85 protein-coding genes, 17 pseudogenes and 1 riboswitch (1 of these 103 only partly in view) are annotated in these 90,647 nt (G+C 36.7%); of the genes and pseudogenes, 22 read left to right on the top strand and 80 right to left on the bottom strand.

Annotation, left to right across the window (positions count from 1 at the left end; all coding sequences use genetic code 11):
* Window positions 1-449 precede the first annotated feature (449 nt).
* Entirely contained in the window at window positions 450-995 is a 546-nt protein-coding gene (locus ACQKKK_RS11040) for an N-acetyltransferase family protein (protein ID WP_427616201.1), read from the bottom strand.
* A 229-nt stretch (window positions 996-1,224) separates the two neighbouring features.
* Between ACQKKK_RS11040 and ACQKKK_RS11035 the strand changes: the two genes are divergently transcribed.
* Window positions 1,225-2,025: a polysaccharide deacetylase family protein gene (locus ACQKKK_RS11035; protein WP_427616200.1), complete on the top strand. Its 801-nt coding sequence runs from the start codon at window positions 1,225-1,227 to the stop codon at window positions 2,023-2,025.
* Window positions 2,026-2,145: 120 nt separating this feature from the next.
* Here the strand turns inward: ACQKKK_RS11035 and ACQKKK_RS11030 are convergent.
* Window positions 2,146-2,262, bottom strand: a pseudogene (locus tag ACQKKK_RS11030) (helix-turn-helix domain-containing protein); the annotation flags it as partial.
* 5 nt (window positions 2,263-2,267) lie between these two features.
* On the opposite strand from ACQKKK_RS11030, the pseudogene ACQKKK_RS11025 reads away from it, so the two are divergent.
* Window positions 2,268-2,940: pseudogene (locus ACQKKK_RS11025) on the top strand (IS3 family transposase); the annotation flags it as partial.
* 464 nt (window positions 2,941-3,404) lie between these two features.
* Here the strand turns inward: ACQKKK_RS11025 and ACQKKK_RS11020 are convergent.
* The 6 genes and pseudogenes from ACQKKK_RS11020 to ACQKKK_RS10995 form a co-directional block, all read right to left on the bottom strand.
* Window positions 3,405-4,043 (bottom strand): hypothetical protein, encoded by a 639-nt coding sequence (locus ACQKKK_RS11020; protein ID WP_427616199.1) that lies wholly within the window; start codon window positions 4,041-4,043, stop codon window positions 3,405-3,407.
* A gap of 248 nt (window positions 4,044-4,291) precedes the next feature.
* Window positions 4,292-4,450: pseudogene (locus ACQKKK_RS11015) on the bottom strand (IS110 family transposase); the annotation flags it as partial.
* A gap of 233 nt (window positions 4,451-4,683) precedes the next feature.
* On the bottom strand, window positions 4,684-5,133 hold the full coding sequence (locus ACQKKK_RS11010) for a DUF1569 domain-containing protein (protein ID WP_427616198.1): 450 nt from the start codon (window positions 5,131-5,133) through the stop codon (window positions 4,684-4,686).
* A 191-nt stretch (window positions 5,134-5,324) separates the two neighbouring features.
* Window positions 5,325-6,004: pseudogene (locus tag ACQKKK_RS11005) on the bottom strand (DUF3885 domain-containing protein).
* A 474-nt stretch (window positions 6,005-6,478) separates the two neighbouring features.
* Window positions 6,479-6,931, bottom strand: coding sequence for a VOC family protein (locus ACQKKK_RS11000; protein WP_026965279.1), 453 nt, complete (start codon window positions 6,929-6,931; stop codon window positions 6,479-6,481).
* A 721-nt stretch (window positions 6,932-7,652) separates the two neighbouring features.
* Complete coding sequence (locus ACQKKK_RS10995; protein WP_427616197.1) at window positions 7,653-7,997, bottom strand: hypothetical protein; 345 nt, start codon at window positions 7,995-7,997, stop codon at window positions 7,653-7,655.
* Window positions 7,998-8,045: 48 nt separating this feature from the next.
* On the opposite strand from ACQKKK_RS10995, the gene ACQKKK_RS10990 reads away from it, so the two are divergent.
* On the top strand, window positions 8,046-8,732 hold the full coding sequence (locus ACQKKK_RS10990) for an amidase family protein (protein WP_427616196.1): 687 nt from the start codon (window positions 8,046-8,048) through the stop codon (window positions 8,730-8,732).
* Between the two features lie 1,223 nt (window positions 8,733-9,955).
* Window positions 9,956-10,036, top strand: a pseudogene (locus tag ACQKKK_RS10985) (hypothetical protein); the annotation flags it as partial.
* 259 nt (window positions 10,037-10,295) lie between these two features.
* On the opposite strand, the gene ACQKKK_RS10980 reads toward ACQKKK_RS10985, so the two are convergent.
* The 3 genes and pseudogenes from ACQKKK_RS10980 to ACQKKK_RS10970 form a co-directional block, all read right to left on the bottom strand.
* Window positions 10,296-11,324, bottom strand: a complete 1,029-nt coding sequence (locus ACQKKK_RS10980) for a DUF4179 domain-containing protein (RefSeq protein ID WP_427616195.1) — start codon at window positions 11,322-11,324, stop codon at window positions 10,296-10,298.
* A complete protein-coding gene (locus ACQKKK_RS10975; protein ID WP_427616194.1) occupies window positions 11,314-11,844 on the bottom strand; it encodes an RNA polymerase sigma factor in 531 nt (176 codons plus the stop codon). The genes ACQKKK_RS10980 and ACQKKK_RS10975 overlap by 11 nt, the downstream gene beginning before the upstream one ends.
* A gap of 148 nt (window positions 11,845-11,992) precedes the next feature.
* Window positions 11,993-12,204 (bottom strand): annotated as a pseudogene (locus tag ACQKKK_RS10970) (helix-turn-helix domain-containing protein); the annotation flags it as partial.
* A gap of 194 nt (window positions 12,205-12,398) precedes the next feature.
* Between ACQKKK_RS10970 and ACQKKK_RS10965 the strand changes: the two are divergent.
* The 3 genes from ACQKKK_RS10965 to ACQKKK_RS10955 all read left to right on the top strand — a co-directional run bounded on the left by ACQKKK_RS10965 (window position 12,399) and on the right by ACQKKK_RS10955 (window position 13,497).
* Complete coding sequence (locus tag ACQKKK_RS10965) at window positions 12,399-12,698, top strand: hypothetical protein (RefSeq protein WP_427616193.1); 300 nt, start codon at window positions 12,399-12,401, stop codon at window positions 12,696-12,698.
* Between the two features lie 119 nt (window positions 12,699-12,817).
* Entirely contained in the window at window positions 12,818-13,291 is a 474-nt protein-coding gene (locus ACQKKK_RS10960) for a hypothetical protein (RefSeq protein ID WP_427616192.1), read from the top strand.
* A complete protein-coding gene (locus ACQKKK_RS10955; protein ID WP_427616191.1) occupies window positions 13,291-13,497 on the top strand; it encodes a CPBP family intramembrane glutamic endopeptidase in 207 nt (68 codons plus the stop codon). Before ACQKKK_RS10960 ends, ACQKKK_RS10955 begins: the two co-directional genes overlap by 1 nt.
* Before the next feature lie 525 nt (window positions 13,498-14,022).
* Here ACQKKK_RS10955 and ACQKKK_RS10950 read toward each other — a convergent pair.
* The 9 genes and pseudogenes from ACQKKK_RS10950 to ACQKKK_RS10910 form a co-directional block, all read right to left on the bottom strand.
* Window positions 14,023-15,294: an MFS transporter gene (locus tag ACQKKK_RS10950; RefSeq protein ID WP_427616190.1), complete on the bottom strand. Its 1,272-nt coding sequence runs from the start codon at window positions 15,292-15,294 to the stop codon at window positions 14,023-14,025.
* 11 nt (window positions 15,295-15,305) lie between these two features.
* Window positions 15,306-15,959, bottom strand: a complete 654-nt coding sequence (locus tag ACQKKK_RS10945; RefSeq protein ID WP_427616189.1) for an ArsR/SmtB family transcription factor — start codon at window positions 15,957-15,959, stop codon at window positions 15,306-15,308.
* 649 nt (window positions 15,960-16,608) lie between these two features.
* Complete coding sequence (locus ACQKKK_RS10940) at window positions 16,609-17,001, bottom strand: methyltransferase domain-containing protein (protein WP_427616227.1); 393 nt, start codon at window positions 16,999-17,001, stop codon at window positions 16,609-16,611.
* Between the two features lie 217 nt (window positions 17,002-17,218).
* Complete coding sequence (locus ACQKKK_RS10935; protein ID WP_427616188.1) at window positions 17,219-17,569, bottom strand: hypothetical protein; 351 nt, start codon at window positions 17,567-17,569, stop codon at window positions 17,219-17,221.
* A gap of 121 nt (window positions 17,570-17,690) precedes the next feature.
* Window positions 17,691-17,873, bottom strand: a complete 183-nt coding sequence (locus ACQKKK_RS10930) for a hypothetical protein (protein ID WP_427616187.1) — start codon at window positions 17,871-17,873, stop codon at window positions 17,691-17,693.
* A 237-nt stretch (window positions 17,874-18,110) separates the two neighbouring features.
* Complete coding sequence (locus tag ACQKKK_RS10925; RefSeq protein ID WP_427616186.1) at window positions 18,111-19,220, bottom strand: lactonase family protein; 1,110 nt, start codon at window positions 19,218-19,220, stop codon at window positions 18,111-18,113.
* A gap of 533 nt (window positions 19,221-19,753) precedes the next feature.
* Window positions 19,754-21,160, bottom strand: a complete 1,407-nt coding sequence (locus ACQKKK_RS10920; RefSeq protein ID WP_427616185.1) for a catalase — start codon at window positions 21,158-21,160, stop codon at window positions 19,754-19,756.
* A 790-nt stretch (window positions 21,161-21,950) separates the two neighbouring features.
* Entirely contained in the window at window positions 21,951-23,153 is a 1,203-nt protein-coding gene (locus ACQKKK_RS10915) for a macrolide family glycosyltransferase (protein ID WP_427616184.1), read from the bottom strand.
* Between the two features lie 625 nt (window positions 23,154-23,778).
* Window positions 23,779-23,841 (bottom strand): annotated as a pseudogene (locus tag ACQKKK_RS10910) (recombinase family protein); the annotation flags it as partial.
* A gap of 203 nt (window positions 23,842-24,044) precedes the next feature.
* Here ACQKKK_RS10910 and ACQKKK_RS10905 point away from each other — a divergent pair.
* Window positions 24,045-24,302: a hypothetical protein gene (locus tag ACQKKK_RS10905; RefSeq protein WP_427616228.1), complete on the top strand. Its 258-nt coding sequence runs from the start codon at window positions 24,045-24,047 to the stop codon at window positions 24,300-24,302.
* A 36-nt stretch (window positions 24,303-24,338) separates the two neighbouring features.
* On the opposite strand, the gene ACQKKK_RS10900 is transcribed toward ACQKKK_RS10905, so the two are convergent.
* From ACQKKK_RS10900 to ACQKKK_RS10890, 3 genes are all read right to left on the bottom strand, one after another.
* On the bottom strand, window positions 24,339-24,794 hold the full coding sequence (locus ACQKKK_RS10900; protein WP_427616183.1) for a DUF402 domain-containing protein: 456 nt from the start codon (window positions 24,792-24,794) through the stop codon (window positions 24,339-24,341).
* A gap of 378 nt (window positions 24,795-25,172) precedes the next feature.
* The gene (locus ACQKKK_RS10895) at window positions 25,173-25,673 is read right to left on the bottom strand and encodes a DinB family protein (protein WP_427616182.1); all 501 of its coding nucleotides are present in this window, start codon (window positions 25,671-25,673) and stop codon (window positions 25,173-25,175) included.
* Window positions 25,674-26,258: 585 nt separating this feature from the next.
* Window positions 26,259-26,636, bottom strand: coding sequence for a hypothetical protein (locus tag ACQKKK_RS10890; protein WP_427616181.1), 378 nt, complete (start codon window positions 26,634-26,636; stop codon window positions 26,259-26,261).
* 152 nt (window positions 26,637-26,788) lie between these two features.
* Here ACQKKK_RS10890 and ACQKKK_RS10885 point away from each other — a divergent pair, with 152 nt between their 5' ends.
* Window positions 26,789-27,394, top strand: coding sequence for a TetR/AcrR family transcriptional regulator (locus ACQKKK_RS10885; protein WP_427616180.1), 606 nt, complete (start codon window positions 26,789-26,791; stop codon window positions 27,392-27,394).
* A gap of 182 nt (window positions 27,395-27,576) precedes the next feature.
* Window positions 27,577-27,660: pseudogene (locus tag ACQKKK_RS10880) on the top strand (hypothetical protein); the annotation flags it as partial.
* 224 nt (window positions 27,661-27,884) lie between these two features.
* Here the strand turns inward: ACQKKK_RS10880 and ACQKKK_RS10875 are convergent.
* A pseudogene (locus ACQKKK_RS10875) lies at window positions 27,885-28,381 on the bottom strand (transposase); the annotation flags it as partial.
* On the opposite strand from ACQKKK_RS10875, the pseudogene ACQKKK_RS10870 reads away from it, so the two are divergent.
* The 3 genes and pseudogenes from ACQKKK_RS10870 to ACQKKK_RS10860 form a co-directional block, all read left to right on the top strand.
* A pseudogene (locus ACQKKK_RS10870) lies at window positions 28,374-29,179 on the top strand (DUF4158 domain-containing protein); the annotation flags it as partial. The pseudogenes ACQKKK_RS10875 and ACQKKK_RS10870 sit on opposite strands and share 8 nt — an antisense overlap.
* 96 nt (window positions 29,180-29,275) lie before the next feature.
* Window positions 29,276-29,932: a 2OG-Fe(II) oxygenase gene (locus tag ACQKKK_RS10865; protein ID WP_427616179.1), complete on the top strand. Its 657-nt coding sequence runs from the start codon at window positions 29,276-29,278 to the stop codon at window positions 29,930-29,932.
* 552 nt (window positions 29,933-30,484) lie between these two features.
* A pseudogene (locus ACQKKK_RS10860) lies at window positions 30,485-30,838 on the top strand (IS3 family transposase); the annotation flags it as partial.
* 172 nt (window positions 30,839-31,010) lie between these two features.
* Here the strand turns inward: ACQKKK_RS10860 and ACQKKK_RS10855 are convergent.
* The 6 genes and pseudogenes from ACQKKK_RS10855 to ACQKKK_RS10830 all read right to left on the bottom strand — a co-directional run bounded on the left by ACQKKK_RS10855 (window position 31,011) and on the right by ACQKKK_RS10830 (window position 39,872).
* A complete protein-coding gene (locus ACQKKK_RS10855) occupies window positions 31,011-32,378 on the bottom strand; it encodes a VWA domain-containing protein (RefSeq protein WP_427616178.1) in 1,368 nt (455 codons plus the stop codon).
* A gap of 2,099 nt (window positions 32,379-34,477) precedes the next feature.
* The gene (locus ACQKKK_RS10850) at window positions 34,478-35,050 is read right to left on the bottom strand and encodes a hypothetical protein (protein WP_427616226.1); all 573 of its coding nucleotides are present in this window, start codon (window positions 35,048-35,050) and stop codon (window positions 34,478-34,480) included.
* Between the two features lie 620 nt (window positions 35,051-35,670).
* Complete coding sequence (locus ACQKKK_RS10845; protein ID WP_427616177.1) at window positions 35,671-37,113, bottom strand: PQQ-dependent sugar dehydrogenase; 1,443 nt, start codon at window positions 37,111-37,113, stop codon at window positions 35,671-35,673.
* Window positions 37,114-37,508: 395 nt separating this feature from the next.
* Window positions 37,509-37,676, bottom strand: a pseudogene (locus ACQKKK_RS10840) (integrase core domain-containing protein); the annotation flags it as partial.
* Between the two features lie 162 nt (window positions 37,677-37,838).
* Window positions 37,839-38,621, bottom strand: a complete 783-nt coding sequence (locus ACQKKK_RS10835) for a hypothetical protein (RefSeq protein ID WP_427616176.1) — start codon at window positions 38,619-38,621, stop codon at window positions 37,839-37,841.
* Window positions 38,622-39,446: 825 nt separating this feature from the next.
* Window positions 39,447-39,872, bottom strand: coding sequence for a VOC family protein (locus ACQKKK_RS10830; protein WP_427616175.1), 426 nt, complete (start codon window positions 39,870-39,872; stop codon window positions 39,447-39,449).
* Between the two features lie 711 nt (window positions 39,873-40,583).
* On the opposite strand from ACQKKK_RS10830, the pseudogene ACQKKK_RS10825 reads away from it, so the two are divergent.
* A pseudogene (locus ACQKKK_RS10825) lies at window positions 40,584-40,817 on the top strand (IS1595 family transposase); the annotation flags it as partial.
* Between the two features lie 4 nt (window positions 40,818-40,821).
* Here the strand turns inward: ACQKKK_RS10825 and ACQKKK_RS10820 are convergent.
* Window positions 40,822-41,391, bottom strand: a complete 570-nt coding sequence (locus ACQKKK_RS10820) for a DUF6434 domain-containing protein (RefSeq protein WP_427616174.1) — start codon at window positions 41,389-41,391, stop codon at window positions 40,822-40,824.
* 245 nt (window positions 41,392-41,636) lie between these two features.
* On the bottom strand, window positions 41,637-42,056 hold the full coding sequence (locus ACQKKK_RS10815; protein WP_427616173.1) for an NUDIX hydrolase: 420 nt from the start codon (window positions 42,054-42,056) through the stop codon (window positions 41,637-41,639).
* Between the two features lie 534 nt (window positions 42,057-42,590).
* On the opposite strand from ACQKKK_RS10815, the gene ACQKKK_RS10810 reads away from it, so the two are divergent.
* Both ACQKKK_RS10810 and ACQKKK_RS10805 read left to right on the top strand, forming a co-directional pair.
* Entirely contained in the window at window positions 42,591-42,893 is a 303-nt protein-coding gene (locus ACQKKK_RS10810) for a tyrosine-type recombinase/integrase (protein ID WP_427616171.1), read from the top strand.
* Complete coding sequence (locus ACQKKK_RS10805; protein WP_427616169.1) at window positions 42,875-43,015, top strand: tyrosine-type recombinase/integrase; 141 nt, start codon at window positions 42,875-42,877, stop codon at window positions 43,013-43,015. The genes ACQKKK_RS10810 and ACQKKK_RS10805 overlap by 19 nt, the downstream gene beginning before the upstream one ends.
* Window positions 43,016-43,117: 102 nt before the next feature.
* A riboswitch (Lysine riboswitch) is annotated at window positions 43,118-43,290 on the bottom strand.
* A gap of 137 nt (window positions 43,291-43,427) precedes the next feature.
* On the opposite strand, the pseudogene ACQKKK_RS10800 reads toward ACQKKK_RS10805, so the two are convergent.
* The 17 genes and pseudogenes from ACQKKK_RS10800 to ACQKKK_RS10720 form a co-directional block, all read right to left on the bottom strand.
* A pseudogene (locus ACQKKK_RS10800) lies at window positions 43,428-43,529 on the bottom strand (hypothetical protein); the annotation flags it as partial.
* A gap of 31 nt (window positions 43,530-43,560) precedes the next feature.
* Window positions 43,561-43,764: a hypothetical protein gene (locus ACQKKK_RS10795; protein ID WP_427616167.1), complete on the bottom strand. Its 204-nt coding sequence runs from the start codon at window positions 43,762-43,764 to the stop codon at window positions 43,561-43,563.
* A gap of 16 nt (window positions 43,765-43,780) precedes the next feature.
* Window positions 43,781-44,263, bottom strand: coding sequence for an Lrp/AsnC family transcriptional regulator (locus tag ACQKKK_RS10790; RefSeq protein ID WP_427616165.1), 483 nt, complete (start codon window positions 44,261-44,263; stop codon window positions 43,781-43,783).
* Between the two features lie 222 nt (window positions 44,264-44,485).
* Window positions 44,486-45,964, bottom strand: a complete 1,479-nt coding sequence (locus ACQKKK_RS10785) for a sodium:solute symporter family protein (protein ID WP_427616164.1) — start codon at window positions 45,962-45,964, stop codon at window positions 44,486-44,488.
* Window positions 45,964-46,158, bottom strand: a complete 195-nt coding sequence (locus ACQKKK_RS10780) for a DUF3311 domain-containing protein (RefSeq protein ID WP_427616163.1) — start codon at window positions 46,156-46,158, stop codon at window positions 45,964-45,966. Before ACQKKK_RS10780 ends, ACQKKK_RS10785 begins: the two co-directional genes overlap by 1 nt.
* A gap of 270 nt (window positions 46,159-46,428) precedes the next feature.
* Window positions 46,429-46,683 carry an alanine:cation symporter family protein gene (locus ACQKKK_RS10775; protein WP_427616225.1) on the bottom strand — a complete coding sequence of 85 codons (255 nt, stop codon included), beginning with the start codon at window positions 46,681-46,683 and terminating at the stop codon, window positions 46,429-46,431.
* On the bottom strand, window positions 46,638-46,751 hold the full coding sequence (locus tag ACQKKK_RS10770) for an alanine:cation symporter family protein (protein WP_427616224.1): 114 nt from the start codon (window positions 46,749-46,751) through the stop codon (window positions 46,638-46,640). Before ACQKKK_RS10770 ends, ACQKKK_RS10775 begins: the two co-directional genes overlap by 46 nt.
* A 17-nt stretch (window positions 46,752-46,768) precedes the next feature.
* On the bottom strand, window positions 46,769-47,368 hold the full coding sequence (locus ACQKKK_RS10765) for an alanine:cation symporter family protein (protein ID WP_427616223.1): 600 nt from the start codon (window positions 47,366-47,368) through the stop codon (window positions 46,769-46,771).
* Between the two features lie 11 nt (window positions 47,369-47,379).
* The gene (locus ACQKKK_RS10760; RefSeq protein ID WP_427616222.1) at window positions 47,380-48,849 is read right to left on the bottom strand and encodes an alanine/glycine:cation symporter family protein; all 1,470 of its coding nucleotides are present in this window, start codon (window positions 48,847-48,849) and stop codon (window positions 47,380-47,382) included.
* 219 nt (window positions 48,850-49,068) lie between these two features.
* Entirely contained in the window at window positions 49,069-49,224 is a 156-nt protein-coding gene (locus ACQKKK_RS10755; protein WP_427616161.1) for a hypothetical protein, read from the bottom strand.
* A 127-nt stretch (window positions 49,225-49,351) separates the two neighbouring features.
* Window positions 49,352-50,797 (bottom strand): aldehyde dehydrogenase family protein, encoded by a 1,446-nt coding sequence (locus ACQKKK_RS10750; protein ID WP_427616160.1) that lies wholly within the window; start codon window positions 50,795-50,797, stop codon window positions 49,352-49,354.
* The gene (locus ACQKKK_RS10745; protein ID WP_427616158.1) at window positions 50,794-51,870 is read right to left on the bottom strand and encodes a homoserine dehydrogenase; all 1,077 of its coding nucleotides are present in this window, start codon (window positions 51,868-51,870) and stop codon (window positions 50,794-50,796) included. The genes ACQKKK_RS10750 and ACQKKK_RS10745 overlap by 4 nt, the downstream gene beginning before the upstream one ends.
* A gap of 294 nt (window positions 51,871-52,164) precedes the next feature.
* Window positions 52,165-53,382, bottom strand: coding sequence for an MFS transporter (locus ACQKKK_RS10740; protein ID WP_427616156.1), 1,218 nt, complete (start codon window positions 53,380-53,382; stop codon window positions 52,165-52,167).
* Entirely contained in the window at window positions 53,382-53,885 is a 504-nt protein-coding gene (locus ACQKKK_RS10735; protein ID WP_427616154.1) for an Lrp/AsnC family transcriptional regulator, read from the bottom strand. Before ACQKKK_RS10735 ends, ACQKKK_RS10740 begins: the two co-directional genes overlap by 1 nt.
* Before the next feature lie 10 nt (window positions 53,886-53,895).
* Window positions 53,896-55,047 (bottom strand): M20 family metallopeptidase, encoded by a 1,152-nt coding sequence (locus tag ACQKKK_RS10730; RefSeq protein ID WP_427616221.1) that lies wholly within the window; start codon window positions 55,045-55,047, stop codon window positions 53,896-53,898.
* A gap of 157 nt (window positions 55,048-55,204) precedes the next feature.
* A complete protein-coding gene (locus ACQKKK_RS10725; RefSeq protein WP_427616152.1) occupies window positions 55,205-56,608 on the bottom strand; it encodes an aminotransferase class I/II-fold pyridoxal phosphate-dependent enzyme in 1,404 nt (467 codons plus the stop codon).
* Between the two features lie 1,002 nt (window positions 56,609-57,610).
* A complete protein-coding gene (locus tag ACQKKK_RS10720) occupies window positions 57,611-57,994 on the bottom strand; it encodes a DUF302 domain-containing protein (RefSeq protein WP_427616151.1) in 384 nt (127 codons plus the stop codon).
* 265 nt (window positions 57,995-58,259) lie between these two features.
* Here ACQKKK_RS10720 and ACQKKK_RS10715 point away from each other — a divergent pair.
* Window positions 58,260-58,624, top strand: a pseudogene (locus ACQKKK_RS10715) (IS3 family transposase); the annotation flags it as partial.
* Between the two features lie 348 nt (window positions 58,625-58,972).
* On the opposite strand, the gene ACQKKK_RS10710 reads toward ACQKKK_RS10715, so the two are convergent.
* Window positions 58,973-59,482, bottom strand: coding sequence for a hypothetical protein (locus ACQKKK_RS10710; RefSeq protein WP_427616149.1), 510 nt, complete (start codon window positions 59,480-59,482; stop codon window positions 58,973-58,975).
* 310 nt (window positions 59,483-59,792) lie between these two features.
* Here ACQKKK_RS10710 and ACQKKK_RS10705 point away from each other — a divergent pair.
* A pseudogene (locus ACQKKK_RS10705) lies at window positions 59,793-60,059 on the top strand (sigma factor); the annotation flags it as partial.
* 14 nt (window positions 60,060-60,073) lie between these two features.
* Window positions 60,074-60,460, top strand: a complete 387-nt coding sequence (locus ACQKKK_RS10700) for a DUF5643 domain-containing protein (protein ID WP_427616220.1) — start codon at window positions 60,074-60,076, stop codon at window positions 60,458-60,460.
* 358 nt (window positions 60,461-60,818) lie between these two features.
* Here ACQKKK_RS10700 and ACQKKK_RS10695 read toward each other — a convergent pair whose 3' ends face one another.
* The 8 genes and pseudogenes from ACQKKK_RS10695 to ACQKKK_RS10660 all read right to left on the bottom strand — a co-directional run bounded on the left by ACQKKK_RS10695 (window position 60,819) and on the right by ACQKKK_RS10660 (window position 67,218).
* Complete coding sequence (locus ACQKKK_RS10695; RefSeq protein ID WP_427616148.1) at window positions 60,819-61,502, bottom strand: ABC transporter permease; 684 nt, start codon at window positions 61,500-61,502, stop codon at window positions 60,819-60,821.
* Window positions 61,495-62,418 (bottom strand): ABC transporter ATP-binding protein, encoded by a 924-nt coding sequence (locus ACQKKK_RS10690; protein ID WP_427616219.1) that lies wholly within the window; start codon window positions 62,416-62,418, stop codon window positions 61,495-61,497. Before ACQKKK_RS10690 ends, ACQKKK_RS10695 begins: the two co-directional genes overlap by 8 nt.
* 135 nt (window positions 62,419-62,553) lie before the next feature.
* On the bottom strand, window positions 62,554-63,489 hold the full coding sequence (locus ACQKKK_RS10685) for a sensor histidine kinase (RefSeq protein WP_427616146.1): 936 nt from the start codon (window positions 63,487-63,489) through the stop codon (window positions 62,554-62,556).
* A gap of 3 nt (window positions 63,490-63,492) precedes the next feature.
* Complete coding sequence (locus tag ACQKKK_RS10680; RefSeq protein WP_427616218.1) at window positions 63,493-64,188, bottom strand: response regulator transcription factor; 696 nt, start codon at window positions 64,186-64,188, stop codon at window positions 63,493-63,495.
* A gap of 339 nt (window positions 64,189-64,527) precedes the next feature.
* Window positions 64,528-65,019 (bottom strand): DUF2690 domain-containing protein, encoded by a 492-nt coding sequence (locus ACQKKK_RS10675; protein WP_427616145.1) that lies wholly within the window; start codon window positions 65,017-65,019, stop codon window positions 64,528-64,530.
* Between the two features lie 212 nt (window positions 65,020-65,231).
* Window positions 65,232-65,887: pseudogene (locus ACQKKK_RS10670) on the bottom strand (IS3 family transposase); the annotation flags it as partial.
* A gap of 307 nt (window positions 65,888-66,194) precedes the next feature.
* The gene (locus tag ACQKKK_RS10665; RefSeq protein ID WP_427616143.1) at window positions 66,195-66,863 is read right to left on the bottom strand and encodes an NAD(P)H-binding protein; all 669 of its coding nucleotides are present in this window, start codon (window positions 66,861-66,863) and stop codon (window positions 66,195-66,197) included.
* Window positions 66,864-66,933: 70 nt separating this feature from the next.
* Window positions 66,934-67,218 carry a histidine phosphatase family protein gene (locus ACQKKK_RS10660; protein ID WP_427616141.1) on the bottom strand — a complete coding sequence of 95 codons (285 nt, stop codon included), beginning with the start codon at window positions 67,216-67,218 and terminating at the stop codon, window positions 66,934-66,936.
* Window positions 67,219-67,330: 112 nt separating this feature from the next.
* On the opposite strand from ACQKKK_RS10660, the gene ACQKKK_RS10655 reads away from it, so the two are divergent.
* The gene (locus ACQKKK_RS10655) at window positions 67,331-67,852 is read left to right on the top strand and encodes a DUF2179 domain-containing protein (protein WP_427616139.1); all 522 of its coding nucleotides are present in this window, start codon (window positions 67,331-67,333) and stop codon (window positions 67,850-67,852) included.
* 288 nt (window positions 67,853-68,140) lie between these two features.
* Here ACQKKK_RS10655 and ACQKKK_RS10650 read toward each other — a convergent pair whose 3' ends face one another.
* The 13 genes from ACQKKK_RS10650 to ACQKKK_RS10590 all read right to left on the bottom strand — a co-directional run bounded on the left by ACQKKK_RS10650 (window position 68,141) and on the right by ACQKKK_RS10590 (window position 81,255).
* Entirely contained in the window at window positions 68,141-68,542 is a 402-nt protein-coding gene (locus ACQKKK_RS10650) for a cytosolic protein (protein WP_427616138.1), read from the bottom strand.
* Between the two features lie 64 nt (window positions 68,543-68,606).
* A complete protein-coding gene (locus ACQKKK_RS10645; RefSeq protein ID WP_427616136.1) occupies window positions 68,607-69,362 on the bottom strand; it encodes an exodeoxyribonuclease III in 756 nt (251 codons plus the stop codon).
* Window positions 69,363-69,438: 76 nt separating this feature from the next.
* Complete coding sequence (gene cls / locus ACQKKK_RS10640) at window positions 69,439-70,944, bottom strand: cardiolipin synthase (RefSeq protein WP_427616135.1); 1,506 nt, start codon at window positions 70,942-70,944, stop codon at window positions 69,439-69,441.
* A 126-nt stretch (window positions 70,945-71,070) separates the two neighbouring features.
* Window positions 71,071-72,507, bottom strand: a complete 1,437-nt coding sequence (gene glgA, locus ACQKKK_RS10635) for a glycogen synthase GlgA (protein ID WP_427616133.1) — start codon at window positions 72,505-72,507, stop codon at window positions 71,071-71,073.
* 16 nt (window positions 72,508-72,523) lie between these two features.
* Window positions 72,524-73,630 (bottom strand): glucose-1-phosphate adenylyltransferase subunit GlgD, encoded by a 1,107-nt coding sequence (glgD, locus tag ACQKKK_RS10630; RefSeq protein WP_427616132.1) that lies wholly within the window; start codon window positions 73,628-73,630, stop codon window positions 72,524-72,526.
* Window positions 73,631-73,647: 17 nt separating this feature from the next.
* Window positions 73,648-74,814 (bottom strand): glucose-1-phosphate adenylyltransferase, encoded by a 1,167-nt coding sequence (locus ACQKKK_RS10625; protein ID WP_427616130.1) that lies wholly within the window; start codon window positions 74,812-74,814, stop codon window positions 73,648-73,650.
* Window positions 74,814-76,742 (bottom strand): 1,4-alpha-glucan branching protein GlgB, encoded by a 1,929-nt coding sequence (gene glgB / locus ACQKKK_RS10620; protein WP_427616217.1) that lies wholly within the window; start codon window positions 76,740-76,742, stop codon window positions 74,814-74,816. Before glgB ends, ACQKKK_RS10625 begins: the two co-directional genes overlap by 1 nt.
* Window positions 76,743-76,991: 249 nt before the next feature.
* Window positions 76,992-78,005 (bottom strand): glycoside hydrolase family 15 protein, encoded by a 1,014-nt coding sequence (locus ACQKKK_RS10615; protein ID WP_427616129.1) that lies wholly within the window; start codon window positions 78,003-78,005, stop codon window positions 76,992-76,994.
* Window positions 78,006-78,334: 329 nt separating this feature from the next.
* Window positions 78,335-78,661: an AzlD domain-containing protein gene (locus ACQKKK_RS10610; protein WP_125162687.1), complete on the bottom strand. Its 327-nt coding sequence runs from the start codon at window positions 78,659-78,661 to the stop codon at window positions 78,335-78,337.
* Complete coding sequence (locus ACQKKK_RS10605; protein WP_427616127.1) at window positions 78,652-79,392, bottom strand: AzlC family ABC transporter permease; 741 nt, start codon at window positions 79,390-79,392, stop codon at window positions 78,652-78,654. The genes ACQKKK_RS10610 and ACQKKK_RS10605 overlap by 10 nt, the downstream gene beginning before the upstream one ends.
* Window positions 79,393-79,423: 31 nt before the next feature.
* Window positions 79,424-79,942, bottom strand: a complete 519-nt coding sequence (locus ACQKKK_RS10600) for a mismatch-specific DNA-glycosylase (protein ID WP_427616126.1) — start codon at window positions 79,940-79,942, stop codon at window positions 79,424-79,426.
* A gap of 448 nt (window positions 79,943-80,390) precedes the next feature.
* Window positions 80,391-80,606, bottom strand: coding sequence for a hypothetical protein (locus tag ACQKKK_RS10595; protein WP_427616124.1), 216 nt, complete (start codon window positions 80,604-80,606; stop codon window positions 80,391-80,393).
* Between the two features lie 13 nt (window positions 80,607-80,619).
* Window positions 80,620-81,255, bottom strand: a complete 636-nt coding sequence (locus ACQKKK_RS10590; protein ID WP_427616123.1) for a hypothetical protein — start codon at window positions 81,253-81,255, stop codon at window positions 80,620-80,622.
* Between the two features lie 92 nt (window positions 81,256-81,347).
* On the opposite strand from ACQKKK_RS10590, the gene ACQKKK_RS10585 reads away from it, so the two are divergent.
* Both ACQKKK_RS10585 and ACQKKK_RS10580 read left to right on the top strand, forming a co-directional pair.
* Window positions 81,348-81,758 carry a hypothetical protein gene (locus ACQKKK_RS10585; RefSeq protein ID WP_427616122.1) on the top strand — a complete coding sequence of 137 codons (411 nt, stop codon included), beginning with the start codon at window positions 81,348-81,350 and terminating at the stop codon, window positions 81,756-81,758.
* Window positions 81,755-82,900, top strand: a complete 1,146-nt coding sequence (locus ACQKKK_RS10580) for a glycosyltransferase (RefSeq protein ID WP_427616121.1) — start codon at window positions 81,755-81,757, stop codon at window positions 82,898-82,900. Before ACQKKK_RS10585 ends, ACQKKK_RS10580 begins: the two co-directional genes overlap by 4 nt.
* A gap of 427 nt (window positions 82,901-83,327) precedes the next feature.
* Here the strand turns inward: ACQKKK_RS10580 and ACQKKK_RS10575 are convergent, their stop codons facing one another.
* The 9 genes from ACQKKK_RS10575 to ACQKKK_RS10535 all read right to left on the bottom strand — a co-directional run.
* A complete protein-coding gene (locus ACQKKK_RS10575) occupies window positions 83,328-84,230 on the bottom strand; it encodes a sulfite exporter TauE/SafE family protein (protein ID WP_427616120.1) in 903 nt (300 codons plus the stop codon).
* 172 nt (window positions 84,231-84,402) lie between these two features.
* Window positions 84,403-85,017: an NAD(P)-binding protein gene (locus ACQKKK_RS10570; protein ID WP_427616118.1), complete on the bottom strand. Its 615-nt coding sequence runs from the start codon at window positions 85,015-85,017 to the stop codon at window positions 84,403-84,405.
* Window positions 84,998-85,759 carry a sirohydrochlorin chelatase gene (locus ACQKKK_RS10565; protein ID WP_427616116.1) on the bottom strand — a complete coding sequence of 254 codons (762 nt, stop codon included), beginning with the start codon at window positions 85,757-85,759 and terminating at the stop codon, window positions 84,998-85,000. The genes ACQKKK_RS10570 and ACQKKK_RS10565 overlap by 20 nt, the downstream gene beginning before the upstream one ends.
* Window positions 85,759-86,535 carry a uroporphyrinogen-III C-methyltransferase gene (cobA, locus tag ACQKKK_RS10560; protein WP_427616114.1) on the bottom strand — a complete coding sequence of 259 codons (777 nt, stop codon included), beginning with the start codon at window positions 86,533-86,535 and terminating at the stop codon, window positions 85,759-85,761. Before cobA ends, ACQKKK_RS10565 begins: the two co-directional genes overlap by 1 nt.
* Window positions 86,536-86,554: 19 nt before the next feature.
* A complete protein-coding gene (locus ACQKKK_RS10555; protein WP_427616112.1) occupies window positions 86,555-86,770 on the bottom strand; it encodes a DUF3906 family protein in 216 nt (71 codons plus the stop codon).
* Window positions 86,771-86,790: 20 nt separating this feature from the next.
* Complete coding sequence (locus ACQKKK_RS10550; protein WP_427616110.1) at window positions 86,791-88,416, bottom strand: nitrite/sulfite reductase; 1,626 nt, start codon at window positions 88,414-88,416, stop codon at window positions 86,791-86,793.
* A 16-nt stretch (window positions 88,417-88,432) separates the two neighbouring features.
* A complete protein-coding gene (gene cysC, locus ACQKKK_RS10545; protein WP_377397090.1) occupies window positions 88,433-89,032 on the bottom strand; it encodes an adenylyl-sulfate kinase in 600 nt (199 codons plus the stop codon).
* A gap of 43 nt (window positions 89,033-89,075) precedes the next feature.
* Window positions 89,076-90,224, bottom strand: coding sequence for a sulfate adenylyltransferase (sat, locus tag ACQKKK_RS10540; protein WP_427616108.1), 1,149 nt, complete (start codon window positions 90,222-90,224; stop codon window positions 89,076-89,078).
* A 30-nt stretch (window positions 90,225-90,254) separates the two neighbouring features.
* Window positions 90,255-90,647, bottom strand: partial view of a phosphoadenylyl-sulfate reductase gene (locus tag ACQKKK_RS10535; protein ID WP_427616216.1) — the 3' portion only. The gene runs 312 nt beyond the window's last position; 393 of the gene's 705 nt are visible here — the last part of the coding sequence; its start codon lies off the right edge, out of view; its stop codon occupies window positions 90,255-90,257.

Here is a 90,647-nt window from a genome sequence, read left to right as displayed (position 1 = left end):
TTGCGACTAACCTTTTTCGACTGTACTTCTGTACATCCGCAAGACCTCCCAGGGTAAGACACTTATCTTTCCTCTTTTACTCGCCTGATTTACTCTATAAAGTTACGCACATCTTTTGGACTTTAACTTGTCTTGGAGTTTAATCCCTTTATAGAGCCTTAGTATCAGATTCCTGTTCGTCGAGCCAAGATTTTATTCCACGCTTCCTCCAGCCCTTACCTCACGATAAGTACCTTGCGCTTCCTTAGTGGTTGGTCGATGTGTACCCCCACAGTGGACTTTCACCACCTAGATAGTTGCCATGCCTGGCACACAAGAAAAAGCTGCTTTAAAGACAGCTCTGATCTTAAGCTAACGCACCCGTTAGTTCATTAAGAAACACAATCGATACTGTACATCTTATACGTACTACGCAATATCAAGATGTATAAAAGAAGTTATTTAAGACCTTATCCATTAAACCTTCCCATTACAACGGTGTTATAATATTGACCGTCTGAAAGTATTTTGTCATTTTCTAAAATGCCTTCGATTTTAAAACCAAGCTTTTTATAGAGATTGATCGCTGTGTCATTTGTTTCTAAAACATTTAAAATTATTTTTTTAATTCCGTTTGAATCAGCCCAAGCAATGGATTCCTTTAAAAGGTTTGTTCCAATACCGAAGCCCCAATAATCTTTTAAGATACAGATCCCAAATTCTACTTTATGAGCAAACCTTTTCAAGAGATTTCCTTCACATCTTGAAAAGCCGACAACCCTGTCGTTAACCACTGCAACTATAAAAAGATTTCTCTTATTTTCCGTATCCGTTTTGATTAATTTCTCAAAACCAGGTGCGTCTATGAATGCTTCACCTTTTTCTCTATCAAGGTTTTGTGTTTCACCATCAATCTGTAATCTGATTTCAGACAAATACTTTGCATCTTTCTTAATTGCAGCTCTTACTGTGTAACATGTCCCGTTAACATTAAATGTTTTCTGATTAATTATCATCCCCTTTTCCCTCCATTATTTATTTGTGTATCCTTTTTATAAAAGTGAACGACAACCTCTAATTTTATCCTAAAAAACTTGAATGCAAATATTCTATAAAATTTTTAATTTTTCTATTGCACAAAATCTTCTAAATGTCCAACTAAATCCTGCCAGTCATTTCATGTTTCTCATTAAATATTTTAAAAAGGGCATCATAAACCAAGTCGTTAAATGAGGAGTGTGTCCAATGAAAAAAATATTGTTTTTTATCTTTCTTTTATTGATTCCTTTCTTCTCCTTTCAAATAAATGTGTCCGCATCCACTAAAAGTCGTGAGGAATATGAAAAAACTGGACATGTTATTTGGGAAGTTAACACAAAGGAAAAATTAGTTGCCATTACTTTTGATGATGGACCTCATCCGTTCTTCACCCCACAAATACTTGATATATTAGCTAAATATGATGCTAAAGCCACCTTTTTTGTAGCTGGTAATAAAGTAATAAGATTTCCAGAACTATTAAAACGGGAAGTAAAAGAAGGACACGAAATTGCCAATCATACTTATCATCATATTTACGGAAATATTACATCAGCAAAACTATCATCAGAATTAGAAGAAACAGATAAAATTATACAGAAGTCAGTTGGTTTAAAACCGACTCTTTACCGCCCAGTAGGTGGTTTTTATAATGATTTAATTATTAATACTGCTTTAAAAAACGGAAAAGATGTCGTTTTATGGTCATGGGGTCAGGACTCTCGTGATTGGGCAAATCCACCCGCAAGTCAAATTTATAACAATATAACAAAAGGAGTAAAACCAGGTAATATCATTCTATTTCATGATTGGCATGGTAGTGAATATACTCAGACTTCTCAAACCGTTATTGTATTAGATAACATTTTGGGGTTTTTATACGATAGAGGGTATAAATGTGTAACTGTATCTGAATTGCTCTACCAGTCGACACAAATAATTCCAGACTCTTTTGAAATTTATCCTACAAAAAGAGAAAATTTTCGCATAAGGAGTCAAATGCCATAAAAGAGAGATAGATTATTGGTATTATCCCCTACAGGTAGACAGAGTAAAAAGAGAGCATGATAAAATGTTCTTAACAGTCTATCTGGGAGGGGATTTTTCTATGGCAAAAAAGGGGCAAATTTGAGTTTTCTTAACCCAATTCGCTATTTGCGCATCACTTTTAATATCAAATCGTTCACGAAGCTGACGATAGGACCAGCCTTCCTCCAGCTTCAATCGAACAACTTCTCTCTTTAATTAATGAGCCTTTTGAAGACCAACGTGGTGTATGGAACTGTAAGAATTTTTCTAGTGTAGAAGAAGAAAATGCCTATCTGAAAGCGCAGGTGGACTATTTAAAAAAGCGCAATCCAAATCTACATGGGAAGGAATGGTCCTAAAATCTGAAAGGTTTCAAGTGATTGATGATTTGAGGAAAACACAGCTATTAAAAATTGGTGAAGTTTCAAGAGCGGGTTATTACAAATCGCGGAAGACTCAGTCTAGACGTTCTCTGAGACTTCAGAAAAACCTATGGATAAAAGAATATATATTAGCCATTCATAAGATACATCCATACTACGGATACAAACGGATGACTCGAGCTTTATTCAGAGAGGGAATCGTTGTCAATCATAAGCGTGTTCGTCGTTTGATGAGAGAATTGGGGTTACATCCGTTATTCGAAAGAAACGCCCTTTCTATGGTCGAAGAGGATCGGTTGTATATAAGAATGTTTTAAATCGTGAGTTCTATGCAGAGTCCAGATTACAAAAGTTAGTAACAGATATAACCTATGTAAGGATTGGAGACACGTTTGTCTACCTATCTGCCGTTTTAGATTTGTATAATAATGAAATTGTGGCATGGGAAATTTCAACTAGAAACGATCTTGAATTGGTTCATAATACGTTGAATCAGTTAAGGGACAAATCATTTAGGAAGGATGCCCTTCTCCCGTTCCTCCTCCACCCCTTGGATAGGCATGACGAAGGAATGAAAGGGCATAAGATTATGACCCGTTGAGACATGGGAGGGAAAGCCTCTAGGTGCAGCGTGGAGAATGCGTGCAGCATATGTAATAATATAGGATTTTCAACAGATCCCCTATTTCAATCTGCCCTCATCTTATCAAAACGATCCTATCTCTTTCGTTCAACTAAAGCAACCTATACCATGTGGTTTGAATTCCTGCGGACAAGCGAGTATTCGTGAGCATTATCTATTAAACTGAGGGAGTTCATTAAGGACTAACTCTTAAAAAGAATGCTCTATAAACAATTTTGCATCAAAAAAGATTTCCATTACCGTTAACAAGACACTGATTTTGAATAAAAGAAGTAAGGTCGATGAAGGATGGCACAACCAAAAGATCTTAGTCGATTCGTAATCAGCAACAATTAAGTAATATTCTTCAATGATTCCGGAAGTGTTTCCCAAAAACTTAAAGATAATTTTATTTCATATTCACCAGTGTATGTTTTTACCTTTTCTTCTCCGAATTCATCATAAAGAGCCATTTTATATTTACCCTTTTCTAAAGTTGGTGCTACATAAGTTTCATATTTTTCTTTTAAACTTCTAATTTCTAAACATAATTCCTTCGGAACATATCCGATATGTATCTTTTCTCCGTCCAAATTAGTAAGTAAAACTTTTATAGCATTTTTATCATATTCATTAGAATCTTCACTTTCCAAATATCCTTTAGGTAGAGGCTGACCTCCGTATTCATATACTCTTTCTTCAAAATAATCTTCTTTTATTTCTTTGTTTTTAAGACCATCATATGGTTCAAAGTAGAAATACTCAGCTTGTTTCAATTCTTTAACTAACCTTTTAATTGCCTTTTGGTGCTCTTCTATGAACGTTCCTTTTATTAAAAAATTTAACCGTTTAATTGGCTCTTCTTTTTTCGGTTGTTCTTCCTGTATTACTTCCTCTTCTTGTAGTACTTCCTCAACATTAATAATTGATTTTGATTCAACTGTAGCTGCGACATCTTGAGTCTTTTTTTTAAAGAAATCAAACAATCCCATTCATAAACCTCCTTATTTTTTCCCTCATCTTTTTATATAATTCTATTATGTTAAATCACAATAATAGGAATCACTATTGTTTTATGGCTCGAAAAAGAAGTAATAGAACTAACGCACCCGTAGTTGCATAAGCAAAATTAAACAAATTTATTATCAGAGATAACCAGGCAATATAAACGACAATAGTGATCGGTGAAAATTAAGTTTTTTTTGTAATATCAGAGGTTAAAATTTTCAAACTTACACCCTTTAACAAGTTGGTTAATCCAATCTAGAAACGAATGAAATCCTGCTTTCGTATTTTCAAAGAAACACGTTTTACCCAGTTCCAATCCTCTAAAATCCTGTGCTCTCGCTACATGATTGTGCTTGGCGATATCTACTCCGACAATTAAGGTTAAAGACAGCTCTGATCTTCAGCTAAAGCACCTGTTAGTTGAAGAAGAAAAGTGAAGCTTATTCAACAATCACGCCCGTTTAAGGCAAAACAAAAGATTAGAAAAAAAAACTGTTGGTTGCTTCAAATATTAATTGAGAATAAATCAAAGCATTGTTCATCTTATGAAAGAGAATAGTAATTAGGCTTAGAGATACTTTCTTCAACTAACGATGCAAATCGTTTCATTTTGTTTTTCAATGTTTAAACTTCAAACTGTTTTAAATGATGGTCAAGGTGCTTGTATATTCCTTTACCCCATTGCTCAGAAGTGAGTTTTCCAAAAAAAGGATGCGGATGAGTTGTGCACTTCTCTGGTCCGTTATTTTGGAATGTGATAATTTTTTGTTTAAGCTTTTCTTTTTCTGTGTCAAATTCTCTATCATCTGCAATCAAAATGGTTGGAATAGTAGACATATTATGGGGCAATGTCTTGTCATTGTAAATGATTTGTTTTGCAAACCTCCCTACTATTATTCCTAACCAACTCCTTGGTGGAAAAGAATTTCCCATTGCAATGTCTTGGAAAGATGAACAATGCGCTAGCATTTGGGCAACATCCATTTTTCCCCATTGTGGTTGTGAATTTGGACTCAATTTGTCAATACGCTTTAAAACTTCTGCTGTATGCATATGATTAAAAATATTTTTCATTAGTGCATATCCCCTTTAATTATAATTTTACGCCCTTCAAAAAAAATGAGAATATGGAGGGTTTATTTTAACATGGCCTTTTCACTAATGTGTTTTCATACAAAAAAGCTGTCTTAAGACAACTCCGATCTTCAGCTAACGCACCCGTTAGTTCAACAAGAGAAATTAGATGAAACTTTCTTTGGTCATTTTTAGTTTTTTAATCCTCTTTCTCCTAACCCTTTTTCTATCCTTTTTCTATCAACTTCTTCTACCCAATCATAGTATTTCTCATAAAGTGGACGTATCTGGTCTGCTTCACGGGCTATGACTTCGCAACCTCGGTCATCGTAGACAAAGAAAATAATGTCTTTTGTGATGTTCACAAAGAAAACATCAGGATAATCAATGGAGTATCCCCCAAACTTTGGTTTCAATGGAAAATCCTCATTACTCGCTGCCTTAAGTAATTCATTTACACGTATGTCATCTCGTTTACACAGCAAGGAAAATTGTTGCATCTCAAATTCTTCTGCTTCGTCCAACTCGAAGGGATAAGGGTAAGTTTTCACCTGAATTCGATACAAATTATTTTTACACTTCAGAAACGGTTCGTATACCTTCAGTTTTCTTGTACGTTTCTCCTTTCTTTGTGCTTATATACATTCGTTACAAGGAACAAGTCGTCATTTTGCTCAAACAATTCATTAAAAATTGTGGAGGTTTGCTTATATACTAGACGAAATCGTTCAATATTGAGTTCATCATTTTCTTTGAATTGATAGATTTCCCCACCAAGTGAAAAGTGAATGCCAATGTCCCATTGATAATAAATGCTTGGGACTAATTCGACAGTTGGAAACCTTCCATTAAGATAGTCCATTATGTTCATTTACTCATTCTCGCTTTCATTTACATCGAATTCAATCCGAAAAAGGTTTGGACTTTTATACATAAATAGTTAATGTGAAAATAATACAGCATTTCATCTTAAACTACCCTGCCCCATTAGTGCCATAAGAAAAAACTGCCTTAAAGACAGCTCCGATCTTCAGCTACGCACACGTTAGTTCTATAAGAAAAGCGAACCTTATTCAAGAATCGCGCCCTTTTATTGAATAAGAATTTTCTTCAAATCGAGACGGATTGGCATATAACGTTTTCGCATTCACGAACCCTGCGAGTCTGAATCTGCTTCCCTGCTTCTTCTCCTGGCGACCAAGGGGCTCGGATAGTCCCACAGCGTGAATGCTGTGTTATATGACGTACCCGACTTCTTCGAGTTACTTTCACACTGCTTTTCTGTTTCAATTTTTACTTCAGTAATGTATATTTCAGTAAAGGCTTTTTATAAAACGTCACTTACTTATTTGTTACCGAGTTGTTCCGCCAGACCGATTAGAAGTCCTTCGGTTCCACGAATGTAGCATAGCCGATACGAGTCCTCGTACTGAACCACTTCGCCAACGAGCTGAGCACCATACTTAGTGAGTCTGGATACCATTTCGTCAATGTCTTCAACGGTGAACATGACGCGTAGATAACCGAGGGCGTTTACAGGAGCAGTCCGGTGATCTGATATAGTAGGTGGGGTGAGAAATCGCGAAAGTTCAAGTCGACTGTGGCCATCTGGGGTAACCATCATAGCAATCTCTACGCACTGAGAACCCAGTCCGGTTACGCGACCAGCCCATTCACCTTCGACAGTGGCTCGCCCTTCGAGGTTCAAGCCAATCTCCTCGAAGAAAGAGATTGCGTCATCAAGGGATTCTACAACGATGCCGACATTATCCATTCTTAGTAACTTGTTTTTTGCCATAGTTTTATCTCCTTATGTGTAAAAATTTATTACCTGATCATCTTCATAATTATTCTATTCAAAAATTACAAATTCCTTCCAAACAAAAAACACCTTGTCACAGTACATGATAACATAGAAAAGTCACAGTATAGGAAAATGTGAAATTGGGTTTTCGGGTATGTCATATAACATCTTGTTAACGAACAACACTTCGTAAACCCTCTGCTATTGGAATATTCGTGAACCTTATTTCGTGAATGCCATCATGTTCAAATAGTTTAAAAAAATCTATACCGTAATTGCTATTCGATAAAACAACTTCGACTTCCCCACAAAATATTCCTGCCCTGTACTCCATTAAATGCCCAATTGTTGAACAACTCCATATGCACTCTTGGACTCCCTCAGTTTGATAAGAATATCTCTCAAATGCTCACTTATTCGCAAGATTTCATAACCCTTGTAATTGGATTTCCGGGTAATTTAAATGAGATCAGATCATTTTGGCTTCGTGAAGGCGTAGTTTAATAACGGAGTCAGCCACCACTCCGTATTTTACCATATAATGTTCATCTCCACGCCGCCCCTGGAGGCTTTCCCTCCCATGTCTAACCTGCCCCGTTAGTTATAAGGGTGTTTATCAATTCACCTTACAAATGTATGATAATTTGAATAATAATACATTCAAAAGGCCGCCAATTGGTTACCCCTTAATGTCGCTAACGCATCGTTTATTTTATTATTGAAAGTGAAGTAAAGAGCTTAAATCCATCCAATTTACAACAATCAATCCAATTACAATAATATTTTTAACAATATTTACGAACACCCTATTATATTTAATATTTATATCTATATCTTCATTTATAAAAATAGGTAAATTAATATTTTCATCAGACTTTTCGATAAATGTAAACGCACCCCAAACTACAATTGCTATTAGAGGTAGCGCAATAAATTTCTTTGTGTCATCACTTCCTAAAACACTCCATTTATAAAACACTTGTAAGACACCCAGAGTAAGAAATGATAGGGATAAAATATTTATAATAATTTCTAATGGCATTTTCTTTGAGTGTAACATTTTTAGCCTTTCACTCCTCTTATTCTCATTTTTTCTAAACTATAACATATGGCACGTTTCCGCAAAGCTGGTTTTGTAACCATCGGGACGACAGCCACACCTGAATTTGCATTTAATGCGACAACTGAATCTGTTCTCTATTGTCCTTTACGTAACCCTTGGAATAATGAAAGGAGTTCAGGAGGTTCCAGTGGTGGATTGGGAGCAGCTGTTGCGGCAGGAATTGTACCCCTTGCTCATGCCAACGACGGTGGTGGATCGATTCGAATTCCTGCATCTTGCAATGGACTCATTGGGTTAAAACCTACACGAGGTCGTATACCAACTGGTCCGGATATGGGAGAGGTGCTTTGTGGACTCGGTATTGAATTTGCGCTCACACGAACCGTGAGAGATACGGCAGCACTACTTGATGCTGTATCAGGCCCAGATCTAGACTGCTATGCTTGGGCCACTCCTTATCTTAAGGAACTCTCTACGCCACCTCAACGTCTTCGAATTGCTTGGACAGACAAACCACTTTCCGGTGTACCTGTTAATCCAGAATGTATTAAAGCTTTATACGATACTGTGAGACTTTGTGAAGAACTGGGGCATGGAATAGTGGAAACTACTCCATACATTAATAACGAACAGCACATGCTGGCAACAGTTCGACTGTGGACAAGTAATCTGGCAAATATGATGGATAACGTGACCCAGTTTCTAGGAAAGATCCATCCGAGGAGAATTTAGAAACTAAAAGCTGGGCTTGCTATCAGCATGGAAAATCGATGACAGCTGTTGAATTGTTGCAAGCTTTGGATATTATGAATATGGTGTCAAGAACAATCGGAGAATTTTTTAAAGACTTTGATGTTTTACTAACTCCTACCACTTGCTTGGAGTCATAATGGTTTACCTATCGGTATGCAGTTTGCTGGTCGATTTGGGGAAGAGGCCACTCTCCTTAAGCTTGCTTGCCAAATCGAAGAGGCTCGACCTTGGAAAGACCACCGTCCGCCCATGGTAAAAGAGTTCGTAGAATCCCAAGGGTAACCTTCACAAATAAAGGTTCACCACTAAAATATAGTCCATCGGACTGTCGAAAATGTCTCGACAGTCTTTTATGTTGGAAACAAAAAACTGATTCTTCTAGTTCGTTTATGCCCTATATATCCCCGTTTGCCTTCTATGAAGGGAAACCCCCAACTAAAAGTTCAAAACATATGCTAAGTGTTGTCCAGAAAATGAATATTTACGGGACACTCAGGTGCTCCTGATAGCTATATAACAAGTGGTGTTTTATGCAACCCTTTATTCCATTAAATGGACCTTTAATGGAATAACATGACTAACGTTTTTAAACAACATTAATATTGTGTACCAACTTTTTTTACTGATTTAAACATCTCAATAACCATTTAACAACAGTAATTTAATGTATTTTTCATATTGTAGGTACCGTCAAAAAGCGTACTTAATGACACGTTGGAAAACAGGTAATATTCCGTGTGTCGTTAGGTATGTTTTTTCATTTTGAAACATTTCATATTGTTGATATTTTGACAAAGATTATTAGTTTTTATAGGGAGTGGCTATTTTTGCATCCCCTAAATGTTGGTTTGAAATAGTTGATTAAAACTCACTTAAAAAAATCCTTTAATCGAAAAATGCCACTTTTTTTATAGCTTTTCTGGAGCGGATTCACATTTACACTGCTTTCGTTTTTATTGATCATCATAAAACTAAAATTTTTCAACTCTAGTAACCAAGCATCGTTCTTAAGCTAACATAATCTTATATTCATACGATCATGTAGCTTTGAAATAAAGTTTGATTTATTTTACGCTTTCAATTTTGATATAAGTTCAAATATAAAGAGCATGTTCAGAGACTTCCTACACATTAAACAAACCGGCAGCGAAGAATATGACTGGTAAGGTCAATGCTATGAAGTTGAATGTCCGTTCCAAGCCAACACATCTGGAAAATTCTCTTTGAAGAAAAACCAAATTGTTGTTGTAATTAATAAGAGCAACTCTTGGTACAAAAGTTAAGTACGGTAAGGGAACAGGTTATGTGAAAGAAAAGTACCTAACGAACGTCCGATAACGAAATCAATCAGTGAAAAGCCCTTATCAAAAAAAATGGTGAGCCTTGAAAAAGACCATGATTTTTTAAAAGTCATGGTCTTTTTCTATACATTTCGTTTTCAAAGGTGTCAGTTGAGGTAGCGTCAATGCTAAGAGTTTCCATCATATACAAATCCCGAATCATCCTTGTAATAAACAAGATAATTCGGGATTTGTTTACTTTCTATTGTTTTAAGAGTTCCACTTCACCAATTCCCTCTACAATAAGTTTTAGCTTTTGGGAATTGTTATAAGAAGTTATTGGAAAGTTTGTTGAAATAATTGTTTCTTTATTTTTTGTACTCATATCAAAACCTTTTGCCCGATACTCATTACCATCTTCATCTATGATTTTCATACGATTTGCAAAAGTATTTTCATTAGCATATATCCCATCTAACGAAAATGTTAGATTTAATGATGTTGGATTTGCGTGGGCGTTAGAAACTTGGATGACAGATGCTTGATCCTGCATAGCATATTGACCAGTTACATTTGGTTTTTCCTTATTAGCTACTGACAGTTCCCAGTTCCCATCAATTTTCTTGTTTTTTTCTGTACCGTAGAAGATATTGACACTTTCTATTTCTACTACAGCATCTTTTAAAGTGGGTATATCCCCTTCATTAGAATTGAGTAATACCTCATACTGAATTCTCCCCGTTTTTATATCCAAGATTGGGTTTTGATATGAATAACTAGATATATATATCTTGTCACCCTTCAATGGCTTTGTATCTGGAATAAATTCTTCGATATATTTGCCATCTCCATTTTTTAATCGATAATCCATCGAAACTTCTTCTGCATTATTCAGGATTGAAGGTTCTTCAAATACTAACTGAAAACTCATTCCTAATTTATTTGCGTCTGAAAAATGTTTGTCTAGAATTATTTTAATGTGCTGATCGGTAACTGTACTATTATTTTCTTGTGTAAAGCCATTATTAACAGCTTGTTCTATACCTTTATCTTCAAAGTTAAAGAATCCGTTAATACCGGCCATTACATGCTCATTCGTAAGAACAACACCAGTTACGATAAGAGCGCAAGCAGCAACGGCAACTCTTTTCCAAACGAAATTAGCCTTTTTCTTCTTTGATTTAGCACGAATAATATCATAGGTTTGGTCTAGAGATTGCCTTACTTTAACAGGCATTTCCTGTTTTTCATTCATCATCTCATTAAACTCTTTTTCGAAGTTATTTTTCATTGACCATCACTCCCTCATTTTTATAATAGTTATTCCGTAAAATCGACTTTGCCCTAGAAAGTCTGGATTTAATGGTTCCTTCAGGCTCCTTTAAAAATTCACTAATTTCTTTCACATTCAAACCGACAATATAGTATAAAATAAGTGCCAATCTATAGACTTCATTTAAACTATTAAGCGCCTCCTCTAATTCGATTTTCATAAATTCATCCTTTCCTTGTTCGGGAATTAAATGTTCATGAATCACCGAAATGTTTTTCTTCTTATTGAGCAAGCTGTTACATTTATTTATTAGGATCTTACAAATCCAAGTATTAAAGTACTCCTCATTTTTTAGAGTATGTAACTTTTCATAAGCCGAGATAACAGCATCCTGCATGGCGTCAGCTACATCTTCATCATTATTTAACAATCTGCTTGCTGTCCGGTACAATACATCTTCGTACTGCTTTACAAGTGAAACAAAGGCTTCTCCATCTCCCTTTTTTGCCTTTTTAACCAAGGCTTTTAGTGATCCCATTCAGGCACCCCCTTACTAGTTGTTTTGTTTTTCAATATATTAGATATGGGAGAGTATCAATTGGTTGCATTGAAATATAAATCTTTAAGAAAATATGCTGTCTGACATACTGGTCATGTATAATGTGTCAAACAGCTCACTTTTTAAATCATGGGTTATTTTTTTCATCCGTTAATTTTCTACTAGACACATTTGTAATTTCACAAATTTGGTTCACAGTCATATTCCCTTCTTTATATAGCTCCACTGCATAATTCATTCCTGCGTGATTTTTATGATATTTCTTTAACCGACCTTTAAACTTTCCTTCTTTCTAGCCAACTCAATTCCTCCACGGCGCATACGAATAAGCTCTCTCTCTGGTTAACACCACACGTATATTACTGATTTTTGATTTCAAATCCAAATTGATCCCGATACAAATGAATATGATGTTACTGAAACAAATTCAGTAACTATTCCACCATCCACTTTTACTAATTATTTTATTGGTACAACATAATCGTTCTCGGCACGAACTAACTTGGGGGGCAAACGGGAGTGATGCTTGGAAAGTGAAACGTAATGCTACAGCTTGGGCAGCAATCCCCTCTCCATTAGGGACACATTGGTATACGTCATCTAATAAATATGAAGGATATATTGATCATGGTAATTATATTCGTTCTAGTTCATATCACTATTACTATAATTATGACTTCGGTAGTGGTTCTAAGAGAACAGATGTCTGGCATAGATTTAATGTTGAGGGTGATCGTAGAGGCGATGCATATATTACAGTACAAAGAGGAAAATCAGGAGAAAGTAGTTCTTCACTTAGCTTCACACTTACTAAATTTTTTACTAAGCTATAAGTGAATATAAAATTAAAATATTCTAACGAGGTCTATATCTAAATACATCAGCCATATTCCCTAAAAGTCAGAACCTTATTCTATTCCTCATTTCCCATTGGTTTTATCAAAGATTTAAAATGCGTGTTCTGACTGATCCAGCAAGCAGGATACGCTATTATCAGATTTTAATGCTAGGTTTGTGGTTACCAACACTTATTATTTTAATAGTAGTGGCAAATTCTGAACTTACATTAGAAGAACTACGTGTAATAATGCCGAGTATTAACACAAAAGCATTAGGACCAGTTGTTACATATATTGTCATAGGAGTATCTCTATTATATAGTATATTGCTTTTATATTACGCGATTGGATATTTTATAGGTGATAATGTTAAAAATCAGATGATATTAATGAAGCAAAAACAAATGAAGCAAATAGCGTTTACTGAGTTACTACCTGTTACAAAGAAAGACAAAGTCATTTGGAATCAAGTGGCATGGACAGCAGGGGTCACAGAAGAAATTATTTACCGAGGATTCCTTATATTTGCATTTAACACACTATTTCCAGAATGGTCGTTTGGTTCGTTCTATTGTGTACTTCAATAATGTTTGGTCTTGCGCATACATATCAGAGTTTATCTGGTGTCATTCGGACAACCATTTTTGGCTTTGTGTTCGGGATGCTTGCAATCGCATTGAACTCCATTATACCTCTAATACTTCTTCATGCTTTGATTGATTATGTGGGGAAATTAGGCGATGAGAATGAATTGAAATATCCGCAAACGGAAAGGGTTTTCCAAAAGGATTAAAATAACATATTATTTTCTTTCTGATTATTTGTATAGCGTATTTTGCACTTGTATATGAAATTTTTATGGTTGGACTCTTAATTGCAACGCTCTTTTTGCTAGGTATTGAACTTTATGTTTACATGAAAAATATTCGAATTAAAACATAAGCTATGTTATTGATTTTTCCTCTTCAATTGAATACAACAAACTAGAGGAACGGTTTTCACCGTTCCTCGTTTTATTAAATACTGCCAATTAAACAACTTTATTATTCATTTAAGACAAAGACTCCAACAAATCCAACTTATTTTTAAACAACCCTAAAACCATCTATTTGATTAACTTTTAGGTGGTTACTGCATTTCTGGAGTTAGAATTAAACAACTTTATTATCTCTGCACAGTTGCATAATGAAAGAGCTGTCTTAACAGCTCTGATCTTAAGCTAACGCGCCCGTTAGTTCATTAAGAAAACAGCTCAGATCTTAAAAACTTAGGACCTATTAGTTCAAAAAAAACTGATTTCGTAGAGAAATTGGTTATTTTATTTTTTACTTCCCCGAGACCAGATAACCACTGGAATCAATAATAAAGATAATAACCCTCCAATAAATGATAATGTTGTATAACTTGAACCAGCCACAATCATTCCAGATAAGGCTCCACCAGAAGCTCCTGATAATGCAATTAAAACATCCACTGTACCTTGAGTTTTAGCCCGGGTTGAAGTTTCAGTTGAATCAACAATAAGAGCAGTCCCACTTATTAAACCAAAATTCCACCCTAATCCAAGTAAACTAAGAGCAATTACTAGGAGAATCATAGAATCACCTGGTGCAATCGCTGATATTAAACCGGCTAGAAGCAACGTAGCTCCAGAGGCAATAGCCATAGCAGTACGACCAAACTTATCAACAAGAACACCTGTAACCAGTGAAGGGAGATACATTGCACCTATATGAAATCCAATAACAAGACCTATTTCACCCAAGTTATGTCCATGATGTCTCATATGAACTGGTGTCATTGTCATAATAGCCACCATTACAATTTGAGTAAGAACCATAATTGTCGCACCAACAATAATACCTCTTTTGTTTTCTATTTGTTCAGTATCAGTCGAATGTTCTATTCGATTACTTTCTTGGTTGGACGCTTCTATGGTTCTTGCTATAACTAATGGGTCTGGGCGAAGCATAACGAAAAGTACAAGACCTGCTAAGATAAATGCTGCTGCTGATAGAATGAAAGGACCAGCAAGTGATGGAATGCCAATGGAAAGAGCAAAATCCCCCATTACATTCACTAAATTCGGGCCTGCAACTGCACCAAATGTTGTAAACACCATAGTAATACTAATAGCAGTAGCTCGTTGTTTATTGTTTGCTAAGTCCGTACCAGCGTAACGAGCTTGTAAATTTGTCGCTGTTCCTGCACCATAAATAAGTAGGGAAGCAAATAAAAGGAAAACGCTATTTATTATAGCTGCAGTTATGACTCCTATTGCTCCAAGTCCACCTATCATAAAACCAGCTGTTAAACCTGTACGACGACCGTAACGTTGAGAAAGTCTCCCTACGATTAAAGCAGCCCCTGCAGACCCTAAAGTAAATAAACCCGAAGGAAGTCCAGCAAATGCATCAGTGCCAAGCATTTGTTGTGCAAGGAGTGCCCCCACCGTAATTCCAGCCGCTAACCCAGCACCACCAAAAATTTGTGAAATACTTATAATAATTAATGTACGTTTGTATAACATTTTTTGTTTTTCTTGAGAATCAATATAACTCTGGTTCAATTGATATGCTTTATTAGACATTTGTTAATACCTCATTTATCATTCTGTAATTTCCAATCATATACACCTTCCTCTAGACGAAATGCATTAAAACCTTTGGATCTTAAAAGTGCAACAGCTTCCACTGACATTAAACAGTAACAACCACGACAATAAGCAATCACATCACAATTGGTTGGTAAAGTTGAAAGTTTCTCGCTTAACTCTTCAATTGGCATAGAAACTGCACCAGGAATATGAGCTTCTTCAAACTCCTCCATAGGTCTTACATCCAACAAAATAACTTCACCTTTATCCATCCGTTCTTTAAGTTCTGAAAGTGAAACCCCATCCGTGCCAAGATTGACATTTAAGAACTCTTGCTTAATTTGTTGAACCTGTACAAACTGTTTTTCTGATAATGTATGCAAGGAAGTTAAAAAATCCGAAATGGCTGCATCTGCTAGTTCGTAAATGACGTAGTTCCCTTTCTTCTGAAACTTTACCAATCTAGAATTAGCAAGGATTTTTAAATGTTGAGATACATTCGCCACAGACATATTAGTAGCTTTAGATAATGCCTCCACCGACTTTGGACCATGAGATAAAATATCAAGAATTTCCAACCGTTTTGGACTAGAAAGACTTTTACCTATTCTTGCGAACTCTTGATACAATAAATCTTTTAAATTTCGATCATCAAACATGTAAAATCACCATCCATCTATTCAAGTGTTTTATTGAATATTTGAATATTATACAAAGTTATAAACAATGTCAAATAATTCCTTATAAAATTTAACTTCCACCCGCTTGTTAAAAATTCCACTTACATCCTTTTGTACTTAGTCTGGCACTAAACCATATAAAGGAGCATATGAAACAATTTGTTTTCATGCGAAAAAGTCTGCAGAGTTATCTCCAGCCGATATTATTTTTACGGAATATTTACTGCCTTTTATGACTTGTCGAAACAGTTATTAAGTAAAGAGGAAGCTAATGAATTAGCTAAAGAGGTATTAATGATTAGTAATGATAATGTAACTGTAAAGAGCATCTTTTAAAGACAAAACAGACTTTAAATAGATGATCTTTAGAAAGATATCGCATTATCACAAAGTACGAATACTCTAAGCTTGTTAAACTAAACTGCCCCGATAGTTCCATTAGAAAAAGGCTGCCGCAGCAACCTCCCTTATTGAAGAAATGCACCAGTTGAAAGAACCTCTTATTTTTTACAAGAAAAAGTCAAGAATAGTGGAATTCTCATTCGACGTTTATATTCACTTTCATTGCTAAATTCCTCAAATCTTGGAGTGCCTTCTTTAATATCTTCAATCTTGAATCCAGCTAGCTTTAAAAGTTGATAATATTCTTCAAAAGTTCGATGATATTTAACAACCCTTTCCAGGGTTCTATTCGTTCGCCACTATTAAAATGATCATGCACGATCCAATCTGCTTTTGAAGAAGAAGCTACTGCACTTTTTAGTGCTGAAGTTAATACAGGATGCTGAACACTAAATATAAAATTCCCGTTATTTGCAAGAGAACCATGAACTTCTTGAAATATATCCTTTAATTCTGCTAAATAATGTTGAGCTAAACGTGAAACAACTAAATCATAATTTTCTGTTTGAAAATTCCACGTTTCCATTGAAGTAAGATGCACGTTACCCTCTGTCCCATTTAGGTTTTTAGTAGCTTCTCCAACCATATTTATTGAACCTTCTACACCGTCATAAGAGATACATCCTTTTTGCAGAAGTTCAACACCAAGTTTAGCCTCACCACACCCTAAATGTGTGTTTGTTAATTGAAAGCTCCGTTCGCTTGGCTGGAGAGTACTATGAATTCTTGACAGAAAGTTGAGATTTTTTCTTGAAAATAGAATAAATGAAAAGTACTGCAGAAACTAAAATGAGTATTGTATATATATTGATGTAAAAATCATTGGTATATGTGTTTTACCATGTAAAATGGTAAATTCTCGAATCCTCATTTTGTGTGGTACCGCCTAGTTCTTTAATAGAATCCAATACAAATTGATATTTTAAGTAAGAAAAGAGTAGAGTTAATATCAGTGAACAAACGCTAATTATTCTCCAGGTACCGAGTTTCAACTTTAGGTGTCGTAAATCCCTCAATAGGTTTTTCAAGAAAAAGAAGAAAAAAACAATGGCAACTGCCACAAATAGAAAGCCAATATTTCCTCCCCCAGTGGTCACATCTGGATCAGTGGTAAATACATTCACGATATAAATAACAATACCACTTAAAATTAGCCAAAAATAAGTTCGTTTTGTTAAAAATCGCATATGTTCACCTCATTCTTTTTATCTCACTTTAAGTACGCAAATCCAAAATCGTCATCGTCTTCTGTCCAATCTAACCAATGTTTACCTTCATTATTTTTACAATTGTCAGGGTCCAAATACGCTATGTGAAGATCCCCATCATAGGTGCCATTTTTATCGTACCCAATTTTTCTCCTAACCCCTCTAATTCAATTATCTTTCTTTTTAACTGTTCGTTTACTGGAACAAAAACATACTTTTCATCATCAAGATCAAGCCCATTCAGTTCTTCCTTTTTAAATAACCTTCTGATTTTATCAATCATATTTTCCCTACCCATCTATAGTTGACTTTCGATTTCTTCTTCAACTATCCTGCCACTATAGTTCATTAAGCAAAAAAAACCAACAAATAGCAGCTCCGGATCTTAACTAACGCACCCGTTAGTTTAAGTACATTTCTTCATGTCGTCTCATAACAAAAGCCACCAACATGTAGGCAGCCTTGTTTTTAGAAACTCCTGTATTTTTCTTTTCCTCCCAGTATGGTGAACCTAATAGAATCAAAGAACAGCTAAACCTTGCGAACCAAAGTAAGGAAAGTTAGTCCAGGCAGCAACCTGTAATCTTACTAGACTACCATCATCTTGGATATTAAATACTGACACTGTACCCTGATTTCCGTTAAGTGTGTAAAAATGTCGTCCATCTTTACTGACTCCAACATCCATCGGAAGACCTGGTGCTGTACCTGGCGGTGTACTGGTAATATGCCCTACCACCGATAATGCTCCATTGTGATCGATTCGATAGGTGGAGATGGTGCCGCTTAAGGTGTTGGTAGTGTATGCAAAACGTTCATCCCTCGTTGTTACAACCCAACAAGCAGTCTGATATCCGTTTTGTACAGAGCCGCTGATCACATGAAGGATACCATCGTTGCTCAATGAATAAGATGACAACGCATTTGAAACTGCTTCTGTAACTAAGACGATTCCAGAGGATAGAAAATAGGCGCCCAATGGTCCTTGGCCGTAAGAATCATTAACAATCGGTCCTGTAACCGTACCATTTTTATTTACATGGAATACACTGAGATGGTTTGATGTAAGCTCGGAGACAACGATTTTACTGCCATCTGGAGTAAAGAGAACCTGCGCCGGCTGAGCATTGAAAGTACTAAGAGAATGGGTGGATCCTGGAATAGCAGTAAGGCGTCCGTTATTATCTATGTGAAAACCAGTGATATTTGATACAAAATTGTTTTCGGCATGACCGACATTGGAGACATAGAGAAGATTACCAAACACATCTACGCTATTGGGCTGAGCACCTCCTGATGGCTTTACATCCACAAGAACAGGGGCTCCACTATCGGTTATGATGAAACTACTGACACTATGGCTGCCTGCGTTAACTGCAAGTAGGAAACGTCCATTACGGGACAAAGTTAGGGCGCCTTGTGATGCTAAGGGGTCGACGCCATCGTTTGCTGTTGCAGTGGAAACTTCCTTTGTACCAGTACCTCTGCCATTAGTTGGAGAGGAACCCGCAAAGGTGAGCATACCATTCATGTCCATGTAAAAGGCAATGATTTGATTCATTACTTCATTATTGGTCATCATGTACACCATACTCGCACGAGCACGAAAATAATTGTTCATTATCTGCATTTTATGACTCTCCTCCTACCATAATTTATATGGTTCTTTTGCCATTTAAATTCCCCAAATGGAAGTAAATTGGTTTACAAAGAGAGGTGGACTATCATCCACTTATCCCACTAACCTGCCCCGTTAGCCATCCATGAAGCGCAAAAATCAGCGCTTCACCACAGAGAATGAAAATTGGACTCTATGTTGATAATGCTTTAATGGCTGGCGAAGAAGGTCGTTGAATTATGGTGCCTTTGAGCCCATTCGTTAGTCTGACTCCGACAACCACGGTGTACCACCGATTGTCGCGCCCTTTATGGGTAGCACTCATGGGAAATTAATCCTTTTTTGGTCGTCGCGCTAGCCTCTACTTAATTTGCTATGATTGGAGGTTTTTGTTTAACGATTTACCAAACTCAGATCACTCATAAGGCTCAGCCTTTTTTAAAAAGCGTTTTTACTGGGTCTATGTTGTGATTTTATCTGGATTTTGAGCTTTTTTAATTTTCATGGGAGTTCATTAGTATTAGTAAATTTTGATTTTTATATCTTTATTGTTTTTTAAGTTGTATCTCAATTCTTTTTGCCAAGTCAGATGATACCTTATTTAAATACTCCATAACTTTCTTTCTAATATCATCGGATATGACTATCAAGTCGCTAGCTAAATTTTCTACAAGATGTTCTTTTTCTATAGGAGTTAACTTCATATAGAATTCACCAGCCTGCACAAAATCATTATGCTTTGTTATAGAAGTTCTTTCTAGTTTCCCTTCAACATATCTTCCATCACCACTTGTAATTTGGTTAGCCGGTGTCCAGTTTTGCTGTTGATTGACTGGTACTTTACGAAATTCAGGCCCAATTCTTCTTCTTTGAGAATCATTATAAATATTGGCTCGGCACTGCAGTATTTTATCATCAGATAATTCTGCACCGTCAAGTAAATTTGAAGGGGAGAAGGCGACTTTTTCTACTTGTTCCATATAATTATCAGGATTTTTACTTAATACCATTTTCCCTACTGGTATAAGAGGATATTCTTTCTCATCCCATACTTTTGTATCGTCTAAAGGATCATAAGAAAGATGGGCTTCATCTGCAGGATCCACGAGCTGAACGTATAAGCCATATTCCACCGATTTACCACCCGCAATAGCATCGAATAGATCTTTACCAGCATAATCAGGGTTTTCAGCGGCTAGTCTATTTGCTTCTTCGCGACCAATGTATTGTACACCTTCAAATGGATACCAATGGTATTTAACATACTTTCTAATACCTTGAGCATTTCTCCAAACATATGTATTCACACTATGTCCTGGAATGTGACGAAGACTTTTTACTGTACCTGCGTCAGAGTAGAGACGTACCACAAAATGAATAGATTCAGGTGCTCTTGCTACAAAGCTCCAAAATCTATCAGGGTCAATTAAGTTATTTTTGGGTGAAGGTAAGAATGCTTTAATGGATTCTGGGAAACGTATCGCATCACGAACAGAAAGGACGGGGATATGATTACATAAAAGGTCAAAAACACCTTCTTCTGTATAAAATTTTGTAGCGAAACCACGTACATTTCTGGAAGTATCAGGTGTTCCTTTCGTACCGACAGCTAATGAAAAGCGAACCATAACAGGTACCTTATGATCAGGATTTTGTAAAAAGTTCAGTTTTGTGTATTCGGACATCGAATATATCGTTTGAAAATAACCAAATGCACCAAATCCTTTCACATGAACCGGTCTTTCTAATATTTTTTCATGAATAAACTCTTGTAAGGACTCGTGGAGTACAATATCTTGTTCCAGTACAGGTCCTCTAGAGCCGACTGTCTGTGAATGAAGTTTAGCTGACTCATCATTAGCCCATTTAGAGATGTCTCTATATAACTTTTTTCTTTCATTATAGTCTTCTTCTGATAAAGCTTGCCTCTGTTTAGAATCTTTTTCATTCATTATCACGGCCTCCAAAATTCATATTCCATCAATCGTTACTAATATGATTCTTAAGCCTCGAATATGTATCTTCTACTTTTATTTTCAACATTTATTAGAAATATAGTTTTTTAAAGTTATCAACTTTTTTCAGGACAATACAAAAAATTCAAATTAAATCAGTGTTTGAACATACCGCAAGGTAAAGAAAACTCATATGCCGTGGACCTGTTGGAATAGGTGGAATTATGGAAAATGAAAATGACGAAGGGAAATTACATGTTTTAATATGGAGGGGAAAATCTAATTTATTACTAACCAGCATTGAAACTTCTACCTTGGTAAGGAGAAGAGAATGTTTCTAATAGAATTTCTTATATATTAATTCGGGAGGGAGGGTAGTTAGTCCTTTATATAGATTCGTTCTTATAATCTGAGATAATCTGGAAGTAAAGCATCTGTCCGCCTCAGCTTGGAATTCAAAATCAAAAATACGATTATCTTCTTCATAATTTCCATTAATCCAATACTATGTTCTCCAAAGACTCAGCTACTTTTTGGAGTTAAGATAAATAGAAGTAACCATATCATAATTACCTGTAAAAAATGAATACATTATTCTCCAATGAAAAATAACCATAATGAAAAAAACTGCCGAAACAATCCATTTATTGTGAAACTAAAGCTTCCATTACTTTTAAGTGTATAAATTCACAATCTAGCTTTTATAATAGCTTCTGTTCCATTACTTAATAGTTGCCGTAACCACTAAAAAAAGCCACCAATAATGGCAGCTGAGAAATCTTTATATTTAGATATCATATTGACTTTTAAATTTGAAAATCTCATCGACAGCTTGGTGATAACCATCCGATTTTTGAAAGGATTCACTAATATTTGAAACCGCTTTATGGAAGGATGGGTGGGTTAACAAATGATTTACGGCTTCATGTAGTTGATTTGCCGTTAAACTTTGCATTTGTAATTGAATACCTGCTCCTATATTGGCAACTTGCTCGGCAATTATCGGCTGATCCGCACTTTGTGGAATTACAATTAGCGGAACCCCGTAGTAGAGACCCTCATTGGTACTGTTCATTCCACCATGAGTGATAAATAATTTCGTGTATTTAAGCACTTCAGTTTGTGGAACATAATTTTTTACAATGAAGTTTTTAGGAATCTCCCCCAAGTCAGATATTTGAGTATTTTCCCCGATAGACATCAAAACAGTATGATCAGTGGCCTCGAATGCCTTAAAACATAGCTTATAAAAATCAATTGCTTTGTTAAAGACAGTACCTAGTGAAATGTAAATTAGGCTTTTTCCCTTGATTGCGGTATGGTCGAAGTTTGCCTGCGTTAATCTTGTGGAGATGGATGGACCAACAAATTTATAAGTTTGGTTGAATGCTTCTCCGAAAGGTTGAAATTCCCTAGTTGTATAAATGATTGTAAGTGGTGCAGGATTACAAAAAACTTCGTAAGGAGAATTGATCACCACATCATATTTTTCCTTCACCATCGCCGTCAGGCTTTGAAATTCATCGTATATAGGTTTAACTCTTTCTGTAGGGATTTTTTCAGAAAGTTGTTCTAACATTTTATCGAATGATGCTTTTGACTGTGCAAAAGATGTACAAGAATTAATTGCCGGAAGTTTAAGTATTTGTGCAAGTAAATATCCACAACCAAACATGGAATCGTGTATGATATAATCAAAATGTTCTCCTTCGATTTGCTTCAGAACGCTAGGTATCACGACATCTGCTGTATGCAAAAGACCGTTGATTCTTTCGAGTAAATAATTCCTTCCACCAGAGATAAAGGCTTTTACAAATTCTTCACCGTCTAATGTTCGTACAGTAGCTCCTGTCTTCTCAATACGCTCTTGAAAAGCTTCTATCGTAAAGTACACTACCTCTTCTCCACGCGAAATAAGCTCTTGCACAACTCCAATAGTTGGATTTATATGTCCTTCTGATCCAGCATTAATAAATAAAACACGTGCCATTATAACCACTCCTTAATTAAAACGTTCACTTGATTGTGTAAGAGTAAGGGTCACTGTCCCATACCTTTTCTCAACAATGTTAAAACTTCTTTGGTTCTTTTAGCAAGTACAATCAAATATCATTTTCAACTATATTGCCCAGTTTAGTGAAAATCCTCACACTCTCTTCACCATTACCGATTTTCTTTAAATTGTTTTTCAAAAAGTCTGTTCCGATTGCTAAATAAGAAAAAATCCTACATTATCATTAAACTGCATATAAACGGCCTACTTAGGGATATACTCTTCAATAATTACTGATTTCCCCATTAACTAGATCACCTCTTAATTAAAAACAGTTAAGTTCCATTTTCCTCTTATTTGTTCTTCTAAAAGATAATCCTCTAGCTTCCCATATCTTGAAGCTTGTGTTAATGATAGTCCAAACCCTTCAACGAGTATTTGTGGACCAAATTACTTGCTATCAAACTAAAACAAAAATCCTTTACCTTTCTTGCAATGAAGGCGTTATTGATTGGACGCTCCTGATACCTTTGATGGACTTGAACTTAAAATTAAAAAAGGCTTATTCTGTACGTTTCTAATGTTCGATCTTTGTTTAATCCTTTGTTTCTCCAGAAACTTATTCTTCAAAAATAATATCCATTCCGATTTGGTTCAATTGCTGAAATTGCCTTGAAGGATTTTGCTAATCGAACTGACACGTATAACCGATTTTCCCAAAATATCACCTCATTTTGAGACAAGTCTTATGAGACACTCTTAACTGTGATTTTATCAGTCTGCTACACTTGTTTCAATAGAGTACACTCTATGATATTTATCGGACTAATTAACTGAATAATTGCAGAAATGCAATGATACTGTGTGAAAATTGCGAGAGGTAGAGAATTGCTTAAACCTTACAAAGGGGCCTGCGAAGCGTCAATCGACTTGGTTATGCATATTGTAGCTGAACAGAAATTTGGATTGCCTCAAACCAGCAGAGATGCCTTTGACATGCCAATCATTATTAACTCCATCAACATGGGTCCTTCAACACGGTACTTCCAACCAGCAGAACCTGGCACTTCTTTCATAGTAGCGGCTGAAGCATTAATAGTTCCAATACTTAAAAACATAGTCGAAAAAAATAAATTCCTGTTGTAGGAACTTTATATTATCGTAATAACAATTCAATTATTTTTAAATTGTTAAGAATAATAATGCTAATATATTCATATTGAATTGAGAAATTTGCAGTGCAGAGAGCTCATCAGCATCTTTTTGAATTACTTCTCCAGAAGGTAACAAGATAATATCTAAATATAAATCATCCAAATAAGGAATATCTTTATCTAATCCATTTCCAAGGCAAACATCAATATACCACTGCACTATATTTCCATTATTATCAAACATTGTTGTTACTGAATGCTTTTTTTCTAAGGGAAATTGTTGAAGCCACATGTAACCATCATCAACAATACATATATTCTTTTCCTCATACCGAACGGATAATGGTTCAGCAACTTTAATTATTTGTAATAAAGTTATATAGCCCTTAAATTCTTTAGTATCAAGAAACGCTTGTGCATATTTTCTGCCCAAGACACATTTCCATTTTGTTCGGTTTCCATATTTTCTCTTTAGTATTTTCATCCCCCAAACCGAAAAGCATTTACCTAATTATAACATTTGAATTTAAATGAATTGCTATAAAATGGGTGATTTCTTCTTCAACTAAACTGCCCCGTAGTTCATTAAGAAAAGCGATTCTTATTAAAGAATCGCGCCCTTTTCTTGAATAAACAAGAAGCTCATATTAGCCGGTATTGTGGATTCAATTAACTTATTCTTGCTGGTAATAATTAAATTTCTTAGAAGAGTGAGATTACTTTGGATAACAATTGTTTGATTAAAGTTATTCGTTAGCTCAAAGAAAGATCCGTGTAAACATCTCTCGATCCTCAACTAACGTCACCTTTTTGAAGGAAAAATGGATTACTCTTCTCTCGCCTATTTATAATGAATAACATTTCAAGAATACCAATAAAAAGCATAATCAGTTATAACTGAAAAATCACCCAACTGATGTAACATAGCTGAAATATTCCCTCTATGATATGTTCCATGATTCACAACGTGTAAGACCATTTCAGATATACTTGTTTCTCTTAATCCTGCCCATGGATTATCCAACATTATTCTCTTTTCCATATCTTCCTGTCTGTTCAAAAAGGATTTAAACCGAGATGTTAAAGTGTGAAATTCCGTTTCTAAGTCTTCAATGGGCAGTTTCTCAATCTTTTCTTGAATTTGAAATGCAGATTGCATTGCTTCATTCATACTCTGACCCTCGAGGGTATTAAGCCATCCATATTCCACCAAATAGAGATGAGATAAAACCTTTGAAACAGAAGAAAAGACACTTTTCATTTCCTTTTGATATTTCTCAGGAGAAAGTGTCTTAAGATGATCAATAATCCGTTGATTTGCCCATACATGATAGTTATATAGATTTTCTACATGATTTGCCATACAATCGCCTCCTTATCATCACGTTTTTTAATATTCTTTATCAGAATGAATTATTCCTTTAAATATTATTACTTATCTGATGAGATCTTCAACTAGGCCCAATTGTTGAACAAAGGTCAAAGCAATCTGCAACTATCCTGCCCCGATAGTTGCATAAAGAAAAAGCTGCTATAAAGACAGTTTCTGAACTTCAGCTATCGCACCCGTTTAGTTGAATAAGCAGAGTTATTATTTTTCTTCTACATTACACAAATCTTCTGCTATTAAAAAAGCCTAGCCCATTACAGGCCAAGCACATTTACCGCAAGATCAATTATTGCTATCACTAGCCCTAAATCAATCTTACTTGGGGTCAGCCCGCAAAACGCGGATATCGTGCCCACTTTTTTGTACACATTGCGACTTTATTCAAAACATCGTAACCCTGTTCATTCAACTCAACTAGTAGAAAAGATTTATGATCATAAGAAAAAAATACTTTTAAAACGATGCTTTACCCTGCCGCCTATCGGTTCAATCTTTACCATCCTTCATTTTAGCCTTTACGAATCAATCCCAGGTCCTTTTTTTCATTCAGTTAGTGAATTAATCATAAAAGATTAAACGCATATCACTGTCAGTCCTTGATTTCGCAAAAAATTCCGCTTCATTTCCTCCATCAACAAAGTTACCAATACCCCAGAAATACGCACATTTGCCCCGTTCTATATATCTTGTTCCTACATAATCATTATAACTGTCAGGATCGTACTCCCATAAATCAACTTTTAACTTACCAGCTGGCCCCACGTAAGAATCCCGACAAATCTTATAATCTCCACCAGTAGAGGCATACACATCACTTTCAGCACCATTAGAATAAAGAGTTTCTTCTCCCAAGTAATCCCAGCCGCTTGCAAATGTAGAAGAAGGGACCAACAACGCAGCTATCAATGCCACGACACTCATTTTAAACTTTTTCATGCTCATTCCTCCTCTCTCGCATCATTTTTCTCCTGCTTTTAATTTACCAACATTACAGTTATAATAAATACCAACCGGTTTGTATTTATTATACTTGCGAAATGTAAAATTTATGCATGTTTATACGGAATTTACTAAAAAGGGGCTTTACGTTGAATTATTTTCAAAAGCAATCAGAAGACACCATTAACAAATTAATTCAAGCAGGAATTGAATTGTTTTCTAAACAAGGCTATTCTAGTACAAGCGTTAATCAAATTGTAAAACACGCTGGCTACTCTAAAGGTGCTTTCTATGCTCACTTTTCGACTAAAGAGGAATTTATGCTAAAGTTGATAAAAGAAGGTATAGATTTTTATTTTGAAGATTTAAAGAAAGCACTGAATCAAAAAGATGGAGATTTGCTAAATAAATTTAAAGAACACTCTATGCGTTTGGTAAATGAGTCTTATAAAAAAGGGTCTTCTCCTATGCTTCTTCAAGGATGTATGGTTTCGAATGAATTGCCTCAAATTAAAGAAAGGCTTATTCTCCAAATGGAGGAATGGAGGTCATTTCTTACACATTTTTTTCAAGAAATGAAGGACGAAGGTATTGTTTGCAGTCCATTAGATGCTCGAACCTTAGCGACAGCAGGCATGGCTCTTTTTAATGGATATAATGTGCAACATTTTGTTGATAATCGAATTCAAATACAGGACATGTTAAATGTTTTTGTTGAATTGCTTCAAATCCAAGAACCTAATAAAAAAAAATGAATAAGAGTATCATGTCTAAATGATGGTTTATGAATACTCTATACAATTTTAGTTTACATAAAATCCACTTTGTAGCTAAAAAAGCCAAATCTATGTGTATCAGGGGTTTGAAGTGAACCCAAAAAGTTGACACCAAGTAAACTGGAAATCAGAATTACTTTACCTGCAAGAATTCTAATCACAAACGGATCAAGGCAAAATTAAAAGGATTAAGCCGGTTTCAATACCAAACTCAATCCTTAGAAGCAGCCCTTTTTGAGGTATAAGTTTGTGAGCTTTTAAAACATCCTCTAGTATATGTTATGCAAACTAGAAAAATCATCTACCACCACCTGGTTTCAACTCATTAAAAATAGCCACTCATTATACTATTTTTGGCCATGCCAAATAACCCTCCAAAACCCTTTTGGGAGGGTTTTTCTCTATTTCCCAAAACCGTTAATTAGGCTAAATCTAGGAACGTTTCTTTTCTCTTTAATAAAGCATAAATTCAATGAAGCAACCTATTAATACAGGCGACGATTGACACCTTGGCAGGTTTTCCTTCTGATTTTTTCTTATCATCGAACTCTTTAAGCTTTTTGTTCCTTGAACTTCTTATGCCGCATAGTACGGCAAGATAAAGAGAATGACGTAGTCTGCTCGAACCTCTTTTGTAATACGATTAATGGTTGCCGTAAACTTACCCGATGAGTGAACACTTGGATCTACTCCAGCGAAGGCAACTAGTTTTTTCGGATGATTAAACCGGTCGATTTCAACAATTTCAGAGAGGTGTCCCTGGTAATGAAAAAGCAACTCAATATACATATGAAGATTGATTACGTGACTTTCATACACGTTTTTTTGAAATGGATTTCGAGATGCGGAGTCCATTATTTTTTTTGCTTTTCCCCATGTCCATTCACCAGATTGGCTAGGACAGAACTCCATTACACTCTCTGCTAGTTTACTTTCCCCGGCCTTTAATACGGTCTCTGAAAATGGGGATGCTATTTATCTACTACATGAATGCATAGATTTTCTAAGAGAAAAACAAAATCATCCTACCTGCTATCACTACACTTGAAAGAATGGTGTGGGATGCAAGGGTAATGGCTGATAAGAAGCTATTTAATACGGTTAGTCAATCTCTTACAATTGAGCAAAAAGAAAAGCTTGAAGAGATCATTACTTCGCAGCATCAATCCGAATCTAATAAAACGATATTAGATTGGTTAAAGGAACCGCCGGGTCATCCTTCACCTGAAACATTGCTAAAAGTAATAGATCGACTTGAATACATACGAGGAAATGAGCTAGACACGGTAAAATGCATCGCAATCGCCTGTTACAGTTATCTTGCTTAGGTTCAAGATATGAGCCTTATGCATTCCGTGACTTTCAAGAAAAAAAACGATATTCGATATTAACCGCCTAGTTATTACAACATACTCAGGAGTTAACAGATAAAGCGTTTTGAAATTCATGACAGACAATTACTAAGCCTGTTATCAAAAGGTCGTAAGGCTCAAGAGTGAAACAAAACGGCAAAAAGCTGAATGAGAAGGTTATACACTTTACGACCATCGGACAAGCATTAATCAAAGCTAAAGAAGAAAAATTAGGAGGTTTTAGAATCCGTTATTGAATGGAATTCCTTTGTCTCTTCGGTGGAAGTAGCTCAGGAGCTTGCACGTCCAACCGACTATAATTATTTAGACTTACTCAAAAACGATTTTATTCACTTAGAAAATAAACGCCGACGTATTGGAATTTCATTCTACAAAGGCAAATGAACAGTTATAAAACAGGGTTCCATGATATAATTATCATAGAAAACCGCTTACAGACTCGATTAAAAAATTCAGAAAATTCATTCTCTTAAGGAGACGATGAAAGTTGACAGTGGATAATAAACATTCAATTAATAAAGAACAAACTATTTTTAATCATATTGGAAATAAAATCAAAACGGAAGATAGAGAAATTAATATAATAGCTAAATTAGAAGAACCTCTATTGGTGGTTTTAGGAAATGTATTGAGTGACGAAGAATGTGATGAACTTATTAGACTGTCAAAAGACAAAATGCACCGTTCTAAAATTGGAGTTACACACGAAGTAAATGAGATAAGAACTAGTAGTAGTATGTTTTTTCAAGAAAATGAAAAAGAAAATGACATCATTACCAAAATTGAAAAAAGAATATCGTCTATCATGAATATACCCATTGAACATGGGGATGGTATTCAAATTCTTAAATATACTCCTGGTCAAGAGTATAAAGCTCATTTTGATTTTTTTACATCTGCAAGTAAAGCAACAAAAAATAATAGGATTAGCACAATCGTCATCTATTTAAATGATGTAGAGCATGGGGGAGAAACCTTTTTTCCTAAACTGAATTTTTCAGTATCACCTCAAAAAGGAATGGCAGTGTATTTTGAGTATTTCTATAACGATCAAAACCTAAACGACCTGACTTTACATGGTGGAGCTCCAGTTATTACTGGAGAAAAATGGGTTGCAACACAATGGATGAGAAGGCAAAAATAGTCTGCAGATTGATAGATGTAATTCACTTCCTGCTCCCGCATGACTGTTACCTTCAAACCTTTATATCTGTTATTAATAGATTAGGAATGAAGCTTGAGAAAAAAACACAGAAAATATAGACATCTTTTTCGATCATCATCGCGTTCCTTAATGAACTAACACCTATTAGTTCATAAGGAATTTTCCTAATAAAATATGGCCACAAGGTGAAATCAAATAAATGACCAATAGCCTAATTAATACTTGTCCATGGACCTCCAAAACTTTGTCTTACCCCTTCTGCTATTAAATGCTTTAAGGCATCTCTAAGTAAACTCCATCCAGTGAAATGCTGGTTTAGCAATCCGGATATCCAAGTTCTGATTAGCTTAACCTTGCATTTCTTTTCACCATGCAGTTATGTATTTAAACAATATTCCATTTACCTTTGTTACTAATTCTAAAATTATCATAATCAGTCTTAATGTAATGAAATACCTTTTAGTAGCCCTTCTGGTCTGGATGAGTTGTTTTTAATATCCCATTATATCCTGCTAAAATTCTTTATTACTCGTCATTTTAGAAATATTTGATAAAAACCGTAAGGCGTACGGAACACGTAAGATTAAGGTTGAATTAAAGAAAAGAGGCCTTACGGTCACCAGAAGGCGAATTGGCCCCGTTCCCTTTATACAGTTGCTCAGTATAAGCCGCAAAAGAACTCATGTAAATCGGGAATTTCTACAAAAAGAAGAGAAAAAAGTAGTGGTCAGTGATATTAACATATGTCAAAGTCAAAAATAAATGGCATTACATATGTGTCTTCGTTCACTAAGTATAAAAGGTTGCCCTTATGATAACGCTGCCGCGGAAGTGACATTTAAAATCATTAAGGCTGAGTTCACCAATCAAACAACATTCGCAAGCTTAGCTTACACACGATTTTGGAGACTATGTGAACTGAATTAATAAGCTTTTGAATTCAGGCTACGTAAGCCCTTTTGAGTTTAAAAGTTATCCTTTAAAAAAGTTGATTGATTTAGTGTTGACAATCCAACATTGATCCTCTATGATCGTGTCATTCCGCAGCAGACGTTAATTATTTTTTCTTATTCGTCAGATCATCGATATTCTTATCCCCTTCATCCTTGATATCGTCATAAACCTGATTTCCATTTTTAGTTACTTCGTCATACAAACGCCTACCGGTATCACGAGCATAATTCCATGCGAAATTCTTACGTTCAGTAATCTGTGTCCAGAGCTCACCGTGAGGGATAGCCTTTCCTTTTTTAGTTTCTAGATACCTAAGGGCTGCTAGCAGATTATCATATTCTTTGTTCGCTAGAATTTGCATATCCATTTCTGTTTTATTGATAGCTCCCTGCTTCTGTTCTTTTTGTGTATTTGCCTGTCCTTCTCCTTCTTCTTTCCACATCGTCCACTCGCCTTGTAATTTGGCATACGCTTTATTGAGATAATTTTTTAGTGATTCATCATTATCTACAGAAGTGAACTCTCCACCACCAGATGTAGCAACTTGTCGAAGCAATTTCTGTCCTTCGTTATCCACATTAAATCCAATAATATTCACAACTGTCTTAACCTTTGATTGATGGAGTTCTTTTGCAATCTGCACTGGATTACCTCCACAAGTTTCAATTCCATCACTTACCACATATACAATCGAATCTGTTGTCTCAGGATTAATATCTTGTTTTACAGATTTCAGAGCATTTGCAATGGGTGTCCATCCAGCTGGTTTTACCGCTTGTAGCGCCGTTTTCATTTGATTCGTCTGGTCACCTTGGCCATGAAATATTTCTTCTGTACTGTTACAGGATACTTTTTTATCTTTCTGACTTCCTGTTCCTTTATGTCCATAAACCCGCAAAGATACCTCTGCATTTTTTGGTAATTTATCTAAGAAGATCTGAATAGCTTCTTTTGCAGAGTCCATTTTTGATTTGCCATTGATCTGCGCTTTCATGCTGCCACTGGCATCAAGTAGGACCGAAATGTGTAACTTCTTACTTGTGGGTAATGTGATTTCACCATTAGGTCGCTCATTATTTACTTTAACTTCTGTTTCAAAATTATTGAAAGTGGTCACATATGAGCGATAATCTTCAGCCAATAAGAGGAGGAGTTCTTCCTTATATTGATTAGCTGTCAAATCGCTTGGTAATTGATCCAGAGCCTCCTGAACCTTCTGTTCATCATAGTTAGATCCAGCAAAACGTCCTGGAGGTTTCATTAATATTTGTTCATCTGTTAAGGAAGTCTGAGGTTTACTTTGATTTGAATCTGAATTGTCCTGAATGTTTGAAGTATTCTTTTCCGGTTCATTATTTTGGTTTGAATGTGATGGATTCTGAGTTTTTGAAGTATTCTTTCCCGGTTCATTACTACAACCAGCAAGGAATAAGATTAACGTTACCAATATTAAGATAGACCTTCGAATCACAACTCACCTCCGATTAATAATCTTCTTATATAATCAAATTATTATCTACCAAGCCAAAGTTCATTTGATAACCGCGGGTTCTGGGAATATACATGTTAATCAGGTTGATACGAGCAGACTAAATTTGCCGATTTCCGTTCGTATTGAAGCTTTAATTCGTTTCCGCTGCGGTCAACGACCATAATGAAAGGCTCCGCTTTGGGCTAATGCAATATAACCCGAATATCGTTTCCTTCTTTCTCGTATTCCCCGAACCATATTTGGGTAAAATCCCCTGTTGTTACAGAGTCCTATCGGTAGTAGGAATTTCAAAAAATTTCATCCCGGAAAAGCAAGCTGTGATTGCAGCAGCATAAAACGACCACAAATATTGAATCATCAGTACGCGATTCTTTACGAAAAACAAGCTCAACACAAACGCAAGCAAAGACAGCCAGAAAATAATCGCATACGCCGTTTTCATAAACGGATATTTCGCAATCCATGTTTGGCAAGTTCGATAGATGCCCTCAGTGAAATCCCGAATTTCGGTTCAAATGGACCATTGTATATTCACTACGGTCGCCTCCTTAGGAAGCTGACCTTGTGTGATCGGGACGTCTCCCTTGACGGCGGTCCGGAAATGAGAAAGTAAATGAATTCATGAAAACCATGGTCACCGATCAATCGGGGGTTTATAGAGTAATACCCAACAACATATACCTATCTTATTTCTCGCGGGATACTAGTAATATAGAATTTTTTACAAAATGCGGAAAAGGCACTGGTCGCAATTCTGGGTATTTTTGCACGAAACCCAGAAAAGGTAAAATCGCTGCTATTGAAAGGAGAAAAATGCCTATTGCCGCATTAAGGAGAATGCATCCTTCAAATTGCCTCCAAAATAATGGGGCCGAAAATAAATTTAATTAAATCCCGTTGCAGGTATTAATCCGATCAGACTAGGAATCACAAGCTCACCTTTCCCTTCAAATAATTTGGTAGATGGTCGTACAACATTTTTTCAAACAGTTTGCATAGGATTTGACATGAAAAATCCCCTTCTTTCCTTTATTTATTTGATTAACATATATTTTTATATTCGAAATTACTAAAAAGATACCCCTAAATTGAGTTTTATTAACAAACTTTATCTCAATAAAATGTTTTAAAAGCATCTAAATTTGCACATACATTTATTCAACTAAATGAATCGTCTGCACTTATCTGGACAGAAGTTTTAAGAGCAAATACACTTTACTTACTACAGATATGGGAGCACTCAAAATGACCAAACGAGAACGCCGTACGTTCACTTCTGAATTTACACAACAGGTCATTAAACACTACCAAAATGGAAAAAACCGTAAGGCGTACGGAACACGTAAGATTAAGGTTAGATAAAAAAAATAGGTATTACGGTCTCCAGAAGGCGAATTGGCGAACAATTATCCCGTTATTTTCCAAAGTCTCCTGATACATCAATAAATGTTTCCTTATTTAATCTCATTGCGTTCCATTTTTTTATACATCTAGTAGAACTAGATTAATGAAAAAATGTTAAGAGCTATATTTTCTTCCACATGTCGAACATTCTTTGAGGAAGTTCGCCTAAATTGTTAATTCAAATAAAAAGAAGAGTTTTATATGCTCTTTTCATGTAAAGAAAGTGATAGCAGAGCTTCCCCTCTGCTTTCTATGTATTCTATACTCTGAAAGATTTGTTCCTTATTTTAAAAATCCTCTTCTCAAACTTCCATATATCTTACATTGTTCGGAACGAGATTACATCCTGTTTGTAGGTTGTGAAATGTGTCGGGGACCTGCTCAAGCTAACCACGCAACAGATACTGGATCTCAAAGGCTCACAAAACAAGTTTCTCCGAGTTAAAGAAGGCAAAACACAAAAAATCCACGACATCTATATCGCGAATTGCTTTCAGGATTGCTATGAATATGCAAAAAACGTCCAGAGTCCCTATTTATTTCCGTCCAGAAAGGGAGATGCCTCTTTCCCCCACTCAGGCCTACCGGCAGCTAAATATGACGGCAGAATTCGCTGGGGTGGAACATGTCGGCAATACCTTATTGAAAACGTTATGCTATTGGTAACACAACTGTTAAGGTAATGCCCGACACAATCTATTCATGAGTATTCTACAAAGTTCCGCAAAAATCCAACAGTAAAGAAAACTCAATATAAATATTATTACAATAACCTTTGGATCCATAGTTGTATCAACAGTTGGGCCTAGCACTGGAAAACGGAATACATACAGCATCACCATAATACCCGTAAGTAGACATATTGATGAAAAGGAAACAACCATAATTCTCATCTTCAATTGTAAAAAGGCCACACCCATAGCTATACCTAATAAACCTGTTGTAAAGGGAAAGATAATTAGTTCACTTGGCTGAATAATAAATAAAAGGAAAATCGTAAGGGTATAAGAGAGGATTCCCTGGCGGATAGAAAAACAAGTAGCTAAAAAAATGGGGAATGTCGCCAGAAAACTAATTAGATAGCCTATACCAGGCATAAAGCCCCCTGCTGATTGAAGCATTGTGGAAAATGTACTCAATAAGGCTGTAAAAACTAACTTGGTTGCAAGGGCCATTTTTCTTACATGAACATAGTTTGCACCTGTCCCTATCATCGATTGATACCAATAACGAACAAACCGATTGATTAAAACCACCCCCTAAAAACAACCAATTTGTCACTTTTCTATACTATTCATACCCTTGCGCTTTATGCGGTATTTCCTGTTAGTAATCAATTGGAATGAGGATTGCCCCTCCATGAATATTTAAAAATAGAAGTTTTTTCTAGGGGGATTACGATGTATCTTACAGATACAAAAGAATTTTAAAGGCAGAAGATATCTTGGTTACATTGGGATATAAAATTATAGTATTTGCTGAAAAGTTTACAACTCCCAATAACTTAACGTTTACAGATCGATGGGAAATGCTAATTGAAGATGTTGGAATTTCTTCTGGAAATGGTAAAGTATTAATGCTTACTCCAACCGGAACAAGAGTAATAGCTGAGAGATCTCCCCCCACTTGCCAGGTTTCTTTTTACAAAGATAATATCTTTGTTGCACACCGGGGACTTAATTACTATTGTTAGACCAGATGGCTCCAAGAAGGTTATTATTTCAGGATTACCTAGTCTTGGTCATAACAACGGTGTTATTCTTAGCCCCGATAAAAAAATGTATTTTTGGCAAGGAACAGCTACAAATTCCAGTGTTTCAAGGGAACAAGGATGGACAGGCGCATTCTCTCCCTTTGGTGTTCCTTCCTATTTTTCATTTTGGGGAACAATTTCAAATACAGTTCCTTGGTTAAAATCAATCGCTTTCATAGAGCCATAAACCCCTAAATATAATCTGGTTTGATCAAGATTCGTTCCCAAACTAACATAATAAGCTGATTGCGACCCAAAATTATAATCGGTTTCAATAACACTAAAATCGTTTAATTTACATTCTGTACTTACCCTGGTATAAGCTAAAACCCCTCTAACCGGAGATCGAGATTCTTCTTTCCGGGCAAGATCGGTAAACACAACGCTTTCCGTTAAATTTGGGATTCTATTCCCCATATAGGCTTGCACTCCTGTAAGTGAAGTTCCACCAAACTTATCGGGTCGAGGATCTTTATGAAAATAACTAGTTAAAGGCTGCAGACGACTCACTGAAGTTTTTACTGTGTCATTGTAATAAGCAATCGTTTTCTCACCCACAGTCGGATTTGCAGAACAGCCCCTTATAAACGAAGTAGGAAAAGCACCTTCCCACCCTCGCCAACCAAAGTTAATAAATCCTTCTTGGTCAGGTTTAATTCTCATTAAAGAATCTTGAATAAGTTGAGTAACCGGTATTGGTTTATAATGAACGAATGAAAAAATTGACTCAACCAAATCCTGTCCGACATTCCCCACATATTTGAGATACTGATTATAAAACCTTTGAAATGAAATGCCTGTTATATTGCGAACTCCTTTTGCAATTACCGTAAGCGCTTCCTGAATAGGTAAGGGAAGTTCATTAAAACGTGTGACTACGGGTGGATCATCGATAATTGTATTCTTAACTACATCAATTTCAATTATTTTACCAGCTATCTCCATATCATCTTGACTTAAATTAAATGGATCATAGCCTGATCCACCATCTCCAGTTGTTAAAATAAGTTTTCCGGTTTCAGGTGAAAAGTTTAAGCTATTGACACCATTATGATTAAAAAATGGTCTTCTTATGTTAAGTAATGTCCGGCGTTTTTGAGGTTGACCATTCGATTGTAAAATCCATTCTTCAACAGTATCAATATGATCATATTGAGTTTCTCTATTTATCCACTTTAGGTTTAATGTTCTGGGATCACACGGGTTAGGCTTAAAATGTTCAGTAAGGGCCCCTGGACCTTGTGTTCCAGCTACTGAATAATGAAGATAAAACAAACCGTTATAATAAAATTCTGGATGAAACGCTAGCCCTATTAACCCCCGTTCATCATATCCCCTACCTGAAACACCTTGTTCAGAACTACCTAACTTTAAGATGCGCGAGCGAATATCTAAAAAACTCCTAATAACTCCGTTTCCTATGTAAAAGATCTCTCCTACCTGAGTTGCAATAAATAATCTTTCAATTGAGTCACCCGGAAGTATAGTTGTTTTCAAAACGGTGGGTAAATTTATCTTACTTACAATAGGTCGTAAACTAACCTTTACTTTTTTCAACTAACTTTACACCCCTTTTTATTGTTTTCTATTAAGAATATGATTAGGGATGTTCTATTAGTATCAAATTAGGGCCAAGGAATTGGGGAAATTCCCTTTGAATATTGCTCCGTTTTGGTATGTTCTATGCGATAAAAATAGATAAATAAAGATTTCAAATTTTATAATGGATTTTTAGCGCACTGCTGGAAGTAAAAGGGAATCCACTTAAAAATATTGTGAATTAATCATTTAAAGTAACAGAGGCTTAAGATCTTCCATAATCGGGGGCTGAAATTTGAATAAGGATCACAAAATTTATTACTTTTTTATAAAATTGAATATAAAAAAGCGTGTTTCAATCAATTTTTTCAAAACACACTTTTTCTATAATGATTTATGGTTTGTGGAGTTTTCTATCCTAAGCTGCTGTGAATTCTTTTTCGGTTATACCAAACTTCAATAAATTGGAACATTGCTAATTTAGCTGTTTGATAGTCTGGATATTGTACGTGGTTAACTTCTTCCTTTTCTAATAGGGCATGAAGGGATTCTATACACGCATTATCGTACGGGAACCTTTTTGACAAACTCCTCTGGCATGATGGCGCTTCTCGAAGCCTATAAACCGTATCCCATTGTCTTCGTTGTTTGGCAATATGGAAACCAAACTCTTATTAGTTTTTACTTTACAGTCCTTACCTTATTCAGCATTCTCGCCAGGAATTTAAACACTAATAATTTAATCATTTACCTTTGTTGCTATTTCTAAAATTATCGTAATCAGTCTTAATGTAATGAAAGACCTTTGCGTTGCCGTTATGGTCTGGATGAGTTATTTTTAATAACACTTTATATTCGGCTAACAATTCTTTATTACTCGCCATTTTTGAAAGCCCTAATTTTTTACTATAATCATTTGATTGAGCAGCGGAGCCGTAATTGTAATTGTCTCTTTTGTTGCCTTTTACTTTTATCAATTCATTACGTAATTCAATATTTTCTTTTATTAAATCCTTTGTTTCATTTTGTAATTCACTTTTTTCATTCTTTAGAATGACTACTTCCTTTTTAAACATATCCCTTTGCTGAATTAATATTTTTTTTGCAGTCTCATTAAGTTCCTCAATTCCTTCTATATGCTTATTTTGAGCTTGTATTTTTAATTTTAATCGGTGTATGATTTCGTCCTTATTTTGATCTATAATATCATTATTTATAGCCAGCCTTGAGGCTGTGTCATCGATTATGTATCCAGTGTTACTCTTTCCGTTTCCCCCGTATTTAATCTTACCTTCACGTAACCAACGTCGAACAATTTGAATACCACTGCTTTCTGTTATTCCTGCATCCTTTAACAGGTCGAAAGCTTGGTCTGTATCATCCAGAATATATCCAGTTTTTCTTTTCCCGTTTCCTCCTTCGTATTTAATCTTACCTTCACGCAGCCAACGTCGAACAGTTTGAATATTACTACTTTCTGTAACACCTGCATCCCTTAACAGGTCGAAAGCTTGATCTGTGTTCACAAAGTTCCCCCTTTCCATCTTATTACGTCAAGCAATGTTAAATTGAGTAATATTAGCCTATTAATAGAAAAAAATGAACGATTTAAACCGACTTTAATTGAAGTGTATATATTTTCTAAACGATCAATGATATGAATGAGTAAATTAAAGACTGCTTTTTCTCGTTTTTAAAGGTTACATGCTCATTAGGAAGAATTTATCTAGCACTGCCTGTACCCTCAGTAATTTGTTACATCCTATTTGACTTGTAGTATGCTAATATTTTAAATAATAGCATAGCTAATTCCTATACAAATAACAAACAGTTAAAGAATAGATGACAGATATCACAGAAGGATAACGAAAAGGTATCATAATTTAAGATGCCAAAGAATAATTAACGATATCTTCCTTCCTTTCTAAAACATGACACAAATAATGGTTTTCGATTATTAGGCAGTTATATTAGTTAATCAGATTAAAAACGGCGCCATTCAAGGGAAGCATACAGGGACAGTGTGAAGAGTGTTTACTGCAAGGGGAATTTTGGGATTTAATAACAATTCCCTTTCTGAATGCCTACATTATGCATAAATATGGTCTTCTCTTCATACATGAAAATTATTGTTGTGAATCCTCGTATTACTTGCGGGACTCCTTATGGTGTTATGATTCATTAATAAGGGAAGCTTTTAATATGCACGCTAAGGGATATTCCACATTAAAAATCCCAATCTCTCAGTGATTACAATGAGAAATTGGGATTTTTCAATAATTGAGTTCTGTTGCAACTAAGATGCCAAAAACAGCCACTTAAGCTTGGGGCTATTTTTTCCTAGAGAAAATTCATTGATGAGCCTCTGTGTAAATTTGAAAGGTAATACCGAATTTGTCTGATACTATCCCATATGCAGGGCTAAAAAATGCTTCCTGGAGCGGCATTTTCACTTGTCCGTCTTGCGACAAGGAATCAAAAATTCGTTTTGATTCTTCGATATCGTTAGTTGAAATACAGATCGTAACTTGATCTCCAGTTTGACTGGTTTGACCCGGAAACATATCTGAAAACATGAGGTCCGTTTCTCCAACCTTTAACATTGCGTGTGACACAAGTTCCTTTGCTTCTTCAGATAAAGGGAATTCCGGGTTTTCAGGCATTTCTCCAAAAGTTTGTTTAAAAAGTACTTTCGCATCCAATGCTTTTTCGTAAAATTGGATCGCTTCCTTCGCATTTCCGTTCATCATTAAATAGGGAGACAATCTCATAGTCATAATTAAAAGCTCCTTTTGTTCTAATTTTTTTTACACGGCATGGGTAACTTCCATGTTTCCTTTGAACTTGTCAGTCGCAATACCCACTATACCATTATTACCCATAATTATATTTTACAACAAGGAACATATGTTCGTCAAATAAATAACTTATCACAGATTGGCTGTCCTACGTTTAATGATTAAACGGCCAAACATGAACTCTATTTTATAGATGGCTATCAGAAAAATTTGATTTTTTAACAGCTATCATCCACACTTCAAGTAGTCATGTGAAAACAATCTTTAAAACAGCAGGGGATCAGGTACTAATTTCACCTAAAAGTAGAATTACCTTACCGCCATGAAGATATAATCGAATTCGAACTAAATGAATTAGCTCTGTACGCCTTGTTTCTACCCCCTATAATAGAAGCCACAATTGCAAAGAAAAGTAAAAAGAAAGCTAGTATTCCAAATGCTGCTCCCTCAAATCCTCTGATGTTACAAAACAAATGTAAAACAAAATATTTGAAACTAGAACGGCTAATATGCCTGGTAAGGGTCTTACAAACAAAGAGCGATTTAATTTTCTAAGCCACCACGCTAAAAGTATCGGTATTGCGTAAGCACATCTGTAAAACGAAACGGAAAATAAGTTCAAGACAACCTTATCTATGTAATGATTACTGGAAATCGTTTAATGATATGACCAATCGACTAAAACAACGTGTAAAGAAAGGTATTTACCACTTACAACACGTCAGCAATTTTCATAATCGCTTAAAACAGTGGATGGAACGATTCCAAGGAGTTGCAACAAAGTATTTAGATAACTCCCTCTATTGGATTCGCTGGCTTAAAAATGGAAAACAAATAGCATTTGATCAACGTGTCAAACAAATGCTTATTTCCGCCTGTCGAAAATCAAATCAATTTACAGTAAAGATATTAAAAGCTACTTAAAAGACTAATTTTCAGATATATATTTGTTACTTCCAGGGAGTTTCTTAATTTTATTCCAAGCTTCAATCGCTTCTGTACGACTCTTCCCATTATTTTTTGAGTCCGAGAAAAAATCACGAGTGAATTGATTGTATTCAAACTGAGGGGCAATTTTCTTCTGGTATGATGGGTCTTTCTTACGTTTTTCTTCTTCATACCAATCATCTACAACATCACGATACGTTTTTCCAATATTGTTTTTAAAGTAGTTTTGGATATAGGTAGAAAAATGAAATTTTGGAATTACTGTCTTGAAAAAGGCTCTTACATCTTGACTACAACGATGATTTTCCGTAATAACTGTATCAAGACTTAGTTCACTGTTAGTTCGAGGTTTATTATTAGCTTTTGCATTTCTTTGTGGTTTTTTTATCTCTCCTGTCCGAATAAATGTTTCAATTCTTTCTGAAATCTCTATTTTAGAGCCAGATGCACTAATTCCCTTTTCTCTACAAAATGATTGCAATTCTTCTTTTAACCAATAAAAATCTTTAAAATCCGGAATACTAATTTCTTTTGTAAGTTTAGGTCTCATTCATAACACCTCCATATATAGAAATTCACAACATAGAACATTTGTTCTCGATAATCAAATTTTATTATATTAAAGAGCAACAAACTTTACGAAAACAACCTTTTCTTCAAACAACTTTTATTCGTGAACATATCATCTTAGGAACGATTATACTTTCTTGCCCCTTTATTTTCATAAGAAATTCGTTTAATTTTAATTTTGCGCTGTTCATAGTAATAATAAAGGCTAACACGAATAGTATTTTATTATTCTTGGAAAGTATATCTTGCTCCGGGATTGTTAATTAGTTTTGATATTCCTTCTGGATAATAAGGCATTAATCTATCTGCTTCTTCTAAATCTACCCATTCAACTCTTAAAATGTCTTTTTCCTTCGGAATTTGTTCAGGTGATTTTAGAACTTGCCCTTCAAACATTATAAAATATATATGATTTTCATTTATAAATGCTTCATTTAATGCAATAATATCGTTTACCTTCACATCATAACCCGTTTCTTCTTTTACTTCTCTGATGGCTGCTTCTTTTAGAGTCTCATTTGCTTCAACTGCTCCTCCTGGTAAGGACCAAGTGTTATTTTTTTTATTTAGGACCACTAAAATCTTATTGGTATCCTCTGTAAATAAAAGTGTATACACAACATCAACGCGGTTCAAATTCAACACTCCTTTTCTTATTAGTCAGAGTTAAACAAACTATTGTAAATTAAAACATCTTTATTTTGATTGATCACCAATCATATCCACAACTCCCTATTTATTTATTAAAAGCATACCATGGAAATATATAACTTTTTCGTAATATTTTAAAAAAAGGAACAAATCATTAAAATCCACTCTTTCAACATAATACTAATTTTGTTGAAAGAGTAAGGTAAACAAATAAACGTCCCTTTTGTCTAGTACCAGTTATAATTTTTTTGCTAATTGGTATTCCGTTAATGGAACCATATCACCGATATTCCAAATATCTTGCATTACGGTAAAACGATTGGATTCATCTGGACGACTGTAATGCCAAACTATCTCATTTCAGTTCCAGGTTCTATTTGATAATGATGAGGATGCTCGGTATCTTGAATTCGTGAAGCATAACTATGAAAAGGAGCTACCTGAAAAGTCCAGGAAACTCATTTATTTTAAAGAGGACAAGGAACGTGATTTTGCGATTTCTCTCTCTTCTTAGGAAGCAGCATCCGGGTGAATGAGTTATCCACTTTAAGGCTACGAGACTTGGATTTCGAGGAAAAACAGATTCACGTTTTACGTAAGGGTGGAAAAAAAGTTGTTGTGGCAGTTTCTCCACCGTCGATGCAGGACATAAAAGATTACCTAGCTGTGCGAACGGAGCGTTATAGGGGATCAAACGATGATACGGCATATGTATTCTTGACTAGGGTGAATGATGGAGCCGCGCCTCTTTCAAACCGTGCCATAGAGGCTCTAGTTAAAAAATACCCGAAGGCATTTAAGTCCAATAATCAATGTCGCCACACAAACTGAGGCATACCTACTGGAACTTAATGGAGCAAACAGGAGACATCCATTTACTGATGACCCAACTTGGTCATACTTCAACCACAACGGCTGCCCTCTATACAAATCCTGAGCAAGAGAAGGCTTAAAAGACCCCGAAACTGCTGGGGGAGAGAAGAACCAGTTATCGTGAAAAAGATTAAATGAAAAGAGGAGATTTTCTAGTCTTCTCTTTTTTTGTATGTGTGTAGAAATTAAATAAGAACTCTTTGTCACTTTGTAAAGTTAAAAGAGCCTATAATCTAACCAGCTTCAAGAACATGAGATTCTTTCCGCTACGGCAAAATCCCCCTTTCTACAATAGTCATAGGATCTCATTCTCCTCAAATTGTGTACTAATGGTCTTTGCTCCTCTATCCTCACTTCAAAAGGTCTGAAGTAAGAAAATATGTAATTGCCAGTAATAAACCAGAAAATTCGTTCTTTTGCAAGGCCAATTTGGAAATATCTTTTAAAAATACAAGGATAATTGGTGGAGATGAAATTATAATCCATTATGTTAGTTTTTCCCTCCATAACCAGCATGGCAGCTTTTGGACCGATTTTTCCAAGACCAAGCACGGCTGTTCTATTAGAGACCACAGCAACGAGATTTCCCCAGGCAAGGCTCCGCTACACCTGGAGAGTAAGCAGATCACGCACTGGAACTTTCGAATGGACCCCCAGTTTTCACAAAACCAATTGGAACGGACGCAGTTACCCAGGTTTTCGAAATAGGAGTAAGACCCCAAATCACCTTTAGTTCAGGTATAATAACCGATGCACTTGACCATTTACTTAAAGCAAATAGTCCGGAAATGGAAATCCAGAACAAAGCCTGCCATCTTTCTATTTTCACAATAACCCTCTATTCGTTAAATGATAGGCAATGTCGTAGAGTCCTTGACTTCCCTGATTGAAACAATCGTTTGAATCCGTCCAATAAAGGAAAAATGATTTAATTTTCTAATAAATCTTTGTAGTTCCTCTCTATTTCTATTCGCTACTTTCAACATGTAGTCGTACTCACCCGTAAGGCATTGACATTCGAGTACCTCAGGCATTGATTTGATATCCTGCTCAAACTCCTCAAGCTCTTTTACCTGATGAAGATTGGTGCTTACAAAAATGAAGCATATTAGGGTAAAACCCAACATGTTTTGATCGAGGATAGCAACGTGCCGATTAATGAAACCCTCGCTCTCAAGTCGTTTGACCCTTGCATGCGTGGCAGGGGGAGAAAGATTGACCCGTCGAGCTAAATCTGTGTTACTCAACTGAGATTCTTTTTGAAGCAAATCCAGGATAAGCAAATCCAAGTTATCCAAAGCCTTTCTAGGTGGTATTGGTTCTATCATAAAATCCCTCTTTTCTTATATATTATTCCGTATTATACATTTTTTACGGAATAATAAAAAGAAAAAACTATTGAATATGTGTGTTTATTCGACTCGGTCTTGTTTTATAATGCTTTGATGAATGCTCATTGGCATCCTAGATTAAAGGTCCGTCTACATACTCATTAGGCTCTAAGTTCGTAAGAAATCCGTGCGGGAATATCCTTGCACGGATTTTCTATTTTATGACGCTACGTGCTCATTCGCTTTTTTATGTGATAAGCTTCTAGCCGTTACAACACTAACGGTGATAGTTACGACAAGATTGATCATTAATGCAACAACCCCAACGTTCAAATCTTGAATAAATTGCGGCAATGATGGGAAAAGTGTCCCTAAAGTTGTACCGCTGATTGTGATATACGCTACAGTTGCAACACCGGCAATGATTCCTGCAGCGGCACCTTGTTTTGTCACAAAATTCTTTTTCGCTAAACTAAATATTAATGATGGAAATAATTGTGTAACAAGGCTATAGCCCATTAATAACAAGGATACAAGCGTATCTCCACCTTTGAAAGTGAAGTACAATGCAATGATTGCGACTACTGGTACTAAATTTTTAGCTAATTTTTCTATTTGTTGATCAGAAGCTTTCGGAGCAAAAGCCTTATAAACGTTTTTCGAAAGCACGGTTGCTGTAGTTAAAAGGATCATTGCCCCAGGCACAATTGCTGTTAATAATCCTGCGGCACCAATAATACCAACAACCCAAGGATCAAAGGTTTGTATCGATAATTTCAAAAGGGCAAGATCCATATCTGCTCCTTCTAAACCTCCCACCTGAAGGGTGGCTGCAAACCCAACAAAGAATATAAATAACAGAACAAGTTGATAAACTGGCATAATAATCGCATTTTTGCGAAAAACCCTTGCGTTTTGTGCTGAAAAACTCGCACCAAAGGTATGTGGCCACATATAAAGACCCATAGCGGTTAATACGATTGTTGATATAAACCATGAAACACTTAAACCGCTATCAGGCAGGGCCAGGAAACCTGGTTTTGTTTGTTCGATTGCCTCAAACATTGGTTGGAAACCACCGTAATAATGGATTGGTAGATAAATTCCTAAGAATATCACGATACCAAGAATCATGATATCCTTTATAGCTGCAGTCCAAGCTGCTCCGTGAATCCCTGAAATCATGACGTAAATCGTTACTGCAATAACACTAATCCATATGGCTGCTGTTGGAGAAATCGAACCGTAGGAAGCTTCAGAAACAATAATTCCTAAACCTTTTAATTGTAATACCAGATATGGAATACCTGCCACGACCCCTACAAGTGCGACCACAACTCCTAGGAAGGTACTTTTATATTTGCTGACAAAGAAATCAGCTTGTGACAACAAATTATGCTCTTTTCCATATTTCCAAATTGCTGGAAGTAACCAGTAAGACATGATATACGCTATGGTTCCTTGAATAATTATATAAAAAGCTGGTCCGCCTCTCCCATATGCCCATCCGCTTCCCCCTAAAAATGTAAACGTCGTATAAAGTTCACCAGCCATCAGAAGGAACAACATAATCGTACCAAATCCACGACCACCGACGGCCCATTGTTCAAGATTCATTTCCTTCCCTTTTTTCGACCTGACTCCAAGGTAGATTGATAATACTAGAAAAGCGAAAATAATAACTAAGGCTATATTCATTATTCCACCTCCTTATTTACTGGGTCTAGTTTGAAAACAATGGCCATAATGCCAGAAGTAAGTATCACCCAAAGCACAATGTAGAAAAGGATAAAAGGCAATCCAAATATATAGGGAGTAACTCTATTGGCAAAAACAATACCGCCAAGTAAACCGATAACAGGTATAAGCGCAAGAAGATAATAAAGCTTCATCAATATTAACCTCCATTTTTCATTTTTTCTAAATATAGTCTTCGTGCAGTTGAACAGGAAGAACCAAAATACAAGCAACAATAAAAAAACAATTTTGGTGTGAATGGGAATAATATAAACGACATGTGTTCTTTCTGTATTTTCTTTTTTCTTGTTATTAGAAAACCACGATAGTCTTTTTATTCGGAATTTTCGTAATATTTTAATTTTAATTTATCTTCTTTTTGCTCAATTCTCTCTATCCAATATTCAGCATTCTTAATACCCAGTTTAGTTGGATGTTGGATTAAAGATAGGATCCTCTCCAACAGCTTTTTGAGCCTCAAAATCTTTAAGGGATAATAATATAGGTTTACGTAATAAAAAAACTGCTATTAGGTTCAACCATGTCATAATTCCCATGCCAATTTCGCCTATAGCACATGCCATTTTTGCTGAATTTAAAGTACCTGTCATAAAAGAAATTAAGAAAAAAATTCTTAAGGCTGAATAATCTCTCTTTTTCCAGTTTTTTTCGTTAAATATGCTGCATGGGTTTCAGCAGTATAATAGATTCCTATTATTGTTGTAAAAGCAAAGAACAGAAGTGAGATTGAAACAAAGGGACTACCTAATCCAGCAAATACCGTTTCAACCGCCGCTTGTTTATCCCCCGGTCCAATTTCAATATTGGGGAGATTATGACAATATAGCCACCTTTTCCATCCTCGACATTATACATACCCGTAATTAAAATCATAAATGCGGTAGCACTACATACAAATAGAGTATCAATATAAATAGCGAAAGCCTGAACTAATCCCTGTTTTACAGGATGGAAAACATTAGCAGCAGCTGCGTATACGGGGCCAGTACCTTGTCCTGCTTCACTAGAATACATTCCACGTTTTACTCCCCAAGCAATGGCTGAGCCAATGATTCCTGAGAAAGTAGAATCCAACGTGAAAGCGTTACCAAAAATTCGTGTAAAAACTGATGGTAATTTATTAATATTCATGGCAACGATAAAAACTGCAGCCATTATGAAAGCAATTGCCATAAAAGGGACGATAATTTCAGCTACTTTGGCGATACGCTTGACCCCACCCATAATAATTAATCCCGTTAATAAAGTAATAACGATACCTGATATTAAAGGAGGAAGATCGAAGGCATTTTTAATCGAAGAAGCTATTGCATTTGATTGAACACCTGGTAGAGCGAATCGGATAGAAGTTCACTTTATGATACCTTTTCATTCTTCTTATTTTTAGCTTTTTCATAACCATTAGCCCAGAAATCTGCATTCTTAATACCTAATTTTGTTGAATTAAATGTCGGATCAAGCCCTTGCTTCTTCTGCTGTTCATAATCTTTTAAAGCGATAATTGCTGGTTTTGCTAAGAGTAGAATGGCAATTAAGTTCAACCAAACCAAAACTCCAAGTCCAATATCCCCAAGTGCCCATGCTAACGCCGCTTCCTTCACTGCTCCATAGAAAGTGGTTACTAAGAGGGTAACTTTTAATACATTTAAAGCAATTTTGTTGTTTTTACCCTTAATAAGATAAGCTAAATTCGTTTCGGCAATATAGTAAAATGCCAAAATCGTTGTGAAAGCAAAGAAGAGAATAGCAATGGCAACAAATCCTGAACCGAAGCCTGGGAAGACTGTATCAACGGCTGCTTGAGTGTAACCAGGACCCTCTTCCACTCCTGTTACATTTTGGACTAGGTATTCCCCTGTACTTTCATCAATTGTATTGTACGCACTTGTAAATAAAATCATTAACGCGGTAGCTGTACATACGAAGAGCACATCTAGATAAATGGAAAAGGCTTGTACGAGCCCTTGCTTTACTGGATGAGATACTTCTGCTGCTGCTGCTGGGTGAGCACCTGTTCCTTGTCCAGCTTCACTCGCATAGAGACCACGCTTTATCCCCCATGCAAGTGCCGAACCGATAATACCGCCGAACAATGAATCCGACCCAAAAGCACTAGAAAAAATAAGTGAAAAAACTGCTGGAATTTCATTGAAATTTAGGCCAACAATAATGAGAGTAACAAGTATATACCCCACAGCCATAATTGGCACAACATATTGGGCAACATTTACAATACGCTTAATTCCACCAAAAATAATAAGTCCTAAAACAAGAACAAGAACTGCACCAGTTATAGCAGTTTCCACACCGAAAGCGGTTTCAATAGAAATGGCAATCGAATTGGACTGCACTCCTGGAAATAACACAGCCATAGCAATGAGTGTCGCAATGGCAAAAATAACGGCAAACCACTTCCAGCCAAGTCCTTTTTCAATATAGAAGGCTGGTCCACCTCGATATTGCCCATCTTGCTTTTCTTTATAGATTTGAGCAAGCGTAGACTCAACAAAAGCCGAAGTTGCACCAACAAATGCGATGACCCACATCCAAAATACGGCTCCTGGTCCCCCAAACGCAATGGCTGTTGCCGTTCCAGAAATATTCCCCACTCCAATACGACCTGATAAAGCTAAAGTTAGCGCTTGGAAAGAAGAAACTCCCTCATCTGAGCTTTTCCCGCTAAATAATAAGCGAATCATTTCTTTAACATGACGAATCTGTAAAAATTTCGTACGCACACTAAAGTATACCCCTACTAAAACGCAAAAGATGATCATTGGTGTGCTCCATAAAATATTGCTTAGATTTGTAAGAATTTGTTCGATCATGGAAATCCCCCTTTATGGTATTTCTAAAGTAAACCAGGATCTCTTATGAATATTGATAAAGTAAGCTATAGATATCCAAGAAGACAAACTTAGGCAGTAGAACCTAAGGGATTAACTTCTAGAAAACCCCTTAAATCAAGAACTGATTTTATGCCAATTTTCAACATTCGAATCTGTTGCTTTCACAAAATTTAAACGCTTACAACGTTGAAAAGCTTACTCCTCATCCTCTAATATTGGCAATCCTAGAATAGATTTAATTTCTTTCATTACTACACTTGTCGTAATCTTAGATAATTGAGATTCTTGCTGAAGCACATTTAAGATCCGCTTATCCATCTCATCTAATCCCTTATATGAAGATATATCCAATATTCATCACCCTTTTTGATTATTATTTCGTAAATTACATATAATTTACGAAATAATAAAAGAGCTTTGTTTATTTTTACCTCATTTTATTCTTAAGGATATATCTTCATTTTTATAAATATATTAATTAGATATTGAAACAAGCGACTTTTAGTTCTGTCATTTCCATCAAAGTAAAAGACACACCTTCACGACCCAGTCCTGATCCTTTGGTACCCCCAAAAGGCATCGCATCAATGCGATAATCCGTACTTTCATTGATCATTACTGCCCCTACATTCAGATCAGCTATGCCTTTAAATGCCGTCTCTAAATTACGAGAGAAGATGGCAGCTTGCAAACCATAGTCTACTGAATTAGCATGGTTGACAGCATCTTCAAAGTTAGTGAAACTTTCAATAATCGTCACTGGGCCGTAAATTTCTTCGTAAGTTAAGCTCATGTTATCGGGTACATTCTCAAGAAGAGTTGGAGCATAGAAATTTCCATTTCTGAACCCACCCATTAGGAGTTTCGCTCCATTTGACAATGCTTCATTGACTGATTGTTCCACCCTCTTAGCAGCTTCCTCGTTAATAAGTGGTCCCATGTCAGTATTTTCATCAAGCTTACCCCCAACTTGATAGCTGCTTGAAAGGGAGATAAAACGCTCCTTGAACAATTCATAGATTTCACTGTGCACCAAAAGACGCTGTACATGTAAACAGTTTTGGCCTGCTGCCCAGAATGCTCCACTCACACATGATGGAACGGCTAAATCCAAATCTGCATCGTTCATTATAATGGTTGGAGCATTGCTTCCTAATTCCATACTGACTTTTTTAAGTCCCGCCATTTTGATAATCTTTTCACCAGTCAATTGTCCACCAGTAAAGGAAACCATGCGAACACGAGGATCAGTAACTAACTTTTCCCCGATTTCGCTTCCTATACCGGTAATAACTTGCAATACACCTTTAGGAAGTCCAGCATTCACAAATATTTCAGCAAGCATTAATGCGCATAGAGGTGTCTCTTCATGCGGTTTTAATATGATGGCATTTCCTCCAGCTATAGCTGGTCCAATTTTATGAGCGACTAAATTTAAAGGATCGTTGAATGGAGTGATAGCAAGTATAATACCCACAGGTTCACGCATATAGTAGCCGACTTTATTTTCCGAACCAGGCAATTGGTCAAATGGTATTGTCTCACCCTTGATTCGTCTAGCTTCCTCTGAAGAAATACGGAAGGTTTCCACACAACGTACAACTTCTTTACGAGCTTCACGAATCGTTTTAATACCTTCAAGGGCTAAAATTCGAGCAAACTCTTCTACTCTATTTTCTAGTTCTTCAGCTGCTTTTCTTAAAATAGAAATTCTCTGATGGATTGGCATAGACCTAGCCCTTTTACTCCCGTGAACTGCCGCTTTAAGAGCAATCTCCGCATCATCCAAGTTAGCTAATGGTACAGTCCCAACCAATTTGCAATCCTGTGGGTCACGAATTTCCATATACTCGTCTCTCGATACCCATTCTCCATTCAATAACATTTTTTTATCCAATACTTCTATTGTTGTCATGTTTCTCATAAAGTTACCTCCTCTTCCAACTGACTTGCAGTTGAACGTGAGTGCTCTTTATGAATTGCCATCAAATCAGCGATTATGGCATAACCCGTTTCCATCCTCCCGGCTCCAGGACCAATAAGAGTCACTTCACCTAGGATATCAGTAGTATAAGTTATTGCATTAGTTGCGCCCTGGATGGATGCAAGTGGGTGAGAAATCGGGATTTTCATAGGGCGAACTTCTGCTGTACACCCCTCTGAAGAGCACTCGATTCTACCAATCAATTTCACACATTCATTATCTTCTTTTGCTTTTGCAATATCTTCAGGTGTTAATTTTGAGATACCTTCACGAGCAACATCCTGTAGCTTGAGGGATTGTTTCATAAGCAAGTTTCCAAGGATGACTACCTTGGCAGCAGCATCATACCCCTCTACGTCACCAGTAGGATCAGCCTCTGCATACCCTAATTCCTGTGCTTCACGCAGAGCTTCAGAATAGCCTTTGCCTTCCATCATTCTTGTAATGATGTAATTTGTGGTTCCGTTCAAAATCCCTTCAATCTTTGTAATACCTGCTGCTAACAAATGTTCTAATCCAAATAACAGGGTTGGTGTCCCACTCATTACGGTTCCCTCAACTCGAATATGCGCGTTGTTTTCTTTAGCCAATTTCATAAGTCTATCATAATGCAAAGCAATAGGTCCTTTGTTAGTAGTAATAACATTCAGGCCCCTTCTTAATGCAGTTTCCATATGAGTCAACGCAGGTTCACCAGTTTTTAGATCTGTATAAGCAAGCTCCACAACCGTATCTATATCGGCTTCCTCAATAGTACGTAAAGCAGACCATCCAGTAAATGGAGCAGAAAGAGTATCCAAAGTTTTTCCGCTTTGAACCGTTTCCAATAGTAATTCTGCATTTAAACCATTAGGATTGTAGATACTTCCTTTAATCGGATCGCTAATAGCAACAATTTGGACCTTCAATCCAAGCGCTTCAAGTTCTGCGCTTTTACTACAGATAATCGTTGCCAGCCCTTGCCCTACATTACCAAAGCCAATTAAGGCTAACTTGTGTGTTGTTATTTTCATCAGATTTCACCATCCCATAAAAAATTATTTTTCCGCTTTAAGAGCTTGTTTAAGACCATTAATTTGACGAGGCGGCAGGATACACTTAATGTTACAACCTGCTAGTTTGCTCGCACTCTTCTAATGAGTTACTTTGTCGCAGGGCTTCAACCTTAGGATTTCTCCACCAGTTGCCTGTCAGCTGCCGAGCGTCTTGGTACTTACTCGAGTTGGACTTTCACCAACTAGCAATTAACGGCTTTCCTGGGCACGCAAAATAAAAAAAGAGAAATTTCAAAAAAAACAGATATTTTTTTATAATCGTTTAACTTCTCCAAGCATGTTTTTTACCTTTTTAACCTCATATTTTTTTAACTGCAGCATGAAGATAATGCCCAAAATGGGACCTATGCTTAACATAGGAAATACCCATTCCCATGTTGTAAACTCAACCACAAAAGGAATTAGATTGATGGAGATGACTGTAATAAGAAAACCGATTGCCATTTGAAAAGTTATGGCTGTTCCGACGTATTCGGTATCGGCAAAAGTCGATATAATCGCTGAAAATTGGGCGGAATCGGCAATAATGAATATTCCCCAGATACTTGCTACTACGATGGTGAGCCAAATAGGTTTACCAAAAGTAAAGCCAATAATCAGCGAGCAAAAGGCACTGATTGTCATAGAGATGATTGTTAGGTTGGACGACCCTATATAATCTGCAATAAAACCTCCAAAAATACAACCGATTGTACCGGAAACACCGATAATTCCGAAGACAGCCAGTGAAGTTGCCCAAGCTGGAAAGGACGGCAATTGTAATTGAAAGCTATAAGATAAAAAGATTGGAATCCAAGTCCACATGGCATAAAGTTCCCACATATGACCGAAATAGCCATAATTGGAGAGCATGACTGGCTTATTGTTAACAACATTTTTAAGTAATTTAATGGAGAACACAGACTGTTTTGAGCTGTTGGGTGCATCCTCTACCATAAAATAAATGATACAGGCGGCAAATAAAGAAAGTATGGAGCAGACAGTAACAATCAGTCTCCAATCAATGCCATAAAAAAATACGCTAATTAAATGTGGTAACGAAGAGCCTAGTGTTACTGCTCCTATCAATGTGCCAATGGCAAATCCTTTCTGATTTTGGTACCTCTGTGAAATAATTTTTACCGAGATGGGGTAGATTCCAGCCAAAACGATCCCGGTTAAAAAACGCAGAAACACAATTTGCAACGGAGATTGTGCAAAAATAATGCCCCCATTTAATAAAGCACCGACAACCGCACAAACGCCAAAAATGCTTCGCGCGTTAAATTTATCGGCCAAACCTAAAGAGGAGCTTACTAATGCCCCTAAAGCAAAACCTACTGGGACTACCGCAGTAATGAGATTTACAACGAATGAATCGAATTCCCATATTTTCTTTAATTCGGGTATAATTACTGACGCACTAAACCAGAGGCTCAGGGCAAACACTTGGGAAACTGACACCCACCAAAGCATCTTCCATTTTCCCATTAGATTAGTTCTCCCGAGTTTGTATTTATGCAGTTTTCGCTCTTCTCCCAGATGGGCAGTTCAGTTGAAAACTTAACTTTCCTTAATGAAATACTCGAATGAATTCTGATTATTTCAGAAATCCCGTTAAGCTGCCTAATAAATTGTTGTAAATCGTTTGAGTTCCTGCATACAACTTTCAGAATATAATCGTACTCTCCTGCTAACGTAAAACATTCAAGAACCTGTGGGAACGATTGGATTGTTTGCTCGAACTCCTTTAATTGTTCTATTTGGTGTAGCTTTGTGTTCAAAAATATAAAAGACAACAAATCAAAGCCCATTTTGGATGAATCCATTATCAAGACTTGTCTTTCAATATAACCTTCACTATAAAGTCTTTTTACACGGTTAAGCATTGCGGGAGGAGAAATATTCAACCTTCGGGCCAGTTCCGCATTACTAATACTGGAATCCTTTTGTAATAACTCAACTGCCTGTCTATCCAAATAATCCAAATTCATAACTTCCCCCCTATATTTCAGTTCTGGTTAATTTCTGGGCTGACCGGACCATAAGCTTCACTCCCATGTTCAAGGAGTTTTCGTCAATATCAAATTGGGGATGATGGTGGGGTTTTGTAATTCCTTTATCTTTGTTACCTGCACCCACAAAAACAAACGTCCCAGGAGCCTTTTGTTGGAAAGCCGAAAAATCTTCGGCCCCCATTACCGGCTTCATCTTTTCAATGCATTCCGTACCGAATAATTCAACGGCAGCTTCTTCAACAATTTTGGTAGTACCTACATGATTAACAACCGGCAAATACCCTTCATTATACTCAAGTGTATAGGACGCGTCATACCCCGAGACAATCCCCCTTACCAATTTATCCATCTGTTCATGGACAAATTGGCGATACCTGGGATCAAAACTGCGAACAGTGCCTGACATTGATACTTTATCTGGTATCACATTAAAGGTTGTTCCAGCATGAAATTGTGTAATGGATAAAACTACCGGATCTAGAGGATCTGTACGTCTCGAAATAATTTGTTGTGAATTTGTGACTACTTGAGCCCCAACAACTATTGGGTCGATTGTCTCATGGGGAAAGGCGGCATGTCCTCCTTTCCCTTCTATTTCAATTTCAAAAATATCTGGTGCAGCCATAGTGTTACCGTATAAAATGCCCACCTTGCCGTATTCCAATGTACTCCATAGATGTAACCCAATGACATAATCCACACCGTCCATCACACCAGCGTTCACCATTTCTTGTGCGCCGCCTGGTGCCAACTCTTCAGCATGCTGAAATAAAAAACGAATTTCACCTTGTATCTCATGCCTGTTGGTAACTAAATATTCCGCAACTCCTAATAATATTGCGGTATGTCCATCGTGGCCGCACGCATGCATGACCCCTGATCTTTCCGATTTAAAAGGCAGGTTTGTTTCTTCCTGTATTGGCAACGAATCCATATCAGCTCGTAAAGCTACAACTTTTCCCGGTTTTTCACTCACAAAACGAGCCATGACACTTGTTGGTGTGGGGCGGAATACCAACAAGTCACGATGCTGTTTTAGCTGTTTTTCAACAAAGGCTGCCGTTTCATATTCCTGAAAGGAAAGTTCGGGATATTTGTGAAGATGCCTTCTCCAGGCAATTACTTTTTCCATTAACATTTGAAATTCTTCTGTCTCGATAAAATTGGACAACCTGATCACCCCCTTCTTTCTCAAAAGCTAGCAATCAACCAAGAATTCGATTACGCCAAGACCATAATGCAAGTAAATTGTCTTTTTGGGTGATTTTCCTAAAAATCCTCCATCTATGATAATTTTATTTATGCGAAAGTTGAGCTTTCGTTTGAATGGCTTTAAATGCCTGATCCAAATCTCCGATGATATCCTCAACATCTTCTATTCCTACAGAAAAGCGGATTAAATTTGAAGGCAATGATGCCAGCTTGCGACCTTCGTCCCCTTGTTGACGATGAGTAGAAATGGTAGGAATGGTAGCAACTGATTTTACACGTCCAAGATCGGTTGCTGTCCAAATAATCTTAAATTGATCCAGTAAATCTCGTGCTGCCTGATGGCCGCCTTTTACATTAAAACTGAGTAAATAGCCGTAGCGATTGATTTCTTCGCCATTTTCATCTACACTATCGGCCAATTTCATTAAGCTTTTTGCAAGGCTGTGACCTGGATGGCTTTCCAATCCCGGATAGGAAACACCTTCCACCTGGTCAAGGCTATTTAAAAATTCAGCTACTTTCATCGTATTTTGACTCATCAAATCAACTCGTGACCGCAAACTTCTTAAATCATTTAAGACGAAGTATGCACTTATAGGTGATAGTGCTGTCCCATGATCACGCATCGGTTGAAACTTTACATATGTTACAAAATCTTTTTTAATTTCTTCTGATAAAAAATTACTAACAATATCATTTTTGGAAATGATAGCACCGGCAATCACTGATCCGCTTGCTGCCATTGCCTTGCTTACAGAATGGACCACAATATCTGCATCATGTTCCAAAGGCCTAAATAGAGCAGGAGTAGCCAAAGTCGAATCTACTATTACCGAGATCCCCTTTTTATGGGCAATTTCCGAAAGCGCTTTCACATCAGTTAAGTTTAGACTTGGGTTAGCAGGAATTTCCGCATAGACAAAACGTGTTTTTTCGTCCATTTTTTCTTCCCATTCACTGAGGTCCAAAGAATTTTTTACCCAACGAATTTCTACACCTCGTTCTCCCCGGTACCGTTCATTAAAAATAGTAAATGTGCCTCCATAACAGCGTGCATCAACAACAATATTACACCCTTCACAATTTGCCATAAAAGGATTGGTTGCCATAAAAACCGCGGCCATTCCGGAACTGGTCAAGACAGCACTGGTCTTTCCCGATAGTTTATATCCTTCAAGCATGGCTATTGTTTCTTCCACATAAGACAGGGTTGGATTCGCGATTCTAGTATAGATCCATGAAGGAATTTTCTGTTCTTGTGCAGCTTCCAAATGATTGGAATTTTCATATTGTTGTGCTGAAGACATGTAAATTGGTTCAATAATGCTTCCGTTATTCTCCAGTGCATCCTCTAAAGAATAAAGACCATGAACAGCAATCGTATCAAATTTCTTTTTCCTCATGTTTTCTCTCTTTTTCTCGATTCGATCCACTATTTTTTTACCTTTTTCCACATAATACTGAACATCTTTTTCAATCATAGTCATTTTCTTTTTGCCTCCCAGTACTAAATTAATAAATTTACAAAATAATTGAAATGCTTTGATTTAATTATTTGAAAAAATTGTATCACGAAATTCTATAATGGTAATTAAAATTTTTTATAAATTCGAAATCTTCTAATAATATTAATCTTAATCTTAAATTCAATTAATTATATTAATTTTTAGGGTTTATTTTATCATCATTATTAATTTGGCTTAAATCTCTATATAGGTGGTAGAAAGACTTTAAAGGGATCCATTAACAAAGCGAGAAACTTATACTTTTTCGACATTTGAGCCTGGATTTCATTGCCATTTTGGCCTTCATGACCAAGCCCAACAATAATGTTCGTAAGGATTTTGGCTCGCCCACGCTTCTTGCGAACCTTCTTGAAAACCGAAAATAGATGTGAGGAGAAGAAAAATACCTACAATAATCCAAGTAAGAGGGTTTTTAAGCTACAGTTCCTGCAACTTGTCAATACCGGTTTACTTTTCCCCATTCCATGAAGGATTTATTAGGAAATCCCCCTTGGATAAAAAGCTGCTGGTACAAAGCTAGAACTCTAATGAAAGAGGGATCGAATCAGTCCTCATATATGTGTTACTCTCCCTATTGTTCCATTAAAAGCGTTCGTAAAAGTATATGATTTTTATAAGACGTTCGTATTTTGATTACAAACTTAAACGGACGATAAGCAGAATTTGAAAATATGTTCAAAACGAAAGAATAAAAGAGCGTCTACAAGAAAAGGTAAAACTCATTTACACAAAATTATTGACGGTACCGGATAATAATATCGTCGATACCCAATACAGATAACAATTAGCAATAAAATGGGCTACATAACTATTTTAAAACACCACCTTATGAACAAAATGAATTTTGTTTAATTGTTAAGTTTTATTTCCCATTTACATCATTAAAATAGCCATGTAACAAGAAAAGATACCCTTATGGTATCTTTTCTTGTTACATATTTCTATTCGATCTTGTGGAAGGGTTCATACAGATTGATCAATACAATTTATTAACCTTTGTTCAATATCTTTTGCTATCATTTTAAGCTCTTCATTATGAAGCATATTAATCATAGCTGTAGGTTTAGGCATGCCAACCTTTGTTTCGTCTCCATCTTTATACACCACTATTTTACAAGGTAGAAAATATCCCACTAAAAGGTTCTCGGAAAGAACACGTTGGGCTTCTTTTGGATTACATACTTCTAATACGTTAAACGGTGTATTAAAATCCTGCCCTTTTTCTTGTAGCTTTGCCGTTAAATCGAAATTCCATAATACACCAAACCCTTCACTTTTTAAGCTTTCTTCTAAAGAATGAATGGCTTCTTCTAGGCTTTTCGATGTTTTTACCGTGTAATCAAACATCCAAACTCCTCCTTCTTTATTTATATAGGCATGTTTACATATACCCCTTAAGGTACTACATAAAACTCTACTACTTAATACCTTGAATACACCCCAGGCAAAGAAATCTCTTTTCTTATTCTAATCTATACAACTCTAAGGAAAATATTCTGTTAAGCTAGATTAGTCAAAAGAATAATGGAGGAAAAGCTGAGATAAGTAACTACTTCCAGAAATAACGCCCTTTAATTATGGCTTTTAATAAGTGAAGATTTTGCCTTATTTACCCTATCAGGTTGCAAAGAATGTATTTAAATCGTGAGTTTCAAGCTGATCGTCCTCTTCAGAATCTAGTAACCGATATTACCTACTTACCTTTTGGACCTAAGCAGTTGTATCTTTCAAGTATTTAAGATTTATTCAATGGGGAAATCATTGCGTATGTGTATGTCCTGTAAAGGGACACCCACAGATAATGCCCCCATTGAATCGTTTCATTCCTCGCAAAAGTCTGAAACGTTCTACCTCGACCAGTTAACATATACGGCGACCACCATCTTCGAGCAAACTGTCGAAAACTATATTACCTATTACAACAATGCCCGTATTCAAACAAAACTAAACAACCAGTCACCAGTACAATACCAGCAACCGCTGTTTAAAAGGTGCTTTGATTCCTGTCTCAAAAACAGGGTGAAGTTCCTCTTGTGTCTCAAGGGTTCTTTTTTTGATTTGTTCCTGAAAGAGACATTATGTTAACTAATTTTGTATATCGTATTCATCTTAAAAAACAGAAAAAGCTATCTCTTCCCAGTCAAAAGAAGTAGGTTTTTTCTGTTGCAGAATTTTGTTATATGAGTCAATGCTCGGAAACATCTTTGCTCAGAACAGAAAAATTCATATAAGAAAAAACAAAAACTTAATGTTTTCTCATATTGAGTATCTTAGTAACATTGTTTAAATGCTTTTCTGATTCTTCTAACCGTTTTTGAGTATTTACTAAAGATTTTTGAGCAGATAAAACGCTAAAACATTACCATAAGCATCAAACTCGTAAGAACTAACTTCTTCATCATCTGCAATACGAATACTTAATACATCTCCACGTTGATTTGTGATAAATTGGTATGCATTTGTTTGGAATGTGCCATTGGTGTCTTTTTCTATTACGATCATACCAAGAGCTGTGAAGCCATTCCATTCATATAAACCGTACTGTGTTTCTTTTACTATTTCCATATCTAATACTGCATCATTATAGAAGTATTCATGTGTTGTAGTTCCTACTGTTTTTGTTAAACGCAAACCATCATACTCATACGTATAGGATACGATGGCATTGCCAGCAAACGTTTTGACGCTTGTTAATTGTTGACGCTCATTATACGCATACTCATAGTTTTCATCTTCTAATAAATTGCCATTACCATCATATTTGTATGCTGTGGCATTTTTCGTTGTAATTTGGTTCGCATCATTGTACGAGAATGTATATTCTTTTCCCTTCAAATGGACTTTGGTATACGATTACCAACTGCATTATACTCATACGTATTAATATCGCCATTTGGTAATGTTTCCTTCGTTAATTGCTTACTTTTGTCGTATTCAAACCTTGAAACATTACCATCTACTGTTTCTTTTGCGGGCTAAGGGAAATGGAAAAAGGTAATGTATAACAATTGAACACTTTTCACATGCAGCCTCTCATTCCTCCAATCGTTTCCGTATCTCAAGTTGCAATGTTGCTTATTTAATTATTTTGCAACCGATTTACTTCCTTATTCGACTTTATTGTGTAACGGAGAGGAGAACCAAAATGGATTTAGTAAAATTAGTGCAAAAAGCAAAAAAGGGTGATGAAGAAGCATTTGAACAACTGATCGGTTCTGTTCGACAAAAGCTGTACCGAACAGCCTATGCATACGTTAGAAATGAACCAGATGCTTTAGATGTCTATCAAGAAGCAATTTATACGGCCTATATTTCAATAAAAACATTAAAAAAGTCCGAAAGTTTTTCAAGTTGGATTACAAAAATACTAGTTTTTAAATCGATTGATTTTATTCGGAAAGAGTCCCGCCATTCCCACTTGAAAAAATAAAAGGTGATGTATTTGAGTTTTATCCAGAGGTTACAACTGAAACGGTTGATGAAGTTTATGCGTTAACAGCCGACAAAGTAATATTTTCGCCTCTATCAACAAGAATAGACCTAACGATTGATTACCCTGCCAAAATGGATGAAAACGATAGTTGGCCATGGTTTGATTTTTCTGTGGTCGATGATAATGGTCATGTATATGATAAACTGAAACTACAAACGGGCATGGATGGAAACTATGGTCATCATATGGTACTAACTTTGCCTCCAATGGATACGATACCAAAATCATTTACACTCAAGCCAAGTCATAGGAATAATGAAGGATTTAGTGAAGAGATAAAGGAATTGGAATTGGTCGTTCCTTTAAATACAAGTAAATAATGATCTCGTTTGTTTCGTTTACACATATCGAGTAAGTATCTTAAGCTTACAAACATGCGATTCATGAAATCCGAATTCCATAGCCATTGGAATTCGGATTTTCATATTGAATTTTCTTAATGTTGTGTTTTAAATCCAAATATAGAAAAGCCTAATTTCTCGCTTTTAACCGAGAAATTAGGCTTTAGTTGCTTCATTAAAGCGCCGGATTCTTGAAGATCGTTATTAGAAAATGGTCATCTAACGTTTAAAAGGGAACTTTAATTAAAGCCCCCCTCACTTCAAGAATGTACCCAAGTAACTATTTTCTTACTCTACTTTTTATTAACTTTACCAATGGGTACCCCATCCCCAAAAACTAAATATCCCCCACGCTGTCTACCATTTTAATCGTAAGGTAAACACTAACTGCTCCTAAAAGACATAGCACTGCGTTCACAAGATCAGTATTAAGATTCACATTAAGAAGATAAGAAAAGTTTTGAAATTGCATCAGAAATATTGCACAAATAACTGTTGGAATGGTTGCTCTTTTCCAAATACCAAAGAAAAAGAGTGGGATTAAACTAATAAGTGTAACAATTAAAGAATGAACAATCATCTTACTAAAAAATGTTGTAATATCTGTAGCAGTTGGTTGACCATTAATGATGTGAAACACCTGATCAAGTAAATAGGTTGCCATACCTGCCAACAAAAAGGATACCAACGTACAAAGGAAAACAACAAGTGAGATAAAAAGAACCTTTGCCAAAACCAACTTTTTCCGACTTATTGGATATCCGTATGAAAGAGATATTGTTTTATTCTTATATTCCTCTATTACAACCTGATTAATAAGAGATGCTCCAAATAGGACAAATCCCATCTGCATCGACAAAATAAGTTCAATGATTGTGGAATAACTCTGGCCAAAATCACCACTTACCATTTTAATGAAAAACATTGGCAAAAACATAAGAATACTCCAATAAATAATAATCTCACCAATAACAGTTTTTTGTTTTAATTTTCTCCACTCCAGCTCCATCAATTTAATCAACTTTTCCGCCTCCATGGATTTGATGATAAAAATAATCTTCCAATGTGCTTGTATGTCTTTGTATTTCTTCAATTTCAATATCATGAAGAATTAAACTTTTCGAAATCTCACTTTGAGATTGAGTTAAATCGTAAATCCGAATTCTGTTGTCTTGAACAATTTTTAAATTTGATATATGAAGTTTGCTTTCAAGCAAATAAACTGATTTTTCCACATCCGATGTCACAAGCTCAATATAATCCGTTCGTTGCTTACTAATATCTGCAAGAGTAACTTCATTTACAAGTTTTCCATTTTCAATAACACCAATTCTGTCAGCAACCTGTTCAATTTCTCCTAAAATATGACTAGAAAGAAGAAAGGTCATCCCATATTCCTTGTTTAACATCCGAATTAAGTCTCTCATATCTTTAATGCCAATTGGATCGAGACCATTTGTAGGTTCATCCAAAATAATCAGCTCAGGCTTTGTTATTATTGCTCTCACTATCCCAAGTCGCTGCTTCATCCCAAGCGAAAAATCCTTCACAATTTCATCTTCAATCCCCTTTAAATGAACCATATCCAAAGCTTGCGTAATTGCTTTTTTATCATAAAAACCTAAATATTCACAGTGAAGCTGAAGATTCTCCATCGCTGTTAAATGCTCGAAAAAGATTGGATATTCTATAATACTCCCAACTCGTTTCAAACTAGACTTCGTGGTTTCTGTAAGCTTCTCACCAAACAGCGCTATCTCTCCTGTAGTAGGACTTATTAATCCTGTGAGCATTTTCATTATCGTTGTTTTCCCGGCACCATTTCGCCCGAGAAAACCATATATTTCACCTTTTTTTATATGAAGATTTACATTAGTTACGAGCATTTTACCTTTTACAGTTTTCGTTAATCCATTTGTTTGAACTACGTAATCCATCATTTTGACCTCCTTTATTACTTCTACTTTTATCATAATCAGAGATAGTATCTTTTTTCTTTCTCATTCCTTACATGTTTCTTAAGTTTGAAAAAAAAAGAGCCGTTCCAACAGAACACCTCTTTTCAGGAAGTCTTAATATGTAATTTGTTTGAAAATACAAGTGAAGGTTGTTTTTTCAAAGGGTTTGCTGCTTAGGTGAATCGAACCCTTCATTGCTTCTGTTAAGCGTTTCGAAATGCTTAGACCTAGGCCACTTCCTTGAAATTGTGGATTTCTAGCATCATCTAATGTATATAGCCTGTCAAACACCCGATCTTGATGCACCTCTGCAATCCCTTTTCCCTTATCCCAAATCTCTACAGCAATAGCTCCCCCAGCTTCTCGAAGTGTTAAACCAAATACTCCCCCATCATTTCCATACCGAATCGAATTCGAGATTAGATTGCTAAGTATTCGATTTAAAGCATTCTCATTACCGAGGATGTAAAAATTCTGCTCTGGAATTTCAATCTCTACCTGAAGACCCTTTGATTGGAGCAAATCATAAAATTCCAACACGTTCTTCCTACAAATCTCATTGAGAGATACCTTACTTAATGGAATCACATAATCATCGGATTCTATTTTAACAAGGTCAAAAAATTGATTTAATAAAGCGATTAGCCCCAAAACTTTTTCATGAAGACGTAAAATGACCATTTCCTTCTCTTCCTCATTCAACTTTTCATCCAGCTTTATTTTTTCCACATAGCCTAAAATAACAGTTAGTGGTGTTTTTAAATCATGTGACATGTTGGATATCATTTTCCTTAAGCTATCTTTTGTTTTTGCGTAATCCGCAAATACCCTTTGGTTGTAATCCAAAAGACGGTTAATTTGAATGAGTAAAAGCTGAATGGAATGCTGGTCTGTTTGTAGTAACATTTTTTCAGCTGTCTTGTGTTCTATTATATCTGTTAATTTTTCACTTATTTCATATAAGTTTTTATTTATTCTTTTACGGAAGAAATATTGCAATCCATTCATAACAACTAGAACGATAATAATAACACTTAGGGCAAGGATCATGAATTATTCACCTAATTTATATCCGATTCCCCAAATTGTTCGAATATACTGTGGGTTAGACGGATCCTCTTCAATTTTTTCCCGAAGCCTTCTTATATGAACATTTATCACATTTTCATTCCCGTAATAATCATCTTCCCAAATAAAATGGTATATTTGTTCCTTTGTAAATACTCTACTCGGATTTGTCATAAACAGCTTTAAAATATGGAATTCCTTGGACGTAAGCTGCACATTCATATCTTTAACTTTTACAGAAAAGGTATATAAGTCAAGGGATAGTTCCTTAAAATGAAGAGTATCAGGAGTGGATCGATTCTCAGTAGGAATATATTGCGTTGCCCTACGAATAGCAGCATGCACTCTGGCTGTTAGTTCTATCATTGAAATAGGTTTGCTTATATAATCATCTGCACCAAAACCGAGACCCAACGCTTTGTCTAAGTCACTCCCTTTTGCTGAAATGATCAAGACAGGAATTAAGCTTTTTTCTCTTATTCGTTTTAAAAAATCCATACCACTTAACTTAGGAAGCATTAAATCAAGCAAGATTAAATCGAGTTCTTCTTTATCAAAAAGAGATAATGCTTCCTCTCCATCGAATGCAGTAAGTACTGTAAAATTCTCCTGTTCCAAGCAATCTGTTATCAATTTACTAATTTCTCTGTCGTCTTCCACAAGTAGAATACACTTTTGCATACTTCCACATCCATTCGTTTTTGTTAACAATGCAAATTAATCTCATATCTTTTTGTTCTATTACTTTATTTCTATATTTTGTACATAATTCCTTCCTCAATTAAATGGCCCGATTGTTGAACAAAATTAAAAAAGCCATTTAATTCATTAGTTCATGGATAAAATCACCATAAATGACCGTTTATAGGCATGAAAAAAGGATCTTCGGCTAGAAGATCCTTTTAGCTGTTTGTTTAATTAAAGCGGCCGATTATGCAACAAAACAAAATTTATATGGATTATCAGAGTTATAATTTCTAAATCTCATTTTGGCTGAAGGACGCAAAATTTCTTCGCAGATTAGTACCGATTAGTCATTCCACTGGCTATACCCCAATTGATATACCCTTTAGCCTTAGCTGTATACCCAGCACCATTATACACTTGAGCGGTATAACAGGAGGTTTGACCTTTCATTATCGCCCCGTTACCACTAGCACAAGTATATACCTCTCTGTAATTACCACTACTATTGTAACTATACACATTTGCATTCGCATAGAAAGCACCTTTATCGTACGGAGCGGCACGATAAAGCGTTATTTTCCCCCAAGATGTTCGACACTTCGCACTCCATTTTAGCTCCACTTTTCCATAAACATTATCGTATCTGTCAACAATACCACTATAGGATTTGGTTACTGCATCTTTTGCACAACCTGTTGAAACAGGGTTTGAACCATCATAAGATAGGGCAAATGCTTTATTTATTGGTGTAATTGCAAATACCATTGAAAAGCATAAAACAAACAGTATTAGCCATTTCTTTATAATCCCTTGAGATAATGTCATTTTTCCTTCTCCCTTCTCCTTTAAAATAAATTGATTAATACCAACTAGTCGGTATTAATCAATTTATTATATGATGAAGAATTTGTTACAATTAATACAACATTCAGATTTATTTTAAGGGGATTGCTATGTTAAATCATCATCTGAAACAATAAAAAAAGAAACTTCGAAGTGCACATAACCCTGTCAAGTAGACAATAAAAAAAAGTATTTTAAGCTGCGGCCTTTTCTCGATATTCAATCGGGGAAAGGCCGTTAAATTTTTCTTGGAAGCGCTCAGTATTATAGAAGTCTATATACTCCTGGATGACTATATAAGCTTCCTCTGCTGTTTTTGGGCGTACCAAATATAACTTCTCTGTTTTTAAATGCGAGAAGGAAACTTTTCTATACACGCGTTATCATGACAATTGCCACGACGAGAGTGACTTCCTTGAAGACCGAGTTCTTTTACCTGTCTTTCGTATGATTTCGTCGTATATTGGAATCCTTGATCAGAATGGAGAAGGGCATCCTTTCCAAATGATTTGTCCCTTAACTGATTCAACGTATTATGAACCAATTCAAGATCGTTTCTAGTTGAAACTTCCCATGCCACAATTTCATTATTATACAAATCTAAAACGGCACATAGGTAGACAAACGTGTCTCCAATCCTTACATAGGTTATATCTGTTACTAACTTTTATAATATGGACTCTGCATAGAACTCACGATTTAAAACATTCTTATATACAACCGATCCTCTTCGACCATAGAAAGGGCGTTTCTTTCGAATAACCGATGTAACCCCCAATTCTCTCATCAAACGACGAACACGCTTATGATTGACAACGATTCCCTCTCTGAATAAAGCTCGAGTCATCCGTTAATAGTACGTGCTACGTGGAATACCGGCGACTTTAATTAATGCCACGACCTCTTACATCCATCGGCTCCTTGAATCATTTGATACGAAACTTCAAATATTCTTTGAAGCTCCATATAGCTGTGCATTCCTTTTAGGTAAGACGCGTAATAAATATTTTCTGTTCAAGCAGAAAATTTAGCCATAAAAAAACACCCCGTAAATGTTAGTTTGGTATCTAACGTTTACGGGGCAGTTCAACTCGATTTTCATTGAGTTTGTCCAGTCTGAAACGAGCCTATTGGTGGCTCGTTTCATGAATATATGATTAACTCCTTGTTGCAAGTTTCTCTATTTCATCAGAATTATAAAGATGACATCCCCTTGTCGTCGTTTGGGCTGCAGCATACATTGCAGCAGCTACTTTGTTTGCTTCTATGGCACGATATGGGCGTAAAGGGCCCACAAAGAGAAATTTAGCAAATGGGCTTAATATACTAGAAATCTTTTCACCTGCCCTAAATTCCTTTCGTTCTCCAAGAAGTAAGGAAGAACGAAAGATATGTAGAGAATTCAATTCTAGGTGTTGTAGTGTTCCTTCCACATCGCCCTTAACACGACTGTAAAAAAACTTTGATTTGGAATCGGCTCCCATAGCTGTTATGACGAGCAATTTTTCAACATTGGATGTTTTCGCCATTTTAGCTGGTTCGATTACATAGTCATAATCAACTTTACGAAAAGCTTCCTTGGATTTAGCCTTCTTGATCGTTGTACCTAAACAAATGAAAACATCGGTGACGTTGAACAAATCTGCATACCTGGATAATTTTTCAAAGTCGATAACATGCCCTGTGCACTTTGGCTCTGTGAATTCCGTTTCCCTTCTAATCAGAAAATGGATTTCTTTATAGGTTTTGCTGCTGCTTATCTCTTTAAGCAACTGGGTACCGACCACACCTGTAGCCCCTAAAATCAATGCCGTCTTTTTAGTCATGATTTCCTTCTTTCCTTCATTAGCTCCTGAATATCAATCATACCCATTTTTAACCCTAACCAATATAGGACTACGATAAATGATTCACTTGATTGAAATCATCTATAATCCAAGAATCGACATCAAATCTAATCGTACTCAAACATGCATTGAACAACCGCATTTCTTTGGAAACGATTGACTCGTTTGACATCAATCGTAAAATGAAATGAATGACAGCGCCATGTGCAACAAGTATCACTTTCTTGTCGGGATACTCCTTTTGAATTTCCTGGAGCCCATTCATCAGCCTGTTTCGTAAATACTTAATTCGTTCGCAATGGAAATTCCAAAAAAAATACTTAATATTTCCCATTGAATTCTTCTATTATAGTGTGGTTAGATTATGGAAGATGTTACATATGGTTTGAACATTTCCAATGATGAAACATCTAAATTAAACTAGAAGATATTGGTGAGGTGCTCTTTTGAAAGAAATACTTCTGATTCTACTATTGCAACTTATTTATGTTCCGATTTACACGCTGCGAACCATTTTCTTAGTAAAAAATATTACCATACTTGCCTCGATACTGGGTATCGCAGAAATGTTAATATACGTTTTTGGTTTATCCCTTGTATTTGGCGGTGACCGAAGCATACTCGCCATGGTTGTCTATGCAGTCGGTTTTGGAATCGGAATAATTTTTGGTACGAAAATTGAGCAAAAACTCGCCATTGGTTTTATAAATGTAACCGTTAATACCCAAACCAAAAATGAACAGTTAGTTAATACCCTAAGGAACAACGGATTTGGTGTCACACTTTATACGGGCGAGGGCAGGGATAGCAACCGCTATCGGATGGAAATCTTGACAAAAAGAAACAGGGAACAAGAATTAATAGCAACCGTTGAAAAGTTTGAACCTAAGGCTTTCATCATTTCATATGAACCACGCTACTTTAAAGGTGGATTTTTACTGGACCGGTTGAAAAATAAAGCAGGCTAAACGAAATGCAAAAGCCCATCTTTATATGATGGGCTTTTGCATTATTTGGTTTTTGATTTTCTAATCTTAGCTGCCTGGTAACCGGTTGTTTTTTTATCCACTTTAAACAACGTTATATAGTCGGATGGCGAACTCACGGTTTGAATACAAGGCGTAAATCTGTTTATGACATGATTTACAGAGAAGGCAATTGGTAAATGGCTGCCGCCTAGCTTCCTAGGAGTTAAATGATGGATGGTCAGTTCACTCACAGTTCTGTGACAAAGCTCACACCTAATCACCCGGCCGTTATGGCTTTACGGATTTTCCTTCTTCAACAATATGAAACATCAAATGGGCAAGATGATGGATTGGTCCATACTCTTCGTTGTCCTGATCATCTTCTACATCTTCCACTTCATCCATGCCTTGCAAATAAAGTGCCATGAATTCATAAAAATCATTTTTAGAAAAGGAATAACAATCACTTGGATCCTGATTATCTTCTTCATACTGCAAAACAAGATGGGATAAATCACCCTCATCATCTTCTGCATCAAAAAAAACGAAATACCCGATATTTGTATCCAGTTCAAATAATCTGCGAAAACCGCGTGACGTTGTTTTTTCAAACTCAGCCGCCGTCAGTTTTTGTACTTGCATGCTATCTACATTATCTTCTTGATGAAAGCCCACGATAAATGTGTTCATAATCCTAACCTCCTGTTAAATATGGATAACCAATAGTATCCCCATTTAAACGAAATTATTCGATTTAGAGGTTTGTTTCCAAGACGACCGGGCAATGATCACTGCCCATAACATCGCAGTGAATATTAGCCTCTAATAAAGAATCCGCCATCCGGTTTGAAACAATGAAATAATCGATTCTCCACCCGATATTCCGCTCTCTTACTTTAGCCATATATGACCACCAACTATAGGCACCTTCTTGGTTCGGATAGAAATGGCGAAATGTATCGATAAACCCTGCATCAAGTAATGCAGTCATCTTCCCACGTTCTTCATAAGTGAAACCTGAATTTCCGATATTAGGTTTTGGGTTTTTCAAGTCGATTTCCTGATGTGCGACATTCAGGTCACCACAAAAGATTACCGGTTTCACCAAATCCAGTTTTTTAAGATAATCAATCATCCCATCTTCCCATTCGAGGCGGTAATCAAGCCTTGATAAATCCCTTTTGGCATTTGGTGTATAAACATTCACCATATAGAATTTCTCGAACTCCAGAGTTATGATCCTGCCTTCCGGTTCTTCATCCAACTCCCCTACACCATATTTCACGGAAAGCGGTTTTTCCTTCGTGAAAATGGCAGTACCGGAATATCCTTTTTTCAATGCATAATTCCAATATTGATGGTACCCTTCCAACTCAAGGGAAATCTGCCCTTCTTGTAGCTTAGTTTCTTGAAGGCAAAAAATATCTGCATTTACATCTTTAAAGTAATCTAAAAATCCTTTTTTAACACAAGCCCTAATACCATTCACATTCCAGGAAACCAATTTCATATTCTTTTTAATTCTCCTTATGGCCAACTAATTTTCATTACATTTCAACTATACTATTTATCTTCTTTTTTTCCCATTAGAGTACATTCGAAAACAATCTGGCAAATGATTCTTTTGAACGTTCCAATAATCCACGATTGCTATACCTGATTGAATCTAGTTTGTCACTATCTTTCATATCCTCTTTATAATGAGTGACAAGATCATCAATGGTACGGCTGCCCATTAGAAAGACATTTACTTCGAAATTCAGATGAAAACTCCTCATGTCCATGTTTGCGGTCCCTATAGAGGCCATATCACCATCTACGATAATAAGTTTTTGATGTAAAAAGCCTTTTTTAAACGAGTATACTTCTACACCGAATTGAAGCAGCTCCCCGAAATAGGAGCGACTGCCATATTGGGTTAAAAACCCATCATTTACTGCCGGGACCATAAGCCTAACTTGTATCCCCTTAATGGCTGCATGTTTAATTGCTGTTTTAATGGCTTGATTAGGTACGAAATATGGGCTTGCAATCCAGATTGATTCAGTGGCGCTAGTAATAAGCGAATAGTAAAAATCACTCATTATTCCCTGTTGTGTATCAGGTCCGCTCGCTACAACCTGGACAGCTCCATCCCCATGTTCAACTTTATTTTTGAATGCTGGGCGTTCTTGCAATACATCTTCCCCACTGACATATTCCCAATCCAAAAGGAAAACGGTATGAAGCATATATACCGCTTCCCCTTTCAGGACCATGTGTGTATCTCTCCAAAAACCGATGTTTTTATTTCGTCCTAAATATTCCTCACCTACGTTTAAACCGCCTACAAAACCTATTTCACCATCAATGATGATGATTTTTCGGTGATTCCTAAAATTGAACTTTTGATTAAAAAAACCATGTTTCAATGGCGAAAATGGATAAGCTTTTATCCCTGCATTTTTCATCCGCTTAACTTCATTATTTGAAAGGCTTAAACTACCCGCTGCATCAAAAATGAATAAAACTTCCACACCAACTTTTGCTTTTTCAATTAGGATATCTATAATTTCCGTACCAAGTCTGTCAGAACGAAAAATATAATATTCAATATGAATGAATTTTTCAGCCTTTTTTAATTGTTTAATGATTTCCGTAAACGTTTCGTTCCCATTTTTCAAAACTTCCGTTTGCGAGGATGTACTTATAGTTGTCTCAGAAGCATTTTTGGCAAAAGCTGCGAATGATTGCTGATGATTATTCAAGAACGAAAGATCTGGCGGTGATACATGAGTGACAAGACTCTTCCATTCTTCCCGATCTCTTTTCCTTTTACTTCGAAACAAATACCCCTTTAAATAGAGCTGACCTGAAAATAGATAAAATACATATCCAAATACCGGGAAAAACAAAAGTACATACATCCATAAAAGGGTCTCGTGAGCAAACCTATTTTCCAACATGAGTGAAAACATGGAGACAAATATGACAAAAATATACAATCCAATAAAAAATAGCTTCACGTTAAAGCTGCTATGCGTGAAAAGGATCATATAAACAGCAGCAATTAAAATAAATAAAAATACAAATTCCATTCTTCTTCTTCTCATCTTTTCATTCTCCTGCACACAATATTATATATATATCAAACATATACCCATATTTGACGGTAAAAGAAACAAAACACTTGCGAAGACTTATTTTCGCAAGTGTTTAATGTATTACCTATCCAATTATCACTTCATTACAGGGATGAGACTTTCATACAGTTCAATATACTTTATGGAAGATGAATTCCAACTAAAGTCTAACTTCATTGCACTTTCGACCAGCTTCCTCCATCTTTTCGGCTGGAATTTATAAAGCCCAACTGATTGTTCAATTGTATGAAGCATATCGTGTGCATTATAATTCGTAAAACTGAAACCATTTCCCTCACCAGTAAATTGATTATACGGAATAACTGTATCACGAAGTCCGCCTGTCTCCCTCACTAACGGTAGAGTACCATAGCGAAGCGCCAAAAGTTGGCCAATTCCACATGGTTCGAATTGGGACGGCATCAGAAATAAATCAGAACCTGCATATATGCGTCTTGCTAAACCCTCATCAAAATATGTATTTACTGAAACCTGATTTGGATATTGGTCAGCTAAATGACGAAATGCAGATTCATATTGCTCATCACCCGTACCTAAAAGAATGAATTGAATTCCTTGGTTCATCATTTCATGAAAAACATGGATAATAAGATCCATTCCTTTTTGATCAACAAGCCTGGTCACCATTGATATGACCGGGACTCCATCATTGACTGGAAGACCCAGCGATTCCTGTAACTCACGTTTATTCACCATCTTACCCTCATAGGAATCGAATGGAACAGGAAGATGTTCATCTTCTGCAGGATTATATTCCTCATAATCCACTCCATTGATAATCCCTTTAAGGTCACCATTTCTTTTCCTTAAAAACCCATCAAGATTTTCCCCAAAATAGGGACTCTGAATTTCTTCGGAATAACTTGGGCTTACAGTTGTGACTATGTTAGAGAAAGCTAAGCCAGCTTTCAAATAACTGACATTCCCATGGAATTCAAGACCATCGATATTAAAATATAACTCACTCAAATCCAGTAATTCAGCTAAAACAGTTTTAGGATAAACTCCTTGATAGCGTAAATTATGTATTGTAAATATCGTTTTAATATCCTGATAGAAAGGATGGTTTTGATAATGGGCTTTCAGTAAAGCACTGACAAGGCCCGTTTGCCAATCATGACAGTGTATGACATCCGGCTTTTCTTCTAAATAGGGTAAAGCCTCTAATATCGCACGGGAAAAGAAGGCGAATCTCTCGCCATCATCAAAAAAACCATAACTCCCATGCCGTTTAAAATAATATTCATTATCCAAGAAATAATATGTAATTCCATTTGCAACAAGTTTTTCGATACCACAAAATTGCTGGCGCCAACCAACAGGAACTTCTATACTCGTCATATGTTTCATTTCCTGTTTGAATCGGTTAGGCAGATCCCCGTATTTAGGAAGGATGACACTTACATGTACTCCCTGTTTTTTTAGCGCTTTAGGGAGCGCACCTATAACGTCTCCGAGCCCTCCCGTTTTTATAAAAGGGGCGCATTCTGAAGCAGCAAATACAACATTCATTGCCGCACCTCCTCATTTAAATGACTTCCGCTTTTTTTATTACAGCTGGCTGTTTTAAACCAATAACTGATTTTTCACTAGTAATTTTCACTTCTTTATCGGTTATGATATTTTCCACGATAGCGCCTTCTTCAATCACGCCTTTTTGCATGATGATGCTATTTCTTATAACCGCGCCCTTCTTCACCTTTACTCCACGGAAAAGTATACTATTTTCGACAGTCCCTTCAATATCACAACCGTTGGCTATCAGTGAATTGGTAACCTTCGAAGAACGTGAATATTTGGTCGGTGCCTCATGTTTGATTTTTGTATAAACATCCCAAGTGTCTCCGAAGAAAGAACGGATAACAGAAGGGTTCAGGAAATTCATATTACTGGAATGAAAACTTTCAATGGAATGGATGAATGGCATATCTCCAGTAAAATTGTAGCCTTTGACAGTAAAACGGTGAAGATTGGCTTTCACAGCATCTTTCAAAAAGTCATATTCTCCACTGGCAACACAGCTTTTGATCAAGTTCACCAATAAATTTTTACTTATGATGAAGGTTTCGAGACAAACATGGTCACCAGGCCTAGGAATGGTATAAAAGCTTATGTCCGTGATGTCATCATCCGAAGCTACTGAGCAGGTGTGATAGATTGGCTTTTCTATCAATTCCCCTACATAATCCTTATAAACGACCGTGATATCCGCTTTATGTTTTTTATGATAATCAAGCACATCATTGAAATCCAATTTACATACATGGCTTCCAGGGGAAATGATGACAGTATCAGCCTCTGCACGTTCGAAAAAGCTGAGGTGATCATAGAATTGCTTCATATCGCCTGTTACCGTTTCATCCGGATGGATAGGGGGCAAGATGTATAATCCTCCTGAACGCCGATCCAAGTTCCATTCTTTTCCTGAGCCAAGATGATCCATAACTGAGAGATATTTTTCTTTTGGGAAAACGGCCACCTTTGATACATCCGCATTTATTAAGTTCGACATTGTAAAGTCAATCAAACGGTAGCGTCCACCGAATGGCACTGATGCTACATTACGGTGAGCGGTCAGCTCTTTTAAATGTTGTCTTTCATTGATTAAGTTAATAATACCCAACACATTTTCCATAGCATCTTCCCCTTTTTCTAGTTAAGAGTGATCTTCTTTTTGTTTGGATTGACAATGGTCTGATTTTCGCCAATTAAGGTGATATCCGCTGTAACCGCTGAATTGCCAACTACTGCACCATCTTCTATAACACAATTGCTGGCTATGATGCTTCTTTCTATATGAACGTTTTCACCAATCGTAACATTAGGCATGATGACTGAATCTTTTATGGTCGCCCCATAGCCCACCTGTACATTATAGGATAAAACCGAATGTTCAATATTTCCATGTATCATGCACCCTTCATTGATAAGCGACTGACTAACCTCGGCATCTGGTGAGATATATTGCGGCGGGTGGTTTGCATTGCGCGCAAAAATTTTCCACTGCTGATCATCCAACTGGAAATTTGGCGTTTCCTCCAATAAATCCATATGGGCCTGCCAAAGGCTTTCGACCGTTCCAACATCTTTCCAATAATCATTAAAACGATAGGCATACAGCTTTTTTCGGTCTTCAAGCATCTTGGGAATGATGTTGCTACCGAAATCATTAGAAGAATTTGCATCTTTTTCATCGTTTATTAAATACCGTCTTAGGGTCTTCCAATTGAAAAGGTACACTCCCATTGATGCGAGATTACTCTTTGGATACTTTGGTTTTTCATCGAATTGGGTGACTTTATCATCATCATTGGTATTCATAATCCCAAAACGGCTTGCTTCCTGCCATGGCACTTGAATGACAGCTATGGTTGCCTCTGAATTTTTTTCGGTATGATAATCCAGCATCTTACTGTAATCCATCTTATAAATATGGTCACCGGAGAGTATCAGTACATGTTCCGGATCATAGTTATCAATGTATTGAATATTTTGATAAACGGCGTTGGCCGTCCCTTTATACCACTCACCGCCTTCTTTCCCTTGATAAGGGGGAAGAACGGAAACTCCGCCAACATCCAGATCTAGATCCCAAGCTTTGCCATTACCCACATAATCATTTAGAATCAATGGCTGGTATTGGGTCAGTACCCCAACCGTATCAATACCGGAATGAGTGCAGTTACTTAATGGAAAATCGATGATTCTATACTTACCGCCAAAGGGAACCGCTGGTTTTGCCAAACCGATTGTCAATTCACCTAACCTTGAACCCTGGCCTCCTGCCAATAACATAGCTATCCATTTTTTCGCTCCCATTATTCGTTCACTCTCCCCCGTCTTTTTTTTGTTTGCTTCATATAAATTGATATGCCTAAAGGAGGTACGGTTATTTCCATGCTGTATGGTTGATTATGACATGGTTCTTTTTTGACATTAATGGGTTCTTCATTGACCTGACCAGACCCTCCGAAAACTGCTGAATCACTGCTGAAGATTTCTATATATTTCCCCTGGGAAGGTACACCTATTTGATAATGAGCATGGGCCTGTGCAGAGAAATTACAGACAATAATACAATAATCACCTTTGCGTTTACCTTTTCTCATAAAGGTTATGATACTCTGAGTACTATTGTTTGGATCTATCCATTCAAATCCCTCCTGGACATGATCCAATCTCCATAGAGAGGAAGTTTGCCTATAAAATTCCTGTAGGGTACGGAAGTAATATGCCAGCTTTTCGTGAGATTCATATTTCAAAAGCAGCCAATCCAATTGTTCCTCATCTTTCCATTCTATGAACTGGCCAAATTCACCGCCCATAAAGAGAAGTTTCTTTCCAGGATGTGTCATGAAATACCCAAAGAGCAACCGTAAGTTTGCGAATTTCTGCCAATAGTCACCTGGCATCTTATTCAATAAAGACCTCTTGCCATGAACTACTTCATCATGTGAAAAGGGTAAGACGAAATTTTCTGAAAAAGCATAGAACAATGAAAATGTTAAGAGACTATGATGATTTGGCCTTTCATTCGTTTCAAGTTTCATATAACGAAGAATGTCGTTAGTCCATCCCATATTCCATTTGTAATTAAAGCCTAGGCCTCCGATATCGGTAGGTGATGTTATAAGCGGCCGGTCTGTTGCTTCTTCAGCCATCATTAATGCATTGGGATATTTCTTGAAAACCACCTCATTAAGTTTTTGCAAAAATTGTATGGCTTCTAGATTTTCCTCACCGCCAAACTGGTTTTTCAGCTTAATCGGCAAGGGATTATCATGATTTAAATAAACCATTGACGACACCGCATCGACACGGACCCCATCAATATGGTATACATCCATCCAAAACATCACATTTGATATAAGAAAACTGATTACTTCCGGTTTTGTAAAATCAAAATTGTATGTCCCCCATAATGGACGCTCTGCTCTAGTATGATCAATTGGTTCATAGAGTGGCGTACCGTCAAAACGGGAAAGTCCATGTGCATCTTTACAAAAATGGGCGGGAACCCAGTCAAGTATGACGCCAATGCCCTTTTGGTGGCAAAGGTTAATTAAATACTTAAAATCTTCCGGTGAACCGTAACGACTGGTAACGGAATAATAGCCCGTGACCTGGTATCCCCACGATTTATCAAATGGGTGTTCCATTATGGCCATAATTTCAATATGTGTAAAACTATTATCAATCACATAATCAACTAATCTATCAGCCAATTCACGGTACGAATAAAATACACCATCTTCTGTCTGTTTCCATGTTCCAGGGTGTACTTCATATATGGACATGGGTTTATGATAAATATTTTCCTTTTTCCTATCGGTTATCCACTTCGAATCTTCCCATTCAAAATTATCCAGCCTTTTAATGACCGAGGCTGTTTTTGGTCTGACTTCCGAATAGAAGGCATATGGATCGGCTTTTAGGATACGTTTATTTCCAGGCGTATGTATTTCGTATTTATAAAGTTCCCCTTCTTGAAGTCCTGGTACGAACAACACCCAGACACCTGAATGCTCGATCCGTTTCATCGAATGATCATTTCCGTCCCAATTATTAAAATTACCGACTACTGAAACTTGCTTGGCATGGGGGGCCCAAACGGCGAAGCGTACTCCTTCATTACCTAATGATGTTACAATATGTGCCCCAAGCATTTTATAGCTTTCATAAAGGGTGCCTTCATGAAACAAATATAAATCGAAATCGCTTGGATAATTCTCTTGTAGCTGGTCCATAATTGTACTCAATAAAACCCCTCCATCAGTATTAACTCGATAGTATTTTACCCATCGTTCCCCAGTTATTATATATATTCGGTGGAAATGATATTAATCCTTCAAATGGAGGTGAAGTTATTATAATAAATGCCCTTTTTTTGAAAATTAAAACATTTTTTAACAAACCATTTAATGTAAAAATGTTATCCCAATAAAAGCCCTCCCCATTTTATAGGAAAGAGCTTTAAGGAATCATGTAAGAATGCTTCATGTTACTTGTTCAGTTCGGATCATGTTAGTTTTCTTTAAGAATAAATATGATAAAGAGACTGACCATGCCAGGGGAGTATTCCTGTTCGGAATATTACTGCCTCCAATATATAACTCAGGGACTTCCCAATTTTCTGGAATGATCATTTTCGTTTTATCTGTATATTCCTTTACTTTGTTCATCATGCCAAGTTCAAGGTAGCATAAGCCCAACCATGGAAGGCCGAAACACCATTCCGCTTCCTGGCCTTCATTATAATAAAGGTCCTTTTCATATCGTATACAACCCTTTGTTCTTTCAAGGCGCCCTGTGACATTCTTCAATATTTTAAGGGCTATATCACGATCTACCAGTCGATAAGGATAAATTAAGGATAAAAGGGCTAGATCCGTTTCTTTTGAATAACTTTCCCTCGGGAGTAGGAAACGAAGGGTTTCTTCTCCCTTCATAATCAGTTCCTCCTTAACGTTGACCAGCATCTTGACTGAATTCAAACCAGCAACACATGCACCGATGCTTGAAGCATGAATTTCGATATTTTCTTCCCACATCCCGTTATCTTCCGACTGCCAATATTGCAGGCATTCCAAGTAATTGATCAACTTTTGAACGATTTGTAAATCACGCTGGTTTCTTATCACCTTTTTTCCATGCCTATATCCTTCTCCGACACCCCATAAAAAGGCACCTATCGCATCATTTTGGGCATGCCCCCACTCATCAGGCAGTTCTTCCAGTTCAGTGGAATACCGTGCATGGATATGTTCATAAAGATATTGGGGTTTCTGTTCAGTATGAATATCTATCTTCCACTCATAGGATTGAAATAAGTCGAATAAAGCATGATATGCTTTCTCATAACGATTGGATGGATCATTTATAAATGGCAGTACTGTATAAACGACATCCCTTATCCAGACATAATTATAATCATCGGAAACGCTTGCAGTATACGCGCCATTAGGAAGCCGCATGCGATCAAGAACCTCTAGGGCACCATTAACATTCATTAATTGAACACCTCCATAGTTATTTTTCTTATTCCCATTGTTGACAGACTCCCATTTTCTAAACGTTGGTTCATTCATTTTAAATTAGAAGACGCTTTCATTTCAGTTAACCAAAACGACTCTTCAGAAGTGATTACCATAGTTTATGTCATCACTGCCTTGTTTGATAATCAAGCTGACAATGTTCATTGAAAAGCGTTATTTGCCTAACCGAAATGAATTGAATTCAAATAGTTTCCTATAGTAAATGAAGTTATGTGAAATGAAAAACCAGTAATGGAAATCCATTACTGGTTATATCGGCCCATCCTTTAAATTTTTAGTACTTATTAAAAGAAAAAGCGTAATATCATCAAGGAAAGCACTCCAATCATAACCGTACCCAAGAGACTCCTCGTAAAAATGGCAACCAGGAAAGCAGGTAAAGCTGCGGCCAAATTCAATGCATTATCCTTAATTGAAAAGACCTGTTCCGATAATAGAAGCTCTTGAGCCAACAGCGCCGCCATTACAGCTACTGGCACATGCTTCAGCCAGTCAATGCCCCACTCAGGAATCTGCATTTTACTAAGCAGCATCAATGGAACGACTCTAGGTATGAAAGTTACAATCGAAGTCCCTATGATGACAACAAGGATATATCCACTTATTTCCATCTGCCGATCACCATCCCTATCGTTGAAGCTACTATCGTTGCTACTATGACGCCAGTACTGCCAGGAAAGAAGAAACTTACTGCAACAACGATTAAAATGCTGCTAAAAGCCACTGCAAGATCTATAAAAAAGGCTTTTTTACTTAAAATTTGCAAAACTAAAAGACCGATAAACATCGCTGGCAAGGCGAAGTCCATCCCATATTTTTCGGGATCAGGAATCCATTGTCCAAAGAAACCGCCGGCCATATTTGCAATGAACCAATTTAAATAGGCTGCAAGATTCAAACCAAGCATCCATTTAAAATCGAGCTGTTTCTTTTTCTGTGCTGATGTGACGGCCACTCCAAACGTTTCATCCGTTAATAGAGCTCCCGTTATCATATTTTGTTTCAAACTTTGATGCCTGAAATATGGAGCCAATGCAGCACTAAGTAAAAGATGACGACTGTTAACAAAAAAAATCGTAAAAATAATGGCCGATACTGGATGACTTGCAGCTATCATACCTGCCGCTATGAATTGTCCTGACCCTGCATAGAGTAAAAGCGACATAAGTGCCACTTCAATCATACTTAATCCTGACGTTTTTTCGACGACTCCTGCAGCAAAACCGATACTTAAATATCCCAATAATGTAGGTATACAATCCTTAACTCCTTGCCAAAAGCCTTCCCCTTCTTTAACTTCGGAAAAGCCACCACTTTTCCATTCAGCACTATCCTGACTCATCTGAATTCCACCCTTATTTTAATAAGTTCCTTCAATTTTCCCCCAGCTTGCCGAGCAGAATTGGCAATTCACTATATATTTCAATGATTTCTTCTATCCGCATTCTCACTAAACCGCTGGAAGAAGGTGCAACGAATTCCATTGTCCGCTTCGATGAAGGATCTCCTTGCAGCCCCCAAGAGATCTTTCGTAATTGACGATATTCCTGATAGACACCCTTGCCAACAAAACAGACAAGTTTAGGTTTATACTTTTCAATTTTCCTTTTTAGCTGTTTCCTTCCTTTTATGTACTCCTCTTTTGTGATTTCGTCAGCACCTTTTGTAGGCCTTGAAACGATATTGGTAAAACCATAACCTAAATCCAACAATGACGAGTCTTCAGTTGGGTGATATTTCCTTGGTGTCAGCCCTGACTCGAAGAGGATTTTCCAAAAACGATTGTTTGGATTCGCATAATGGTGGCCAGTCTCTCCTGACCGAATGCTTGGATTGAAACCAACAAACAATATATCCAGATTCTCCTTCAAATGATCGGCGATGCCTTCCATTGTAAAACTCCTTTTCATATCTTATATAAATATTGTACAAAACTGAAAAATATTTAACTACCTTTTCCGCCATTTTCACAAACTTATATCCAGAAACTTAACAACGATTTAAGTAGAATGAACCATGATAGCTTCATACTATAATGATAACCTAACAAATGGAATCTTGAAGACCTCTTGCTCCTCTTGAATTTAGTTGTCTTTTTTCACAGAAAGTAACATGAAACTAGGAAAAACTACAATCACGTCTCTTAATCGAATGAGTGAAGTTTAAGGAATCAAATGACCCCGACCAATTAACACAGCTCCTTTCATTTATTTTCCCTAATGAATAGAATGACTGATTAATATGATATACCTTTGCCTACAGTCGGATTGGACGAATCCGAGGGCATTTCAAACGAACAAAAAAACAGCCACCTGATAGATGGCTGCTTCTTCATATAACTTATTGTACGTTATCTACGCGAACATAATTAATCTGATCCAGTGGTATTGTAATGATATCTAAGTTACTTTCATAACCCGGAGCCGTTTCTGTTAATCGAATTATTTCATCGGTTACTTCATGTAACACTCCTACGAATAAATCACTGCTCGTAGCCACTTCAACCGTGTTCCCAATGTAATGTCTTAATTGTCTATAAAAAATACTAGCTAACAATGCATTCTCCTCCTTAAATAGGCTCTCTAACTGAATTGTGGGCGCTAAGCGGAACTAATACAACAGATCCAGCTGCTTCAGTAATTACGACATAATCATCTTCAATAGCACTTAATATTCCCGTTACCGGGGCAAAATCAGTGGATATCGTTACCGTTTTTCCTAGTAACCTTCTTAAAACCTTTTTCAAATCATGGAACGGATCTCCTGATGCACCTGGGGCTCCTGGGGCTCCATTTCTTCCCGTAGTTGTTTTACCATTTTCGATAAGCCATTTATAGTAGAGATAGTCGCAGGAATTCTTTTTATATTGCTTCTCACTGCTCATTTTTTTACCACCTTTTTTATTGTCTATTTTATTTCCCTCATCATTGTTCACTTCTTTATTTCCTTCATCCCCAATGCTTGGATTTCTTTTTTTCCTCTTCCTTTTGGCAACACTTCCCCTTCCTTTCATTAATACAGCACTGAACTCGTTGTCGATCGAAAATGTGAATCCTGGTATGGTTCCAACCGAAAATGAATTTCGATCTGAATTTGTGCTACTATTTTGCCAAGATTCGATCTCCTTGAATTCCGATCCATCAAAGGCGATTGGATTCCTTTGATGATCTTGACATTTTGCTGCACCTTTCTTATATCGCTTCAAAAGTAGTATATTGATGACTGGTCTTTTCGGCTTGGACTAAACAACCTTTTTTTAAAATTACTTGAATTATTTTTGAAGGTTTTATCAAATCCATGTCCATTTCTTTAATGGCTGAATATGATACAGTTGAGGTGATAACTATGACATATAGACAAATAAGGGAGTACATAAGCCTTGTAATCCCTTCATGCTACAAAACATCTGAACTGATCGAAGAATGTCCGGATACAAGGGCAAGACAAGAAACTTACCCATTTTTCAAATGTTCACTTCCTATTAATATTGTTTTTTCAGAAGCATTAATTAATGGTTATCATGGTAGAAGGGAACAATTTGATGCTGACGGTATTATTGATTGTGCCGTAAATGGGACGGATCAAGAGCCTATCTCATTCTTAAGACAAGAAATAAACACCGTTATTTCCCCATTTTCTTCAAATCAAATTAAACTTCTTTCATTTCCTGAATCAGATGAAGTTTCCCCTCGAGGGAAGATATCATGAAATCAATAAGAGTTCTGATGGTATTAGATACGATGGATGTAAGTGGAACGGAAACGCATGTTTTGAGTCTTGTGAAGGAATTACAGTCTAGAGGAATATATACAGCAGTTGTTACAGGGAACGGAAGTATGTTAAGTCGATTACGGGAAACGGGATGCAAAATTCATCAAATGAATTTTCCTAAAACATTAACAATCAATTCCGAGGCAGAATCTCTATTATTAAATAGTTTGGTAGATTTGTTACGAAAAGAACAAATTTCACTAGTGCACGGTCACCAGATTACATCCGGCAACATCTCTGCCAAGGCAGCGAAACTTTCAAACATTCCGTTTGTATTCACTCTTCACGGGACATACTTCCCTGAATCCGATATAAAAAGAGTCTTACGGATTACAGATGCCGCAGTTGCGGTTAGTGAACCGGTAAAAAAACATATTCAGCCATTTTTCCCTAAGAATATTTCAATAATTGCAAATGGTATTGATACAACCGATTTTTCCCCTTCCCCTTCATTGGAATTAAGGAAAAAAATGAATATTCCTCCGAAAGCTAAAGTAATTCTTTACTGCAGCAGGATTACTCGACATAAAGCAAAAATCTGCATGCTTTTAATCAAAGCCTGCAGGGATTTGAAATTAAAGGATATTCCCAACCTTCATGTGATCATCGTAGGCAACGGAAGCCAACTAAAGGATATTAAGAATGTGGCAGCAAGTATCCACTCTTTGTGTAAGGAAGATTTCATTCATTTCACCGGGGAACAAAAAAATGTGAAAGACTATTATGGGCTTGCAGACTATGTTGTAGGTACTGGCAGGGTCGCTTTGGAAGCAATGGCATGCGAAAGACCCGTTATTTCGTGTGGAAATCTCGGATACTTTGGGGCGGTGAATAGTAATAACTTTCAACAAGCGTGGGAATGCTACTTTGGGGATCATGCTGCAAAACAGGCCTGCAGCCAGGCCATTATTTATCGGGACTTACGTAACCTCCATCAATCAAGTATTGGGGTTCAAACAGGCAGGGATTTAAGAAAATTGGTATTGGAACATTTCGATAGTAAAAAAAATATATTACCGCTTATTGAATTATATGAAAGCATAATTCAATCATTTGAACAGCAGCAGGCCATAAATTAATGGTTCTGCTGCTGTTTTCAAATATAAAACTCTCACAATGATAAAGATGGTCTAAGATTGGGGTTGCTTCTTATTTTTTGCTAGGAGAATAAAACTACATAGATATTAGGGGCATAAGTCTCTCGATTTTTAAGACAACTAAAAAGCGTATACTTAATGGACACAGCTTTGGGCCCTGGGAACTGATAGAGTCTATAACTAGGATCTAGAACATTAATATAATCGCAACTCATGTTAACTTAAGGCAAATCCCTTCTATGAAATGAATGGGAAGACAGTCACATCAACAGTGCAGAGAATGTAATCGTATCGTAAATCCTCTTTTCATACCGAAAATGCATTTTTTCATCGAATGACTTTAATGACCTTTTCATATTAGGTAACTGAATTTCCTTTTGTGTACATCAACCTTTGCCTAACTCGGGAATTAGGAAACATTCTGCTGTTGTTGTTCGATATGATTCTCTTTTCTTGCTGTGGACATCTTATTGATGGTAAGTAGAATTCCTGAAAGCCATATAATCACGATGCCTGTATAGGTATATATATGAGCTTCAATCGGAATCCATGTAGCTAATAGGGTTCGTATATTGATTAAGATAATGAAACCACCTACTAAAACACCCATTAATTGAGCAGGTAGCATCCTGACGAGCCAGGCCGCAATTGGTGCCGCAACCACTCCGCCAATAATCAACGCGGCCACCCAAAGCCAATTGACCGCTTCCCATCCAAGAGAAAGGATAAAACCAAGACTTCCGAAGAAAGCAATGGCAAATTCACTCGTATCTACTGTTCCTACGGCTTTCCTTGCTGTCATTCCTTTTTTTGACAATAAAACAGGGGTTGCAATCGGGCCCCATCCACCTCCGCCTGTTGCATCACAAAAGCCTGCAAAAAGGCCCAACGGAATGGATTGTTTTGCGGTTAATGGCCTTACCGTTTCATTTTCCTTTGACGGTTTAAAAATAAATAAAAAGCGGAATAAAACGTACACACCGAGGCCAAATAAAAATATGGCAATATACGGTTTAGCTAATTCGGCAGGAAGGTTGCTTAAGAAACATGCACCTACAAATGCACCCACCGAACCTGGAATGATCAAGCGATAAACCATATTTTTATCCACGTTCCCAAACTTTATATGTGAAGCTCCGGACACTGCTGTGGTCACTACTTCCGATAAATGAACGGATGCCGATGCTACGGCAGGGGCAATCCCGAATGTCAACAATAAGGAAGTGGAACTCACCCCATACCCCATTCCAAGTGAACCATCTATTAATTGGGCTAAAAACCCGATAAAGGCTAAAACAATTAACTTTTTCATGACCTTCCCCTTTTTCAATAAAATAGAACCTTGATAACATCAACCCGACAGACGGTTACAGTTGCCTGAATAGATCATTCAAATTTCTTTTAAGACACGAAGAGGCACCTAACCAAAATGAAATGACATGTTGGTTAGGTGCCTTCAGTTTTTCTGATCAGCAATGATTTTCTTATTCAGCTTCTACTGGCAAAAGCCTAGCTAAAAAACGATATCTTTCTTTTAGGGAATATTTATAAACATCCTCTATTGACTCTTTCAACAACTTAGATTTTGCCTCTTTTGAAAATGAACTCTTCTTAATAATCATCCTTGCCTCAAAAAGGAATTCAAGATACTCTTCATATGACTCATCATATACTTCCCCTAAGTCATTCCGGATTTTTTTTGCCAGTTTTGGACTTGCTCCATTGGTAGAAACACTTATGGAAAGCATGCCTCTATTCAATGTAGCCGGAATATGAAAATTACCAAGCTCATGATTACTAATTACGTTTACTAACTGATTTTGAGATGTATTCTCATAAACTCGTTCGTTAACTAATGTAGAGTTTGTTGCAACTATGATTAAAAAGGCATCTTTATAGTCGGTTTCTTCCACTTCTTTTAGTAAAACCCGAACCTTTCCTTCTTTTTCCAACAGTTGAAATCCCTCGCATATCTCAGGGCTTATGACGGTCACTTCAGCACCAGCTTCCAACAAGGGGCCGGCTTTAAAGTAACCTATTTTCCCACCGCCGATAATGACACACTTCCTGTTCGCGATATTAAGCGTAATTGGATACATAAGCTCCCTCCCCACTCACTTCATGAATTCGTTCTGATATTGCATATTCAATCTTTGGATGATAACCAAGGTAACGGCAAAGTATGATTTTTTGCCTTTCCTTTTTTTGGATCTTTTTCAACCTAGTTTCGATTGACTTCATTAAGATACCGGTAAACAATAGGTAAGGTATGATAAAAACTTGGTTTGGTCGAGATTCCTCAGCAAAATCCAACGCTTCTTCAAAGCTTGGTGAGGCAGCTGTCAAATAACATTCCTGCACCCGGCTTTTTGGAAACCTGTTACTAAGCAAATCCGCTAATCGGCCTAAATCCCTTTTCACATCGGGATCACTGCTGCCCCTTCCGACCAATAAAAGCAAAGAATCCTCAGCAACCCGTTCTTTTGTTTCTTCCAACCGTTCCACTAAAATGTCAACCATTTTATCACTGACACCAATCGGTCTTCCGTATCTCAAGTCAACTGCAGGGAACCGTTTTTTCATTTTGTTCAATATGACTGGTATATCATATTTTGCATGTACAGCAGTCAGCAATAGAACTGGAATAGCGATGATCTTCTTCGCTCCTTTTTGTACACACCGTTCGTAGGCGTCTTCTATCGTAGGCGTTTCCAATTCTAAGAAGCAATACTCCTGAATGGAATTTGGCTGTGCTGCCATACAAACTTTAATAAAGTCAATGGCTTGGGCTGAAGCTTCTTTAACGCGGCTACCATGGCAAATGTATAAAATGGCTTCCATTAAAATGCCTCATTTGCCAACAAATTTTCGGCTTGTTTTGCTTCAAACCATTTAATTTTTTCACGTAAATTAACGACATCGCCCACGACTATCATGCAAGGGTTCGAAATCTGTTCGTTTATGGCCGTATCCACTACATTAGCCAAGGTACTGACAGCTGTCCTTTGCGTTTTCAAAGTCCCCCAATGGATGAGGGCTACCGGAGTCTCTGGACTTTTTCCATGCTCCATAAGTTTCCCTTGAATATATGGCAGGTTTTTAACACCCATGTAAATGGCTATTGTATCGATTCCTTTGGCAAGGGCTTCCCACTTGATATTATCCTCTTCATCCTTTTTCCGATGACCGGTGACGATCGCAAAAGATGAAGCGTGGTCCCTATGTGTAACTGGAATTCCTGCATAGGCTGTAGCGGCAATTCCAGCTGTAATTCCTGGTACAATTTCAAAGCTCACTCCACTTGTGGCAAGGGCTTCCGCTTCCTCTCCGCCTCTACCGAAGACGAATGGATCGCCACCTTTCAATCGGGTGACTACTTTTCCCTTTTTTGCATATTTGATCAGGAAACGATTGATGGTATCTTGCTGTAACAAATGGTAATCCGGCAGTTTACCGCAATTAATCAACTCTACATCGGCTTTTGCATAATTTAATAGATCTTTGTTGACAAGTCGATCATATAAAATGACATCAGCTTCTTGAATGCATTTTAATCCTTTTAAAGTAATTAAATCTGGATCTCCGGGACCGGCTCCTACTAGATATACTTTCCCCATTTTTGAAACCTGCCTTCCCTTAGAGAATTGTTTCGTATTTCGATAAAACGAAACCAGCTCCATTATTAATTTTCCTTTTTTCGTATAATGAGATGTCATCTACCTCAGGCATTTTCAAATAATGCTTTTCCAACTCGATATCAACAAGCTGAAACGCCTTTTCATCTGAATCGGCAACAATGATGACATGGATTGGCTCTTCCTTGATAGTGACTTCAAATCTGTATAGATTCATGGATTGCTTACCTTCCCCTTTTAAACGGCCACTTCGGCCATTATATCATCAAGCTTACTTTGTAACTCTGCTATTCCTACCCGTTCCACAAAATCAAGGAAGGTTTCGGATAGAAGCTTTGTTTCTTTGAAAAATAGGATCAGTTCTTTCAGAACATGATAGAGCTGTTCAGCTTCCACTTTTCCTTTAAGTTTTTCATTGAACTTCCCGCCTTCATTCAGCGTTCCTCCGACGTATATTTCAAAAGCCTCAACCATCTTTTTGTCCTGGTTTTTCATTTTTATGCCTTGGAGCCCAATTTCTGCAATAGCTCTTTGACCGCAATTATTAGGACAACCTACCATATGAATCCTTACAGGCACATCGAGATCTATTTCCTTGTCCAGTGTTACAGAAATGGTTCTCATCCGTTTTTTTGTTTCAACTAGTGCCAAATTGCAATACTCGATGCCTGTACAAGAAACGGAATAACCAATGAATTTTTTTGGTTGATATGGAAATCTTTCAAAGATGGATTCTTGTTTTAATTCCTCAAGTTTTGCATCCGGCACATTTGGAATGATCAGATTTTGCGAATTACAGTTGCGGATTTCACCATTTCCATATTTTTTAGCAAGTTCGGCAAACTCAATCACTTCGTCAGGATTTAGACGACCAACGGGAATATTGACTCCAACATAGTTCAGACCATCTTGTTTTTGTTTATGGATGCCATAGAAATATCCTGCATTCCATCCCTTCACAGCACTTTCTCCCTTTTCAGGAAGCGGCCCCGTGTATTCCAGCAATTTTTCCTTGAATTGTTCAGGACCCCAGTCAGCCACAAGGAATTTCAATCGGGAGCGATGACGCTTTTCACGGTAGCCAAAGTCACGGAATATGGTCGTGATGGCTACTGCTACTTCCACTGTTTTTTCAGGTGAAATGAATAAGTCAAGTTCTTCTGCCAGCATCGGAACGGAGGACAGCCCACCGCCCACTTTTACGTGAAAGCCAACTTCTGTTACTCCATCAATTTCTTTTGTAGCGGGATTGAATGAAACACAGTTGATTTCAGCATTGGAAGCATTATGGATATTAGCACTAATGGACATTTTATATTTCCTTGGAAGGTTCGAATAGTCTTCGTTAAGGCGGAAATATTCAAATACATCATTAAGGACCTCACGTGTATCAAAAATTTCGTCAGGATCGATGCCAGCTAATGCATTCCCGATGATATTACGTGTGATATCACCACATGCACCCGCCGTAGTCAGTCCAACCTGTTCTAAACGGTTTAAGATATCCGGGACTTGTTCAATGGTTAACCAGTGAAATTGAATAGCTTGACGGGTTGTAATATCATATACATCCCTCCCATAATCTTTAGCGATGTTAGCTAGGGTTATCTGTTGATCATAAGTGAGGATTCCTCCGGGAATAACGACACGCATCATCCAGTAACCAGCTTCTTTTGGCCGCTGCAGGTAAAGACCTGCCCACTTGAACATATCCCAATTCTCTTTAGGGATGGAATCAAAACCATTTGCTGCGTAATGTGGAATATCATCGAATATCTTCAATCCGTCTTTTTCCAGTTTCCAGATTTCCGTTTTATTTTTAGCGATTAGTGGATTTTCCGACCAAAATTTCTCATAAACCATAACATTTCCTCCTTGATTAGATCGCTTTCTTTGCTGTCAAATAGCCGATTACCTGTTCAACGCACTCTTCAATGCTGTATCGGTCGGATTCTAAAATGATTTCCGGTTGTTCTGGTTCTTCGTAAGGAGAGTCGATTCCGGTAAAATCTTTAATGATTCCTTTACGCGCCTTGTCATAAAGACCTTTTGGATCACGCACTTCGCACTCTTCGATCGGACACTTTATGTATACTTCAATAAACTCCCCTTCTTCGAGTAGATCACGTACAATCTGCCGATCTGCCCTGAATGGGGATATGAAGGCGGTCAATACGAACTGCCCGCTATCCACGAATAACTTGGAAACCTCACCAATCCGCCTAATATTCTCGGTTCGATCCTCTTCAGAAAAACCTAAATCTTTGTTTAAACCATGGCGGATATTATCACCATCCAAAACATAACTTCGAATATTCCGATTATATAACTCTTTTGCGACCGCGTTAGCAATCGTTGATTTTCCGGATCCCGAGAGCCCTGTAAACCATAGAACAGTGCTTTCATGCCCGTTTTGCTTCCGACGGAGCTCCTTGGTCAATGACGTTTCATGCCAAGTGACATTCGTACTTTTACTCATATTATAATCCCCCTCTTCATGTGATCCTTCAATTTGTGACCATTCAGTTAAAAACTTCATTCTTTTTCAGACCTTCGATCAATACCTCGATGACTTCTTTGCGGCTAAAGGTAGCTGGAGGAATTTCTCCATTACGCAACATTTCCCTTACCTTCGTTCCGGACAGGATGACATGGTCTTCCTTTCCATGCGGACAAGTTTTAGCTGAAGCCATATTGCCACATGCTTTACAGTAAAAACTATGTTCAAAGAATAATAGCGTGATCCCTAACTCATCTGCGTTAAAATTCCCAAAGATCTTTTGAGCATCATATGTACCATAATAATCGCCCACACCCGCATGATCACGTCCGACGATAAAATGGGTGCAACCATAATTTTTACGAACCATCGCATGGAAAATGGCTTCCCTTGGTCCTGCATAACGCATGGCAGCAGGGAAAACCGCAAGGGAGACACGATTCTTGGGATAATATTTTTCAAGCAGCACTTTATAGCTCTCCATTCGTACATCTGCCGGAATGTCATCGGATTTAGTGGCCCCTACAAGAGGGTTTAAGAATAAGCCATCGACAATCTCCAACGCTGTCTTTTGAATGTATTCATGCGCACGGTGAACCGGGTTCCTCGTTTGGAATCCGACAACCGTTTCCCAGCCTTTTTCAGCAAAAGCTTTCCTTGTCTCAACTGGGTCCAAATAATGAGCTTGAAATAGCGGACGCTCTATTCTCTTAATCAACTTTATTTCCCCGCCGACATATACATCGCCGCGGTTATATAAATTTTTCACTCCAGGATGCTTCTCATCATCAGTTTGATATACTAATGTCGCTTCCAATTGCTTATCTGGAGTGTAAATATCGGAAACGGATAGAACCCCATATGTTTCACCTTCATGAGTCAACGTTACTTCTTCACCTATAGTAAGGGTTTCTGCAGCTTCTTCAGTCAAAGGCAGCGTAATCGGGATGCTCCAAACATGGCCGCTGTTAAGCCTCATATCCTTGACAACTGCCTCATAGTCACTTTTCGTAAAGAATCCTTTAATCGGACTGTAGGCACCAGTGCCAATCAATTCAAGGTCACTTAATGCTATTTCATCAATTTCGATTGACTTTGTTATTTTACTAAAATCATATTTTGGTTCCCAAAGATCGATTAATGTTCCTCCGTGCGGTAGACTGATTGTCATGCTAATTTCCCCCTATGATTTCTATTTATTTTAAGATAAATGCAATCCGCATTCTGTTTTTTGCGCTCCTTGCCAACGCCCTGAGCGTAAGTCATCGGCATTGATGGCGGGTGCCGTACACGTTTTACAGCCAATGCTCGGATATCCATTATCATGCAGGATATTATATGGAAGTCCATTTTTGTGAGCATAACGCCAAACATCTTTCCATGTCCAATGAATGAGTGGACATATTTTAATCGATTTGAACTTATTATCCTTGTTGATATACTCGGTCAGAGCTCTTGTTTCGGATTGCTCCCTCCGCAGTCCCGAAAGCCAGGCTGTTGCATTTGAAAGCACATCAGTAAGCGGAATTATTTTTCGAATGTTACAACACTTATTGGAATCACTAAGCCATAATTCATCCCCATATTCCGCTGC

This window comes from Peribacillus sp. NPDC006672 (assembly GCF_050274955.1).
In the GTDB taxonomy this organism is placed as follows: Bacteria; Bacillota; Bacilli; order Bacillales; family DSM-1321; genus Peribacillus.
This window is presented reverse-complemented; position numbering and strand designations above follow the sequence as displayed.

Bases quoted from the DNA above. Each gene is read 5' to 3' on its own strand.
- ACQKKK_RS11040 (WP_427616201.1), bottom strand. From the start codon at position 995: ATGATAATTAATCAGAAAACATTTAATGTTAACGGGACATGTTACACA.
- ACQKKK_RS11035 (WP_427616200.1), top strand. From the start codon at position 1,225: ATGAAAAAAATATTGTTTTTTATCTTTCTTTTATTGATTCCTTTCTTC.
- ACQKKK_RS11020 (WP_427616199.1), bottom strand. From the start codon at position 4,043: ATGGGATTGTTTGATTTCTTTAAAAAAAAGACTCAAGATGTCGCAGCT.
- ACQKKK_RS11010 (WP_427616198.1), bottom strand. From the start codon at position 5,133: ATGAAAAATATTTTTAATCATATGCATACAGCAGAAGTTTTAAAGCGT.
- ACQKKK_RS11000 (WP_026965279.1), bottom strand. From the start codon at position 6,931: ATGGCAAAAAACAAGTTACTAAGAATGGATAATGTCGGCATCGTTGTA.
- ACQKKK_RS10995 (WP_427616197.1), bottom strand. From the start codon at position 7,997: ATGTTACACTCAAAGAAAATGCCATTAGAAATTATTATAAATATTTTA.
- ACQKKK_RS10990 (WP_427616196.1), top strand. From the start codon at position 8,046: ATGGCACGTTTCCGCAAAGCTGGTTTTGTAACCATCGGGACGACAGCC.
- ACQKKK_RS10980 (WP_427616195.1), bottom strand. From the start codon at position 11,324: ATGAAAAATAACTTCGAAAAAGAGTTTAATGAGATGATGAATGAAAAA.
- ACQKKK_RS10975 (WP_427616194.1), bottom strand. From the start codon at position 11,844: ATGGGATCACTAAAAGCCTTGGTTAAAAAGGCAAAAAAGGGAGATGGA.
- ACQKKK_RS10960 (WP_427616192.1), top strand. From the start codon at position 12,818: ATGCGTGTTCTGACTGATCCAGCAAGCAGGATACGCTATTATCAGATT.
- ACQKKK_RS10955 (WP_427616191.1), top strand. From the start codon at position 13,291: ATGTTTGGTCTTGCGCATACATATCAGAGTTTATCTGGTGTCATTCGG.
- ACQKKK_RS10950 (WP_427616190.1), bottom strand. From the start codon at position 15,294: ATGTCTAATAAAGCATATCAATTGAACCAGAGTTATATTGATTCTCAA.
- ACQKKK_RS10945 (WP_427616189.1), bottom strand. From the start codon at position 15,959: ATGTTTGATGATCGAAATTTAAAAGATTTATTGTATCAAGAGTTCGCA.
- ACQKKK_RS10935 (WP_427616188.1), bottom strand. From the start codon at position 17,569: ATGCGATTTTTAACAAAACGAACTTATTTTTGGCTAATTTTAAGTGGT.
- ACQKKK_RS10930 (WP_427616187.1), bottom strand. From the start codon at position 17,873: ATGATTGATAAAATCAGAAGGTTATTTAAAAAGGAAGAACTGAATGGG.
- ACQKKK_RS10925 (WP_427616186.1), bottom strand. From the start codon at position 19,220: ATGCAGATAATGAACAATTATTTTCGTGCTCGTGCGAGTATGGTGTAC.
- ACQKKK_RS10920 (WP_427616185.1), bottom strand. From the start codon at position 21,160: ATGAATGAAAAAGATTCTAAACAGAGGCAAGCTTTATCAGAAGAAGAC.
- ACQKKK_RS10915 (WP_427616184.1), bottom strand. From the start codon at position 23,153: ATGGCACGTGTTTTATTTATTAATGCTGGATCAGAAGGACATATAAAT.
- ACQKKK_RS10900 (WP_427616183.1), bottom strand. From the start codon at position 24,794: ATGAAAATACTAAAGAGAAAATATGGAAACCGAACAAAATGGAAATGT.
- ACQKKK_RS10895 (WP_427616182.1), bottom strand. From the start codon at position 25,673: ATGGCAAATCATGTAGAAAATCTATATAACTATCATGTATGGGCAAAT.
- ACQKKK_RS10890 (WP_427616181.1), bottom strand. From the start codon at position 26,636: ATGAAAAAGTTTAAAATGAGTGTCGTGGCATTGATAGCTGCGTTGTTG.
- ACQKKK_RS10830 (WP_427616175.1), bottom strand. From the start codon at position 39,872: ATGACTATGAGATTGTCTCCCTATTTAATGATGAACGGAAATGCGAAG.
- ACQKKK_RS10820 (WP_427616174.1), bottom strand. From the start codon at position 41,391: ATGAGACCTAAACTTACAAAAGAAATTAGTATTCCGGATTTTAAAGAT.
- ACQKKK_RS10805 (WP_427616169.1), top strand. From the start codon at position 42,875: ATGTCGCCACACAAACTGAGGCATACCTACTGGAACTTAATGGAGCAA.
- ACQKKK_RS10790 (WP_427616165.1), bottom strand. From the start codon at position 44,263: ATGATAGAACCAATACCACCTAGAAAGGCTTTGGATAACTTGGATTTG.
- ACQKKK_RS10785 (WP_427616164.1), bottom strand. From the start codon at position 45,964: ATGAATATAGCCTTAGTTATTATTTTCGCTTTTCTAGTATTATCAATC.
- ACQKKK_RS10780 (WP_427616163.1), bottom strand. From the start codon at position 46,158: ATGAAGCTTTATTATCTTCTTGCGCTTATACCTGTTATCGGTTTACTT.
- ACQKKK_RS10750 (WP_427616160.1), bottom strand. From the start codon at position 50,797: ATGAGAAACATGACAACAATAGAAGTATTGGATAAAAAAATGTTATTG.
- ACQKKK_RS10745 (WP_427616158.1), bottom strand. From the start codon at position 51,870: ATGAAAATAACAACACACAAGTTAGCCTTAATTGGCTTTGGTAATGTA.
- ACQKKK_RS10740 (WP_427616156.1), bottom strand. From the start codon at position 53,382: ATGGGAAAATGGAAGATGCTTTGGTGGGTGTCAGTTTCCCAAGTGTTT.
- ACQKKK_RS10735 (WP_427616154.1), bottom strand. From the start codon at position 53,885: ATGAATTTGGATTATTTGGATAGACAGGCAGTTGAGTTATTACAAAAG.
- ACQKKK_RS10730 (WP_427616221.1), bottom strand. From the start codon at position 55,047: ATGTTAATGGAAAAAGTAATTGCCTGGAGAAGGCATCTTCACAAATAT.
- ACQKKK_RS10725 (WP_427616152.1), bottom strand. From the start codon at position 56,608: ATGACTATGATTGAAAAAGATGTTCAGTATTATGTGGAAAAAGGTAAA.
- ACQKKK_RS10720 (WP_427616151.1), bottom strand. From the start codon at position 57,994: ATGTTTGATTACACGGTAAAAACATCGAAAAGCCTAGAAGAAGCCATT.
- ACQKKK_RS10690 (WP_427616219.1), bottom strand. From the start codon at position 62,418: ATGGATTACGTAGTTCAAACAAATGGATTAACGAAAACTGTAAAAGGT.
- ACQKKK_RS10685 (WP_427616146.1), bottom strand. From the start codon at position 63,489: ATGATCCTTGCCCTAAGTGTTATTATTATCGTTCTAGTTGTTATGAAT.
- ACQKKK_RS10680 (WP_427616218.1), bottom strand. From the start codon at position 64,188: ATGCAAAAGTGTATTCTACTTGTGGAAGACGACAGAGAAATTAGTAAA.
- ACQKKK_RS10675 (WP_427616145.1), bottom strand. From the start codon at position 65,019: ATGACATTATCTCAAGGGATTATAAAGAAATGGCTAATACTGTTTGTT.
- ACQKKK_RS10665 (WP_427616143.1), bottom strand. From the start codon at position 66,863: ATGACTAAAAAGACGGCATTGATTTTAGGGGCTACAGGTGTGGTCGGT.
- ACQKKK_RS10660 (WP_427616141.1), bottom strand. From the start codon at position 67,218: ATGGGAAATATTAAGTATTTTTTTTGGAATTTCCATTGCGAACGAATT.
- ACQKKK_RS10650 (WP_427616138.1), bottom strand. From the start codon at position 68,542: ATGAACACATTTATCGTGGGCTTTCATCAAGAAGATAATGTAGATAGC.
- ACQKKK_RS10645 (WP_427616136.1), bottom strand. From the start codon at position 69,362: ATGAAATTGGTTTCCTGGAATGTGAATGGTATTAGGGCTTGTGTTAAA.
- cls (WP_427616135.1), bottom strand. From the start codon at position 70,944: ATGAGAAGAAGAAGAATGGAATTTGTATTTTTATTTATTTTAATTGCT.
- glgA (WP_427616133.1), bottom strand. From the start codon at position 72,507: ATGAATGTTGTATTTGCTGCTTCAGAATGCGCCCCTTTTATAAAAACG.
- glgD (WP_427616132.1), bottom strand. From the start codon at position 73,630: ATGGAAAATGTGTTGGGTATTATTAACTTAATCAATGAAAGACAACAT.
- ACQKKK_RS10625 (WP_427616130.1), bottom strand. From the start codon at position 74,814: ATGGGAGCGAAAAAATGGATAGCTATGTTATTGGCAGGAGGCCAGGGT.
- glgB (WP_427616217.1), bottom strand. From the start codon at position 76,742: ATGGACCAGCTACAAGAGAATTATCCAAGCGATTTCGATTTATATTTG.
- ACQKKK_RS10615 (WP_427616129.1), bottom strand. From the start codon at position 78,005: ATGAATGTTAATGGTGCCCTAGAGGTTCTTGATCGCATGCGGCTTCCT.
- ACQKKK_RS10610 (WP_125162687.1), bottom strand. From the start codon at position 78,661: ATGGAAATAAGTGGATATATCCTTGTTGTCATCATAGGGACTTCGATT.
- ACQKKK_RS10605 (WP_427616127.1), bottom strand. From the start codon at position 79,392: ATGAGTCAGGATAGTGCTGAATGGAAAAGTGGTGGCTTTTCCGAAGTT.
- ACQKKK_RS10600 (WP_427616126.1), bottom strand. From the start codon at position 79,942: ATGGAAGGCATCGCCGATCATTTGAAGGAGAATCTGGATATATTGTTT.
- ACQKKK_RS10585 (WP_427616122.1), top strand. From the start codon at position 81,348: ATGTCCATTTCTTTAATGGCTGAATATGATACAGTTGAGGTGATAACT.
- ACQKKK_RS10580 (WP_427616121.1), top strand. From the start codon at position 81,755: ATGAAATCAATAAGAGTTCTGATGGTATTAGATACGATGGATGTAAGT.
- ACQKKK_RS10575 (WP_427616120.1), bottom strand. From the start codon at position 84,230: ATGAAAAAGTTAATTGTTTTAGCCTTTATCGGGTTTTTAGCCCAATTA.
- ACQKKK_RS10570 (WP_427616118.1), bottom strand. From the start codon at position 85,017: ATGTATCCAATTACGCTTAATATCGCGAACAGGAAGTGTGTCATTATC.
- ACQKKK_RS10565 (WP_427616116.1), bottom strand. From the start codon at position 85,759: ATGGAAGCCATTTTATACATTTGCCATGGTAGCCGCGTTAAAGAAGCT.
- cobA (WP_427616114.1), bottom strand. From the start codon at position 86,535: ATGGGGAAAGTATATCTAGTAGGAGCCGGTCCCGGAGATCCAGATTTA.
- ACQKKK_RS10555 (WP_427616112.1), bottom strand. From the start codon at position 86,770: ATGAATCTATACAGATTTGAAGTCACTATCAAGGAAGAGCCAATCCAT.
- ACQKKK_RS10550 (WP_427616110.1), bottom strand. From the start codon at position 88,416: ATGGTTTATGAGAAATTTTGGTCGGAAAATCCACTAATCGCTAAAAAT.
- cysC (WP_377397090.1), bottom strand. From the start codon at position 89,032: ATGAGTAAAAGTACGAATGTCACTTGGCATGAAACGTCATTGACCAAG.
- sat (WP_427616108.1), bottom strand. From the start codon at position 90,224: ATGACAATCAGTCTACCGCACGGAGGAACATTAATCGATCTTTGGGAA.